General features: G+C 61.1%; 106 protein-coding genes, 4 tRNA genes and 2 pseudogenes (1 of these 112 cut by a window edge). 52 read left to right on the forward strand and 60 right to left on the reverse strand.

Going from position 1 to position 113,683, the window contains the following annotated elements; genetic code table 11:
* From VC352_RS05220 to VC352_RS05260, 9 genes are all read left to right on the forward strand, one after another.
* A protein-coding gene (locus VC352_RS05220) for an urea amidolyase associated protein UAAP1 (protein ID WP_322978524.1) crosses the window boundary here: on the forward strand, positions 1–98 show its 3' end. It extends 631 nt beyond the left edge of the window; only the last 98 of its 729 coding nucleotides appear in the window; its start codon lies off the left edge, out of view; it ends in the stop codon at positions 96–98.
* Positions 99–109: 11 nt separating this feature from the next.
* Positions 110–745 carry an urea amidolyase associated protein UAAP2 gene (locus VC352_RS05225; RefSeq protein ID WP_322978525.1) on the forward strand — a complete coding sequence of 212 codons (636 nt, stop codon included), beginning with the start codon at positions 110–112 and terminating at the stop codon, positions 743–745.
* 193 nt (positions 746–938) lie between these two features.
* Positions 939–4,649, forward strand: coding sequence for an urea carboxylase (gene uca / locus VC352_RS05230; protein WP_322978526.1), 3,711 nt, complete (start codon positions 939–941; stop codon positions 4,647–4,649).
* A gap of 355 nt (positions 4,650–5,004) precedes the next feature.
* Positions 5,005–6,471, forward strand: a complete 1,467-nt coding sequence (locus VC352_RS05235) for a sensor domain-containing diguanylate cyclase (protein ID WP_322978527.1) — start codon at positions 5,005–5,007, stop codon at positions 6,469–6,471.
* Positions 6,471–6,677, forward strand: a complete 207-nt coding sequence (locus tag VC352_RS05240; RefSeq protein ID WP_322978528.1) for a cysteine-rich CWC family protein — start codon at positions 6,471–6,473, stop codon at positions 6,675–6,677. Before VC352_RS05235 ends, VC352_RS05240 begins: the two co-directional genes overlap by 1 nt.
* Positions 6,678–6,680: 3 nt before the next feature.
* The gene (locus VC352_RS05245; RefSeq protein WP_322978529.1) at positions 6,681–7,373 is read left to right on the forward strand and encodes a pseudouridine synthase; all 693 of its coding nucleotides are present in this window, start codon (positions 6,681–6,683) and stop codon (positions 7,371–7,373) included.
* Between the two features lie 382 nt (positions 7,374–7,755).
* Positions 7,756–8,643, forward strand: a complete 888-nt coding sequence (locus VC352_RS05250; RefSeq protein ID WP_322978530.1) for an alpha/beta hydrolase — start codon at positions 7,756–7,758, stop codon at positions 8,641–8,643.
* An 85-nt stretch (positions 8,644–8,728) separates the two neighbouring features.
* Positions 8,729–8,802 (forward strand) — tRNA-Gly (locus VC352_RS05255).
* Between the two features lie 103 nt (positions 8,803–8,905).
* Complete coding sequence (locus tag VC352_RS05260; protein WP_322978531.1) at positions 8,906–10,594, forward strand: site-specific integrase; 1,689 nt, start codon at positions 8,906–8,908, stop codon at positions 10,592–10,594.
* 23 nt (positions 10,595–10,617) lie between these two features.
* Here VC352_RS05260 and rnhA read toward each other — a convergent pair whose 3' ends face one another.
* From rnhA to VC352_RS05280, 4 genes are all read right to left on the reverse strand, one after another.
* Positions 10,618–11,097 (reverse strand): ribonuclease HI, encoded by a 480-nt coding sequence (gene rnhA / locus VC352_RS05265; RefSeq protein WP_322978532.1) that lies wholly within the window; start codon positions 11,095–11,097, stop codon positions 10,618–10,620.
* A gap of 146 nt (positions 11,098–11,243) precedes the next feature.
* Positions 11,244–12,056 (reverse strand): Bro-N domain-containing protein, encoded by an 813-nt coding sequence (locus VC352_RS05270; RefSeq protein ID WP_322978533.1) that lies wholly within the window; start codon positions 12,054–12,056, stop codon positions 11,244–11,246.
* Positions 12,057–12,131: 75 nt separating this feature from the next.
* Positions 12,132–12,368, reverse strand: coding sequence for a hypothetical protein (locus VC352_RS05275; protein ID WP_322978534.1), 237 nt, complete (start codon positions 12,366–12,368; stop codon positions 12,132–12,134).
* A gap of 504 nt (positions 12,369–12,872) precedes the next feature.
* Complete coding sequence (locus VC352_RS05280; RefSeq protein WP_322978535.1) at positions 12,873–13,499, reverse strand: Bro-N domain-containing protein; 627 nt, start codon at positions 13,497–13,499, stop codon at positions 12,873–12,875.
* Positions 13,500–14,885: 1,386 nt separating this feature from the next.
* On the opposite strand from VC352_RS05280, the gene VC352_RS05285 reads away from it, so the two are divergent.
* The 4 genes from VC352_RS05285 to VC352_RS05300 are packed head-to-tail and all read left to right on the forward strand — an operon-like array spanning position 14,886 to position 20,915.
* A complete protein-coding gene (locus VC352_RS05285; protein ID WP_322978536.1) occupies positions 14,886–15,947 on the forward strand; it encodes a ComEC/Rec2 family competence protein in 1,062 nt (353 codons plus the stop codon).
* Positions 15,937–17,217 (forward strand): ABC-three component system protein, encoded by a 1,281-nt coding sequence (locus VC352_RS05290; protein ID WP_322978537.1) that lies wholly within the window; start codon positions 15,937–15,939, stop codon positions 17,215–17,217. The genes VC352_RS05285 and VC352_RS05290 overlap by 11 nt, the downstream gene beginning before the upstream one ends.
* Positions 17,192–17,737, forward strand: a complete 546-nt coding sequence (locus VC352_RS05295; RefSeq protein WP_322978538.1) for an ABC-three component system middle component 1 — start codon at positions 17,192–17,194, stop codon at positions 17,735–17,737. Before VC352_RS05290 ends, VC352_RS05295 begins: the two co-directional genes overlap by 26 nt.
* The gene (locus VC352_RS05300; protein ID WP_322978539.1) at positions 17,718–20,915 is read left to right on the forward strand and encodes an AAA family ATPase; all 3,198 of its coding nucleotides are present in this window, start codon (positions 17,718–17,720) and stop codon (positions 20,913–20,915) included. The genes VC352_RS05295 and VC352_RS05300 overlap by 20 nt, the downstream gene beginning before the upstream one ends.
* Before the next feature lie 257 nt (positions 20,916–21,172).
* Here the strand turns inward: VC352_RS05300 and VC352_RS05305 are convergent, their stop codons facing one another.
* On the reverse strand, positions 21,173–21,754 hold the full coding sequence (locus tag VC352_RS05305; RefSeq protein WP_322978540.1) for a recombinase family protein: 582 nt from the start codon (positions 21,752–21,754) through the stop codon (positions 21,173–21,175).
* A 208-nt stretch (positions 21,755–21,962) separates the two neighbouring features.
* Here VC352_RS05305 and VC352_RS05310 point away from each other — a divergent pair, with 208 nt between their 5' ends.
* The 8 genes and pseudogenes from VC352_RS05310 (at position 21,963) to VC352_RS05340 (ending at position 30,712) form a co-directional block, all read left to right on the forward strand.
* Complete coding sequence (locus tag VC352_RS05310; RefSeq protein ID WP_322978541.1) at positions 21,963–22,250, forward strand: abortive infection family protein; 288 nt, start codon at positions 21,963–21,965, stop codon at positions 22,248–22,250.
* Positions 22,251–22,679: 429 nt separating this feature from the next.
* A complete protein-coding gene (locus VC352_RS05315) occupies positions 22,680–23,537 on the forward strand; it encodes a hypothetical protein (RefSeq protein WP_322978542.1) in 858 nt (285 codons plus the stop codon).
* Between the two features lie 770 nt (positions 23,538–24,307).
* Positions 24,308–24,805 (forward strand): annotated as a pseudogene (locus VC352_RS25320) (MCP four helix bundle domain-containing protein); the annotation flags it as partial.
* A gap of 420 nt (positions 24,806–25,225) precedes the next feature.
* On the forward strand, positions 25,226–25,939 hold the full coding sequence (locus VC352_RS25325; RefSeq protein WP_416340099.1) for a methyl-accepting chemotaxis protein: 714 nt from the start codon (positions 25,226–25,228) through the stop codon (positions 25,937–25,939).
* A gap of 159 nt (positions 25,940–26,098) precedes the next feature.
* Positions 26,099–27,232, forward strand: a complete 1,134-nt coding sequence (locus tag VC352_RS05325; RefSeq protein WP_322978544.1) for a mechanosensitive ion channel family protein — start codon at positions 26,099–26,101, stop codon at positions 27,230–27,232.
* 98 nt (positions 27,233–27,330) lie between these two features.
* Positions 27,331–27,996: a DsbA family protein gene (locus VC352_RS05330; RefSeq protein ID WP_322978545.1), complete on the forward strand. Its 666-nt coding sequence runs from the start codon at positions 27,331–27,333 to the stop codon at positions 27,994–27,996.
* A 454-nt stretch (positions 27,997–28,450) separates the two neighbouring features.
* Positions 28,451–29,902 carry a sodium:solute symporter family protein gene (locus VC352_RS05335; protein ID WP_322978546.1) on the forward strand — a complete coding sequence of 484 codons (1,452 nt, stop codon included), beginning with the start codon at positions 28,451–28,453 and terminating at the stop codon, positions 29,900–29,902.
* A gap of 111 nt (positions 29,903–30,013) precedes the next feature.
* Positions 30,014–30,712 carry an endonuclease I family protein gene (locus VC352_RS05340; protein WP_322978547.1) on the forward strand — a complete coding sequence of 233 codons (699 nt, stop codon included), beginning with the start codon at positions 30,014–30,016 and terminating at the stop codon, positions 30,710–30,712.
* A gap of 298 nt (positions 30,713–31,010) precedes the next feature.
* On the opposite strand, the gene VC352_RS05345 is transcribed toward VC352_RS05340, so the two are convergent.
* A complete protein-coding gene (locus tag VC352_RS05345) occupies positions 31,011–31,208 on the reverse strand; it encodes a hypothetical protein (RefSeq protein WP_125875171.1) in 198 nt (65 codons plus the stop codon).
* A 73-nt stretch (positions 31,209–31,281) separates the two neighbouring features.
* On the opposite strand from VC352_RS05345, the gene VC352_RS05350 reads away from it, so the two are divergent.
* The 6 genes from VC352_RS05350 (at position 31,282) to ggpS (ending at position 41,748) form a co-directional block, all read left to right on the forward strand.
* Positions 31,282–32,799, forward strand: a complete 1,518-nt coding sequence (locus tag VC352_RS05350; RefSeq protein WP_322978548.1) for a sigma-54-dependent transcriptional regulator — start codon at positions 31,282–31,284, stop codon at positions 32,797–32,799.
* Between the two features lie 542 nt (positions 32,800–33,341).
* Positions 33,342–33,725: a glycine cleavage system protein GcvH gene (gcvH, locus tag VC352_RS05355; protein WP_230927049.1), complete on the forward strand. Its 384-nt coding sequence runs from the start codon at positions 33,342–33,344 to the stop codon at positions 33,723–33,725.
* 9 nt (positions 33,726–33,734) lie between these two features.
* On the forward strand, positions 33,735–36,587 hold the full coding sequence (gene gcvP / locus VC352_RS05360) for an aminomethyl-transferring glycine dehydrogenase (RefSeq protein WP_322978549.1): 2,853 nt from the start codon (positions 33,735–33,737) through the stop codon (positions 36,585–36,587).
* Between the two features lie 147 nt (positions 36,588–36,734).
* Complete coding sequence (gene gcvT, locus VC352_RS05365) at positions 36,735–37,859, forward strand: glycine cleavage system aminomethyltransferase GcvT (RefSeq protein ID WP_322978550.1); 1,125 nt, start codon at positions 36,735–36,737, stop codon at positions 37,857–37,859.
* Between the two features lie 263 nt (positions 37,860–38,122).
* On the forward strand, positions 38,123–39,373 hold the full coding sequence (locus tag VC352_RS05370; protein ID WP_322978551.1) for an MFS transporter: 1,251 nt from the start codon (positions 38,123–38,125) through the stop codon (positions 39,371–39,373).
* Between the two features lie 116 nt (positions 39,374–39,489).
* Positions 39,490–41,748, forward strand: coding sequence for a glucosylglycerol-phosphate synthase (gene ggpS / locus VC352_RS05375; RefSeq protein ID WP_322978552.1), 2,259 nt, complete (start codon positions 39,490–39,492; stop codon positions 41,746–41,748).
* Between the two features lie 10 nt (positions 41,749–41,758).
* Here the strand turns inward: ggpS and VC352_RS05380 are convergent, their stop codons facing one another.
* A complete protein-coding gene (locus VC352_RS05380; protein ID WP_322978553.1) occupies positions 41,759–42,616 on the reverse strand; it encodes a LysR substrate-binding domain-containing protein in 858 nt (285 codons plus the stop codon).
* Positions 42,617–42,758: 142 nt separating this feature from the next.
* On the opposite strand from VC352_RS05380, the gene VC352_RS05385 reads away from it, so the two are divergent.
* Positions 42,759–43,601: a bifunctional allantoicase/(S)-ureidoglycine aminohydrolase gene (locus tag VC352_RS05385; RefSeq protein ID WP_322978554.1), complete on the forward strand. Its 843-nt coding sequence runs from the start codon at positions 42,759–42,761 to the stop codon at positions 43,599–43,601.
* Positions 43,602–43,722: 121 nt separating this feature from the next.
* Here VC352_RS05385 and ahpF read toward each other — a convergent pair whose 3' ends face one another.
* The 3 genes from ahpF to VC352_RS05400 all read right to left on the reverse strand — a co-directional run bounded on the left by ahpF (position 43,723) and on the right by VC352_RS05400 (position 47,095).
* Entirely contained in the window at positions 43,723–45,279 is a 1,557-nt protein-coding gene (gene ahpF, locus VC352_RS05390) for an alkyl hydroperoxide reductase subunit F (RefSeq protein WP_322978555.1), read from the reverse strand.
* 144 nt (positions 45,280–45,423) lie between these two features.
* A complete protein-coding gene (ahpC, locus tag VC352_RS05395; RefSeq protein ID WP_322978556.1) occupies positions 45,424–45,987 on the reverse strand; it encodes an alkyl hydroperoxide reductase subunit C in 564 nt (187 codons plus the stop codon).
* A gap of 142 nt (positions 45,988–46,129) precedes the next feature.
* Entirely contained in the window at positions 46,130–47,095 is a 966-nt protein-coding gene (locus VC352_RS05400) for a zinc-binding dehydrogenase (RefSeq protein WP_322978557.1), read from the reverse strand.
* 130 nt (positions 47,096–47,225) lie between these two features.
* Between VC352_RS05400 and VC352_RS05405 the strand changes: the two genes are divergently transcribed.
* Positions 47,226–49,304 (forward strand): carboxy terminal-processing peptidase, encoded by a 2,079-nt coding sequence (locus VC352_RS05405; RefSeq protein WP_322978558.1) that lies wholly within the window; start codon positions 47,226–47,228, stop codon positions 49,302–49,304.
* Between the two features lie 104 nt (positions 49,305–49,408).
* Entirely contained in the window at positions 49,409–51,169 is a 1,761-nt protein-coding gene (locus VC352_RS05410; protein ID WP_322978559.1) for a bifunctional diguanylate cyclase/phosphodiesterase, read from the forward strand.
* Here VC352_RS05410 and VC352_RS05415 read toward each other — a convergent pair.
* The 7 genes from VC352_RS05415 to VC352_RS05445 all read right to left on the reverse strand — a co-directional run bounded on the left by VC352_RS05415 (position 51,157) and on the right by VC352_RS05445 (position 54,265).
* Positions 51,157–51,630 carry a sel1 repeat family protein gene (locus VC352_RS05415; RefSeq protein WP_322978560.1) on the reverse strand — a complete coding sequence of 158 codons (474 nt, stop codon included), beginning with the start codon at positions 51,628–51,630 and terminating at the stop codon, positions 51,157–51,159. The two genes, VC352_RS05410 and VC352_RS05415, sit on opposite strands and share 13 nt — an antisense overlap.
* Positions 51,623–51,988 (reverse strand): hypothetical protein, encoded by a 366-nt coding sequence (locus VC352_RS05420; RefSeq protein ID WP_322978561.1) that lies wholly within the window; start codon positions 51,986–51,988, stop codon positions 51,623–51,625. The genes VC352_RS05415 and VC352_RS05420 overlap by 8 nt, the downstream gene beginning before the upstream one ends.
* Complete coding sequence (locus VC352_RS05425) at positions 51,985–52,308, reverse strand: helix-turn-helix transcriptional regulator (RefSeq protein WP_322978562.1); 324 nt, start codon at positions 52,306–52,308, stop codon at positions 51,985–51,987. Before VC352_RS05425 ends, VC352_RS05420 begins: the two co-directional genes overlap by 4 nt.
* A gap of 78 nt (positions 52,309–52,386) precedes the next feature.
* A complete protein-coding gene (locus VC352_RS05430; protein WP_322978563.1) occupies positions 52,387–52,842 on the reverse strand; it encodes a YkvA family protein in 456 nt (151 codons plus the stop codon).
* Positions 52,843–53,179: 337 nt separating this feature from the next.
* A complete protein-coding gene (locus tag VC352_RS05435) occupies positions 53,180–53,911 on the reverse strand; it encodes an FKBP-type peptidyl-prolyl cis-trans isomerase (RefSeq protein ID WP_322978564.1) in 732 nt (243 codons plus the stop codon).
* 186 nt (positions 53,912–54,097) lie between these two features.
* Positions 54,098–54,174, reverse strand: a tRNA-Asp gene (locus VC352_RS05440).
* Between the two features lie 15 nt (positions 54,175–54,189).
* Positions 54,190–54,265: transfer RNA gene (locus VC352_RS05445), tRNA-Val, on the reverse strand.
* A gap of 255 nt (positions 54,266–54,520) precedes the next feature.
* Here VC352_RS05445 and rdgC point away from each other — a divergent pair.
* Complete coding sequence (gene rdgC / locus VC352_RS05450; protein ID WP_322978565.1) at positions 54,521–55,441, forward strand: recombination-associated protein RdgC; 921 nt, start codon at positions 54,521–54,523, stop codon at positions 55,439–55,441.
* A 69-nt stretch (positions 55,442–55,510) separates the two neighbouring features.
* On the opposite strand, the gene arfB is transcribed toward rdgC, so the two are convergent.
* Positions 55,511–55,924: an alternative ribosome rescue aminoacyl-tRNA hydrolase ArfB gene (arfB, locus tag VC352_RS05455; RefSeq protein ID WP_322978566.1), complete on the reverse strand. Its 414-nt coding sequence runs from the start codon at positions 55,922–55,924 to the stop codon at positions 55,511–55,513.
* A 114-nt stretch (positions 55,925–56,038) separates the two neighbouring features.
* Here arfB and VC352_RS05460 point away from each other — a divergent pair, with 114 nt between their 5' ends.
* A complete protein-coding gene (locus VC352_RS05460; protein WP_322978567.1) occupies positions 56,039–57,103 on the forward strand; it encodes a metal-dependent hydrolase in 1,065 nt (354 codons plus the stop codon).
* A gap of 36 nt (positions 57,104–57,139) precedes the next feature.
* Positions 57,140–58,975, forward strand: a complete 1,836-nt coding sequence (locus tag VC352_RS05465; protein WP_322978568.1) for an ABC transporter ATP-binding protein — start codon at positions 57,140–57,142, stop codon at positions 58,973–58,975.
* Positions 58,976–59,042: 67 nt separating this feature from the next.
* On the opposite strand, the gene VC352_RS05470 is transcribed toward VC352_RS05465, so the two are convergent.
* Positions 59,043–60,368: a DEAD/DEAH box helicase gene (locus tag VC352_RS05470; protein WP_322978569.1), complete on the reverse strand. Its 1,326-nt coding sequence runs from the start codon at positions 60,366–60,368 to the stop codon at positions 59,043–59,045.
* A 187-nt stretch (positions 60,369–60,555) separates the two neighbouring features.
* Between VC352_RS05470 and VC352_RS05475 the strand changes: the two genes are divergently transcribed.
* Positions 60,556–60,966, forward strand: a complete 411-nt coding sequence (locus tag VC352_RS05475) for an anti-virulence regulator CigR family protein (RefSeq protein WP_322978570.1) — start codon at positions 60,556–60,558, stop codon at positions 60,964–60,966.
* A gap of 84 nt (positions 60,967–61,050) precedes the next feature.
* Entirely contained in the window at positions 61,051–61,629 is a 579-nt protein-coding gene (locus VC352_RS05480) for a dihydrofolate reductase family protein (RefSeq protein ID WP_322978571.1), read from the forward strand.
* Here the strand turns inward: VC352_RS05480 and rarD are convergent, their stop codons facing one another.
* The 4 genes from rarD to VC352_RS05500 all read right to left on the reverse strand — a co-directional run bounded on the left by rarD (position 61,630) and on the right by VC352_RS05500 (position 64,635).
* Positions 61,630–62,520 carry an EamA family transporter RarD gene (gene rarD, locus VC352_RS05485; RefSeq protein ID WP_322978572.1) on the reverse strand — a complete coding sequence of 297 codons (891 nt, stop codon included), beginning with the start codon at positions 62,518–62,520 and terminating at the stop codon, positions 61,630–61,632. It abuts the gene before it with no gap.
* Positions 62,520–63,380: a carboxylate/amino acid/amine transporter gene (locus tag VC352_RS05490; RefSeq protein ID WP_322978573.1), complete on the reverse strand. Its 861-nt coding sequence runs from the start codon at positions 63,378–63,380 to the stop codon at positions 62,520–62,522. Before VC352_RS05490 ends, rarD begins: the two co-directional genes overlap by 1 nt.
* 202 nt (positions 63,381–63,582) lie before the next feature.
* Positions 63,583–64,182 carry an FMN-dependent NADH-azoreductase gene (locus VC352_RS05495; protein ID WP_322978574.1) on the reverse strand — a complete coding sequence of 200 codons (600 nt, stop codon included), beginning with the start codon at positions 64,180–64,182 and terminating at the stop codon, positions 63,583–63,585.
* A 135-nt stretch (positions 64,183–64,317) separates the two neighbouring features.
* Positions 64,318–64,635 carry a 3-phosphoglycerate kinase gene (locus VC352_RS05500; protein ID WP_322978575.1) on the reverse strand — a complete coding sequence of 106 codons (318 nt, stop codon included), beginning with the start codon at positions 64,633–64,635 and terminating at the stop codon, positions 64,318–64,320.
* 74 nt (positions 64,636–64,709) lie between these two features.
* On the opposite strand from VC352_RS05500, the gene VC352_RS05505 reads away from it, so the two are divergent.
* Genes VC352_RS05505 through VC352_RS05515 form a run of 3 tightly spaced genes read left to right on the forward strand, consistent with a single transcriptional unit; the run spans position 64,710 to position 67,013 of the window.
* Positions 64,710–65,636, forward strand: a complete 927-nt coding sequence (locus VC352_RS05505) for a LysR family transcriptional regulator (RefSeq protein ID WP_322978576.1) — start codon at positions 64,710–64,712, stop codon at positions 65,634–65,636.
* A gap of 10 nt (positions 65,637–65,646) precedes the next feature.
* The gene (locus VC352_RS05510; protein WP_322978577.1) at positions 65,647–66,453 is read left to right on the forward strand and encodes an alpha/beta hydrolase; all 807 of its coding nucleotides are present in this window, start codon (positions 65,647–65,649) and stop codon (positions 66,451–66,453) included.
* Between the two features lie 5 nt (positions 66,454–66,458).
* Positions 66,459–67,013, forward strand: a complete 555-nt coding sequence (locus VC352_RS05515; protein ID WP_322978578.1) for a peptidylprolyl isomerase — start codon at positions 66,459–66,461, stop codon at positions 67,011–67,013.
* Between the two features lie 132 nt (positions 67,014–67,145).
* On the opposite strand, the gene fpr is transcribed toward VC352_RS05515, so the two are convergent.
* Positions 67,146–67,925, reverse strand: a complete 780-nt coding sequence (fpr, locus tag VC352_RS05520; protein WP_322978579.1) for a ferredoxin-NADP reductase — start codon at positions 67,923–67,925, stop codon at positions 67,146–67,148.
* 116 nt (positions 67,926–68,041) lie between these two features.
* Here fpr and VC352_RS05525 point away from each other — a divergent pair, with 116 nt between their 5' ends.
* A complete protein-coding gene (locus VC352_RS05525) occupies positions 68,042–68,968 on the forward strand; it encodes a LysR family transcriptional regulator (RefSeq protein WP_322978580.1) in 927 nt (308 codons plus the stop codon).
* 3 nt (positions 68,969–68,971) lie between these two features.
* Here the strand turns inward: VC352_RS05525 and VC352_RS05530 are convergent, their stop codons facing one another.
* Entirely contained in the window at positions 68,972–69,337 is a 366-nt protein-coding gene (locus tag VC352_RS05530) for a diacylglycerol kinase (RefSeq protein WP_322978581.1), read from the reverse strand.
* 173 nt (positions 69,338–69,510) lie between these two features.
* Positions 69,511–70,161 carry a response regulator transcription factor ErdR gene (gene erdR / locus VC352_RS05535; protein ID WP_322978582.1) on the reverse strand — a complete coding sequence of 217 codons (651 nt, stop codon included), beginning with the start codon at positions 70,159–70,161 and terminating at the stop codon, positions 69,511–69,513.
* Between the two features lie 191 nt (positions 70,162–70,352).
* Between erdR and VC352_RS05540 the strand changes: the two genes are divergently transcribed.
* A complete protein-coding gene (locus VC352_RS05540; RefSeq protein ID WP_322978583.1) occupies positions 70,353–71,273 on the forward strand; it encodes a DMT family transporter in 921 nt (306 codons plus the stop codon).
* On the opposite strand, the gene VC352_RS05545 is transcribed toward VC352_RS05540, so the two are convergent.
* Both VC352_RS05545 and VC352_RS05550 read right to left on the reverse strand, forming a co-directional pair.
* A complete protein-coding gene (locus VC352_RS05545; protein ID WP_322978584.1) occupies positions 71,233–71,967 on the reverse strand; it encodes a tRNA-uridine aminocarboxypropyltransferase in 735 nt (244 codons plus the stop codon). The two genes, VC352_RS05540 and VC352_RS05545, sit on opposite strands and share 41 nt — an antisense overlap.
* Positions 71,968–72,021: 54 nt before the next feature.
* Complete coding sequence (locus VC352_RS05550) at positions 72,022–73,710, reverse strand: OmpP1/FadL family transporter (RefSeq protein WP_322978585.1); 1,689 nt, start codon at positions 73,708–73,710, stop codon at positions 72,022–72,024.
* A gap of 334 nt (positions 73,711–74,044) precedes the next feature.
* Between VC352_RS05550 and VC352_RS05555 the strand changes: the two genes are divergently transcribed.
* Positions 74,045–74,446 (forward strand): quorum-sensing-regulated virulence factor family protein, encoded by a 402-nt coding sequence (locus VC352_RS05555; RefSeq protein ID WP_322978586.1) that lies wholly within the window; start codon positions 74,045–74,047, stop codon positions 74,444–74,446.
* Positions 74,447–74,476: 30 nt separating this feature from the next.
* On the opposite strand, the gene VC352_RS05560 is transcribed toward VC352_RS05555, so the two are convergent.
* Positions 74,477–74,668, reverse strand: a complete 192-nt coding sequence (locus tag VC352_RS05560; RefSeq protein WP_322978587.1) for a hypothetical protein — start codon at positions 74,666–74,668, stop codon at positions 74,477–74,479.
* A gap of 333 nt (positions 74,669–75,001) precedes the next feature.
* Between VC352_RS05560 and VC352_RS05565 the strand changes: the two genes are divergently transcribed.
* A complete protein-coding gene (locus tag VC352_RS05565; protein WP_322978588.1) occupies positions 75,002–76,405 on the forward strand; it encodes an MBL fold metallo-hydrolase in 1,404 nt (467 codons plus the stop codon).
* 265 nt (positions 76,406–76,670) lie between these two features.
* Positions 76,671–77,744: an LOG family protein gene (locus tag VC352_RS05570; RefSeq protein WP_322978589.1), complete on the forward strand. Its 1,074-nt coding sequence runs from the start codon at positions 76,671–76,673 to the stop codon at positions 77,742–77,744.
* Positions 77,745–77,842: 98 nt separating this feature from the next.
* Here VC352_RS05570 and nadA read toward each other — a convergent pair whose 3' ends face one another.
* The 17 genes from nadA to VC352_RS05655 all read right to left on the reverse strand — a co-directional run bounded on the left by nadA (position 77,843) and on the right by VC352_RS05655 (position 91,410).
* Positions 77,843–78,901 carry a quinolinate synthase NadA gene (nadA, locus tag VC352_RS05575; protein ID WP_322978590.1) on the reverse strand — a complete coding sequence of 353 codons (1,059 nt, stop codon included), beginning with the start codon at positions 78,899–78,901 and terminating at the stop codon, positions 77,843–77,845.
* 130 nt (positions 78,902–79,031) lie between these two features.
* Positions 79,032–79,107: transfer RNA gene (locus VC352_RS05580), tRNA-Lys, on the reverse strand.
* Positions 79,108–79,165: 58 nt separating this feature from the next.
* Complete coding sequence (gene queC, locus VC352_RS05585) at positions 79,166–79,840, reverse strand: 7-cyano-7-deazaguanine synthase QueC (RefSeq protein WP_322978591.1); 675 nt, start codon at positions 79,838–79,840, stop codon at positions 79,166–79,168.
* Between the two features lies 1 nt (position 79,841).
* Positions 79,842–80,489: a 7-carboxy-7-deazaguanine synthase QueE gene (gene queE / locus VC352_RS05590; RefSeq protein ID WP_322978592.1), complete on the reverse strand. Its 648-nt coding sequence runs from the start codon at positions 80,487–80,489 to the stop codon at positions 79,842–79,844.
* Between the two features lie 227 nt (positions 80,490–80,716).
* On the reverse strand, positions 80,717–81,526 hold the full coding sequence (gene ybgF, locus VC352_RS05595; protein ID WP_322978593.1) for a tol-pal system protein YbgF: 810 nt from the start codon (positions 81,524–81,526) through the stop codon (positions 80,717–80,719).
* A gap of 6 nt (positions 81,527–81,532) precedes the next feature.
* On the reverse strand, positions 81,533–82,030 hold the full coding sequence (gene pal / locus VC352_RS05600) for a peptidoglycan-associated lipoprotein Pal (RefSeq protein ID WP_322978594.1): 498 nt from the start codon (positions 82,028–82,030) through the stop codon (positions 81,533–81,535).
* Between the two features lie 53 nt (positions 82,031–82,083).
* A complete protein-coding gene (tolB, locus tag VC352_RS05605) occupies positions 82,084–83,382 on the reverse strand; it encodes a Tol-Pal system beta propeller repeat protein TolB (RefSeq protein WP_322978595.1) in 1,299 nt (432 codons plus the stop codon).
* A 5-nt stretch (positions 83,383–83,387) separates the two neighbouring features.
* The gene (gene tolA / locus VC352_RS05610) at positions 83,388–84,380 is read right to left on the reverse strand and encodes a cell envelope integrity protein TolA (RefSeq protein ID WP_322978694.1); all 993 of its coding nucleotides are present in this window, start codon (positions 84,378–84,380) and stop codon (positions 83,388–83,390) included.
* On the reverse strand, positions 84,377–84,829 hold the full coding sequence (tolR, locus tag VC352_RS05615) for a protein TolR (protein WP_013714447.1): 453 nt from the start codon (positions 84,827–84,829) through the stop codon (positions 84,377–84,379). The genes tolA and tolR overlap by 4 nt, the downstream gene beginning before the upstream one ends.
* Positions 84,830–84,844: 15 nt before the next feature.
* Positions 84,845–85,540 (reverse strand): protein TolQ, encoded by a 696-nt coding sequence (gene tolQ / locus VC352_RS05620; RefSeq protein WP_322978596.1) that lies wholly within the window; start codon positions 85,538–85,540, stop codon positions 84,845–84,847.
* A gap of 2 nt (positions 85,541–85,542) precedes the next feature.
* Positions 85,543–85,995, reverse strand: coding sequence for a tol-pal system-associated acyl-CoA thioesterase (gene ybgC / locus VC352_RS05625; protein WP_322978597.1), 453 nt, complete (start codon positions 85,993–85,995; stop codon positions 85,543–85,545).
* A gap of 53 nt (positions 85,996–86,048) precedes the next feature.
* Positions 86,049–87,101 carry a Holliday junction branch migration DNA helicase RuvB gene (gene ruvB, locus VC352_RS05630; RefSeq protein ID WP_322978598.1) on the reverse strand — a complete coding sequence of 351 codons (1,053 nt, stop codon included), beginning with the start codon at positions 87,099–87,101 and terminating at the stop codon, positions 86,049–86,051.
* Positions 87,102–87,114: 13 nt separating this feature from the next.
* Positions 87,115–87,720, reverse strand: a complete 606-nt coding sequence (ruvA, locus tag VC352_RS05635; RefSeq protein WP_322978599.1) for a Holliday junction branch migration protein RuvA — start codon at positions 87,718–87,720, stop codon at positions 87,115–87,117.
* A 21-nt stretch (positions 87,721–87,741) separates the two neighbouring features.
* Positions 87,742–88,266, reverse strand: a complete 525-nt coding sequence (ruvC, locus tag VC352_RS05640; protein ID WP_322978600.1) for a crossover junction endodeoxyribonuclease RuvC — start codon at positions 88,264–88,266, stop codon at positions 87,742–87,744.
* 210 nt (positions 88,267–88,476) lie between these two features.
* Positions 88,477–89,226 carry a YebC/PmpR family DNA-binding transcriptional regulator gene (locus VC352_RS05645; RefSeq protein WP_322978601.1) on the reverse strand — a complete coding sequence of 250 codons (750 nt, stop codon included), beginning with the start codon at positions 89,224–89,226 and terminating at the stop codon, positions 88,477–88,479.
* Positions 89,227–89,330: 104 nt separating this feature from the next.
* The gene (gene aspS, locus VC352_RS05650; protein WP_322978602.1) at positions 89,331–91,106 is read right to left on the reverse strand and encodes an aspartate--tRNA ligase; all 1,776 of its coding nucleotides are present in this window, start codon (positions 91,104–91,106) and stop codon (positions 89,331–89,333) included.
* Between the two features lie 37 nt (positions 91,107–91,143).
* Complete coding sequence (locus VC352_RS05655; protein ID WP_322978603.1) at positions 91,144–91,410, reverse strand: hypothetical protein; 267 nt, start codon at positions 91,408–91,410, stop codon at positions 91,144–91,146.
* A gap of 60 nt (positions 91,411–91,470) precedes the next feature.
* Between VC352_RS05655 and VC352_RS05660 the strand changes: the two genes are divergently transcribed.
* The 4 genes and pseudogenes from VC352_RS05660 to VC352_RS05675 all read left to right on the forward strand — a co-directional run bounded on the left by VC352_RS05660 (position 91,471) and on the right by VC352_RS05675 (position 93,892).
* Entirely contained in the window at positions 91,471–91,941 is a 471-nt protein-coding gene (locus tag VC352_RS05660) for a Dps family protein (protein ID WP_322978604.1), read from the forward strand.
* A 95-nt stretch (positions 91,942–92,036) separates the two neighbouring features.
* Positions 92,037–93,104, forward strand: coding sequence for a GGDEF domain-containing protein (locus VC352_RS05665; protein WP_322978605.1), 1,068 nt, complete (start codon positions 92,037–92,039; stop codon positions 93,102–93,104).
* A 140-nt stretch (positions 93,105–93,244) separates the two neighbouring features.
* A pseudogene (locus VC352_RS05670) lies at positions 93,245–93,514 on the forward strand (cold shock domain-containing protein membrane protein); the annotation flags it as partial.
* A gap of 177 nt (positions 93,515–93,691) precedes the next feature.
* Positions 93,692–93,892, forward strand: coding sequence for a cold-shock protein (locus VC352_RS05675; protein ID WP_322978695.1), 201 nt, complete (start codon positions 93,692–93,694; stop codon positions 93,890–93,892).
* Positions 93,893–93,943: 51 nt separating this feature from the next.
* On the opposite strand, the gene VC352_RS05680 is transcribed toward VC352_RS05675, so the two are convergent.
* Both VC352_RS05680 and VC352_RS05685 read right to left on the reverse strand, forming a co-directional pair.
* The gene (locus VC352_RS05680) at positions 93,944–94,150 is read right to left on the reverse strand and encodes a SlyX family protein (RefSeq protein ID WP_322978606.1); all 207 of its coding nucleotides are present in this window, start codon (positions 94,148–94,150) and stop codon (positions 93,944–93,946) included.
* On the reverse strand, positions 94,147–94,578 hold the full coding sequence (locus tag VC352_RS05685) for an HIT domain-containing protein (protein ID WP_322978607.1): 432 nt from the start codon (positions 94,576–94,578) through the stop codon (positions 94,147–94,149). The genes VC352_RS05680 and VC352_RS05685 overlap by 4 nt, the downstream gene beginning before the upstream one ends.
* 689 nt (positions 94,579–95,267) lie before the next feature.
* On the opposite strand from VC352_RS05685, the gene VC352_RS05690 reads away from it, so the two are divergent.
* Entirely contained in the window at positions 95,268–96,608 is a 1,341-nt protein-coding gene (locus tag VC352_RS05690; RefSeq protein ID WP_322978608.1) for an OprD family porin, read from the forward strand.
* Between the two features lie 49 nt (positions 96,609–96,657).
* Here VC352_RS05690 and VC352_RS05695 read toward each other — a convergent pair whose 3' ends face one another.
* Complete coding sequence (locus VC352_RS05695) at positions 96,658–97,080, reverse strand: PaaI family thioesterase (RefSeq protein WP_322978696.1); 423 nt, start codon at positions 97,078–97,080, stop codon at positions 96,658–96,660.
* A gap of 158 nt (positions 97,081–97,238) precedes the next feature.
* Here VC352_RS05695 and VC352_RS05700 point away from each other — a divergent pair, with 158 nt between their 5' ends.
* Complete coding sequence (locus tag VC352_RS05700; protein ID WP_322978609.1) at positions 97,239–98,954, forward strand: proline--tRNA ligase; 1,716 nt, start codon at positions 97,239–97,241, stop codon at positions 98,952–98,954.
* Between the two features lie 23 nt (positions 98,955–98,977).
* The gene (locus tag VC352_RS05705) at positions 98,978–99,931 is read left to right on the forward strand and encodes a hypothetical protein (RefSeq protein WP_322978610.1); all 954 of its coding nucleotides are present in this window, start codon (positions 98,978–98,980) and stop codon (positions 99,929–99,931) included.
* Between the two features lie 42 nt (positions 99,932–99,973).
* Here VC352_RS05705 and VC352_RS05710 read toward each other — a convergent pair whose 3' ends face one another.
* Positions 99,974–100,654: a class I SAM-dependent methyltransferase gene (locus VC352_RS05710; protein WP_322978611.1), complete on the reverse strand. Its 681-nt coding sequence runs from the start codon at positions 100,652–100,654 to the stop codon at positions 99,974–99,976.
* 202 nt (positions 100,655–100,856) lie between these two features.
* On the opposite strand from VC352_RS05710, the gene VC352_RS05715 reads away from it, so the two are divergent.
* Together VC352_RS05715 and VC352_RS05720 are read left to right on the forward strand one after the other, a co-directional pair.
* Positions 100,857–103,913 carry a transglycosylase domain-containing protein gene (locus VC352_RS05715; RefSeq protein WP_322978612.1) on the forward strand — a complete coding sequence of 1,019 codons (3,057 nt, stop codon included), beginning with the start codon at positions 100,857–100,859 and terminating at the stop codon, positions 103,911–103,913.
* Positions 103,914–104,009: 96 nt separating this feature from the next.
* Entirely contained in the window at positions 104,010–104,894 is an 885-nt protein-coding gene (locus VC352_RS05720; protein WP_322978613.1) for an alpha/beta hydrolase, read from the forward strand.
* On the opposite strand, the gene VC352_RS05725 is transcribed toward VC352_RS05720, so the two are convergent.
* The 10 genes from VC352_RS05725 to VC352_RS05770 form a co-directional block, all read right to left on the reverse strand.
* The gene (locus tag VC352_RS05725) at positions 104,891–105,106 is read right to left on the reverse strand and encodes a VF530 family protein (protein ID WP_322978614.1); all 216 of its coding nucleotides are present in this window, start codon (positions 105,104–105,106) and stop codon (positions 104,891–104,893) included. The genes VC352_RS05720 and VC352_RS05725 overlap by 4 nt on opposite strands.
* 78 nt (positions 105,107–105,184) lie before the next feature.
* Entirely contained in the window at positions 105,185–106,669 is a 1,485-nt protein-coding gene (putP, locus tag VC352_RS05730) for a sodium/proline symporter PutP (RefSeq protein WP_322978615.1), read from the reverse strand.
* Positions 106,670–107,194: 525 nt separating this feature from the next.
* Positions 107,195–108,319 (reverse strand): GNAT family N-acetyltransferase, encoded by a 1,125-nt coding sequence (locus VC352_RS05735; RefSeq protein WP_322978616.1) that lies wholly within the window; start codon positions 108,317–108,319, stop codon positions 107,195–107,197.
* Positions 108,320–108,483: 164 nt separating this feature from the next.
* Positions 108,484–109,758, reverse strand: a complete 1,275-nt coding sequence (locus tag VC352_RS05740; protein WP_322978617.1) for an OprO/OprP family phosphate-selective porin — start codon at positions 109,756–109,758, stop codon at positions 108,484–108,486.
* A 165-nt stretch (positions 109,759–109,923) separates the two neighbouring features.
* Positions 109,924–110,256, reverse strand: a complete 333-nt coding sequence (locus VC352_RS05745; protein WP_322978618.1) for a YnfA family protein — start codon at positions 110,254–110,256, stop codon at positions 109,924–109,926.
* Positions 110,257–110,258: 2 nt separating this feature from the next.
* Positions 110,259–110,687 carry a hypothetical protein gene (locus tag VC352_RS05750; RefSeq protein WP_322978619.1) on the reverse strand — a complete coding sequence of 143 codons (429 nt, stop codon included), beginning with the start codon at positions 110,685–110,687 and terminating at the stop codon, positions 110,259–110,261.
* A gap of 73 nt (positions 110,688–110,760) precedes the next feature.
* Entirely contained in the window at positions 110,761–111,900 is a 1,140-nt protein-coding gene (locus VC352_RS05755; RefSeq protein ID WP_322978697.1) for a CynX/NimT family MFS transporter, read from the reverse strand.
* Positions 111,901–112,023: 123 nt separating this feature from the next.
* On the reverse strand, positions 112,024–112,836 hold the full coding sequence (locus tag VC352_RS05760) for an SDR family oxidoreductase (protein WP_322978620.1): 813 nt from the start codon (positions 112,834–112,836) through the stop codon (positions 112,024–112,026).
* Positions 112,837–112,936: 100 nt separating this feature from the next.
* Entirely contained in the window at positions 112,937–113,311 is a 375-nt protein-coding gene (locus VC352_RS05765; RefSeq protein WP_322978621.1) for a DUF2784 domain-containing protein, read from the reverse strand.
* Positions 113,311–113,640, reverse strand: a complete 330-nt coding sequence (locus tag VC352_RS05770) for a DHCW motif cupin fold protein (protein WP_322978622.1) — start codon at positions 113,638–113,640, stop codon at positions 113,311–113,313. Before VC352_RS05770 ends, VC352_RS05765 begins: the two co-directional genes overlap by 1 nt.
* Positions 113,641–113,683: the final 43 nt, after the last annotated feature.

Consider the following 113,683-nt stretch of genomic DNA (forward strand, 5'->3'; position numbering starts at 1 on the left):
GGAGCAAGGTCGACAGCGACGGCATCACCGTGCTCTGCCGCACTTCGCGCCCGGAGAACAGCCGCGCCTTCCACAACACCGAACGCCAGTACATCTGAGGGCTGCCGAAATGACCCTGACCGCCAGCACCCTGCATGCCGAAACCGCCGTGTTCCGCCACACCATCCCGGCGGGCGAACCCTACCTGTTCGAGGTCAAGGCCGGGCAGACCCTGCGCCTGCATGACCTCGAAGGTAACCAGGCCATCGACACCCTGTTCTTCGCCGCCAACAACCCGCGCGAGCGCTTCGATCCGCAGCGCACCCTGCGCAAGCAGAACAAGGTCTACCTGACCACCGGCACGGTGCTCTATTCCAATCTTGGCAAGCCGCTGCTGACCATCGTCGCCGACACCTGCGGCCGCCACGACACCCTCGGCGGCGCCTGCGCGCAGGAGAGCAACACCGTGCGCTACGCCCTGGACAAGCGCTATATGCACAGCTGCCGCGACAACTTCCTGCGCGCCAGCCTGCACGACGGCCGCCTGAGCAAGCGCGACATCGGCGCCAACATCAACTTCTTCATGAACGTGCCGGTCACCCCCGAAGGCGGCCTGACCTTCGAGGACGGCATTTCCGCGCCCGGCAAGTACGTGGAGCTCAAGGCCGAGACCGACGTCATCGTACTGATCTCCAACTGCCCGCAACTGAACAACCCCTGCAACGGCTGGAACCCGACGCCTGCCGAAGTGCTGGTGTGGAACTGACGTAGGGCGGGTGAAACCCGCCAAAACCCAGCCAAAGCGCTGGCACAGCCAAAACCCGGCGGGTTTCACCCGCCCTACAAATCGTCCCGCCAACACGCGCGGCACGCATCACCGGATTTTTCGCCACGGACGACCGTGGTGCACGACAAATGACGGCGGGACGGCCCGCCACGCCCTTCGAGGGTCAATGAAGATGTTCGACAAACTGCTGATCGCCAACCGTGGCGCTATCGCCTGCCGTATCCTGCGCACCCTGCGCTCGCTGAACGTCGGCGGCGTGGCCGTGTACTCCGAAGCCGACGCCGCCAGCCTGCATATCCAGCAGGCCGACGAAGCCTTCTCCCTCGGCGACGGCCCGGCCGCGCAGACTTATCTGGTGGTCGAGAAGATCCTCGCTGCCGCCAAGAGCAGCGGTGCCAAAGCCATCCACCCCGGCTACGGCTTCCTCTCCGAAAACGCAGCGTTCGCCGAAGCCTGCGAAGCCGCCGGCATCGCCTTCGTCGGCCCGACGCCCGAGCAACTGCGCGTATTCGGCCTCAAGCACACCGCCCGCGCCCTGGCCAAACAGCATGGCGTGCCCATGCTCGAAGGCACAGAGCTGTTGGAAAACCTTGACGCTGCGCTCAAGGCAGGTGAACAGGTCGGCTACCCGGTGATGCTGAAAAGCACCGCCGGCGGTGGCGGCATCGGCATGCGCGTGTGCCGTTCGGCAGAGGAACTGAGCGACGCCTTCGAGGCGGTCAAACGCCTGGGCCAGAACAACTTCAGCGACAGCGGCGTATTTATCGAGAAGTACATCCAGCGCGCCCGCCATCTGGAAGTGCAGGTGTTCGGCGACGGTCAGGGTGAAGTGCTCGCCCTCGGCGTGCGCGACTGCTCGGTGCAGCGGCGCAACCAGAAGGTGCTGGAAGAAACCCCGGCGCCGAACCTACCGGCCGGCATGGCCGACGAACTGTGCGCCGCCGCGATCAAGCTGGCCAAGGCGGTGAATTACCGCAGCGCCGGCACCGTCGAATTCGTCTACGACAGTGAGGCCGAGCGCTTCTATTTTCTGGAAGTGAACACCCGCCTGCAGGTCGAACACGGCGTCACCGAACAAGTGTGGGGCGTCGATCTGGTGCGCTGGATGATCGAACTGGCCGCAGGCGATCTAGCGCCGCTCAGCGAGCTTGCCAAAGGCCTGAAGCCATCCGGTCACGCCATCCAGGCGCGCCTGTACGCCGAAGACCCGGGTCGCGACTTCCAGCCCAGCCCCGGCCTGCTCACCGCCGTCGCCTTCCCACAGGCTGACGGCAAGGCCCTGCGCATCGACACCTGGGTCGAAGCCGGCTGCGAAATCCCGCCCTACTTCGACCCGATGATCGCCAAGCTGATCACCTGGGCGCCGACCCGTGAACAAGCCAGCACCGCGCTGGACAAAGCCCTGGCCGACTCGGTGCTGTACGGCGTGGAATGCAACCGCGACTACCTGCGCCAGATCCTCAGCGACGCACCTTTCGCCAGTGGCTCGCCGTGGACGCGCTGCCTGGAGAACCTCGCTTACCAGGCGACCACCTTCGAAGTGCTCAGCGCCGGCACCCAGACCAGCGTGCAGGACTTCCCCGGCCGCCTCGGCTACTGGGCCGTTGGCGTACCACCGTCTGGCCCGATGGACAGCCGCGCCCTGCGCCTGGGCAACCGCCTGCTCGGCAACGACGAAGGCGCTGCCGCGCTGGAAATCACCATGAGCGGCCCGATGCTGCGCTTCAACACCGATGCCGTGATCGCGGTGACCGGCGCCGAGATTCCCGTCAGCGTCGATGGCGTGGAACAGCCGATGAACACCGCGCTGCTGATCAAGGCCGGCAGCACCCTGACGCTCGGCACCATTGCTGGCAGCGGTGCGCGCAGCTACCTGAGCATTCGCGGCGGTATCCAGGTGCCGGATTATCTGGGCAGCAAGAGCACCTTCACCCTCGGCCAGTTCGGCGGCCATGCTGGCCGCGCCCTGCGCGCTGGCGATGTACTGCACCTGCTGCCGCTGAGCGACACCAGCAACGGCGCGCAACTGCCCGCCGAACTCTGCCCCGCCCTACCGGCCGTGCGCGAACTGCGGGTGATCTACGGCCCGCACGGCGCACCTGAATACTTCACGCCGGGCTATGTCGACCGCTTCCTCGCCACCGACTGGGAAGTGCACTTCAACTCCAGCCGCACCGGCGTGCGCCTGATCGGCCCAAAACCGGAATGGGTGCGCGACAGCGGCGGCGAGGCCGGCCTGCACCCGTCCAACATCCACGACAACCCCTATGCCATCGGCGCGGTGGATTTTACCGGCGACATGCCGGTGATCCTCGGCCCGGACGGCCCCAGCCTCGGCGGCTTCGTCTGCCTGGTGACCATCATCGAGGCCGACCTGTGGCAGCTCGGCCAACTCAAGGCCGGCGACAAGGTGCGCTTCGTGCCGGTGGATATCGCCACGGCGCGGGCGTTGGCGCAAAGCAATGCACGCGAATACACCGAACTTTGTAGGAGCGGCCGGGCGGCGCTCCGCTTTAGCCGCGATGCAGGCTACACCGAAATCGCGGATAAATCCGCTCCTACAGACGCGACCGTAGCCCGGATGCAATCCGGGGAAATCGCAGCACCTGAGTCCCGGATTGCATCCGGGCTACAAAGCCCCATCGTCCTCGACATCGGCGAAGCCGACACCCGTCTGGTCGCGCGCCTGTCCGGCGACACCCACCTGCTGCTGGAAATCGGCCAGCCGGAACTCGACCTGGTGCTGCGCTTCCGTGGTCATGCGTTGATGCAGGCGCTGGAGGCCAAACAACTCGACGGCGTAATCGACCTGACGCCCGGCATTCGCTCGCTGCAAGTGCACTACCAGCCGGAAACCCTGCCCCTGCAGAAGCTGCTGGATATCGTCGCCGGCGAGTGGGATGCCGTCTGCGCCGCACGCGATCTGAAAGTACCGTCGCGCATCGTCCACCTGCCGCTGTCCTGGGACGACCCGGCCTGCCAGTTGGCCATCGACAAGTACATGACCACCGTGCGCAAGGACGCGCCCTGGTGCCCGAGCAACCTGGAGTTCATCCGCCGTATCAACGACCTGCCGAACCTCGACGAGGTGTACCGCACGGTGTTCGACGCCAGCTACCTGGTGATGGGCCTGGGCGATGTATACCTCGGCGCGCCAGTGGCCACGCCGCTCGACCCGCGCCACCGTCTGGTCACCACCAAGTACAACCCGGCGCGCACCTGGACAGCGGAAAACTCCGTTGGCATCGGCGGCGCCTACATGTGCGTGTACGGCATGGAAGGCCCCGGCGGCTACCAGTTTGTCGGCCGCACCCTGCAGATGTGGAACCGCTACCGCGCGGTCGAGGCCTTCGACGGCAAGCCCTGGCTGCTACGCTTCTTCGACCAGATCCGCTTCTACCCGGTATCGGCTGACGAACTGCTGCGCATCCGCCGCGACTTCCCGCTGGGCCGCTACCCGCTGCGCATCGAACAGAGCGAACTGGCCCTGGCCGACTACCAGCAGTTTCTCGATGACGAAGCCGACGGCATCGCCGCCTTCCGCCAGCAGCAGCGTGCCGCCTTCGACGCCGAACGCCAACGCTGGATCGACAGCGGCCAGGCGCACTTCGAGGTCGAGGAAGCCGCGCCCGAGCAGGTTGAGGATGCACCACTGGCAGCCGGCCAACATGCCATCGAAAGCCATGTCGCCGGCAACCTCTGGCAGGTGCAGGTGGAGGCCGGCGCGCAGGTGCAGGCGGGTGATGTGCTGGTGATCCTCGAGTCGATGAAGATGGAGATTCCGCTCACCGCCCCCATGGCCGGCACCGTGCGCGAAGTGCGCGTGCAGCCAGGCTCGCCCGTACGTGCAGGGCAGCGCGTGGTGGTATTGGAGGAAGCCTAAAAGCTGTCGCCGCTGAAGCGCCTCCCACAATGCTCGGAGTCTCCGGGAGGGAAGCGCTTCACGAGCGACTGGGCGGCATTCCGCTTCAGCCACAACCCGACAGCGCCACCGTAGGAGCAGCTTCAGCCGCGATCTCACCAAAGCCCCAATCCCCCCTGTGGGAGGGGCTTTAGCCGCGACCGCTTCACGCCCCACCGCAACCCAATCGCGGATAAATCCGCTCCTACAGTTCCCTAGCCCGGATACAACCGGGCAACGCTCACCGAGATAAAACCGCGCCAATTGTGATCACAACTGGCGCTTTCCCCGCCCAACGGGCTAGCATCACGCCATCAACCCGCTCCCGGATTCACCCATGTCCCTGCGCCCCAAACGGCACACGCAAATCTCGCTGGTATTAGTGCTCCTGTTGCTGCTCGGCAGTGGTTTCCTCACCACGTCACTGCTCAGCTACTACGCCTCGCGCGACTCGATCCGCGACCACATCATCAACACCGAGCTGCCGCTGACCTCCGACACCGTCTACTCGGAAATCCAGAAAGACCTGGTGCGCCCCACCCTCATCTCCTCGATGATGGCCCGTGACACCTTTCTGCGTGACTGGGTGCTGGCCGGCGAGCAGGACGCCGAGCAGATGACCCGCTACCTGCGCGAAGTGCAGGAGCACTACGGCGCCTTCACCAGCTTCTTCGTCTCCGACAAGAGCAGCACCTACTACCAGTCCAAGGGTGTACTGAAGAAGGTCAAACCGAGCGAGCCGCGCGACGTCTGGTATTACCGCGTGCGCATGCTGCCGGAGCCCTACGAGGTCAACGTCGACGTCGACATGGCCAACGCCGACCGCCTGACCATCTTCATCAACTACAAGGTGCTCGACTACGACGGCAACTTCATCGGCGCCACCGGCGTCGGCCTGGCGGTCGATGCCGTGGTCAAGCTGATCGACGAATACCAGCAGCGCTATGACCGCAGCGTCTATTTCGTCGACACCACCGGGCGCATCACCCTCACCGGCGCCCAGGGCGGGCCGCTGGGCGCCAAGGTCGGCGACCAGTTGGTCGACATCCCCGGCCTGGACAACCTGATGGAGAAACTGCCGACGCCACAGAGCGGCCAGTTCGAATACCAGGAACAGGGCCACGAGCATTTCCTCAACGTGCGCTACATCCCCGAGCTGGAGTGGTACCTGTTCGTCGACAAGCATGACAAGGCCCTGGCCGGCGTCCGCCAGGGGCTCTATATCAACCTGCTGCTGTGCCTGCTGGTCACCGTTATCGTCCTCACCCTGGTCAGCCTGGTGATTCGGCGTTATCAGCGCCGTATCGCCGCCCTGGCCACCACCGATGCCCTTACCGAGCTGCCCAACCGTCGTGGCTTCGACATCCTCGCCGAGCAGGCCCTCCAGGAAGCGCAGCGCGACAGCAGCCCGCTGTGCGCCGTGCTGCTGGATCTGGACAACTTCAAGCTGATCAACGACCAGCACGGCCACCTGGCCGGCGACGAGGTGCTGCGCCGCTTCGCCCGGCAGTTGCGCGGCGCACTGCGCCAGTCCGACATCCTCTGCCGCTGGGGCGGCGAGGAATTCATCCTGCTGCTGAAGAACACCGACCGCCAGGCCGCCCACGAACTGGCTGAAAAACTGCGCCAGCACTGCGCCGACCAGCGCTACGCCGTAGACGATGCGGCGCTGCAGGTCACCGTCAGCCTCGGCCTCAGCCAGTGGCAAAGCGGCGAGAGCCTGCATGCCCTGCTCGGCCGCACCGACCGCGCGCTGTACCGCGCCAAGCAGGCCGGGCGCGACCGCGTCTGTGAAGAGCAGTGATGGATAGCCAACGTTGCCCGCTGTGCGGCAGGCCTAACCAGTGCAGCGTCGCCGCCGGCCGCCGCGACGAACCCTGCTGGTGCTTCGAAGCCAAGATCGACCCCGCCGCGCTGGAGCGCCTGACGCCCGAACAACGCGACCAGGCCTGCCTGTGCCCGGCCTGCGCGGGTGCCGTTGCAGCCACCAAACGCGATGAGCGCGACTGAGCCATGCGCCTGGATCGCTTCCTCAGCAACTTCCCGCGCTTCAGCCGCCAGGACAGCCGCCTGCTGATCAGCGCCGGCCGCCTGCGCGTGGACGGCGCAGTGGTTCACGACCCGCGTCATGAGATCCGCGACTTCCAGCGCGTGGAGCTGGACGACGAATTGCTGCAAGCCGGGCGCAACGCGCGCTACTGGATGCTGCACAAACCGGTCGGCGTGGTCAGCGCCACCGAGCATGACGAGCACCGCACCGTGCTCGATCTGCTCGACGAGCCGGACAAGCATGACCTGCACCTGGCCGGGCGCCTCGATCTGAACACCAGCGGCCTGCTGCTGATCACCAACGACGGGCGCTGGTCGCGGCGCATCACCCAGCCGCAGCAGCGCAAGCCCAAGGTCTACCACGTCACCACCGAGCAGCCGATCACCGCCGAATACGCCGAGGTCTTCGCCCGTGGTCTGTACTTCGCCTTCGAGGATCTGACCACCCTGCCCGCCCAGCTCGACGTACTAGACAGCCACCACGCCCGCCTGACCCTGTTCGAGGGCCGCTACCATCAGGTCAAGCGCATGTTCGGCCACTTCCGCAACCGCGTCGTCGCCCTGCACCGCGAAAGCATGGGCGAGATCGTCCTCGACCCACAACTGGCTCCCGGCCAGTACCGCGCCCTGACAGCGGCGGAAATCGACAGCGTCTGACGACCTTTCCGGCTACCCGACCAACGGTCAGCACAATCGTCCATAAAGATGTGACTTGGCCTTGCGTGGCTGCAAGCTAGCTGCTTGAATCGAATCACAAGTCTTTGCGTGACCGATTGGTCACAGCGAGACGAACGAAAAAGTTCTTCGGTTGCTGGTGCTCTGCACCGACTGGATTCCTGCCTGGTAACACCGCCCTCTCCCGGCCCTGAAAACGCCTGGAGCGCTCGCCTGTTTCGATCCTAACTGATTGAAATCCCTAGACTTATAAAAATCTCCAGCCTGACATCACGCTGTCACGCTCAGGCGCTTTTCTAACTGCTCAAACCAACGCGAACGGTCGCCCGCTCGCCTTGACCTACTTGCGCCAGGAGGAAACGACATGAGGCCAGAAACCGCAGTCGTCGAGATCAACAGGAAGCACAAAGTCCACACGGAGTTCTACGGCAACCCGGCAGCAAGCAAGACCATCATTCTGGTCAACGGCTCCCTGGCGACCACGGCCTCGTTCACGCAAACGGTCAAATACCTGCAACCGCAGTTCAACGTGGTGGCCTTCGACCTGCCCTACGCCGGCCAGTCGAAACCGCACAACACGGACTTCACGCCGATCACCAAGGAAGACGAAGCGGCGATCCTGCTGCACCTGATCGACCACTACGGCGCCAACTACCTGATGTCCTTCTCCTGGGGCGGCGTCGCCGCCATGCTCGCCCTGGCCCAGCGCCCGGCGACGCTGGAAAAGGCCGCCATCTGCTCCTTCTCGCCGATCCTCAACGTGCCGATGCTCGACTACCTGCACAAGGGCCTGCGCTTTTTGAACGCCGTGGATCGCGACAACATCGCCCTGCTGGTCAACAGCACCATCGGCAAGCACCTGCCGTCGCTGTTCAAGCGCTTCAACCACAAGCACGTCAGCACCCTGGACGAACACGAATACCGGCAGATGTACGCCCACATCAAACAAGTGCTGAGCATGGAAGCGCACTGCAGCATGGAGTGCCTCAAGGCCATCGACATCCCGCTGCTGTTCGTCAACGGCGACCGCGACGAATACACCTCGGTGGAAGACGCCTGCCTGTTCGCCCAGCACATCGACCACGCCCAGTTCGCAGTGATCGACGACGCCGGCCACTTCCTCGACATGGAACACAAAGCCGCCTGGCTGCAGAGCCAACGCGTACTGCTGGACTTCTTCAACGCCCCCAGCAAACGCCTGCAACTGCCAACCAAAGGCGACCTGCGCGAGCTGCAGGCGATGGCGGTATGACGGGCACCGAGCGTGGAGCGGATGCGTCTATCGCCAAGCTCCGCGCTTTATTCCTGGATCGAGTTCCGGTATAAAGGCACCCGCTGCGGGTGTCGTATAATGGTAATACCCTAGCTTCCCAAGCTAGAGCCGTGGGTTCGATTCCCATCACCCGCTCCAGACTTCATAAGCCCTTGATTCTTAACGGATTCAGGGGCTTTTAGTTTCTGACTGCTTGCTGCCCTTCTGCTGATTGGTACAGAGGGCTGGTACAGTGGCGATCATGGCGCAACCCTGGAAACATCCACAGAACGGTATCTTCTACTTCCGCCGAGAAGTCCCCGAAGACATCCGCCGAGTCATCGGCAAGCGTGAATGGAAGGTCTCCCTCAAGACACGGCATCTCCCCGAAGCACGTCTTCGCTTCATTGGGGAAGCACAACGCTGTGAAGAAGCCTTCACTGCAGCGCGAGACCAACTCGCAGGTATCTCCCGAGTCTTACCCTCAGATGCAATCAAGCTGGCCGACAGATGGGCTAAGGCTGTTCTGCAGGAATGGGAGACCAACCCCGAAAAGGTGAAAGACTTCTTGGCTGTGTCCGATACAGGCTCGGATATCGACTACCTCCCCGCCTCTGACTTTGTGGGCCTGGATACACCCGTGGCCCTCTCCGAGGCGCTTTCCGGCTTCATCCGTCACACACTTCATCAACTCAACCTGCCGCTTCCTGTACCAGCCGATCCTGCAAGGCGAGCACTTGAAGACGCCTTCTACATCCGCTGGTGTGAGCTGTGCCGTCTCGCCTTTGCCCGTCATCACGGGGACTGGCTATCCAATCTCAGCCTTCCAGCCGCAGAGCAGCCCCTCACTATCGAGCGCTCAGCCCAACAGAAAGATCAGCACTCACCGAAACTCTCGGAGGTCTTCACGCTTTGGGCTGATGACAAGCGCCAGCTTGATGGGGACAACCCCAGCACAGCGAAGACAATCAGCACCTTCGGGGCAACCATTGCCATCTTCACCGAACTGTTCGGCGATATGCCTGTCAGCAGGATCACCCGTCCGATGTGCCAGGAGTTCAGCTCCAAACTGGCGAAGATGCCTACCAAGGGCGAAGGAACCCGAGGCCTGTCAGCGCCCCAACTCATCGCAAAGGCCGAGGCTGAGGGTCTTCCCACTGCCAGCTTGGTGACAGTCAAAAACAGGCTCAAGAGCTTCTCTGCTGTCCTGGCCGTGGCCTGTCGCCTTGGGTACATCCAAGAGAACCCGGTCACCGCTGCAGGGCTGATCCAGCGTGTAGCCAGGGCGGCACAAAAGACCCAGGGCATCGAAGACAAGGGCTACAGCCAAGCAGAGCTGGTCACCATTTTCACCAGCCCTCTGTTCACTTCAGGGTGGAAACCCGCACGGGCTGATGTTGGCGAAGCGCTTTACTGGCTGCCCCTTCTGATGGCCTACACCGGAGCACGCCGCGAAGAACTGGCACAACTGGAAGTGGCCGACGTGCGCAAGGATGATGATCTCGGCGTTTGGTATCTGAGCATCGCACCGGGCGAAGACAAGTCCGTGAAGACCCAGAGCAGCCGCCGGAAGATCCCACTTCACAAAGACCTGTTGGCGCTTGGTTTTCTTGAGTACAAGGACAGTCTCCCCCAACAGGGACGGCTATTCCCGAAACTGGAGAAACATCGCCAGGATGGCTATGGGCACTCGTTCGGCAAACTATGGAGCAAGTACCTGAAGGATGTGGCGAAGTTGGATAGCCAAGCCAGCCCTTCTCACGGCTTCCGTCATAGTTTCAAGACGCTGTGCCGGGAGGTCGGTATCGAGAGCGCTGTCAGCGATTGGATCACAGGACATGCGGCACCGAACGTGGGCGCGACCTATGGGAGCAACCCGCTTCGCCGGATGGCCAGCGAGCTGGAGAAGTTCCCGAGCATAGCTCAGGCTGCAGGGCTGCTACCGCAGTAGGCAGCGGAAGGCTGTCGCTAGGCTTAACCATACTGCTCGACGCGCTGACTCAGAGCAGCTAGTTGAGCCAGGGCATCAGCCCTCTCATTCTCGGGATGACCGCTATGGCCACGCACCCACTTGAAGTGAATCGTGTGCTCGGCCAGCAGCTGATCGAGGAGCTGCCAGAGGTCAGCATTGGCCACCGGCTTTCTGTCAGCGGTGCGCCAGCCATTCTGCTTCCACTTGGCCAGCCAAGAGGTGCAGCCGTTCCTGACGTAGGTGCTGTCAGTCACTACCTCCACCATCGAACCAGGGGTCTTCAGGGCTTGTAGCCCCGTGATGACCGCGGTCAGCTCGGCCCGGTTGTTGGTCTGCTTATCGCCCTCAAGCGGCCCAGCGATCTCCATCGTGCGCCCCTCAGGGTTCCGCAGAATGGCCGCCCAGCCTCCACGAGCTTGGGGTTTGCCGTTGTTGAGGCAAGCACCATCGGTGAATATCTGAATGATGCGTTGATGTTGCATGGATGTGGTGTTCCTCTTAGTTCTGCCGCCTGTGGTCGCCACCGCCTACGCCCACCAGCGCCCACCACAGAGGGCAGCGCAGACGGACACAAGCGGCAGGACTAAACGGGCTGGTAGTAATCGAAGTGCAGTGGCGAAACTGCAGCTCAGGCAGCGAATGACTTCCTCATGGTCAGCTTCCCTTCTTGATAGAGCTGGACGATCAGCTTTTTACCTTCTGCCGTGGGAATGATTTGGTAGTAAGGGCGGGCTGGATGTACTTTCAGCTTCTCGATAAACAGCGTGTCTCGGTACTTGGCGTGCACCCGGTATTGGTTAGTTTCCACGGAGCGGTATAGGTAGCCCTGGTCAGCCAAATCACGCTTGATGGCCATAGTATTGATGCCATTCAGGGTACGCACGAAGGTGGTCAGAGACTCCTTACGCAGCGCCACGCAGTTGTCGAAAACGACAGCCTTCGTTGCCATCTTCTTGTTCTCTAGAGCAAGCCGCTCTTTCTCCTGAGCGAGGCGCTCGACCTTCCGCTTGAGCATTTCGTATGCCTTCTGGATGAAGGCGTCCTCGTCCATTTCACCGGTCGCTACCTTCTCCTCGCCCATGATGTAGGCGCCGTCCTTGCGGATGGCTGGGAGTACGTCGCGGGTTACCCAGTCTTGGAAGCGGCGGGCCTCGGGCTTATCTGAACGCATGATCAGCTTGTACAGGCCGGACTCGGAGATGACAGCGATGCTGGGGGCGCTCCCTAAAACAGATTTAGGGAGGTCACCGGCTTTCAATACACGGCGCTCGTCGTGAGCCATCTTCTTCATGTGGGGTGCAGCACCGGCACTCAGGTTAAAACCCAAGGCGTGGCACACATCCACAGCGACGAACCAGGGCTTGCCGTCTAGTTCAACTATTCGGATCGGGAAGGTCTCTGCCAGGGTGGCGAAGGTGCGGGTGATGACGTTGGCGCTCATATTCTTGTCCTCCAGAAATGACAAAGCCCGCTCAGGGGCGGGCTATGGGTGTTCGTTGGTAGTGAGGGGGTTTGTTTACTGACCGATCAGGGCTTTGAGGCTCTCGACGGTCTCCCTGGCTTCGTCGATTTCTGCAATCAGCAGCAGGTTGCGCTTTTCCAGTCGGTTGGTCTGCTCGGCGTTGCAGAAAATCTGTTCGTTGTTGCAGCTGATCTCCACATCGTTGTCGGCGATCTGTTGTTCGAGCACGTCGATAGCCTTCTGGATCAGGTCATGTTTGATGGACAAAGAGCGGATTTTCGAATTGATCATGAGTTTCTCCTCACAGTTGTCGTGGGTCTTGAAACAGAAACCCCCGGCAGCGCGGGGCATACCGGGGGCGGTCTTCCATACCTGTGTGGTAATCCGTCGGTAGGGTCTTCCATACCTGTGTGGTAATTGGGTCAGATGTACTGGTTAGCCTGGATTTCCTGATGTTCTGTTCAGTTGGCTGCGGCTCTTCGTAAAAGCCGGAGCACCGGAAGGTTCATCTGCTGGGCTGCTTTCCATCTGCGTTTGTCTGCGGCCAGGATCTCGCTCAGCAGCGGATGTTGGGCGGTGCCTCCGTCGGTAGTAGCCAAGCCCGAAGCTCTCCGACTCCTGGCCTTCCTCACTTCAATGGCGATGCTCTTCATGAGCGAGCCCCTTCTGAGGTTTTCTGCTTGGATCTAGCTACCAGCTTGAAGTCGGTCTGCCAGGCGATGCAGAGCAGGTACACCAGCGGAACCAAAGGCCAGAGCAAGAGAGCGCCCAGGAACATCAGTTCAGGTAGACGCATCAGGCTACCTCCAAGTGCTGCTCGGTGATCGCTCTCAGTCCCGTTAGGGCAATAGCCTCCATAACAGATCGAGGGAGGTCGTAGTCGAGAGCAACCCTGTCGATTGCGAGCTGGCAGAGGCGCTTGTACTTCTCAGGATTCTTACATGCCAGCCAGTGGTCATGCTCGGTCAGGCGGTCGAACTCTCGTAGTGCCGGGAGAGCCTTCTCACGGATGTTCTCGGCCAGCGCATCCAGAAGCTCGGTTCGGATTTTCTGCTGGCCCATGATGTACATGCCGCGCTTGCGGATTGAGGGCAGAACCTCCGTCACAACCCAGTCCTCGAATCGTTCGGCAGAAGGCAGCCGTGAACTGAAGATCAGGCGGTAGACATCGCGTTCGGGGATTATCTTCATATGGCGAACCTGACCCGTCGATTCGTCGGGGCAGGTCATTGCGTTTCTGCAGTGCTTGCGGATCGCTGCATCGGTATCCGAATAGCCCAGTGCTTCGGCTACGTCCTTGGCTATGAACCAGGGATCATCATTGATCAGGACAGTGCGGATCTCATTGCCATCAAATGCGTAGACGATGGTTGGCAGGGTGTTGGTCGCGTTGTGAGTGGTGCCTTTGAGCGCGATTTTCATAACGTAGATCATCCTTTTTGTTCAGCCGTCAGAGTCCCTTCCATCCATGCCACCAGCTCCCATCTACAAGGGAAACATGGACGGCTCGGACGGCTGGACAAAACGGGCTGGGTTTGAGGGGAATCTGCAAGGGATGCAGGGTTGATGCTTGGTGACTTGCCCAGGAGTTCCCCGGTGCCTGGATGCCGCCCATGGGCCAAAGCCTGGGCAGCAGTGGTTGCCTAGGTCGCTACTGTGCTGAGGCCAGGGCTGATGGATGACAGAGGCGAATGGGGAAACTCCTGGGCGGAGTCATCTGGAGGTGCATGAAGATGAGCAGGAGGTGGACTGACAGAGAGGCTTGGGCTTCCTGACAACCACTGACGGGGATGGTCACTGACAACATCGTCATCGGTGATCATCGATCCTGTGTCAGCAGAGTTGGGGAGGCATCAAGAGCACCTTGCGGTGCAGCTTGAAGAGCACCTGTCAGTGTCTCCGCAAGACAGGCTTGATGCTGTCTCATTGCTACGTTCTTCATTGATGGTTTGATGGTAATGACCATGGATACAGGACAGCTCAAAGACACTCTTAGAGTGGCTTCGCCATCCACCGCTACACCCCGCGAGTCATCGCAGGTAGCCAGCCTCGACTGGACGCCATCACCTTCCAGCCAGCTATGTCAGGTTCGTCATCACCCGTGACTGCTGGCCGATTGGTCGGGGCAGTGAGAGGGGCTGTACGCCTGAAGCTCAAAGTAGCAGTAGGTACTCGGCGGTCGCCTCGCTGGGCTGTTGCCTTTCCCTGGCTCGATCAGTCTCCTAGCGGTTTGCCACCAATGATTATCGAGCGTCATGATTGAGGATCGAATGTACGAGATTGCGCGTACTTTCCTCCATGACGGTGTGGTAATCGATCTCCGCCGAACGTGCTGTGTTCTTGCAAAAAAGTAATATAGGCGGTAAGTGATTGGCCTCTGTCTCGTGGCGACTCCTATAGGCCAAGAGCGGCCGATGATGGGCGACACCTTATGACTCCAATATGCCGGTTAGAAGCGTCAAAACGACCATAGGTGGCCGACCTTATACATGAGTAGCCCGTCTCCTTTAACTTTCAATCCGCACGAGAGCAAGGACCCGACCGAGACGAATTCCCGTGGTTGAGGTGCCGAACGATGCCGGCTGCTTGGGATTGACCATCTAACAAATATCACGGTACCTACAAGCTAGACAGCATCGCCGGCAGCACCCTAAAAGTGAGACATCTGTGAGCGGTAGTTTGGCAGAAGCGATCGCCTGAACCAGAGTGCTTGGAAGATGTTCTGCGAAGCGCTATTTTACTGGCACCATGGCACCATGGCACCATGCCCGTCGTCCAGGGCTATAGAGCGCTATACAGGGAGTTTGTATGAGCATCAGTGTCCGCGTTCTGCAAGCCAACCATGGCGATTGCATCCTAGTCACTCATGAGGCCCCGGATTACGTATTTAACTTGCTGATTGATGGTGGGAATGCGGCCACCTTCAAATATGGCTCACCGCCTAGGAACAAGGGTTCGCTTTGCATCGTTCTGGATGAACTGAAAGCGAAAGGACAGCATATCGACTTGGTTATTCTGACCCATGTAGATGACGATCACATCGGTGGCCTCCTTAAAGCGTTCAAGGCGCCTGGTTATCTGAGCCAGATGGCCAAGTCCATATGGTTCAACTCCTCACGGCTAATTACTGATCATTTCAATGAGCCGGAGATACCTCAGAATAACGTTCATCTGAGCAGCGATTCGCCAGAGACAAGCGTACGGCAAGGTAAATTATTCGAGGCACTGTTGGATGAGATCGGCTGCAACCGTGCGCCCCTTGTGATGGCTGGTCAGACTATCCAAAAAGGCCCGTTCACATTTACTATTTTATCACCGAACGAAGAGAGCCCTAGAAAACTTCTGTGTATTTGGCCTGATGAGCGGAGCCCAGTTGAGACTACGCTAGCTACAGATTATGGATTGAGTTTCGAAGATATTTTGGCAACAGATAAATTTGAAAAAGATACGTCCATTGCTAATGGCAGCTCTATCGCATTTATTTTGAAGGCGGGAGAGAAGACCATGCTGTTTCTAGGAGACGCGCATGATGGTGTAGTGGTGTCGGCGCTGCGCGCACTGGGTTATAGCTCCAAATCTAGGTTGTCCGCCGATCTTGTAAAGATTTCGCACCATGGAAGTGAGTTCAACACTAGTTGGGAGTTTCTTGAACTGGTTGAAAGTGACCGCTTTATAATTTCTTCCAGCGGTTCAATCCATGGCCTTCCAAATAAAAGAACGATAGCTAGAATTTTGGAAGCAAGCAGCGCGACCATATACTTCAATTATAAAAAAATAATTGAACAAATTTTACTGAGCCATGAGCGGAATATCTATTCTAGCCGCCTAGTAGAACTTCCTCCAGAAATTGGTCTAGAAGATGGCAGTTGATGAATTAATTATTTCACACGCAGTAAAGGTGAACTCTGGTAGCGGCGTCTTAATAAGCGCGCTCTCGAAAGAATTTTCGTATGTTTTGACTGCGCGTCATGTAACTGGAGATAAACTTGAGGTGAGTCGCGATGGGCGGGCAATAAATATTATTGCCGCCCCTTATCACCATCCAGATAATCAAATCGACTGCTCCATCATCAAGGTTGAGTATCAAGAAGACATCAATCAGCGCATATGGGCGGGGACTCTTCCACCAGGATCAAGGATTTCCTATGTAGGTTATCCGAGGGAAAATGCGGGGACGGAAAGGCCTTACAAAATTTATGCTGGAAATCCGAACGACTTAGCGCATCAGATTATCGTATGTAATTTAGATACTAACCCGTCTCAGGATTCAATTGAGGGCATGTCTGGTGGCGGCGTCTATTACATCGCTGGAAATATACCATATTTATGGGGCGTCGAGTTCCGGATGGACGATGAAGACCCAGAGGCTAGATATGGACGGATACGCTGCCTCCCCATTAGCCGTTTTGAGGAAATAATTGAAGCTCATCAACTTGTACAAATTGCACCTCATTACCTAGGGTGTTTTTCTAACTTTAAAGACGATATCTTCTATTTCAACGCTGCAAACCCAGCAAATGTTCAAAAACTTCGGCAGAAGCTTGATGAGAAAGCAAATTGGCTTATTGAGCAAGGCATTCCTAGCCCCCATGATTTAATGTTGCGGTACCGAGAAAAGCTTTTAATAGGAGACGACGAGCCAATTGTTACCGTGTTAGACCGGAATCTTTGGGTGGCTTACTTTGAGTTTGTTATTGTCTGCTCCATCCTCGACGATGAAGATGTTATTGATGAGGCTTACCTAGACAAACTGGATCGCAAGCGTCGATTTGTATACTCAGGCAGCGACGACAACTGGATATGGAGATTGTCAGATATATTTAAGGCAGCAAGAGGCATGCTTGATGTCAATGGGGCAATGCTCGTTAACTCCCCTCAAGAAAATGCTATCGGGGTGCCAGACCCAGAAGATATTGCCGATGTCATAGATGATATTGCAAGCTCGCCCAGATTTAGAGAGTTGAGCCGAATAGATAGCGCTCATAGCGAAATTTACCAAACGTACTCAGTGGCGCATTTAAAAGGTCTGCGGAACGACCATATCCTGGCTAAGCATCGTGAGTATGGAAGATCCTCGATCGGAAGTCAGCTGAGTATACTCAAAGGTTACTATGATGACGCTATCAAAAAGAAATTATGATCTAAGCTTCCTAAGCTCGGAATTTGAAAATGTAAATTTTGAAATTTACTCTTCCGATCAATTGCAATTTATTAACTGTATAACATGTTGGTTTGACTCGCCTGAAGAGTTGATTAAGAGCTGGAAAGCACTCCAAAGTATTATTTCAGTCAAGTTTAAGCCTGAAGTGCGATTCGCAAGATGGAACATTTATCTAGCAATGCTCTGTGCAGCACCACTAGATGTTCGTGAAAAATATGCGATTGAGAATGATCGCTATGCGGCTAGAAAGATCGTACTCGATGGTCTGGGAGAACTGCCACCAGCTGAAAAGATTGAAGAGATGATCAATGTCGAGTTGCTGGGCACAGATTTAAAGCTGCAAACGATGCCTCAGCCGACCTCGGCAGTAAAACTTTCCATTGCTCCTCTTATAAAAAATGCACCTTTAGACTCGACAAGCAAGTCAAAAGAAAGGCGAGGGGAGATTGTAAGCAGACTAATAGAGCACTATAGGCAAAATGAAAATAAAGAGAGTTGAGATCGAAGGGTTTCGCGCCTATAAGCTAAAAGAGAATGGGACTTTTGACTTTACTATTGATGGCCATAGGCCATCATGCTTTGTTGCCATATATGCCCCAAATGGATTTGGGAAAAGCTCTTTTTATGATGCTGTTGAGTGGGCATTCACCGATAGTCTAGAAAGATATACGGGCGAACATAACAAAAAAAGTAGCCAAATAGCTGCGCGAGGAATAAAGCAAGATCGCATTCCTTTGAAAATCTTGCGCAATAAGGATGTGCCAGATGAAATTATAACCAGAGTGGAAGTAATTACCACGCACGGTCTATTTCCGCGAGAGCTACCAAAACCAAGATCAAACTCGACTGATCTTTCGTTCAGCGTGACTAAAAAAGCGAGAAAGAAAGAGTCAAGAATATTCAGTAATATTATTCTTTCTCAGGATGCCATAGATCGTTTTCTGCGCGAGGCCAAGCCGCAAGAAAGGTACGAGTTGTTCATGCAGTATTTCGGGGGCGAGACCGAGGCACTTCGTCAAGAAATTACAGCCATCCTGAACGAAAATAGATTCACGCTGGATGGCCTAAGAAAGCAACGGGCGGAGATCAAGCAACAACTTAAATTGCCGGTCGATACAACCATATTTGAAAAATTTAACTCCTTAGTTGCTGAACTAAATAAAGATGGCGAGTCGCTCCCACTTGCCTCTTCAAGTTTTAATGCCCAAGCTGAGCATAAACTACTTACATCTATAATTGATCGAAAACATGCACTAACATCTCTTCTCCTTGCAGAGCGGCAACGTGAATCCGCGCTACTAGAGCAATCCTCTCGCGTGGATCAATTACAGCTTAATCTTGATGTGATTGCCGAGCAAGGCCCTAACCTAGCAAAGCTCACGAAAGGTGTAGCGGACTCGCAACACTACCAATCTATCTCCGCTGCACACAGTAAAAATCTTGCAGAATGGAAAATATGGAGAGCCGAGCTTGCGGAGCTAGAGACCATCGAAGAGCTTGTTTCAGCATTTCTCTCTGATGTGTCGGAATTAGAGAAAGCAGCAAGTGAGCGCGCTACGCTTGAGAATAGTAGAACAAATCTTACAGCAACTCTTAAGTCAGCTCAAAGTACTTCAAAGTTTCATAGTGATGCTCTAGGTGCGACTGACCAACGAGCATTAGCCTTGCAGTCAATGTTATCAGGCAGCTCTGCTGTGTATGCGGAGATTGCAGTTCATCAGGCAGGCCTAGCGGCACAACGATCTGAACTACAGAACAAGATAACGAAAATCCAAGTCGACAGGGGTGAGCACGAACGCATCAGTGGCGAACTCGCGAAGCTCTCCGCGATGACCTTAAATATCGAAAGCTTAATAGCACAGGATATGGGATATCCTGTACTGCCGGCTCACCGCCTCTCTGAAGTTTATTCTGCACACCAAGAGTTAGGCCTACTACAGCAGAATGATCTTGCGATTAGGGGCACGCAAATAGCGCTCACTCGGCAAAAGGAAGCTATTGAGCAGATAGTCTCTCACGGCCTAACCTATCTCGCCGAATGGAGCAGCGATCAATGTCCTCTATGCCGAACGGTGCACTCCTCACCTGAAGCGCTGACCGCTAGGATTAGAGACAACGATCTCCTAAGCGATATGGCGAGACAGAATGCGGTTCAGCTTGAGCTGATTACCTCCCGGGCGGCTATTCTCAAAAACGTGATTGAGTCAGCGGTTGTCGAAGCCCAGGATCGACACGCAAAGAAAGTGGTCGAGATTAGAACTCAGCTCGATCAAATTTCCTCACGAATCAATGCAGCAGAGCAAGATAGCTCTTCGCTGAGAACCACAATTAACGCGACTGAAGAGACTATCAAGGCACTTCAGCTCAGAGTTTGGAACCTAAGCTCCGAAGAGTTACATAATCGGGCGGGTGCTGAGCTCGAAAAACTTTTCAGCAGTCGTAAATCTCAAGTCGAGCAGATTGAGGTCGCCAACGAGACTATTTTAAAATTACAAGCACAGGTACAAGCAATCGACGCAAGACTGCAAGCCCTACATCTTCGCGGGGAAAGCATAACGTCTAAAGATCAATACAAGAAATTAGTAGCATTTTCGGCGGAAAGGACGATTTCTGAATTTAGTGATCTCCCTTTGTACTGTGCTATGAGACGAGATCAGCTTGTTCGCTCTATCGACGAAAGTACTGCGCAGCTTGAGAAACTATCTAAAGAATGTAGTGATCTTCAACAGATAATGCTCGCAGAAGGAAACTGGATCGACTTTCAGACCTTGGCTTCTCAGAGAGATATCGCTTCAAAATTGGTTGCTGATACAACCTTTCTTATAGACTCGTTCTTGGCAGTCGTCGGCAGATTGCTTGGTAGGAAGTTCGAGGCGAATCCGGATGTTTTGCGCTCAGAGATAGCGTCCGCCATAAAATCTTCTTCTGAGAATTCCGCATACCTAGTATCGAAGATCAATAAATTTGAACTGCTTAATGAGCATTTGAGGGCATTCAAGCCCTATCTAGAGAGTCTAACCTTGCGCGATACTCTTTCTGAAATCGAACGAAAGATATCCGAGCATCAGATGGTCGATAGAAAACTTTCGGAAGAGCGGGAGCTCATTTTTTCTGAGCTTCGTGGGCAAATTGGTGCTTTCTTCTTCACGGATCTTATCAATGCAATTTACAGCAAAATTGATCCGCACCCGTCATTTAAGAAGGTAGAGTTCATTCCTGACTTTGACGGCTCAAATCAACCTGGCCTTAACATTGTGCTAAGAGATGATGCGGGCGATTTGATTTCGCCTATGCTCTACTTTAGCGCAGCTCAACTTAATATACTTAGTCTCAGCGTATTTCTGGCCAGCGCGTTACACGCTAGAGACGCAAAGGGTGCCCCCCTCGACGTCATATTAATTGACGACCCTATCCAGTCGATGGACTCAATTAATGTTCTTGCAACAATTGACCTTCTTCGAAATGTCTCGCTGCAATTTGACAAGCAAATAATTATATCCACGCACGACGAAAACTTTTTTGACTTGCTTAAGTTAAAGATACCTACTGAAGTATTTGGTTCTAAGTTCTTGCAATTAGAAAGCTTTGGCGTGGTCAGTCAAGTTCAAGACGCCCATGATTTTGTCGCGGGACTTCCAAAAGTTTATTCCCATTCTGAACGCAATCACAATGACTAAAACTATCTGGAACAATGGATAAAAGTACTGCAGGATACGGGGCGAAGGGGGCTGGTGTAACTTTTGCAAAGTTCTAACTATTATCGACTTATCACTATTGGCTTTCCAGAAAGCTTTGGGGCGAAAGTAGCCTGCTCGCAACGGCTACTTCTGGCCGGTTTCTGCCTGTTCTCACCGGCCGCTTCGGGTCGATAGAGGCCAACTTGCTATGTCCAAGACGAAAAAATAATTCACCCCCACTCACTCCAAGCCTTTTGTTAGGCATCTAACGCTTTGGCCCGCAGCACTCTGCAAGCCCGCTTAACCGCCGCCGTCGAGATCCCCCAGTGCTTGGCGGTATCTGCAATGCTGGCCTCGTTCTCTTTCCTCCAGGCTGCCACAGCCTGATCATCGATCACCTTCGGTGCCCCCAGCTTCTTGCCCTGTGCCCTGGCTCGCTCAATCCCGGCCATCTGTCGCGCCTTGATATTGGCCCGCTCCAGTTCCGCAACGGCAGCCAGCATGGTGAGCATGGCTTTGCCGACTGGACTGGATAGGTCGAAACCTTCGCGCAGCGAGACCACGGTCACGCCCTTGGCCTTCAGGGCTTCGACTGTTTCCAGCACGTCGATGGTATCCCTGCCCAGGCGGTCGATTGCTGCCACGACAACCGTGTCCCCCTTCCTGGCGTAGGCGTGGAGCGCCTTGAAGCCCTCGCGCTGGAGTGCCTTGGTGGCCCCGCTGGTGGCCTCATCGGAGAACCACTCGTTCACATTGAAGCGTTGGCTGATGGCGTGGCGCTGGGCCTCGGTAGTTTGGTCGTCGGTGCTGACTCGGACGTAGGCGATGGTGGCGGTCATGGCTAATAGCTCCTTGAGCGCAAGGTGGATCACAAAGCTGGCTCAATATATTATTGGGTGGATCAATAAAAATCAACAGTTCTGATCCATTTGAGGGCCGCAGCGCGTCGTCTGGCTCAAGCTGGCTCGGAAGGTACACCTTCTGATCCACGCTGCTTGCCGGAGCTTTCGGCTCCGATGGTCGTTCACGAAGATAGACAGAGGCACCATGCGTGGAGATGCGCCCGATATCAACAAGCTCTATGGCATGGCTGCAGAGCAATTGAACCTCTCCCCGAGTCAACACGCAGACAAAGACTTCAAGCGCATCCTTGGTGGATGCACATCAGTGGTCGAGGGCTTGGGTGGACTGAGGAACAGGCTCGGTGACTCTCATGGGAAAGGGGCAACCTGGGTCAAGCCAGCGCCTCGTCACGCCGAGCTGGCAGTCAATCTCGCTGGCACAATGGCAACCTTCCTGATTGCAACCTGGGAGTTCAGGCAATCAAAGGATTGATACCCCCTGCCCCCTTATCACGCAGCAGCGACTGCGGGGGTACCGGGGGGAAAACGGAGACGGGAGCGCGTTATTACCGGCTCGAAAATCTCTACTAAAAAATCGGGTTTCCCTCTCGCAAGCAAAGCCTTGCATTGGTACAGAATCCAAGTACAGAATGGCACTCTAACTCGGAAGCAAGCCAATAGAATCAAGGCTTTCTGGAGCAAAAAATAGCTCCGTGGGTTCGATTCCCATCACCCGCTCCAGATAGCCAAGCAAAAGCCCCGTCATCACTGACGGGGCTTTTTCGTTTCTGGCGTTTGAAAGGCTTGACCGCAAGGGTTTGGGCCGGGAAAGATGGCACTTTGCCTCAAAAAATAGGCGCTAAACAGAGAAATAAATCCGCATCTGTAACCTCAAGTTCACTCACCCACAAGCCGAACCAGCATGACAATTGAAACTATTAAAAATATCACCCTTGCCTTAATGGTTTACGCCTGCATAATAACAGTAATTCTTATTACCTACTGGGGTCAAACCACAAACCTACTAACAACTGTCTTATCTGACCTTTCCAAAAAACAGAGAGTCATATTATTCTTCTCCATTGCAAATGTACTTTTCGTATGGATACTTTTCATATCCTTATACATTTACAAACCTGAAATAGACACCAACATAGGTCAAATAGGCGACTTCATAGGCGGATTATTAAACCCAATTCTAAGCTTCATGGCGCTCATCGCCATTCTAATGTCAATCGGAGTACAGGAAAAAGAATTATCATCATCGGTAAGCGCTTTAAAATCCCAAGAAGACGTCTTTAAAATACAAACCTTCGAAAACTCCTTCTTTAATTTATTAAATTTACACCGCCAACGCAGAACAGAACTAATTGAAATAGGGACAGACGGCAAAGTCATAAAACAATTAGAGCGCACAGCAAAAAACATAAGGAAATATAGGAAAAGCCTTGACTCTCAAAAAAACCTAAGCCCTCTACAACGCCATCGATTCGCTAGAAAATTCATAAAGAAAAGGCTAAGCACCATTAGCTGCGGAGTGATATATAGACAATTCCTAACCATTAGAGAAGTAATAAGCAACGCAAAATTAAGCAAACAACAAGAAAAATTTTACTACTCACTAGCATACAACGACTTCAACTCCTACGAGAGAGCCGTACTATGCAACTACGTTCTAGTCAAAAGAATAACAAGAAAAATACTTAGAAAGTACAAACTCACCGCAGTAAAAGACGAATGGCTGATAAGTCCTTTCTTGCACAAGTATTATCATCCTTAACCCACAGAAGAGAATAAAGCCCCCATGTCTAGGTGAACTGAAAGGCTAAAAAAGCTTTGCAAATCACTGCAAAGGGCTGGAAAGGGTTCGACTCCCCTATGCACGCAACTAGCCAAAACACTCTCCCATTCACCGGAATTTCCGCCACCCAACGCAACCAGAACACTGTCTGCCCTTTTCTGGAGGCACCTGGCGATGGAACAGTGAACTATCTGCGATATCTGGCTCAACGTGGCGATTGTGCTGGTCGCCACGGCGCTGATCTACAGTGTGCTGCGAACCGTGACCGTGGTCGGTGCGCTGCACGAGAAGAAGGGGACAGATTTATTTAATGGCCAAACCGTATCTAACCGCTCAGAAAATAAATCTATCCCCTGCCCCACGCGCCCCGGCTCAGCATCAACAGCCCAAGTCCGCTGGTGCGACACCCTTGCGTTGTAGTCGTGCGAAACAGCGAGAGGCTGGGCAGCGACTATCAGCTTGTACAAGACTCCAACGCCCCTCTCCAAAACTCAGCACACCTTCAAGCACACGGCTCATCGCCCTGCTGCCCCTGCTCTTGGCCTCTAGCTTGAGCCACATCCAGCCAAGAAGCCCAGCCCATAACAGCAAAAAGCCATCAATTAGCTTCACCAAGCCTGCCCATTGAAAAGCCCTAATAGCTATACAAACAGCAAATCACGTACAAGGTCGCGGCAGGCCGGGTTTGCGAATCGCGCAAGCCGCGCGGCGTTGTCTGCATCTTCAGGAGTAACCGCATGAATTCCCCCATGAGTATTGCTCAGCGTCTGAGCCTGGGCTTTGGCCTGGTTCTGTCGCTGATGATTCTGATCACGCTCATCGGTGTGCAGCGCGTCGGTTTCATCGACGAGACGCTGACCGCCGTCAGCGATGGCGCCGCGCTGAAGCAGCGTTACGCCATCAACTTTCGTGGCAGCGTGCATGACCGCGCCATTGCCATTCGCGATGCAGTACTGGATGGAGATGGTGCGGCGTTGACCGGGCACCTGGGCGAGATTCAGCGTCTGGATCGCTTCTATCAGGAATCGGCGCAGGCCATGGAAACGCTGCTGGCGAAACAGGCGCCCACGCCAGCGGAGCAACGCCTACTGGAGAACATCAAGACCATCGAACGCAGCACGCTGGCGCTGACCGAGCAGTTGATCAGCCTGCGTCGCGACGGCAATCAGGCGGCGCTGCCCTTGTTGATGGAGCGGGTTTCTCCGGCTTACAGCGAGTGGCTCAAGCACATCAATGCCTTTATCGATTACCAGGAACAAGCCATCAGCAAGGATTTGGGCGAAGTACGTGAAGTGGCCGGTGGCTTCCGTTTGCTGATTCTGCTGGTGACGGGCGCCGCCTTGCTGCTGAGCGTGGGCATCAGCCTGGTGATCATCAACAAGCTGAAATCGACCCTGGGCGCCGAGCCGCACCGGGTGGCGCAGGTGATCCAGCAGTTGGCCAAGGGTGAGCTCGATCAGCAGATCGAAACGCAGTACCCCAATAGTGTGATGGCGGATCTGCAGAACATGGTGCGCCGCCTGAGCGACACCATCGCGCAGGTACGCAGCGCGGCAACCGAGCTGACGCATTCCTCGGATCAGTTGATGGCCACGTCCGACAGCAACAACCAGCAGATTCGCCTGCAATCGAGCGAGGCCGAGCAGATGGCCACGGCGATCAACCAGATGGCCGCCACGGTCAGCGAAGTGGCCAACTATGCCGCCAGCGCAGCGGCCGCCACCCGCAATGCCGGCGGCGAAGTGACCATTGGCAATCGCGTGGTGAACGAGACGGCTGCCGCCATCCAGACCCTGGCGCGCACCCTGGAGAGCGCGACGCAAAGCGTGCAGCAGGTGTCCACCGACAGCGAGAGCATCGAAAAGATCATCGAGGTGATCACCTCCATTGCCGAGCAGACCAACCTGCTGGCGCTCAATGCCGCCATCGAGGCTGCCCGCGCCGGTGAACATGGCCGTGGCTTTGCCGTGGTGGCGGACGAGGTGCGCTCCCTGGCGACCCGCACGCAGGATTCGACCCGGGAAATTCGCGGCATGATCGCCAAGCTGCAGGAGGGTGCCGGCAAGGCGGCAGAAGTGATGCTCGAGAGCCGCGAGTTGGCGCAGAAGACTGTCGAGCAGACCCTGCTGGCCGAGCAGGCGCTGAGCAAGATCAGTGATGAAGTGACCGCGATCAATGACATGAACACGCAGATCGCCAGCGCCTCGGAACAACAAAGCGCGGTAGCCGAGGAGGTCAACCAGAACATCAGCCGCATCCACAACGCGACCCTAGAAACCTCCGCCGGCTCGGAGCAGGTGGCAGCCTCCAGTCAGGAGCTGGCCACTTTGGCGAACCGTCTGACCGACAAGGTGAGCTTCTTCAAGGTACGCGCTGCCTGAAGAAGCGAGCCGTTCAGGCGACTGCATCGACACCCGTGCAGTCTGCCTGACAACCATTGAGATGCCGCCGCTGCGCATTGGCGCTCCTGCCAATCGGTGGGAACTTCTACCGTTCAACGTCACCAGAACCCTATATGTGCGTTTTGGAGACGGCAGACGATGGAACAGTGGAATATCTGGCTTGACCGCGATATCTGGCTCAACGTGGCAATCGTGCTGGTCGCAACGGCGCTGATCTACAGCGTGCTGCGGGCCGTGGTCGGTGCGTTGCACAAGCGCTTGACGGCCTGGTCGAAGAATCAGGATGGCAACTGGCAACACTTCGTCGCGGTGGTGATCGGCCGTACCAGCCGGTTGTTGCTGCTGGCCTTTTCCCTGCTGCTGGCGTTGCGCTTGCCGGATCTGCCCGACAGTTGGCAGAGCGCGCTGAGCCATACCTGGTTCGTCGCGCTGGCCTTGCAGGTGGCGCTGTGGGTCGATAGCGGCGTACGCCTTTGGTCGCGCAGCCTGGTGATGGGCAAGAGCGGCGTCAACTACAACCCGGTGATGACCACCATCATCAGCATCATGGTGTTGATGGTGGTGTGGTCGGTGATGCTGCTGTCGATCCTGGCCAACCTCGGCGTGGATATCACCGCACTGGTGGCCAGCCTGGGGGTGGGCGGGATCGCCGTGGCGCTGGCGGTGCAGACGGTGCTCAGCGATGTATTCGCCTCGCTGTCCATCGGTGTCGACAAGCCCTTCGAGATCGGTGACTTCGTGGTGTTCGGCGAGGTGGCCGGCACCATCGAGCATATCGGCCTGAAGACCACGCGCATTCGCAGCCTCAGCGGCGAACAGGTGGTGTGTGCCAATGCCGACTTGCTGCGGCAGATCGTGCACAACTACAAGCGCATGGACACCCGGCGCATCGTCTTCAAGTTCGGCATCAGCTATGACACCCCCAGCGCCAAGGTACGCCAGGTGTCGGAGAAGGTCGGCGAGATCATCCGCGCCACACCGAAGACGCGCTTCGACCGCGCGCATTTTCTCGGTTTCGACGAGAGTCAGCTCACCTTCGAGGTGGTGTATATCGTACTGACCTCAGACTACAACCAGTACATGGACATCCAGCAGGAGATCAACCTGCAGTTGCTCGATGCCCTGCGCGAGCTGGACGTGCGCTTCGCCCTGCCTCGCCGCGATCTGCGCCTGGTGGGCGAGCGAACGCCAGTGCTCAAGGTTGCCGGCCTGCCGCAGCAGGTGGAGGCCGAGCGGGGTGAGGAAGATCAGCGCTTGCCGAGGTTCAGTTAACCGCTGACTCGCGCGCTTTGCGCAACAAAGCTGCGACTGTCACGCGGTATATCTGCGCATGACGCAACGATAGAGTGGGCGAACAGGAGACTTCGCCCATGACCATTCAAAACCTCGAACTGCAGTATTTCTTCGATCCGCTCTGCGGCTGGTGCTATGCCAGTGCCCCGGCTCTTTCCGGCCTGGCCGAGCACCATGGCACGGCGTTGCGGATGATGCCCGTGGGGCTCTTCACGCAGCCGCGCCCGATCGCGGGTATTGCCGATTTCGCCTGGCAGAACGACCAGCGCATCGCCACGCTCACGGGCCAACGGTTCAGCGAGGCTTATCGGGAGCAGGTGCTGCTGGCCGCCGATGGGGTGTTCGACTCGACGCCACTGACGCGGGCGCTGACGGCGCTGGCCGAACAGGACGCAAGCCTTGAGTCCCATCTGCTGCACGCCGCCCAGCTCGCCCGCTATGTCGACGGGGTGGACACCTGCCGCGCCGAAGCCGTCGCGCAGATTGCCGTGAATGTGGCGCAAGGCGCAGGCCTCGGCCTGGATGCCGCCGAATTTGCCGCGCGCCTGGGCGATGATCGCGCGCTCGCAGAAGCCACCGCACGTCGTGTCGCCCTGGCCCAACAGGCCATGCAGGCGCTGCCTTCAGGCGGCGTGCCGCAGTTGCTGGTCACCGTCGATGGCGTATCTCAGGTCATTGCCGGGCAACACCTGTACGCGGGCCCGCAGCGGCTGCTGGAACAGCTGCAAGCCCTTCTCGGTTGACGGACTCGTCCACCCCATCTGACGTGCCGCTCATTCCAGACCTATCGGCATGAGCGGCCAGCGCGCAGAACCTGCAAGGAGCGGCCTCAGGGTGGCCGTGCGGCTCGGGCGAACCGGCAAAGCCGGTACGCTTGCCGAGCAGCCATAAAATATCCAAAACGCCCTACCCCGACACATCCAGCCAACGCTTTGTTTATCAGGTGCTTATCGATTCCGCCTGAAGGTCGCCTGTCGCTTTTTTACGTCATGAACGCTGTATATGTTTGACATATTTTACGGCTTTGGCAGACTGCTGGCCCGTTGCGGCAGGTGGCCGCGAACCCGGTATGGCCAGCGCCTACGTGGGATCGCTCGCCAGTTGTGACGCGCCATGAAAACAACAATTCTGTCTGTCCAGGCGGCCTAGCGGGCACTGCCCACGCCGGACGACGGGCGAGCCACTGGTATTCATCCAATGCTGATCTGGTTTGTTGCGATCTACCTGCTGTTCACCGTCGGTGTCGGCGTCTATGCATCCACTCGCGTCAAGAACTCCAAGGATTTCGCCGCCGGCGGCAGGAGCATGTCCTTCCCACTGGTCGCGGCCATGGTGTTTGCCACCTGGTTCGGCTCGGAAGCGGTGCTGGGCATCCCGGCCACCTTCATCGAGGAAGGTTTCGCCGGCATCATCGAGGATCCGTTCGGCTCCTTCGGTTGCCTGATGCTGGTGGGTCTGATATTCGCCCGCCCGCTGTACCGCATGAACCTGCTGACCATCGGCGACTTCTTCCGCAAGCGTTACGGCCCGCACGTGGAGATCTTCACCAGCCTGGTGATCATCGGCTCCTACCTGGGCTGGGTGGCGGCACAGCTGACCGCGCTGGGCGTGGTGTTCAACGTGCTCTCCGACGGCTCGATCACCACCACCCAGGGCATGCTGATCGGCACCGCCATCGTGCTGCTCTACACCCTGTTCGGCGGCATGTGGTCGGTGGCGCTGACCGACTTCATGCAGATGATCATCATCGTCGCCGGCCTGTGCTACCTGACCTGGCTGATCGGCGACATGGCCGGCGGCGCCGATGTGGTGATCAGCCACGCGGCGGCCGAGGGCAAGTTCACCTTCATGCATGCCTTCGAGCCACGGGATATCGTCGCCTTCATCGCCGCGGCGGTGACGCTGATGCTCGGCTCCATCCCGCAGCAAGACGTGTACGCCCGCGTGATGTCGGCCAAGACCGAGAACATCGCCGCGCGCGCCTCGATGGCCGGCGCGGTGTTCTACCTGTCGTTCTGCATGCTGCCGATCTTCCTCACCTACGCCGCCTCGCTGATCGATCCGGCGATGGTGCAGAAGTGGCTAGCCGAGGATGCGCAGATGATCCTGCCGCACCTGATCATGGAGCGCACGCCGCTGTTCGCCCAGGTGATGTTCTTCGGTGCGTTGCTGTCGGCGATCATGTCCACCGCCTCGGGCACGCTGCTGGCGCCGTCGGTGACCTTCACCGAGAACATCCTGAAGAACTTCGTACCGGTGATGAGCGACCGCCAGTTCCTGCTGGCCATGCGCCTGAGCGTGGTGGCGATGACCATCGCCACGTCGATCTTCGCCCTGAACTCCACGGCGAGCATCTACGAGATGGTCGGCAATGCTTACAAGGTGACCCTGGTAGCTGCCGTGGTGCCGCTGTTCGCCGGCCTGTTCTGGAAACGTGCGACCACCCAGGGCGCGCTGCTGGCCATCATCCTCGGCCTGTCGAGCTGGATCGCCCTGGAGCTGACCTATCAGGAGACCGACTTCTGGCCACCGCAGCTGGCCGGTCTGCTGATCAGCCTGGCGGGCATGCTGATCGGCTCGCTGCTGCCGCAGTTCAGCCGTCACCGCGGCGACAGCGTACAAGCCATCACCGCCTCGGCCAACGCCTGAAAACAGGCGCCCTTCTCCTTCGAGAAGGGCGCTTTGCCACCATATAAGCCTTTGAAAAACCTAAATTTTCCTGCTTCACAAGCGTGGCAGTGACGGCTACTCTGCCGCCCCATGATTCGATCTCTACTGCTTCTGTTCTGCTGTTTCACAGCCCTGTCCCTGCATGCCGCACCCGCTACCTTCGCCGAGGCCAAGCGCCTGGCCTGGCCGCTGTATGCCAAGCAATCCACCGAGTTCTATTGCGGCTGCAAGTACAGCGGCAATCGGGTCGACCTGCGCTCATGCGGCTACACGCCGCGCAAGAATGCCAATCGCGCCCAGCGTATCGAGTGGGAACACATCGTCCCGGCCTGGGTGATCGGCCATCAGCGCCAGTGCTGGCAAAAAGGCGGTCGCAAGAACTGCGCCGCCAACGATACCCAGTTCCGCAAGGCCGAGGCCGACCTGCACAACCTGGTGCCGAGCATTGGCGAGGTGAATGGCGACCGCAGCAACTACAGCTTCGCCTGGCTGCCGCAGAAGCCCACCCAGTACGGCCAGTGCCAGACGGTGGTGGATTTCAAGGCACGCAAGGTGATGCCACGTGCCGCGATACGCGGGATGATCGCGCGCACCTACTTCTACATGGCCGACCGTTACAAACTGCGCCTGTCGAAGCAGGATCGCCAGCTCTATACGGCCTGGAGCAAGACCTACCCGGTCGAGCCCTGGGAGCGCCAGCGCAACCAGCAGGTGGCTTGCGTGATGGGCTGGGGTAACCCCTATGTGGGCAAAGTGGATATGAGCCGCTGCGGACGTAAGCGGGCGTAGGTCGCTAGATACGAAGGGTCGCGGCTGAAGCCCCTCCCACAGATGCGGGAGACTTGTGGGAGGGGCTTTAGCCGCGTAGGGCGGACTCAGGAGCCTAAGCGAACAGTCCGCCGGGCCATGCAGAGTCCGGCACTACAACCCACGCGCAATACGCCCCCCAACGGCGTACTGCTTCGCGAGTACGCCCTACTTGGCTGTAGGAGCCCCGCCCCGGGGCGAAGCTCTTGAGTTTTCTATCGCCTGAATGATCGCATTCGCTGCGGGGCGCAGCTCCTACAGTTGGTATGCGGCTCGCCATTCATGCCAGGCGCTGCAACTCGCGCCGCACCATATTGGCGAACTCCGGCGGGCTGAGCTGGTACAGCTCCTGCGCCACCCAGGGTAGCCAGTGCCCTTGTAGTTCAGCCTTGCGCGCCAACAGGCGCTGGGCCTCGGCTTCGGCGCGGGCCTGGTGCTCGCGGTGATAGTCGGCGCGGCTCGGTTTTTCTGTACTCACGCTGTTGCCCTTTTCCTCATATCGGGCGGAGCAGGCATAATCGCCGCCTGTTCGCCCATATCGACCGTCATCAATGCGCATCCACGTCAGCTTCATCGACCGCGTCGGCATCACCCAGGAAGTCCTGGCGCTGCTCGGCGGGCGCAATCTGAACCTCGATGCGGTGGAGATGGTACCGCCAAACGTCTACATCGACGCACCAACGCTAAGCGCCGAGGTGCTCGAAGAACTGCGCGGCGCGCTGCTGCAGGTGCACGGCGTGCAGAGCGTGGAGGTGGTGGACATTCTCCCCGGCCAGCGCCGTCGCCTGCAGCTCGATGCCCTGCTCGCCGCCATGCCCGACCCGGTGCTGGCGGTGGATGACCGCGCCACCGTGCTGCTGGCCAACCCAGCACTGAACGACCTCTACGGCCGCGCCCCCGAGGGCCTCAGCATCGCCGCGCTGTTCGCCGACGAGCCGCTGCAGCAATCGCTGCTGGCCGCTGGTTTCCACCAGCCGCTGCGCGAGGTGCATTTCGCCGGTCAGCCGCTGCTGCTCGATGCCCAGCCCATCACCGAAGACAGTCGCCTGACCGGCGGTCTGCTCACCCTGTATGCGCCGAGTCGCATGGGGCAGCGCCTGGCAGCGTTGCACCACGACCATGCCGAGGGCTTCGACTCGCTGCTCGGTGAGTCCGCTGCGATCAGCGCGCTCAAGACGCGTGCTCTGCGTGTGGCATCGCTGGATGCGCCGCTTTTGATCCATGGCGAAACCGGCACCGGCAAGGAACTGGTGGCGCGCGCCTGCCATGCCGTCAGCGTGCGCCGCACCGCGCCCTTCCTGGCGCTGAACTGCGCCGCCCTGCCGGAGAACCTGGCCGAGAGCGAGCTGTTCGGCTACGCCCCCGGCGCCTTCACCGGCGCCCAGCGTGGCGGCAAGCCAGGGCTGCTGGAGCTGGCCAACCAGGGTACGGTGTTTCTCGACGAGATCGGCGAAATGTCGCCCTATCTGCAGGCCAAGCTGCTGCGTTTCCTGAGCGATGGCAGCTTCCGCCGCGTCGGGGGCGACCGTGAGGTGAAGGTGGACGTGCGCATCCTCAGCGCCACCCACCGCGATCTGGAAAAGATGGTGGCCGAAGGCAGCTTCCGCGAGGATCTGTTCTATCGCCTCAACGTGCTCAACCTGGAAGTGCCGCCACTGCGCGAGCGCGGCCAGGACATCCTGCTGCTGGCCCAGCACTTCATGGCCCAGGCCTGCGCGCAGATCCAGCGCCTACCCTGCCGCCTGGCACCGGCCACCTTCCCGGCGCTGCTGGCCGGGCGCTGGCCGGGCAACGTGCGCCAGTTGCAGAACGTGATCTTCCGCGCTGCTGCCATCTGCGACAGCAACTGGGTGGAAATGGACGACCTGGACATCGCCGTGACTGAGGTGGCGCCACGGGTACAGGGCGAGGTTGGCAGCCTGGAGCAGGCCATGGACGAATACGAGAAGGCGCTGCTGGAAAAGCTCTACGCCAGCCACCCCTCCAGCCGCCTGCTCGCCACCCGCCTCGGCACCTCGCACACCGCCATCGCCAAGCGCCTGCGTAAGTACGGCATCGGCAAGCTGTAAAGACGCTCCTTTGCATAGGGTGGCCGGGCGGCGATCCGTTTCAGCCCACCAGCACAGCCATGAGGCGATGGTGCAACATGCCGGATCGGCCGGTGGGTTACGCGGCGCGCCATCACCGAGTTGTCAGCACGCCCGCTGCTTAGCGCCGCTAACCCACCCTACACGCTAGCCACCCTGGCGAATCCCGGGGGCTGCCTGCACGATCTTCCCGGATGCATACGGCCTACAAGCCACGCAGGACGTGGCTTGTAGGCAGCCTGTAGCCAAATCATTCCACCGTAACGATTTCGTAACGACACGGGTAAAGCCCCATTCCCGCTGGTGCGACCTCAACTTTGCTAAAAACGACGCAGCGTTTTGGAACGATATCGTTCCAGCATACTTTGATCACTCACCCATAAAACACTTAAGCAATTGATTTTATTGAATTTTATAGCAATGGCACCAAGCTTGCTCTAGGGCCAGGAGTTCGACCCGCCCTGCTGCGGGTTACCCGTTGCCTGCCGCAGAAGCAGGCCACCTTTGCCCTTTGAGGAGTTCACATGAGCGAGTTGCGTTTCACCGCCGATCACGAATGGCTGCGTCTGGACAACGATGGTCTGGTAACCGTCGGCATCACCCATTACGCCCAGGACGCGCTCGGCGACGTGGTGTACGTGCAACTGCCGGAAGTGAAGGCCTACGCCCAGGGCGAGGAAGTGGCCGTGCTGGAGTCGGTGAAGGCCGCCAGCAACATCGTCATGCCGCTGGACGGCGAGATCGTCGAAATCAACGGCGACCTGGAAGGCAGCCCGGAGCTGGTCAACGAGTCGCCGCTGGACAAGGCCTGGTTCTTCCGCATGCGCCTGGCCGACAACGCCGTGCTGGCGGACCTGCTGGACAAGGCCGGTTATGACCGCCTGCTGAACGCCAACGCCGACGCCTGAGTGACCGCCATGACCAAGCTCGATACCCAGAACGAATTTATCGCCCGCCATATCGGCCCGCGCGATGCCGACACAGCCGCCATGCTCGAACTGCTCGGCTATGACTCGGTCGACGCGCTGACCGGTGCGGTGATCCCCGAGAGCATCAAGGGCACCAGCATCCTCGGCGAGCAACCGGGCCTGTCGGAAGCCGACGCCCTGGCCAAGATCAAGGCCATCGCCGCGAAGAATCAGCAGTTCAAGAACTACATCGGCCAGGGTTACTACGGCACTCATACGCCGAGCCCGATCCTGCGCAACCTGCTGGAAAACCCGGCCTGGTACACCGCCTACACCCCTTACCAACCGGAGATTTCCCAGGGCCGCCTGGAAGCGCTGCTGAACTTCCAGACGCTGATCAGCGACCTCACCGGCATGCAGATCGCCAACGCTTCGCTGCTTGACGAAGCCACCGCCGCTGCCGAAGCGATGACCTTCTGCAAGCGCCTGTCGAAGAACAAGGCCAGCAACACCTTCTTCGCCTCCCAGCACTGCCACCCGCAGACCCTCGACGTGCTGCGCACCCGTGCCGAACCGCTGGGCATCGAAGTGGAAGTGGGCGACGAAGCCGCCATCACCGACGCCAGCGCCTACTTCGGCGCGCTGCTGCAGTACCCGGCGAGCAATGGTGATATCTTCGACTACAGCGCCCTGGTCGAGCGCTTCCACGCCGCCAACGCCCTGGTTGCCGTGGCTGCCGACCTGCTGGCTCTGACCCTGCTCACCCCGCCGGGCGAGTTCGGCGCCGACGTCGCCCTGGGCAGCGCCCAGCGCTTCGGTGTGCCGCTGGGCTTCGGTGGCCCGCACGCTGCCTACTTCGCCACCCGCGACGCGTTCAAGCGCGACATGCCGGGCCGCCTGGTCGGCATGTCGGTCGACCGCTTCGGCAAGCCGGCCCTGCGCCTGGCCATGCAGACCCGCGAGCAGCACATCCGCCGCGAGAAGGCCACCAGTAACATCTGTACCGCCCAGGTGCTGCTGGCCAACATCGCCAGCATGTACGCCGTGTACCACGGCCCGAAAGGCCTGACCGAGATCGCTCAGCGCGTGCACAGCTTCACCGCCATTCTCGCCCTGGGCCTGACCAAGCTGGGCCACAGCGTCGAGCAGCAGCACTTCTTCGACACCCTGAGCATCAAGACCGGCGCCAAGACCGCCGAACTGCATGCCAAGGCCCGTGCGGCCGGCATCAACCTGCGCGAGATCGACGCCGAGCGTCTGGGTCTGTCGCTAGACGAAACCACCGACCAGGCAGCCGTCGAGGCCTTGCTGGCACTGTTCGCCGCTGACCAGGCCGCGCCTGTCGTCAGCGACCTGGCCGCACAGATCGCCAGCCGCCTGCCGCAAGGCCTGCTGCGTCAATCGGCGATCCTGCAGCACGCAGTGTTCAACCGCTACCACAGCGAAACCGAGCTGATGCGCTACCTGCGCAAGCTGGCTGACAAGGATCTGGCCCTGGATCGCAGCATGATCCCGCTGGGCTCCTGCACCATGAAGCTCAACGCCGCCAGCGAGATGATCCCGGTGACCTGGCCGGAATTCGGCAACCTGCACCCCTTCGCTCCGGTCGAGCAGGCTGCCGGTTACACCCAGCTGACCACTGAACTGGAAGCCATGCTCTGCGCCGCCACCGGCTACGACGCCGTGTCGCTGCAGCCCAACGCCGGCTCCCAGGGTGAGTACGCGGGCCTCTTGGCCATTCGCGCCTATCACCTCAGCCGTGGCGACGATCAGCGCGACATCTGCCTGATCCCGCAATCGGCCCACGGCACCAACCCGGCGACCGCCTCGATGGCCGGTATGCGCGTGGTGGTCACCGCCTGCGATGCGCGCGGCAACGTCGACATCGCCGATCTGAAGGCCAAAGCCGAAGAGCACAAGGATCGCCTGGCTGCGATCATGATCACCTACCCGTCCACCCACGGTGTGTTCGAGGAAGGCATCCGCGAGATCTGCCAGATCATCCACGACAACGGCGGCCAGGTTTACATCGACGGCGCCAACATGAACGCCATGGTCGGCCTCTGCGCCCCGGGTCAGTTCGGCGGCGACGTCTCGCACCTGAATCTGCACAAGACCTTCTGCATCCCGCACGGCGGTGGCGGCCCGGGCGTCGGCCCGATTGGCGTCAAATCGCACCTGGCGCCGTTCCTGCCGGGCCACGCCAACATGGCACGCAAGGAAGGTGCAGTCAGCGCCGCGCCGTTCGGCAGCGCCAGCATCCTGCCGATCACCTGGATGTACATCACCATGATGGGCGGCAACGGCCTCAAGCGCGCGTCGCAGATGGCGATTCTCAACGCCAACTACATCGCCCGTCGTCTGGAAGAGCACTACCCGGTGCTGTACTCCGGTGAGGGCGGCCTGGTGGCGCACGAGTGCATCCTCGACATCCGTCCGCTCAAGGACAGCAGCGGCATCAGCGTCGACGACGTGGCCAAGCGCCTGATCGACTTCGGTTTCCACGCCCCGACCATGTCCTTCCCGGTGGCCGGCACCCTGATGATCGAGCCGACCGAGAGCGAGTCCAAGGAAGAGCTGGATCGCTTCTGCGACGCCATGATCGCCATCCGCGAGGAAATCCGCGCGGTCGAGCAGGGCCGCCTGGACAAGGACGACAACCCGCTGAAGAACGCCCCGCACACCGCCCTGGAACTGGTTGGCGAGTGGCACCACGCCTACAGCCGCGAGCAGGCCGTATACCCGCTGGCGAGCCTGATCGAGGCCAAGTACTGGCCGCCGGTGGGCCGCGTGGACAACGTCTACGGCGACCGCAACCTGGTCTGCGCCTGCCCGTCCATCGAGGCGTATCAGGACGCGTGATGAATCGCCCCTCTGGGGACTGTTCAGCGTCCAGCCCGTAGCCGGATGCAATCCGGGGAGGCCCGCAAAGCCCCACGGATTGCATCCGGGCTACGACTCGCGAAACGCCCCGCGCCATGGCGCCGGGCCTTTTCAAGGATTTTTCCGATGACTACCGAAACCCTCGCCAAGACGCCATTGCACGCCCTGCACCTCGAACTCGGCGCGCGCATGGTGCCTTTCGCCGGTTATGACATGCCCGTGCAATACCCGCTAGGCGTGATGAAGGAACACCTGCACACCCGCGACGCCGCCGGTCTGTTCGACGTGTCGCACATGGGCCAGATCCTCCTGCGTGGCGAGCACGCCGCGCGCGCTCTGGAAAGCCTGGTACCGGTGGACATCATCGATCTGCCGGTGGGCACACAGCGCTACGCCATGTTCACCGACGCCCAGGGCGGCATCCTCGACGACCTGATGGTCGCCAACCTGGGTGACGACACCCTGTACCTGGTGGTCAACGCCGCCTGCAAACATCAGGACCTGGCGCATCTGAACAAGCACATCGGCGAACAGTGCCAGATCGAGGGCCTGTTCGAGGAACGCGCCCTGCTCGCCCTGCAAGGGCCAAAAGCGGTCGACGTGCTGGCCCGCCTGGCGCCTGAGGTAAGCAAGATGACCTTCATGCAGGTTGCCCGTGTGCGCCTGCTGGGCAGCGAATGCATCGTCAGCCGCAGCGGCTACACCGGCGAAGACGGTTTCGAGATTTCCGTTGCCGTCGACCAGGCCGAAGCCCTGGCACGCAGCCTGCTGGCCGAAGCGGAAGTCGAGGCCATCGGCCTCGGTGCGCGTGACTCGCTGCGCCTGGAAGCCGGCCTGTGCCTGTACGGCCACGACATGAGCAGCGCCACTTCGCCAATCGAGGCTAGCCTGCTGTGGGCCATTTCCAAGGTGCGTCGCGAGGGTGGTGAACGTGCCGGCAACTTCCCCGGTGCCGAGCGTGTGTTCGAGCAGCAGCAAAAAGGCGTGGCGCGCAAGCGCGTCGGCCTGCTGCCGCAAGAGCGCGTGCCGGTACGTGAAGGCGCGGAAATCGTCGACGCCAACGGCAGCGTAATTGGCCAGGTGTGCAGCGGCGGCTTCGGCCCGAGCCTCGGCGCGCCGGTGGCCATGGGTTACGTCAATGCCAGCCACAGCGCCATCGACAGCGATGTCTGGGCCGTGGTGCGCGGCAAGCGCGTGCCGATGAAAGTCGCCAAGACCCCGTTCGTGCCGCAGCGCTACTACCGCGGTTGAGCCCTCGTAGCCCGGATGCAATCCGGGGGGCTTTTCACGGTCTCCCCGGATTGCATCCGGGCTACCTTTGTCTTCGCTCCGTCCAAAAGCAACAACGGCGTTTTGCGCGCCCCCATGGGGCAGTGGCGCTGCGCAAAAAAATTCACAAAGCCGTTCGTCAGTAAAAATTTTACTTAAATAACAACAACTTAAACAAAGCAACCGCTGCACACTGGCCTGTTTCGTGCTTGCCATCACCGGCATAGTTCCCTAGGGTAGTTTGCATGTTGTCTCTCATTGCCCCCATCAGCTCACTGCTGAGCGGCGTGGCTCTGCTCCTGCTCGGCAATGGTCTACTCAACACCCTCCTGACCCTGCGTGGCGTCGCCGAAGGCTACTCCACCACGATGCTCGGCCTGATCATGTCCGGGTACTTCGTCGGGTTTCTCCTCGGCACCTGGCTGGCGACTCCGCTGGTTCGACGTATCGGGCATATCCGCGCGTTCGCCTGCTGCGCCGCCCTGGCCGCCATCGCCGCCCTGCTCCATCTGCTGCTGATCGATCCGTGGATCTGGCTGGGCCTGCGCGTGCTCTACGGCCTGGCCCTGGTAACGCTGTACATGGTCATCGAAAGCTGGCTCAACGCTCAGGCGCCCAACGAAAAGCGTGGTCAGGTGTTCGCCGTGTACATGGCGGTCAACCTCGGCGCCCTGGCCCTGGCTCAGCAACTGCTGCACCTGGCCGACCCGGTGCAATTCACCCTGTTCGCCATCGCCGCCATCCTCATCAGCGCCGCGCTGATGCCCATTACCCTCACGCGCCAGTCGCAGCCGAGCCTACCGGAAACGCCGCCGAGCAACCTGCGCCAGCTGTGGAGCATCGCCCCCCTGGCCATCGTCGCGGCGGGGCTTTCCGGTCTGGCCATGGGCGGCTTCTGGGGGATGGCGCCGGTGTATGCCAGCCTGGCCGGCTTCGACACCGCCGGTGTCGGCCTGCTGATGACTGCCACCATTCTGGGCGGCGCGCTGCTGCAATGGCCCATCGGCATCTATTCCGACCGCCACGACCGGCGCCAGGTGCTGTTCTGGGTCGTGGTACTGGCCGTGGCCCTGGCACTGATCATGAGCCTGCTGCCGGCTGGCCCTTGGCTGCTCGGCGCCATCTTCATCTGGGGTGGCCTGGCCTTCGCCATCTACCCCATCGCCGTGGCCCAGCTGATCGACCAGTTGCACAGCGACGAGATTCTTTCCGGCTCCGCCAGCCTGCTGATGATCAACGGCATCGGCTCGGTGTGCGGGCCGCTGCTCGCCGGCGTGTTGATGGAGCAACTGGGCGCACACGCGCTACCGCTGTACTTCGCCGCCACCCTGGGCCTGCTGGCCGCCTACACCCTTTACCGGCTGCGCCATGTCAGCGACCTGATCAGCGGCGACGCCGCGCACTTCGTCCCCATGCTGCGCACCAGCCCGACGGTGCTGGAGCTGATGCCCGATGCACCGCCCCATGATTCGACGGAGGAGACAACTCAGTCCTGAAGTCACGCAACCGGCTGTTTCGGCAAGGCTCCGAGCCTACCCCAAGCAGCCAGAACCCCGGCCAGTCGGCCGCTCGCCTTCGAGCCGAGCCGCAGGCCACTTCTGGAGAAACAACGATGCTATTAGCCACCGACCTGGATGGAACCTTTCTCGCTGGCGATCCCGAAGATCGCCTGAGCCTCTATCAGACCATCGCCGCGCACCCGGAGATCAAGCTCGCCTACGTCACCGGACGCAGCCTGGAGGCCGTGCTGCCGCTGCTGGCCGACCCGACCCTGCCGCAGCCGGACTACATCATCGCTGACGTCGGCGCGACCCTGGTGCATGGCGACAGCCTGCAACCGATCCAGCCGCTGCAAAGCGTGGTCGATGCCCGCTGGCCTGGCGAAACCCAGGTGGCCAGTGCCATCGAGGCGTTCGGTCTGGAGCGCCAGGACGTACCGCAGGCGCGCCGCTGCTCCTACTTCTGCAACCCGGAACAGGCGGCCAACCCGCAACTGCGCACCATCGCCGACGAGCTGGGCTGCGACCTGCTCTACTCCGCCGAGCTGTATCTGGATTTTTTGCCCAAGGGGGTGAACAAGGGCAGCAGCCTGCAGGCCCTGGCCGACTGGCTGGAACTGAATCATGATCAAGTTCTGGCCGCTGGCGATACGCTCAATGACCTGTCCATGCTCAGCTCCAGCTTCCACGGCGTGTGCGTCGGCCAGTCGGAAAGTGCCCTGCTGGAGGCCACCCGCAGCCACTCGCGCACCCTGCATGCCAATCGCCCTGGCTGCGGCGGCATTCTCGAAGCCTTCGCCCATTTCGGTTTTCTCGGCGAGCATGGCATCGCCGCCGAACGCCGCCAGGCCGCGCAACCCGGCAAGGCCGAGCTGGTGATGGTCTATCACCGCCTGCCCTATGAGGAATACCGCAATGCCAGCGGCAAGCTGCAGCGTCGCCGGCCGACCTCGCCCAACGGCATCATCCCCACCCTGCTGAGTTTCTTCGGCGATGGCCGCCCCGGTTCCTGGGTCGCCTGGGCCGTGCACGAAGATGACGACGAGCCGTTCGACAGCCACACCACGGTGGATGCCGAGCGCTATCCCAAGCTCACCGCCGCACGGGTCAAACTGAGCAAGGAAGAGGTCGACGTGTTCTACAAGCGCTTCTCCAAGGAAGCCTTCTGGCCGACCCTGCACACCTTCTGGGAGCGCGCCACCTTCAACGAGGACGACTGGCAGGTGTTCTGCAAGGTCAACCGCGCCTTCGCCGAACGCACCGCGCTGGAAGCCGCCGAAGGCGCCATCGTCTGGCTGCACGACTACAACCTGTGGATGGTGCCGGCCTACCTGCGCGAGCTGCGTCCGGACTTGCGCATCGCCTTCTTCCACCACACCTACTTTCCCTCGGCCGACGTGTTCAACGTGCTGCCGTGGCGCCGGCAGATCGTCGGCAGCCTGCTGCAGTGCAATTACATTGGTTTTCACATTCCGCGTCAGGTGGAGAACTTCGTCGACGTCGCCCGTGGTGTGTTCCCACTCAAGACCCTGGATCGACAGAACTGCGCACCGCGCTTCATCACCTACGGCTGCGCCGTGGGCCTGGAGCGCATGACCACCGCGCTGGATACCGGCACCCGCCACGTCAAGCTGGGTGCGCACCCGGTGGGGCTGGACATCGACCGCGTGCGCAACGCCCTGGAAGCCCCGAAAATTCAGGAGCTGATGGGTCAACTGCGTGAAGAGATGAAAGGCGTGAAGCTGATTCTCGCGGTAGAGCGCCTCGACTACACCAAGGGCATCCTGGAAAAGCTCAACGCCTACGAACGCCTGCTGGCCGACAATCCGGAGCTAATCGGCAAGGTCACGCTGGTGACCGTCTGCGTGCCAGCCGCGCGTGAGATGACGGTGTACGACGAGCTGCAGACGCAGATCGAACAGGCGGTCGGCCGCATCAACGGCCGCTTCGCCCGCATCGGCTGGACGCCTTTGCAGTTCTTCTTCCGCAGTCTGCCGTTCGAGGAAGTCAGCGCCTGGTACGCCATGGCCGACGTGATGTGGATCACCCCGCTGCGTGACGGGCTGAACCTGGTGGCCAAGGAGTTCGTCGCCGCCCAGGGTCTGCTTGGTGGGCGCGGCGTATTGGTGCTATCGGAGTTCGCCGGCGCCGCCGCCGAGCTCAAGGGCGCGCTGCTGACCAACCCGCACGACCCGGCGGATCTGGCTCATACCTGCTACCTGGCGCTGAACCTGCCCAAGAGCGAGGCCCAGGCGCGTTTGCGCGAGCTGTTCGATATCGTCAGCTACAACGATATCCGCCGTTGGGGCGAGGACTTCCTCGCCGGCGTGGCGCCCGCCCAGGAGCGCCAGCCGCTGACACTGGCCAGTTGAGCCCATTGAGCTAACCGCGCTGCATGATGCCCTCGCAGGCCTGGATCAGAGCGGCCGCCAGCTCCCTTGCATGCCCCGGCAATTGCGCCCGGGCATGCAGGGCGACTTCTACCGGGGCCACCGCCGGAAAGCCCTCGGTCTCGGTCAGCTCGCGGTGCTCAGGGGTAATCAGCCGGCGCGGCAACAGAGTCAGGCCGAGGCCGCCCTCAGCCGCCGCACTGACGCCCGGCAGGCTGCTGCTGACGTAGGCGATGCGCCAGGCCTTGCCCATGGCATCCAGCGCATGGGTCATTTCCAGACGGTACAAGCCATTGGGCGGGAACACCGCCAGCGGGATCGGATCGCGCGCCAGCACCGGGCGTGCACGGCTGTCCAGCCAGGCCAACGGCTCGGCCCAACTGGCCAGGCCCTTGACGCTGCCAGCGCGCTGCTTGATCAGCGCCAGATCCAGTTCCCCGGCATTGAAAGCGCGCCAGACGTCATGACTGAGCCCGCTGGTGATCTCCAGACGGATACCGCGATGAGTGTCGGCAAAGTCCGCCAGATAGGGGGTCAGGCTGTTGGCCGCGAAGTCATCCGGCACGCCGAGGCGAATCTCTCCCTCCTCGGCACTGCGCCCCAGCGCCAGCTGCGCCTCATCCATCAGCGCGACGATGCGCTGGGCATAACCGAGCAGGCGCTCGCCTTCGGTAGTGGTGACCACGTAACGTCCGCTGCGGTCGAGTAACTCGGCGCCGAGCTGTTCCTCCAGGCGGCGGATCTGCTGGCTGACGGTGGACTGGGTCAGGTGCAGGCTGGCAGCGGCACGGGTAAAGCCGCCGGTCTGCACCACGGCGAGAAAACTGCGCAGAAGAACCGGATCGAGCACGGCGCCACTCCATCATGAAAGCCACTGGCACGCATTCTACTATTTAATTTCAGAATCCAGCGGCGGCTTGCTTATAGTGCCTGCACGTCTTTTCCACGCCGGGCGACCGCCCGACGCTTCACCATCGCCGAGGCCCTTCTCGATGAGTAAAACGCCCTTCTACTATGCCCCGCATGGCGGCCACCCCGGTCAGGAGCAATTACTGACCGACCGCGCCATGTTCACCGAAGCCTACGCCGTGATTCCCAAAGGCGTGATGCGTGACATCGTCACCAGCCATCTGCCGTTCTGGGACAACATGCGCATGTGGGTCATCGCGCGCCCGCTGACCGGCTTCGCCGAAACCTTCTCGCAGTACATCGTCGAAGTCGCCCCCAACGGCGGCAGTGACAAGCCGGAGCTGGATCCTACGGCCGAAGGCGTGATCTTCGTGGTCGAAGGCACCTGCGACCTGACCCTGAACGGCACGCAGCACGCCCTGCGCCCGGGCAGCTACGCCTTCATCCCGCCACAGAGCGATTGGTCGCTGCGCAACAAGAGCAGCGAAGCGGTACGCTTCCACTGGCTGCGCAAGGCCTATCAAGCCGTTGACGGCGTACCCTACCCGGAAGCCTTCGTCACCCACGAGCAGGACATCGAGCCGATCGTCATGCCGGGCACCGAAGGCCGCTGGAGCACCACGCGCTTCGTCGACATCAGCGACATGTGCCATGACATGCACGTCAACATCGTCAACTTCGAGCCGGGTGGCGTGATCCCCTTCGCCGAAACCCACGTCATGGAGCACGGCCTCTATGTGCTGGAAGGCAAGGCGGTGTATCGCCTGAACCAGGACTGGGTCGAGGTCGAGGCTGGCGACTTCATGTGGCTGCGCGCCTTCTGCCCGCAGGCCTGCTACGCCGGCGGCCCAGGCCGCTTCCGCTACCTGCTGTACAAGGACGTGAACCGCCAGATGCCGCTGACCCTGGGCGGCCTCAAACGCTGAATGATGGCGTGCCCGTAAGAGCGGCTTCAGCCGCGATCAGATCGCCACTCAAGCGCTCCCACAGAGCACGAACAAAAAAGGCCACCCCTCGGGGTGGCCTTTCAGTTTCTGCAGCAACCGATCAGCTATGGCGGATCAGGTGATCGAAGGCGCTCAGCGAAGCCTTGGCACCCTCGCCCACGGCGATGACGATCTGCTTGTAAGGCACGGTGGTCACGTCACCGGCAGCGAACACACCGGGGATGTTGGTCGCGCCCTTGGCATCGACGATGATCTCGCCAAACCGGTTGAGCTCGATGGTACCTTTGAGCCAGTCGCTGTTGGGCAGCAGGCCGATCTGCACGAAGATGCCTTCCAGCTCGACGGTGTGCAGCGCCTCGGTGGTGCGATCCTTGTACACCAGGCCGGTAACCTTCTGGCCGTCGCCCTTGACCTCGGTGGTCTGCGCGCTCTTGATCACGGTCACGTTCGGCAGGCTGAACAGCTTCTTCTGCAGCACGGCGTCGGCACGCAGGGTATCAGCGAACTCCAGCAGGGTGACATGGCTGACGATGCCGGCCAGGTCGATGGCCGCTTCGACGCCGGAGTTACCGCCGCCGATCACCGCCACGCGCTTGCCCTTGAACAGCGGGCCGTCGCAGTGCGGGCAGAAGCACACGCCCTTGGCCTTGTACTCCTGCTCGCCGGGAACCCCCATCTCGCGCCAGCGCGCGCCGGTGGAGAGGATCACGGTCTTGGCCTTGAGCGAAGCGCCGTTCTCGAACTTCACTTCATGCAGGCCGCCTTCACCGCTGGCCGGTACCAGAGCCGACGCACGTTGCAGGTTCATCACGTCGACTTCGTATTCCTTGACGTGTTCCTCCAGGGCGCGTACCAGTTTCGGGCCTTCGGTTTCCTTCACCGAGATGAAGTTCTCGATAGCCATGGTGTCGAGCACCTGACCACCGAAGCGCTCGGCGGCAATCGCAGTGCGGATGCCTTTACGGGCGGCATAGATGGCCGCCGAGGCGCCAGCCGGGCCACCGCCGACCACGAGCACGTCGAAGGCTTCCTTGGCGGTCATTTTCTCGGCGTCACGGCTGGAAGCACCGGTATCGATCTTGGCGAGGATCTGCTTCACGTCCATACGACCGGAGGCGAACACTTCACCATTCAGGTAGATGCTCGGCACGGCCATGATCTGGCGACGCTCGACTTCTTCCTGGAACAGCGCGCCGTCGATGGAGACGTTGCGGATGTTGGGGTTGAGCACCGCCATCAGGTTCAGCGCCTGCACCACATCCGGGCAGTTCTGGCAGCTCAGCGAGAAGTAGGTCTCGAACTCGAACTTGCCTTCGATGCTCTTGATCTGCTCGATGGTCTCGGCGTCCAGCTTGGACGGATGACCGCCCACCTGCAGCAGCGCCAGCACCAGCGAGGTGAACTCATGGCCCATGGGGATGCCGGCGAATGCCAGGCCGATATCCGCACCAGGGCGATTGAGCGAGAACGACGGACGACGGGCGTCGTTGCCATCGGTCTTGAGGGTGATCTTGTCGGTCAGGCCGACGATGTCTTGCAGCAGCCCGAGCAGTTCCTTGGACTTCTCGCCGTCATCCAGGGACGCGACGATCTCGAACGGCTGGGTGACCTTTTCCAGGTAGGCCTTCAACTGGGTTTGCAGATTGGCGTCCAACATGACGGGAATCCTCTAGAAATAGCGAATTACGGGCGAAAAAACGCCCGGACGGATCGCGCCCGGGCGTTCGGGCACTTGCGGCTGGGTTACAGCCGGCAAAGCGCAAGGCATTTGGAGCGGGGCCGCTGTGGCCCCGGGCAGATCTTAGATCTTGCCGACCAGGTCCAGGGAAGGAGCCAGGGTCTTCTCGCCTTCTTTCCACTTGGCCGGGCAGACTTCGCCCGGGTGAGCGGCGGTGTACTGGGCAGCTTTCAGCTTGCGCAGGGTCTCGGAGACGTCACGAGCGATCTCGTTGGAGTGGATCTCGACGGTCTTGATCACGCCTTCCGGGTTGATCACGAAGGTGCCGCGCAGAGCCAGACCTTCTTCAGCGATGTGTACGCCGAAAGCGTTGGTCAGCTGGTGAGTCGGGTCACCGATCAGCGGGAACTGAGCCTTGCCCACGGCCGGCGAAGTTTCGTGCCAGACCTTGTGCGAGAAGTGGGTGTCGGTGGTCACGATGTAGACCTCGGCACCGGCCTTCTGGAACTCGGCGTAGTTGTTGGCGGCGTCTTCGATTTCGGTCGGGCAGTTGAAGGTGAAGGCAGCCGGCATGAAGATCAGCACGGACCACTTGCCCTGCAGGCTCTGCTCGGTGACTTCGATGAATTCGCCGTTGTGGAAAGCGTTGGCCTTGAACGGTTGCACTTGAGTATTGATGAGGGACATCTCTGACTCCTTGATTGAGGTTTCACTGAGGGTTAGAACTTCGATGGGGCGTATATTAGCCGCCTATCGAGAAAAAGCTTATTGATTACACCCATGGTATCGATTGAATGTGGCAATCAGTGCTGCACATCATCGAAAAGCTCTATTGTGCCAGCTCGGGATCGATCAGCAGCACCACCTTGCCGGACACCTGGTTGCTGGCAAGGGCCTCGAAGGCCGCCTCACTGTCTTGGAGTGAGAAAGTGCGCTCCAGTTGCGGTTTGATTCGCCCTTCGTCGAACAGTGGCCAGACGTGCTGCCGTAGCTCAAGCAGCAGCTCGCCCTTGAAGCGGTCATCGCGATTGCGCAGGGTCGAACCGATCAGTTGGATGCGCTTGCCCAATACCTGAGCCAGATCGAGACTGGCCTCGCGTCCGCCCATCAGACCGATGTTGACCCAGCGCCCATCCTGCGCCAGCAGATCGAGGTTGAGCCCGGCATATTTGCCGCCTACCGGGTCGAGAATCACGTCGAACGGGCCAAAATCTCGCAACCCTTCGAGCCCATCACCGCGTAACACCCCACCCTGCGCGCCAAGTGCCTCGCAATAGGCCAGCCGCTCAGCCGAGCCGACACTGACCCAGCAGGGGCTGCCGAACGCCTTGCACAACTGGATGGCGGCCGAGCCGACACCACTGGCTCCCGCGTGCAGCAGCACCTTCTCACCCGGCTTGAGACCGGCGAGCTGGAACAGGTTGAGCCAGGCCGTGGCGTACACCTCTGGCAAGCCGGCCGCCTGCGCCAGGCTGAGACCCTCGGGTACCGGCAACGCATGACGGGCATCGACCACCACTTCCTCGGCCATGCCGCCGCCCGCGAGCAGACAACACACGCGATCCCCGACCACCCAGGCGCTACCAGCCCCGACCTCCGTGACTACACCGGCGCACTCCAGGCCAAGCGCCTGGCTGGCTCCAGGCGGCGGCGGATAGAGCCCTGCGCGCTGCAAAAGATCGGCACGGTTGAGGCCGGCAGCCGCAACTTTCACCCGAATCTGGCCCACATCGCAGGTCTGGGTCGGTTGTTCCAGCCACTCTGCGCGCCCTTCGACGCCTTGCAATGCCTTCATGCTGCCTCCATAGTGCAAGTGAAACCGAGCCCAGCGGCTGACCGCCGGGCTTCTGCCCAGCGCCAACGGAACCTGGCGCCCACATATACGGCCTAATATGCGTTATCACCTGCCACTACGTCGAATCAGCATGAAGCGCTCTCTCGCAAGCACCGCCCTCGCACTCGCCCTCGGCTTCAGCGCCTTGCCGCTGGCGGCCAAGACCACCAGCGCCGACTGGGAATACCTGCAGCCGGATCGCGAGCAGGTGATCGCCAGCCTCAACGTAGTGGAACTGTTGCGCCGTCACCACTACAACAAGCCGCCGCTGAACGACGAGCGTTCGATCCAGATCTATGACAACTATCTGAAGATGCTCGATCCATCGCGCAGCTATTTCACCGCTGGCGACATCGCCGAGTTCAATCAGTGGCGAACCAAGTTCGACGATCTGCTGAAATCTGGAGATCTCGAGCCAGGCTTCTTCATCTACCGCCGTCATCTGACCCGTCTTCAGGAGCGCCTGGACTATGCCCTGGCCTTGCTCGACAAGGGCGTGGACAAGATCGACTTCAGCGTCGACGAGAGCCTGCAGGTGGATCGCGAGAAAGCCCCCTGGGCCAAGGATAGTGCCGAGCTCGACGAACTCTGGCGCAAGCGCGTGAAAGACGAGGTGCTGCGCCTGAAGATCGCCGGCAAGGACACCAAGGCCATCCAGGAACTGCTCACCAAGCGTTACAAGAACCAGCTCTCGCGTCTGCAGCAGACGCGTGGCGAAGACGTGTTCCAGGCTTATATCAACGCCTTTGCCACCACCTACGATCCGCACACCACCTACCTGTCTCCGGACAACGCGGAAAACTTCGACATCAACATGAGCCTGTCGCTCGAAGGCATCGGTGCGGTGCTGCAGAACGACAGCGAATACGTCAAGGTCGTGCGCCTGGTGCCGGCCGGCCCGGCGGAGAAAAGCAAGCAGATCGCCCCGGCCGACAAGATCATCGGTGTCGCGCAAGGCAACGATGAAATGGTCGACGTGATCGGTTGGCGCCTGGACGAAGTGGTCAAGCTGATCCGTGGCCCGAAAGGCTCCACCGTGCGCCTGGAAGTGATCCCGGCGAGCAACCCGCCGAGCGACCAGACCAGCAAGGTGGTCACCATCACCCGCGAGTCGGTCAAGCTCGAGGAACAGGCCGCGAAGAAGAAGGTGCTGCACCTGACCCAGGATGGCCGTGACTACAAGCTTGGCGTGATCGAGCTGCCGGCCTTCTATCTGGACTTCAAGGCCTTCCGTGCTGGCGATCCGGACTACAAGAGCACCACTCGCGACGTTAAGCGCCTGATCGACGAGTTGCAGAAAGAGAAAGTCGACGGCCTGGTCATCGACCTGCGCAACAACGGCGGCGGCTCCCTGCAGGAAGCCACCGAACTGACCAGCCTGTTCATCGACCAGGGCCCGACCGTACTGGTGCGCAACGCCGACGGCCGTGTCGACGTGCTCGCCGATGAGAACAAGGGTGCCTATTACAAGGGCCCGCTGGCTGTGCTGGTCAACCGCCTGTCCGCCTCGGCGTCGGAGATCTTCGCCGGCGCCATGCAGGACTATCACCGCGCGCTGATCCTCGGCGGCCAGACCTTCGGCAAGGGCACGGTGCAAACCATCCAGCCGCTCAACCATGGCGAGCTGAAGCTGACCCTGGCCAAGTTCTATCGCGTCTCCGGGCAGAGCACCCAACACCAGGGCGTACTGCCGGATATCGCCTACCCCGACGTGATGAACACCAAGGACATCGGCGAGAGCGCCCTGCCGGCGGCCATGCCCTGGGACAGCATCCGTCCGGCGATCAAGCCGGAGCTGGATCCGATCAAACCGTTCCTCAAGCAACTGCAGAGCAAGCACGATCAGCGTACCGCGCATGATCCGGACTTCCTCTTCACGCGCGCCAGCATCGACCTGTCGAAGCAACTGATGGCCGAAACCACAGTCAGCCTCAACGAAACCAAGCGTCGCGCGCAACAGGCCGATATCGAGGCCAAGCAGCTCAAGCTGGAGAACGATCGACGCCAGGCCAAGGGCGAGGAACCGCTCAAGGAACTGGCCAAGGAAGACGAGGACGCCCTGCCCGCCGAAGAGGACAAGAGCAAGCCCGAGGACGATGCCTATCTGTCCGAGTCCGGGCACATCCTGATCGACTACCTGGGGCTCAACCCGTCGCTGGCGCTGCATTGATGACAGCAGCTGGAATCTGTCATCAAGCAGTCATCAAACTGTCGTGAAATACGAGGGCCGATCATTGATCGGCCCTTTTCGTTTCCAGGCATAACGAGACCACCATGACCGTCACCGAGCAGTTGAGCGCACTGGGTAACATCCTCGCTCACGGAGACCTCAACAGCCTGTTCCAACCGATCGTCTCCCTTTCCGAGCAGCGCATCCTTGGCTACGAAGCCCTGACGCGCGGCCCCTCCAACAGCGCCTTGCACTCCCCACTCACGCTGTTTGCCGTCGCACGCCACGCGGGGCGTCTCAGCGAACTGGAAATGCTCTGCCGCAAGAGTGCCTGCAAGCGTTTCAGCAATCTGGGGCTGGAGGGCAAGCTGTTTCTCAACGTCTCCCCCGAGTCCCTGCTCGAAGCCAGCCATCAGCCAGGACGCACCCTACAGTTGCTGCAGGCCTTCGGCATACCGCCCAGTCAGGTGGTGATCGAACTCACAGAACAGTCGCCGACCGAGGATTTCGGCCTGCTCGACAACGCCCTGCATCACTACCGCGCCATGGGATTTTCCATCGCCCTGGATGACCTGGGCGCCGGTTACTCCAGCCTGCGCCTGTGGTCGGAGCTGCGCCCGGATTACGTGAAGATCGACCGTCACTTCATCGATGGCATCCACCAGGATGCGGTCAAACGCGAGTTCGTCGGTTCCATCCTGAAGATGGCTCAGGCCTCGCGCGCCCAGGTTATCGCCGAAGGCATCGAATTGGTCGAGGAGCTCACCGTATTGGCCGAGATGGGGGTGGATCTGGTGCAGGGCTACCTGATCGGCCGGCCGCAGGAGAAACCGCCGCGCGATGCCCGGAAGCTGCTGCCAGAGCTGCTCGACAGTCAGGAAACGCTGGGCGAGGACAGCCACGATCTGAGCGCCCTGCTCAATGAACTGCCGGCCGTGGATCAGCAGACCGCGACTGCCGACGTGCTGGACGTATTTCGTGCCCAGCCCAACCTCAACTCCCTGGCGGTGCTCAACAACGAGCAGCAACCGGTGGGCATCGTGCATCGCCACTCGCTGTCCGAGGCCCTGCTCAAGCCCTTCGCTACCGAGCTGTTCGCGCGCAAGCCGATCAGCCGGCTGATGAGCGAGGATTTCCTTGCCGTCGAGTTGACGCAATCGCTGCAGAAAGTCAGCCGGCTGCTGACCAGCCGCGCCCGGCAGCGCATTGAGGAAGACTTCATCATCATCCAGCAAGGGCGCTATCGCGGCCTGGGCCGGGTGATCGACGTGCTCAAGCTGATCACCGAGCAGAAGCTGCAACAGGCTCGTCATGCCAACCCACTGACCCTGCTACCGGGCAACGTGCCAATCCAGCAATGCCTGACCCGCTTGCTGCAGCAGAAGCGCAAGGCGGCGGTGTGCTACGTCGATATCGACAGCTTCAAGCCCTTCAATGATCTCTACGGCTACGCCAAGGGTGACGAAGTGCTGCTCTGCCTGGCGCAGTGCCTGAATGAGCGGGTCGATCCGGCGCGGGACTTCGTCGGCCATATCGGCGGCGACGACTTCATGCTGGTGCTGGGCACCGACGATTGGCGGCAGAAGCTCAGTCGCCTGCTGGAGGAGTTCCAGAACCAGTGTCGGCGCTTCTACCGCGAGGAGCATCTGCAGGCCGGCTGTTTCAGTGCCCACAACCGTCAGGGGCAGCGTCAGGAATACCCGCTGCTGTCACTTTCGATCGGCGTGGTGCATCTGCTGGAGCAGGACTGCGGCGAGCTCGACGCAGCCCAGTTGGCCGAACTGGCCTCCGATGCCAAACGCGGGGCCAAGGCCGTGCCAGGCTATAGCGTGCACGTCATCGAAGCGACGGCTCAGCGCGCCTGACTCTCCAGCTCGGCATAACGGGCTGCCTGTTGCATATTGACTTGCAGACCGGGAGCCCCCTCCCGGTAAAGTTGCGCGAGATGTCGGGCCGCCAGAGGATGCCCAGCTTGTAGCGCCAGCTCCAGCCAGCGTACGGCCTCCTGGCCATCCGGTGCGTGCCGCGCATCGCCTTTGAGCGCCAGCAACCCGACCTGATAGGCCGCCTTGCCATCACCGCCTTGGGCGGCCAGGCGCAACAGGCGCATGCCCTCTTCACGCGCCCCGAGCCCCTGCCCACGAAACGCCAGAATATGGCCGTAGAAACTCTGCGCCGAAACATCCCCCAGATTCGCCATGCGCCCGTACTGCCCCTGCATCCATTGCCAGGCGCGAGGCTGGCGCATGATCCAGGGCAAATGAAACAGACGCCTGGCCAGCCAGTAGCACAGGCGTGCGCGTAACGTCCAGAGCAGCCTAGACATCGTCGGGGTAATCGAATTCGAACACGCGCGCCACCTCGGAAGCGTGCCAGGACGCCGCGGCCACCCCGTCGGAGGCACCGGAAAAACGCCCCAGACGCGTGGCGCACTCGAAGAAGCCGGTTCGCGGCAGGCGACTGGCACCCTGGCTGATCACCAGCGCACTGCGCAGTGGCCGTTCGGCACGCGCGTCCAGCGCCGCCAGATGCTCGAGCGCCGCCGCCAGGGTCTGCATGGCCGGGCTTGGCAACACCAGGCGCTCGATCAAGGCACGGTAGGTCAACAGATGGCGCTGACGGCGGGCATCATCCAGCTCAGTGAGCAACGCCTGCCAGTGCTGACGGCTGATCCGTACGCTCAAGACCAGCCCTCCAACCCGAGCTGCCAGGCCAGCGAGCGCTGGATGGCCGCGTCCGGTATACGCTCGCCACGCTCGATCATTGCCAGATAGTGAGGGCTGATGCCCACGCTGCGGGCCAGTTCCTCGGCCGCCAGGCCCTTGGCCTCACGCAGCCGTGCCAGCTCGATGAGCGCCGGCCGCACTGCGCTGGGGACAACCGCTGCAGTCGGCGCTGCCTCGGCAACGGCCTGGCCAGCAGCCTGCAGCAAAGCCTGGTAATCCGCCCAGGGCAGCACGGCGTATTCCGGTTCGCCATCGCGGGCAATGATTTGCACTGTCATCGATATCTCCATGGGAACGGCAGAGCCGATGCCTCGGCCCTTTCCTTGACGAGCGGTCATCTTAACAGGCGCCCAAGGTCAGGTGTTCGCCCGCGGCGGAAGGAGCCCGCCCTGCTCCCCCTCAGGCAGATATTCGATGGCGGCCAGGCGTTGCGGCGATTGTCGCTCACGCCAGGCACGAAACGCCTGCAATTCCCCCTTCCAGGTGTTGAGTACCCACGCCAGCACCGCCAGATCGTCGACGAAGCCCAGCCCGACCAGCCAGTCCGGAATGGCATCGAGCGGCGTGAGAAAGTACAGCAGCGCGGCGACGACCATCAGCATGGCCTGCTTGCTGACCTGCCGATACTCGCCTTTGAGCCAGGCCATACACAGGGCCCGCAGCAGGTCGAGATCCTCTCTGAGCGCGGCGAAACGAGCGCCCGACGGCGTCTTCTTGTCCGCCACCGCACGCAGCAGCTCTGGCAGCCGACCTTCACGCAGAAAGCGAGCGGCCAGTGGGAGGTAACGCGCCAGTTTCCAGGGAGTTTTCATCGCATCTCCTTGGCAGCCCAGTCACTGCCTGGGATTGATCGGCTTATCCACCGAAGCTGTGGATAAACCTGTGCAAAGAACTTCGACAAGCTTACCAAAGCCCCGTGGCATGGGGCCTTCGCTTAGATCGGACATTTTTTGCCCAACCCATAAAACTCAATGAAATCAACAAGTTGAACGTTGACAAAGACAGCAGCCAACTGTAACGAAATCCACTTGGGAGCGATTCCCAAAATGTGCATAAGCGTAACATCGAGATCAGAGGCGAGCGCCTCGGTCAAGGGTAAAAACGCAAACGCCCCGTCAAGACGGGGCGTTTTTCGGGCGCTCGCAGGTGTTACTGAGCGGCGTCTTGATCCTGGCCTTGCTGCTGGCTCGGATCCTTGATGCCGATCAGTTCGAGATCGAACACCAGCACCGAGTTGGCCGGAATGGCAGGCGACGGGCTCTGCTCGCCGTAAGCCAGCTCGCTGGGGATGTACAGCTTGTACTTCTCACCCACGTGCATCAGTTGCAGGCCTTCGACCCAACCCGGAATCACACCGCTGACCGGCAGATCGATGGGGCTGCCACGAGCGACCGAGCTGTCGAATACGCTGCCGTCGGTCAGCTTGCCTTCGTAGTGAACGGTCACCACGTCGCTGGCCTTGGGCTGAGCGCCGTCGGTCTTTTTGATCACTTCATACTGCAGGCCGGAGGCAGTGGTCACCACGCCTTCACGCTTGCCGTTTTCTTCAAGGAACTTCTTGCCGGCTTCGGCAGTTTCCTTGCTCAGGGTAACCATGCGCTCTTGGGCACGGTTCTGCAGGAAGGTGAAGGCCTCGACCATCTCCTCATCCTTGATGCGCGGATCCTTCTTCGCCAGCGCATCTTCGATGCCCTGGGCGACGGCCTTGGAATCCAGATCGTCCATGCCTTCCTCAGAAAGGCTACGGCCCATGTTCAGACCGATACCGTAGGAGGCTTTCTGCGCCGGGGACTTGAGTTCGACTTCGCTGGTCTGCGAATCACAACCGGTGAGCACCAGACCCACCAGGGCAACCGCCGCCGCCAAACGATGCTGTTTCATGCTTGTTCCTTGTAGATGCGCCCGAAGGCCGTCGTGTGAAAGCGCGAGCTTAGCAGCACGCCACGATCACTGGCTACGGCATAGGAGCCGAGCAAAGCGCATAAGTTCAGGCAAACAAAGGATTTTTTGAAAATTCAGGCGAACGCTGAAGGATTGTCACAGGAGGGGATGAAGCGAGGAAAAGAATGGCGCAGCGGACGGGACTCGAACCCGCGACCCCCGGCGTGACAGGCCGGTATTCTAACCGACTGAACTACCGCTGCGCGTAACTGCGAGATTGGTGGGTGGTGACGGGATCGAACCGCCGACCCTCTGCTTGTAAGGCAGATGCTCTCCCGGCTGAGCTAACCACCCCATTCACTCTCGAAGTGGGGCGCATTCTAGAGAGCGTTCACGACCTTGGCAAGCCCCGATGTGAAAAAAATTTATCGAAGTAGCAAGAACTTAGCGCAGCCTGGGGAATTTTCCGGGCGGCTGCTTGCCAATGGTTGGCCTGAACGCCGAGGCCGACAATAATGCACGCTTCGCATCGGCAGCCTGGCTGCCGCGTTCGCCGTCGCGCCGCCTCGCCGGTCTGCGCCCCTTACGCCAATGGAGAGTCATCCGCACATGTGGTTCCGTAACCTGCTGGTCTATCGCCTTACCCAGGACATCCCTTTCGACGCCGACGCACTGGAGGCTGCTTTGTCGAGCAAGCCGGCACGTCCCTGCGCCAGCCAGGAGTTGACCACCTACGGTTTCACCGCGCCCTTCGGCAAAGGTGCCGATGCACCGCTGGTGCACGTCAGCGGCGACTTCCTGCTGATCGGTGCGCGTAAGGAGGAACGTATCCTGCCCGGTTCGGTGGTGCGTGATGCGCTGAAGGAGAAGGTCGACGAGATCGAGAACACGCAGATGCGCAAGGTCTACAAGAAGGAGCGCGACCAGATCAAGGACGAGATCGTCCAGGCCTTCCTGCCGCGCGCCTTCATTCGCAAATCCGGCACCTTCGCCGCCATCGCGCCAAAACAGGGCCTGATCCTGGTCGACAGCGCCAGCGCCAAGAAGGCCGAAGACCTGCTTTCCACCCTGCGCGAGGCCATTGGTTCGCTGCCGGTACGCCCGCTGTCGGTGAAGATCGCCCCGACCGCCACCCTCACCGACTGGCTGAAGAACCAGAGCGCGGCCGAGGGTTTCTTCGTTCTGGATGAATGCGAGCTGCGCGACACCCATGAAGATGGCGGCGTGGTGCGTTGCAAGCGCCAGGATCTGACCAGCGAGGAAATCCAGCTGCACCTCTCCACTGGCAAGCAGGTCACCCAGCTGTCGCTGGCCTGGCAGGACAAGCTGTCCTTCGTACTCGACGACAAACTGACCATCAAGCGCCTGCGTTTCGAAGACGTGCTGCAGGAGCAGGCCGAGCAGGATGGCGGTGATGACGCCCTGGCCCAGCAGGACGCCAGCTTCATCCTGATGATGATGACCCTGGTGGAGTTCCTGCCCGAGCTGTTCACCGCCCTGGGCGGCGAAGAGATTCCGCAAGGCATCTGACCCCTCCCCCGGTGGATCGCTGCAAGGCGATCCACCGGGCTGCATCCCCCTAGCGATTGAGCTGACGATTCAGTAATCGACCCGGCCACGCCCGGCCTTGATCGTCCCGCGCTTGCTCTTGCCGTCCAGACGGCGTGTCTGCGAGCCCCGCGTGGGCTTGGTCGGACGGCGTTTCTTCTCGGTCTTGGCCACGTTGCGGATCAGTTCCGCGAGGCGCTCCAGGGCATCGGCACGATTCTGCTCCTGAGTGCGGAACTGCTGCGCCTTGATGATTACCACCCCCTCTGCGGTGATGCGCGAATCGCTCGCAGCCAGCAAACGCTCCTTGTAGAACGGCGGCAACGACGAGGCCTGGCTGTCGAAGCGCAGGTGCACGGCGCTGGAGACCTTGTTGACGTTCTGTCCGCCGGCGCCCTGGGCGCGGATGGCAGTCAGTTCGATCTCATCGAGCGGAAGATGGACAGCGTTGGAGATGATCAGCATGGGAGATGGCCTGGCTCGTGCGATGCCTACTGTAACCTTTGCTTGAAATTTCGCTACGGCAGCGGCGGCTCGGCTCCGCTAACGTAGCCACCTCGTCATTCACGGATCGACTCAATGGACTCGATTACCCAGGCCGTTCTTGGCGCCACCATCCAGGGCGCACTGCTCGGCCGCTGGCAGGGGCGCAAGGCCCTACTGTACGGTGCCATGCTCGCCACCCTGCCCGACCTTGATGTCGTCATCGACTATGGCGATGCGGTCGCCGACATGACCTATCACCGTGGTTTCAGCCACTCGTTGTTCGTCCTCAGCGGCCTGGCCCTGCTGCTGACATGGCTGGCGCGGCGTTATCGACCGCACCCCGGCTATTCGAGCCAGCGTCTGTTATTGACCCTGTGGCTGGTGCTGATCACCCACCCGCTGCTGGATGCCTTCACCAGCTACGGCACCCAACTGTTCTGGCCGCTGATGCCCACCCCCACGGCCTGGTCGAGCATCTTCATCATCGACCCGCTGTATACGCTGCCGCTGATCGTCGCCGTGCTGGTCGGACTGAGCGGTGGCCTGCGCGAGCGTTACACCCGCGTACCCGCCATCGCCCTGGCGCTGTCCACGCTTTATCTGGGCAGCACGCTGGCAGGCAAGTATATGGCCGAGCAACGTGTCGAGCGTGAGCTGGCACGCCAGGGCATCCAAGCCGAGCGCTTGTTCGTCACGCCCACGCCCTTCAACAGCCTGCTATGGCGCGTCATCGTGCTCGACGGCGAGCATTACTACGAGGCGCTGACTGGCTGGTTCGACAGCGCGCCACCGCAACTGCAGCGTCTGCCGCTAGGCACCGAACTGCGCCCGGCGCTGGCGGATGCACCGATGCACCAACGCCTGGCCTGGTTCACCGGCGGCATGCTGCGCTACGACCAGATCGACGGTCGCCTGATCGTCACCGACCTGCGCCTGGGCATGACCGGTTATCACCCTTTCCGCTTCGACTTCGCTCATTGGCAAGAGGGGCGCTGGCAGGTCAATCAACACATCGATCGTCTGCCCTTCGCCCGTGGCGAGCCCGAACAACTGCTGCTGTTGTTGCGGCGCATCTGGCAACCACAGACCGAAGTGCCACTACTGGCCTGGGCCAGCGAACTGAAGAGAACCCTGCCAGCTGAGACCGGTTCGCGTTAGGATCGGCCTTCGCTTTCCGGGCAGGATGCCGCTCTCATGTTGTTTCGCCGCTTCGAGTCGTTGATCGACGTATTCACACCCAGCCCCGATGTTGCACCACCGTCGGGGCTGCTGCGTTTCTACGCTCACTATCTGAAACAGGTGTGGCCGCTGATGCTGGCCATGCTGGTCGTCGGCTTCCTGGCCGCCTTGATCGAAGTCGCCCTGTTCGCCTTCCTCGGCCAGTTGATCGACATGGCCCAGGCCAGCCAGGACGCCAACAGTTTCTTCACCGAACACCAGGGCGAACTGCTGTGGATGCTGCTGGTGGCGCTAATCCTCCGCCCGGTGGTGTTCGGCCTGCACAACCTTCTGGCGCATCAGGCGATCAATCCGGGCCTGAGCAACCTGATCCGTTGGCAGAACCATCGCTACGTGCTCAAGCAGAGCCTGAGCTTCTTCCAGAACGACTTCGCCGGCCGTGTCGCCCAGCGCGTGATGCAGACCGGCCCATCGCTGCGCGAGTCGGCCATGCAGGTGATCGACGCGCTGTGGCATGTAGTGGTGTATGCCGGCAGCGCGCTGTACCTGTTCGCCGCCGCCGACCTGCGCCTGGTGCTGCCGCTGGCGCTGTGGATCATCGGTTACAGCGCAGCGCTGTGGTACTTCGTACCGCGCATCAAGGCGCGCTCGGCAGCGGCGTCCGCGGCACGCTCTAAGGTCATGGGGCGAGTGGTCGATGGCTACAGCAACATCGCCACGCTCAAGCTGTTCGCCCACTCACAGGAAGAAGAAAGCTACGCCCGCGAAGCCATGCAGGAGCTGCTGCACAAGTTCCGTCTGCAGTCGCGCACCATCACGGCGCTGGACTTTCTCATCACCTGCATGAACGGCGTGCTGATCGTCGGCACCGGCGCCCTGGCGCTGTGGCTGTGGAGCCAGGCATTGATCAGCACGGGCGCCATCGCCCTGGCGCTGGGCCTGGTGATCCGCATCAACAACATGTCCGAATGGATCATGTGGGTGGTCAACGGCATCTTCGAGAACGTCGGCACCGTGCAGGATGGCATGCAGACCATCGTCCAGCCGCGCCAGGTGCTCGACCGCGACGACGCCAGACCGATTCAGGTCGGGCGCGGCGGCGTGCGCTTCGAGGACATCCACTTCCACTACGGCAAGCGCGGCGGCGTTATCGCCGGCCTCGACCTGGCCATCCGCCCAGGCGAGAAAATCGGCCTGGTCGGGCCTTCCGGCGCCGGCAAGTCGACCCTGGTCAACCTGCTGCTGCGCCTGTACGACCTGGAAAGTGGACGCATCCTGATCGACGATCAGGACATTGCCTCGGTGACCCAGGAAAGCCTGCGTGCACAGATCGGCGTGGTGACCCAGGATACCGCCCTGCTGCACCGCTCGATCCGCGACAACCTACGCTACGGCAAGCCCGACGCCAGCGACGAGCAGCTCTGGGACGCCGTGCGCAAGGCACGCGCCGATACCTTCATCCCCACGCTGGACGACAGCCAGGGCGGCCTCGGCATGGATGCCCAGGTCGGTGAGCGTGGGGTCAAGCTGTCTGGCGGCCAGCGCCAACGTATCGCCATCGCCCGCGTGCTGCTCAAGGACGCGCCGATCCTGGTGCTCGACGAAGCCACCTCGGCGCTGGATTCGGAAGTGGAAGCCGCCATCCAGGAAAGTCTGGACAGCCTGATGGAAGGCAAGACGGTGATCGCTATCGCCCACCGCCTGTCGACCATCGCCCGGATGGATCGCCTGGTGGTGATCGACCAGGGCCAGATCATCGAAACCGGCAGCCACGCCGAACTGCTCGCCCACGGCGGCCTGTATGCACGCCTGTGGCAGCACCAGACCGGTGGTTTCGTCGGGGTCGACTAAGTGTAGGGCGGGTGCAACCCGCCAACTCCTGCCGGCGGGTTACACCCGCCCTACACTGACAGCCGTGTTACTCCGCAGCCGGCTTCTTGCGCTTGAGCGGCGCGCTGCCGTCGGCGCTGACCAGGCCTGATGGTTTGCCAGCCGGGCGCGGGCCAGTCTTGCGCTTGGGTGCGGCGGCCTTCTTCGGGTCTTTCTTGTCGGTCTTTTTCTTCTTGCTGCCGGCGGCCTTGCCCGAAGCCTTGAGGTTCTTCGGCCCCTGGTAGGCGCCCTTGAGTTCCTTGATGCTGCGACGCTCGAAACGCTGCTTGAGGTAGCGCTCGATGCTCGACATCAGGTTCCAGTCGGTGTGGCAGATCAGCGACACCGCCAGGCCTTCGCCACCGGCGCGGCCGGTACGGCCGATGCGGTGCACGTATTCATCACCGGAACGCGGCATGTCGAAGTTGATCACCAGATCCAGACCGTCGACATCCAGACCACGAGCGGCCACGTCGGTGGCCACCAGCACCCGCACCGCCCCCTGGCGCAGGCGCTCGATGGCCAGCTTGCGATCCTTCTGATCCTTCTCGCCATGCAGCACGAAAGCCTTGCCCCCGGCCGCCACCAGCTTGCCGTACAGGCGGTCGGCCTGTACCCGGGTGTTGGTGAAGACGATGGCCTTGTCATAGGTTTCATTGGCCAGCAACCAGTCAACGAGCTGTTCCTTGTGATGGTTGTGGTCGGCCGTGATGATCTGCTGACGCGTGCCCTCGTTGAGCTGGCTGACGCTGTTGAGCATCAGGTGCTGCGGCTCCTTGAGCACCTTGGCGATCATCTCGCGCAGGCCATTGCCACCGGTGGTGGCGGAGAACAGCAGGGTCTGGTGCGGCCCACAGGCCTCGGCCAGGCGCTGGGCGTCCTCGGCGAAGCCCATGTCGAGCATGCGGTCGGCCTCGTCGAACACCAGCACTTCGACCTCATCGAGCGGCAGGTTGCCGGCATTGGCATGCTCGATCAGACGGCCCGGTGTGCCGATCAGAATATCGATCTTGCGCATCATCGCCGCTTGCACCTTGAAGTCTTCGCCACCGGTGACCAGCCCGGCCTTGAGGAAGGTGAACTGGGCAAAACGCTCGACTTCCTTGAACGTCTGCTGCGCCAGTTCGCGGGTCGGCAGCAGGATCAGTGCACGAATGCTCAGGCGCTGGCGAGAGTTGCCATCACCGAGCAGGCGGTTGAGCAATGGTAGGACGAAGGCAGCGGTCTTGCCGCTGCCGGTCTGGGCGATCACGCGCAGATCCTTGCCCGCCATAGCCAAAGGAATGGCGGCCGCCTGCACGGGCGTCGGCTCGACGAAGTTAAGCTCGGCCACGGCTTTGAGCAGGCGTTCATGCAGGGCGAATTGGGCAAACACAGGGGCACTACCTCGAAGGATCGACAAAACGGTGCATAGCCTAACGGTTTCCGGCGCCCGGGCCGAATTTCTTTGCAGGAAGAACCCATCGGCGCCCCATGAATCCATTCGGAAAATGTGCAGTCACCACTGGAACCGGCGCTCGCGCTAGCCTATCTATCAAGCATCCTCACAAAGGAACACTGCCATGCCCAACAACCGTGCCTCTCTTTGCCTCGGCCTCAGCCTGCTCCTCGCCGCTTCACCTCTGCTGGCCAGTCCGCCACCAGGCAAGGGCAACAACAAACACGGCGGCGGCCAGGATCAGGTTCAGATCGACATGCGCGGCCCCAGTATCGATATCGGCCAGGTTCGCATCGTCCTGGGGGAGAATCGCCAACTGATCGCCCCTAGCGCTCCCCTGCCCCCAGGCATCGCCAAGAATCTGGCTCGAGGCAAACCGCTACCGCCCGGCATCGCCAAGCGCTTCGACAGCCGTCTGGCGAGCCGTCTACCTTATTACGAGGGCTATGAGTGGAAGCAGGTCGGCACCGACGTGGTGCTGGTGGCCGTGGCTACGGGCATCGTCTACGAGATTCTGCGCAACGTGCTGGACTGACTCAACCGACCAGTGGCATCGGGCGCAACGAACTTGCCTTGCGCGCAACACTCCAATATTCGTATTGCCTGCCGTGGAGGCATCATGAGCCCGTCCCTGATCTACCATGTGACGTCCAGTCTCGATGGCTATATCGCCCGCCCAGACGGCCGCCTCGACTGGTTCGATGCCGAGCGCCAGGCAGACGAGGAATACAGCTTTCAATACTTCTATACCGGTATCGACTCATTGCTGATGGGTCGCATGACCTATGAGGCATTATTGGCCAAAGGTGGCACCTGGCCCTACCCCGGAAAGCCCTGCGTGGTGCTGACCCGCTCCGAGCTACCACGCGCCTCGAGCGACATCCAACTGACCCACTGCACGCCCGCACAGGCGATCGCCGCCCTGCGCGAAGCCGGTTTTCAGCGTACCTGGCTGGTCGGCGGCGGCTCCCTGGCCGGCACCTGTTATGCCGCAGGCCTGATCGACGAGATAGTGATCAACCTGGCGCCCCACCTGCTCGGCGCCGGCATCAGGCTGTTCGCCACCGGACTCGAGCGCAGTCTGCAACTCAGTGACCAGCGCCGCTTCAACAACGGCACGCTGCAACTGCATTACCGGGTGCTGAACCAGCAGGCGGCAGCCCTGCCCCTCCCGGCATCCCACCACAACGCGGCCTGATCAGCGCCCGCGCTGCTTGTGCAGCAGCCTCGCACTGTCCCAACCGACCAGCAGCACGGCCAGCCAGATCGGCAGATAGGTCAGCCATTGTGCAGCATCGAAGCTCTCACCCAGCACCAGCAACGCTACAGCGAACAGCAGCACCGGCTCGACATAGCTGAGAATGCCGAACAGCCCCATCGGTAACAGCCGGCTCGACGCCATCATCGAAGCGAAGGCCAATGTGCCGATCAGCGCCATGCCTGGCACCAGCCACCAGAGCTGCGGCTTGTTGGCGAAAGCGCCGACCGGCCCGTAGGCGATGATCAGCCAGATGGCCAGCGGCGCCAGAATCAGCATCTCCAGCACGAAGCCGGACAGCGCATCCAGGCGCATCCAGCGGCGCAGCATCATGTATGGCGGGTAGCCCAGCGCGGTGATCAGCGTCAGCCAGGAGAACGCCTGGGTGCGCCAGAGTTCGTGTAGCACGCCAAGAATCGCGCAGGTCACGGCCAGGCTCTGCAACGGGCGCAGACGTTCGCCGTAGAACAGCCGACCGGTCAGTACCAGCGCCAGCGGCAGCAGGAAGTAGCCCATGGACACTTCCAGCATGCGCCCGGCCAATGGCGCCCAGAGAAACAGCCCCCACTGCACGCCAATCAGTGCTGCTGCCAGCGGGCAGGCCGCAAGCAGCAGCGGTTCGCGGCGCAGACGGCCGAAAGTCTCGCGCAGCAACGCGGTCTGCCGGGTCAGCAGCACCAGCAACAAGACCAACGGAATCGACCAGAGCACACGCTGGGCGAATACCTGTACGCCATCGAGTGGCGCCAGCCATTGCACATAGCCGGGCATCACCGCAAACAGCACGGAGGCGCCGACCGACAGCGCCACACCGCGTCCGGACAGGAGCATCAGGCTGCCCCCTGCCTGCGACCGATGCGCACCAGCGGCAGGGACGCCGCGATCACAGCGCCGCCCAGAGCCAGACGCAGCAAATCGGCATCGTGATTCCAGATCAGCAGATTGACCAGCAGGCCGGCAGGCACCAGCGCATTGTTCATCACCGCCAGGGTGCCGCCATCGACCAGGCTGGCGCCCTTGTTCCACCAGTACAACCCGAGCCCCGAGGCCATCACCCCCAGCCAGCCGAGCACGCCCCACTGCAGGGGCGTAGCCGGCATGCGCTCGGCATTACCCAGGAGCAGGAAGGCCGGCAAGGCGATCAGCACGGCGCCCAGATAGAAGAAGCCAAAACGCCGGTACTGCGGCTCGTCACTGGGATGGCGCAGCAGCAGGTGCTTGTACAGCACCTGGCCGGCGGCGAAGGTGAAATTGGCCAGTTGCAACAGCAGGAAACCGAACAGGAAGCCACTGCTGATGCCGTCGTAACGGATGATGGCCGCGCCCGCAACGGCCACGGCAGCCGCGACCAGCGCCCAGGGATTGAAGCGCCGATTGAGGGCGTCCTCGATCAACGTCACATGCAGCGGCGTGAGGATGGTGAACAGCAACACCTCCGGCACACTGAGCACCGAGAAGCTCAGGTACAGGCAGACGTAGGTGATGCCGAACTGCAGCGCCCCAATCAGCAGCATGCCGCGCACGAAGGCTGGAGCCTGTCCGCGCCAGCGCGTCAGCGGCACGAACAACAGACCGGCGATGACGATGCGCGTGAGCACGGCGAAATAGCTGTCGACCCGACCGGCCAGATATTCGCCGATCAAGCTGAAGGAGAACGCCCACAGCAGGGTCACTATCAACAGGTATCGCACGGCCACCTCCGGAAGAAGGCGGCGACCTTAGCGCGTTCCCCAGAGCCGGACAATCCACAGTTGAGAGCAGAATCGAGCGAACAGCGTATCGGCTGTCACGCCCTTGCTCAGCGGTAGCTGAGCGCCACATAAAAAACCGGCCATCCCATGGGGATGGCCGGTGCAATCGCCCACAGGGGCGCACAGGAGAGTGAAGACGGAATCAGGCCAATTCGGCCAGCTTGGCCTTGGCCTGGGCCAGGCCCTTTTCCACGAACTCGCCGCCCATGTTCATGCCTTCGGCATGGATGAACTGCACGTCGTGAATGCCGATGAAGGCCAGCGCCTGACGCAGGTAGGGTTCCTGGTGATCCAGCGCGCTACCGGCATAGATGCCGCCACGCGCGGTCAGCACGATGGCGCGCTTGCCGGTCAGCAGACCTTGCGGGCCGGTTTCGGTGTACTTGAAGGTGACACCGGCACGCAGCACATGGTCGAGCCAGGCTTTCAGCGTGCTGGGGATGGCGAAGTTGTACATCGGCGCGGCCAGTACCAGCACGTCGGCCGCCAGCAGTTCCTCGGTCAGCTCGTTGGAGCGCGCCAGGGCGGTCTTCTCCGCGTCGCTCTGTTGCTCGGCCGGAGTCATCCAGCCACCCAGCAGAGTCAGATCCAGGTGCGGCAGCGGATTGGCAGCGACATCGCGTACCTGAATCTGATCAGCCGGGTTGGCGGCTTTCCAGTTGGCGATGAATTGCTGGGTCAGCTCGCGGGACACCGAGCCTTGTTGACGGGCACTGCTTTCGATAACCAGAACGCGGGACATGAGGAAGACTCCATCGAAGTGTATGTGTGTCGATGGAGCACAGGTTATTCCCACCCTTATCGATGAAAAAGCGCAAATATCCGCTTACATATATCGATGAAGTTGATTTGTCGAAAAGGCAGCGCTAGCCTCTGATCACTTGGGATTGCAGGTGAGGTCGATGCGTAGACGAATCACGCTGCGGGTGAACTTGGCCGTCATGTTGTTGCTGGCCCCAGCCTGCAAAGACGTACGGCGGGTACGCGGTGCCTCTGGCCCATTACGAAATACCGCCGTGCATTCAGCGTCTTTCTGCCCATAGTTGTAGAGCATCAGCCCCGCCATGTTGTGGTCGATATCCTGGGTGGTGGCAGATACTTCGGCGCCATTGAGCTGTTTCTCCAGCTCGATCGGGTAGGCATGGGCGCCAAGCGGCAGGCAGGCCAGCAACAGCAGACAGCTTGTTCTTTTCATAGGGTGCTCTCCGTTGGGAAGCGCCAGTTTAGGTCGATAGCGCCGGCGATGACAGCCGGCAGCAGGATGATGTGATGAAAGCTCCTCGCGTAACCCTGGATCAATGGCGCACGCTGCAGGCCGTGGTGGATCAGGGCGGCTTCGCCCAGGCTGCCGAAGTGCTGCACCGCTCGCAATCCTCGGTCAGCTATACCGTGGCACGCATGCAGGAACAGCTGGGCGTGCCGTTGCTGCGCATCGACGGACGCAAGGCCGTGCTCACCGAGGCTGGCGACGTGCTGCTGCGCCGCTCGCGGCAACTGGTCAAACAGGCCAGCCAGCTGGAAGATCTGGCCCATCACATGGAGCAGGGCTGGGAAGCCGAAGTCCGCCTGGTGGTCGATGCCGCCTACCCCACCGCCAATCTCGTGCGCGCCCTGTCGGCTTTCATGCCGCAGAGCCGCGGTTGCCGAGTACGCCTGCGCGAGGAGGTGCTGTCCGGGGTCGAGGAAGTGCTGCTCGAAGGCACCGCCGATCTGGCCATCAGTGCGCTGAACATCACCGGCCATCTGGGCCTGGAATTGAGCGAGGTGGAATTCGTCGCCGTGGCGCACCCGGAGCACCCCTTGCACCGTATGCAGCGCGAGCTGAGCTTCCAGGATCTGGAAGGCCAGATGCAGGTGGTGACCCGCGACAGCGGCCGCCTGCAACCGCGCGATGCCGGCTGGCTCGGCGCGGAGCAGCGCTGGACGGTCGGAAGCCTGCCGACCGCACGCACCTTCGTCAGCAGCGGCCTGGGCTTCGCCTGGCTACCGCGCCACCTGATCGCCCGCGAATTGCAGGAAGGCCTGCTCAAACCCTTGCCGCTGGCTCAGGGTGGCATCCGCAAGCCACGCTTCTTCCTCTACAGCAACAAGGATCGTGTACTCGGCCCGGCTACGCAGATCCTCATCGAACTGATCAAGAACTTCGACTGCGCGCCCCTCGACATGCCCTTCGCCGCACCGCAGTCGCCCAACTGAGACACAGGCCATGCCCTACTTCGACAACGACGGCTGTCAGTTGCACTACGAGGACTACGGGCACGGCACGCCGGTGCTGCTGATCCACGGCCTGGGTTCCAGCACGCTGGACTGGGAGTTCCAGATTCCCGTGCTGAGCGCGCAGTACCGCGTGCTGGCGCTGGATGTACGTGGCCATGGTCGCTCCGACAAGCCGCGCGGGCGCTACCGCATGGTCGATTTTGCCGATGATGTCGCCGCGCTGATCGAACACCTGCAACTGCCGCCGGTGCACCTGGTAGGCATCTCCATGGGCGGCATGATCGGCTTCCAGCTCGGGGTCGACCAACCCCATCTGCTGCGCAGCCTGACCATCGTCAACAGCGCTCCGGAAGTGAAGGCACGCAACCTGCGCGAACGCCTGGAGATTGCCAAGCGCTGGCTGCTGGCGCGCCTGCTGCCGCTGGAAACCCTGGCCAAGGCCCTGGGCAAACTGCTGTTCCCCCGGCCCGAACAGGCCGAGCTGCGGCACAAGGTGGAACAGCGTTGGCCGCGCAACGACAAGCGCGCCTACCTGGCCAGCCTCGACGCCATCATCGGCTGGGGCGTGCGGGAACGCCTGCGGCGCATCCTCTGTCCTACGCTGGTCATCAGCGCCGACCGTGACTACACGTCGGTCGAGGCCAAACAGGCCTATGTGACGGAGCTCCCCGACGCGCGCCTGCAAGTGATCGACAATTCACGACACGCCACACCACTGGATCAACCCCAACGCTTCAACACCGCCCTGCTCGACTTCTTCGCCGAAGTCGACGGCACTGCCAACAAGGAAAGATAACCATCATGCTCAAGCAACTCGCATTCGCTGCCTGCACCCTGCTGCTGTCCTCCAGCCTGCTGGCGGCGGAAAATCCCAGGGTGCTGCTGACCACCAGCCTCGGGCAAATCGAAGTGGAACTGGCTGCCGACAAGGCGCCGATCAGCACGCAGAATTTCCTCAAGTATGTCGACAGCGGCTTCTACAACGGCACCCAATTCCACCGCGTGATTCCCGGCTTCATGATCCAGGGCGGCGGCTTCGATGCCGATATGCGCCAGAAGGACACCGACGCACCGATCAAGAACGAGGCCGACAACGGCCTGCACAACGTGCGCGGTACCCTGGCCATGGCCCGGACTCAGGCACGCGACTCGGCCACCAGCCAGTTCTTCATCAACCACAAGGACAACGCCTTCCTCGACCACGGCTCGCGCGACTTCGGCTACGCCGTGTTCGGCAAGGTCACGCGCGGCATGGACGTGGTCGACAAGATCGCCCAGGTGCCCACCGGCAACCGTGGCATGCACCAGAACGTGCCGCGCGAGCCGGTGCTGATCATCGATGCCAAGCGTCTGTAAAGCCATACCGTGTAGGAGCGAATTCATTCGCGATGGATAGAGCGCCAGCCAGCCCCTTTCGCAAATAAATTCGCTCCTACAAGAACGACCAAGCCGCCCATCGGGCGGCTTGGTCGTTCAACAGAGCAGCGTTTACTTCTCGACGAAGGCGCGCTCGATCAGGTAGTCGCCCGGCTCACGCATGCGCGGGGAAATCTTCAGACCGAAGCTGTCGAGCACTTCACTGGTCTCGTCGAGCATGCTCGGGCTGCCGCAGATCATGGCGCGGTCGTCCTGCGGGTTGATCGGTGGCAGGCCGATGTCGGCGAACAGCTTGCCGCTGCGCATCAGGTCGGTCAGACGGCCCTGATTCTCGAACGGCTCACGGGTCACGGTCGGGTAGTAGATCAGTTTCTCTTTCAGCGCCTCGCCGAAGAACTCGTTCTGCGGCAGGTGCTCGGTGATGAACTCACGGTAGGCCACTTCGTTCACGTAACGCACGCCGTGTACCAGGATCACTTTCTCGAAGCGCTCGTAGGTTTCCGGATCCTGGATCACGCTCATGAACGGCGCCAGGCCAGTGCCGGTGCTGAGCAGGTAGAGGTGCTTGCCGGGATTGAGGTCGTCGAGTACCAGCGTGCCGGTGGGCTTCTTGCTGATGATGATCTCGTCGCCTTCCTTGAGGTGCTGCAGCTGCGAGGTCAGCGGGCCGTCCGGCACCTTGATGCTGAAGAACTCCAGATGCTCTTCCCAGTTCGGGCTGGCAATGGAGTAGGCGCGCATCAGCGGGCGGCCGTTTTCCTGCTGCAGGCCGATCATCACGAACTGACCATTCTCGAAGCGCAGACCCGGATCACGGGTGCACTTGAAGCTGAACAGGGTGTCGTTCCAGTGGTGGACGCTGAGCACACGCTCGACGTTCATATTGCTCATGATGATGTTTTCCTCGAGAAACACGGCGCCAAGAAGCGCGATTGCGCGGCATTCTATTCGCGGCAACAATATCTGTTAAGTGGATTATCAAGATATAGGTTATCGGTTATATCGATATGCGATTTACCCTCAGACAACTTCAGGTATTCGTCGCCGTGGCGCAGCATGAGAGCGTTTCCCGCGCCGCGCAATCGCTCGCATTGTCGCAGTCGGCCACCAGTACCTCGCTGACCGAACTGGAGCGCCAGTCCGATTGCCAGCTGTTCGACCGAGCCGGCAAGCGTCTGGCCCTCAACGCCTTGGGCAGTCAACTATTGCCCCAGGCGGTAGCGCTGCTCGACCAGGCCAGGGAGATCGAGCGCCTACTGGGCGGCAAGAGTGGTTTCGGCTCACTCAACGTCGGCGCCACGCTAACGGTGGGCAACTACCTGGCCACCCTGCTGATTGGCAGCTTCATGCAGAACCATCCAGAGTGCCGAGTAAAACTGCAGGTGCACAACACCGCCCACGTGGTGCAGCAGGTCGCCCACTACGAACTGGATCTGGGCCTGATCGAAGGCGATTGCCAGCACCCGGACATCGAGGTCGAACCCTGGGTGGAGGACGAGTTGGTAGTGTTCTGCGCGCCGCAGCACCCGCTGGCCCAACGCGGCAGTGCCAGCCTGGAAGAACTCACCCACGAGGCCTGGATTCTCCGCGAGCAGGGCTCCGGTACACGCCTGACCTTCGACCAGGCCATGCGTCACCACCCGCGCTCACTGAATATCCGCCTGGAACTGGAACACACCGAGGCGATCAAGCGCGCCGTGGAATCCGGCCTGGGCATCGGCTGCATCTCGCGCCTGGCCCTGCGCGACGCCATCCGTCGCGGCAGCCTGGTGGCGGTGGAAACCCCGGAGCTGGATCTACGCAGGCAGTTCTACTTCATCCGCCACCGGCAGAAGTACCAGACCGCCGCCATGCGCGAGTTCCTCGAACAATGTCGCGCCCTCACTTCCGGCGTCAGCCGTAGCGACCAGATCGTCTTGCCGCCGATCGTCTAAACCTCAGCTCAGAAGAATCATCGCCCAGACCGTCGCGATCATGCCCAGCGCCACGAACTGTGCAGCGCTGCCCATATCCTTGGCGTTCTTCGACAGCGGATGGCGTTCAAGGGAAATACGGTCGATGGCCGCCTCAATGGCAGAGTTGAGCAACTCGACGATCAGTGCCAGCAGGCATACGGCAACCATCAGTGCTCGCTCACCACGACTGACATCGAGCACGAAGGCCGAGGGAATCAGCACCAGGTTGAGCAGTACCAGTTGACGAAACGCGGCTTCACCGACGAAAGCCGCACGCAGGCCATCGAGCGAATAGCTGGCAGCGTTGAGAATGCGCTTGAGGCCGGTCTGGCCCTTGAATGGCGACATGCGCCTCACCTTTACAGGAAACGGCGCGCAGCTTACTGCATCCGCTGCGCAAGAGCCTATATGCAAGATCGCGAGCTAGAGGGATGCAAGGCGAAAGCAAGTGAGGCTGCGGAGCTTACTGGCTGCGCAAGCCGAACTGGCTTTCAACGCAGCAGCAGATCGTCGATAGGCTCTCACTGCGCAGGGATTGACTCCATCTGCTGCAACAACAACGCCGCCTGGGTGCGAGTGCGTACGCCCAGCTTGCGGAAGATCGCCGTGACATGCGCCTTGACGGTAGCTTCGGACACGTTCAACTCATAGGCGATCTGCTTGTTCAGCAAACCTTCGCAGACCATGGTCAGCACGCGGAACTGCTGAGGCGTGAGACTCGCCAAGCCGGCACTGGCCGCTTTGGCCTCCGCGGAAACAGGAGCGCTCTCCTCGGCCAGTGGCGGCCACCAGGTATCACCGTCGAGCACCTGACGCACAGCTTCCTGCAGGGTTTCCAGCGGGCTGGACTTGGGGATGAAGCCACTGGCACCGAACTCGCGAGAACGGGCGATCACCGACGCCTCTTCCTGCGCGGAGATCATCACCACCGGGATCTGCGGATACTGCCCGCGAAGCAGCACCAGACCCGAGAAACCGTAGGCTCCCGGCATGTTGAGGTCGAGTAGTACCAGATCCCAGTCGCCTTTCTCGGCCAGACGGCCTTCAAGCTCGGCGATGCTGGCCGCTTCGACCAGGCGAACATCGGGCCCCAGCCCTAGAGTCAGCGCCTGGTGCAAGGCGCTGCGAAACAGCGGGTGATCATCGGCAATCAGGATTTCGTAAGCGGCCATTGGCAGATCCTGTTCTTTTTATGAGCGGCGCCCTAGACAGCGCCCTTGTCGCCCCTTGCTCAGCGTAGCGCATCCGGCACTACGATTCCCCTCGCGGAGCGAAAACGGCGCCCAGCATGCCGAGACGTGGAAGGGTGGTCAAGCACCACGCTTTGCGGCAGGATGCGCGCCTTTGTGCCAGGAACCCGTCCATGCGAAGCCAAGCCGTGCGTGCCGATCTATTGATGCTGCTCACCGCGCTGATCTGGGGCAGTGCCTTCGTCGCACAGCGCCTGGGCATGGACAATGTCGGCCCCTTCCTCTACACCGGGCTGCGCTTCGCCTTGGCCAGCCTCGCCCTGCTGCCGGTACTGGCGCTGTTGCAGCGAGGCAACCGACAGGTAGCAGAGCCGTGCAATCGCAGCCTGCTACTCGGCGGCGTGGCCATGGGCGTGGTGCTCGCACTCGGCATCAACCTGCAGCAGGTCGGCCTGCTGTTCACCAGCGTGACCAACTCCGGCTTCATCACCGGGCTGTACGTGATCGTGGTGCCGATTCTCGGCTTGTTCATCGGCCAGCGCAGTGGCCTGGGCATCTGGTTGGGCGCCAGCCTGGCGGTGATCGGCATGTTCCTGCTCAGCGTCGGCGATGGCTTCAGCGTAGCGCCCGGCGACTGGCTGCAGCTGACCGGTGCCTTCGTCTGGGGCGTGCATGTGCTGCTGGTCGGCTTCTTCGCCAGCCGTCACGATCCGCTGCGCCTGGCGCTGATCCAGTTCGTCACCTGCGCCGTGATCAGCCTGCTACTGGCCTCGATCTTCGAAACCGCGACGCTGAGCGGCGTGATCGAAGCCGCACCGGCGATTCTCTACGGCGGCCTGCTGGGCGTGGCGGTCGGCTTTACCCTGCAGGTGGTGGCGCAGCAGCATGCCATCGCCTCGCACGCGGCGATCATCCTGTCGCTGGAGGCGGTATTCGCTGCCATCGCTGGCGCCTTGCTGCTGGACGAGGTGCTGGCATTGCGCGGCTATCTGGGTTGCGCGCTGATGTTCGCCGGCATGCTGATCGCGCAACTATGGCCGAAGCCCGTCGTGATCAGCGATACGCCAGCAGACGCTGGTGCAGCGCGTCGTTGAGATCCAGCGGCAGGCGCCGCTTGGCGGCAAGGTAGTGGTGACTGAACGCATCCAGATAATCGTCCAGCGCAGCACTGGCCTGGGTATCGCCCGCCAGCTCCAGGCATAACGCCGCGACCTCGGCGGTGCATAGATGATCGCCTCGCGTGGAACGACGCAGGCGATAGCGCGACAGTTGTTCCGGCTTGAAGCTGAGTACTGGCAAGGCGTCCAGGTAAGGGCTCTTGCGAAACATCTTGCGTGCCTCGGTCCAGGTTGCATCGAGCAACACGAACAGCGGCCGCTTGCCCGGCGCCACGCTGACCTCCTCGACCACCCGCTCCTCACCGGCATATTCCCCCGGGAAGACCAGATAAGGCTGCCACTGCGGCTCGGCCAGCAACGCCGGTAGCGCCGGATCCACCTCGGTACGCGCCCAACCGAAGGCATGCGTATCGGGCACCACATCGGCGATCAACCAGCCAGTGTTGCTTGGCTTGAGCGCCTCGATGTCATGCATGACCAGGCACATGCCAGCATCTGCCGCGACCTGCGGGCGCCATGCGCACAGGCAGTACGCTGGCTGAATGCGGCAGGCCGGGCAGCGCTCGGCACGTGAGCCACGCGCGATGAAGGGTTTCAGGCTGCGCGCCAGGCGCTCGGCACGCAAGCGGGCAACGGCATGCAGGGAATCGGGGATGGCTTGGGGAGTCATGAAGCGGCTTGCCGGCAAAGGGGGCGCAAGTCTAGCACCCCCAGCCATACGACTTCAGAAGGTGTGATTCAGGGCCAGGCCGATGAAGTGGATGCGGGTGCGATATTCACCCGTGTAGTTGCCACCATTGCCAGTGCAGCGCTCACCGCTGTCCTGATACAGCCCACCGCTACCCGGCACCCAGCCGGCAGGTGAACACGCGTCACGATAGTCCATCTTGCCGGTGGCGAACTGCACGAAGCTGTAGGCCAGATCCACCGAGGTATCGGGCGTGACCTTGTAGTTGGCCCCGAACGATAGCCAGTAGCGGTCGGCATCAGGAAACGCCGGGTGACGCAGCTCGGCGGAATTGACCGGTGACTTGTCATAGGCCACCCCGGTGCGCAGCAACAGGTCGTCGCTGTACTGGTAGTTCATGCCCAAGGAGATCTTGTAGGTGTCCTTCCAGTCCTGCTTGACCGCCAGATCGCCCTCGGTCACCCCGTTGAAATACGGATAACCGGCCACTTGATCGATGCCGATACGCACTTCATCGAGCCGGGAATGGCGGGTGAAGGTCAGGTCGGCCATCAGCGCCACCTTGTCATTGAGCTGGTGGAAGGCACTGAACGATAGGGTTTCCGGAGTATCGATGGCCGTCTTGGCCGTGGAGTTGGGGTGCAGGCGGGTAGCAGCGAAATTCCCAGGATTGATCCAGTTGCTTGGATCCAGCACCTGACCAAGTGCATCGGCCGGTGGCAGGGTGATGATCCCTAGATCGATACCACCACTCAGATCGGTCTCCGGAGAAGGCACGCTTCCCGTGACATCAGCGAAACTCCACTTGGTCTCGCCCTCCATGGTGTGGCGGATATGTGAGCGATAGGCGACCCCGAACCGCGTCGACTCGGTCGGCTCCCACATGTAGCCGATGTTCCAGCCGAATCCCCAGTCGTCCCCCTTGACCCGGAAATAGCCATCGCCCTGAACGTTGTCGGCAAAGTTCTTCGCCACGCAGTCGACGAACGCATCGCCGGACTGGCCGTCACAGCTGCTGATTTCCGTGGGAACCGAGAGACCGTAGAGCAACGGAATCGCCGTTTGCCCGAGCGGTGAAGCGGCCAGCTCGGTGAGATCCTGATTGGCGCTGACGAATTGCCCAGCCAGTTGCCGTGAAGCGCCCTTCACATCCGCCGCGCCGCGCTGCACCGACTTGATGTATTGCGCCGAAACACCGAAACCGATGCTGTGATGCTCGTTGAAGCGATAGGCGATGCTGGGGTTGAAGGTCACGGTCTCCAGGCTGGCGGACTGGATGCCATAGCGTCCGGACCAGTTTTCCTTGTAGTCGAGCTTGGCCCCGAAGGGGGTAAAGATGCCCAGGCCGATGGTCACCTGGTCGTTGATCTGGCGGGACACGTAGAAGTTCGGCGCGCCGGCCACATCCGGCAGAAAGTCACCGGCATCCCCCGATACCGGATTGCCGAACACGTCACGGCTGCCTTTATCCTCGTATTCGCCATCGGGCAGCAGAATGCTCAGCCCGGAAGTCATCTGAGTGCCCTTGAGCCGGGTCATACCGGCTGGGTTGTAGAAGATGGTCGAAGGATCGGCGGCTTCGGCGCCGTTGGCATGGGCAGTGCCCTGCGCAGAGACGGACTGGGAGCCGAAGTGGTAACCGGATGCCTGTATCTGTGCCACAGGCAAAACCAGTAAACTGCCGACCATCACACGCGATGGCCAGCGCCGAGAGAGCATTGTCATTGTTATTCTCCTGCACACTGCCTTGAACACCGCACGCAGCAGCGCCCGGCGTCAGCAGATGTCAGGCAGGTCTGACTGGCGACGGGCGAATCACGTGTGGCATGCGAGTCATCCGCCCAGTGCATCCAGACCGGCGCCCATCGGGCGCACGCAAGATCGAAACCAGGCGGCTCATGATTCGGACGCCTGTATGACCACGATGATCCCCGGCCTTTGGTCGTGCTGACGAATGGCAGCAAGAGGCCAGCATGTCTCCATCGGTAACACCACTGGGCTCCGAACATTCGCTGCGAAGCCCTGTCCAATCCACGTTCGTCTTTTCAGGAGTTGTCCCATGCTGCGTTACGTTCTCCCCGCACTCGCGCTCGGCCTGGCTCTGCCGATGGCACAGGCAGCCTCATTGAAGGAAATGGAATTGACGCGAACGCTGGAGAAGGTGGCCCAGGAAAGCAGCGTGGGCACGCCGCGGGCTATCAATGAAGATATTCTCGATCAGGGCTACACCGTCGACGGTCACACGCTGATCAACCACCTCAGCGTGCGCCCCGACCATGCGGCGAAGATGCGCGGAAACCCGGATACGGTCAGAAGCCAGTTGGCGGCAAGCGTTTGTCGCAACCCCGGCTACCGCCAGTTACTGAGCCAGGGTGCACAGTTGCGTTACCAGTTCAGCGAATACCGCAGCAACCGCCCGATCACCACCGAGGTCTTCGATCGCAGCGATTGCGGCCTGTAAAGCAGATACGCGGTTGCCAGACGACCGCGATCAGCCCTTGGCGCGGCGCTGCGCATCGCCGGCGCGCAGCTCGGCCAGCAAGGCATCCATGTAGCGCGACCGGCGCACACCGCCCTCGAGACGACGCAGGCACTCGTCCTCCAGGCTCAGTTGGTTAACGCGCGCCGCTTCCCGCAGCATCTGGTACAGCTCTTCGTCCACGTCCACTATCAGCTTGGGCATACCTGCCCTCCTCTACCCGTCGATACTCTATGCAGGCCGTCGGGCTTCCGGCTTCGCTACACAACAGCCCACAAAGCAACCATACCGGCCGAGCCCCGCCTCATGCTGGCTACGACCCTCTGGCTCGCCACGCATCTGGATGGCGAGCTTCGCGGAAACACCCACTTCCTGCAAGTAAATCAGACGCCAGGCATCCCCCAAGTTCCGCAGACGAACGGCATCACGTCACAGTTGCGCCAACCTTCCTGCAATAACCGCCTGCCTGACCTGCATCAAATTCACCGCAGGCGGAACCCGGCATGCTGCAAGCACCTCAGGCATAAGGAGCAAACCATGGCCCTGCTTACCTTCCTCGGCGCGATTCAACAGGTCACCGGCTCCTGCTATCTGCTGGAGAGCCGCGAAGGCGCCAAGGTGCTGCTCGAATGCGGCATGCACCAGGGACGCAGCGAGGAAGAGAACCAGAACCGCAGCGCCTTCCCCTTCGATCCCAGCAGCCTCGATGCCGTGGTGCTGTCGCACGCCCATCTCGACCACAGCGGCCTGCTGCCGCGCCTGGTCGCCGAGGGTTATCGCGGGCCGATCCATGCCACCGAGGCCAGTTGCGAACTGCTCGAACTGATGTTGTTGGATTCGGCCTTCCTCCAGGAAAAGGACGCCGAATGGGAGAATCGCTGGCGCGCCCGCCAGGGCAAACCTGCCATCAAGCCGCTGTACACCATCGCCAACACCGAGCAGGCCCTGAGTCAGACACGCCGCCATGCTTATGGCGAGACGGTGGAGATCGCCAAGGGCGTGCAGGTGACCTTCCATAATGCCGGGCACATTCTCGGCTCGGCCATCGTCGAACTGTGCGTGGAGGATCATCACCTGCATCGGCGCCTGGTTTTCTCCGGCGATCTCGGTAATACCTGTTCCCCTCTGATGCAAGCCCCTGCGCAACTGCACGAAGCCGATGTGCTGATGCTGGAATCCACTTATGGCGACCGCGATCATCGCCCCAGCGAAGAAACCATCGAAGAGTTGGCCGACATCCTGCAACAGGCCCATCGTGACGGCGGCAACGTGCTGATCCCCTCCTTCGCCGTCGGCCGTACTCAGGATCTGATCTACTACCTGGGCCGCTTCTATCAGGAAGGTCGCCTGCCGCAACAGGCGGTCTTCCTCGACAGCCCCATGGCGATCCGGGCGAATGCCATCTACAGCCGCTACCACGAGCAGTTCGCTGCCAAGGATCAGGCCGCGCTGGTAGCCAAAGGCGTCAAACGGGTCGAAGACTGGTTGCCCGTGCTGCGCTGCACGCCGACAGCCGAAGAGTCCATGGCGATCAACCGGGTCAAGAGCGGCGCGATCATCATCGCCGGGGCGGGCATGTGCAATGGCGGGCGCATCGTCCACCACTTCAAGCACAACCTCTGGCGCGAGGACTGCCACCTGGTATTTCCCGGCTTCCAGGCCAAAGGCACACTCGGTCGCCTGATCATCGACGGCGCCGATACGGTGAAAGTGCTGCACCAACGCATCGCAGTGAAAGCCAAGGTGCATACCCTCGGCGGCTTCTCCGCGCATGCCGGGCAGTCGCAGTTGCTCGACTGGGCCGCCCAGTTCGAGCATCACCCCGAGCTGTACCTGGTGCATGGCGAACTGGAGAAGATGCAGACCTTGCAGCAGGTGTTGCGCGAGCGCCTGAACTGGCTGGCCAACATCCCCGAGCCGGGCGAACAGATCGCCCTGTAGGGCACTTCTAAAAACGTAAGCGAGGCAGCCAGCGCAAGGCAAAACAGGCGAGAAAGCGCAGTTTACGAGCTGTAAATGAGCATTTTGAGCCTGTTTTAACGCCGCGATGGCAACGCAGTTAGTTTTTAGAGGTGCTCTGTAAGCCGCGCTTACGAAAACAGGCTAAAACCTGGCTGTGGCATCGTTGGCGACACTCCATAATCAAGGAACCGCCCTGGCACGAACATGATGCGCACATGCCAGCGCGCAGAACAGGAGAGTTTCCATGCCCTACGAACCGGACGATTATCTCTCGCGCCACGTGCAGACCAGCGAAGTCGACCTGAGCAGCAAGCTCGACGAACTGATCAACCTCAGCGTGCCCAGCAACAGCCCCAACCTGCCGCTGTACCGGGAAATGCTCACCACCGTGATCCGCATGGCGCAGGCCGACCGCAACCGCTGGGACGCCAAGATCATGCTGCAGACCCTGCGCGAAATGGAGCAGGCCTTCGGCGTGCTCGAGCAGCTCAAGCGTCGCCGCAAGGTAACGGTGTTCGGCTCGGCCCGTACCCCGTCGGCCCATCCGCTCTACCAGCAGGCTCGCGAACTGGGTGCACTGCTGGCGCGTCGTGACTTGATGGTGATTACCGGCGCCGGCGGCGGCATCATGGCCGCTGCCCATGAAGGCTCAGGCCCGGAAAACAGCCTGGGCTTCAACATCACCCTGCCCTTCGAGCAGAAGGCCAACGCTACCATGCGTGAAAGCCATCATCTGCTGTCCTTCCACTTCTTCTTTTTGCGCAAACTGTTCTTCGTCAAGGAAGCCGACGGCCTGGTGCTCTGCCCCGGCGGTTTCGGCACGCTCGACGAAGCGCTGGAAGTGCTGACGCTGATCCAGACGGGCAAGAGCCCTCTGGTGCCTGTGGTGCTGCTCGACCAACCCGGCGGCAGTTACTGGGAAAGCGCTCTGGGCTTCATTCGCAGCCAGCTCGAAGACAACAGTTACATCCTGCCCACCGACCTCAACCTTATGCGTCTGGTCTACAGTGCCGAAGAGGCCGTGGAAGAAATCGTCCACTTCTACCGCAACTTCCACTCCAGCCGCTGGCTCAAGGATCGCTTCGTCATTCGCCTCAACCATCCTCTGAACGAGCAGACACTGGCACGACTCGACGAGGAATTCAGCGGGCTGTGCAAGACCGGTGGTTTCACTCAGCAGCCCCATTGCGAGCAGGAAAGCGACGAGCCCGAACTGTGCCAACTGACACGCCTGGCCTTCACCTTCAACGGCCGTGACTATGGCCGCCTGCGGGCCTTGTTCGATATCGTCAACGAGCCTGGAAACTGGGTCAGTTGATCGTGGCCCGGATGCAATCCGGGAACTGCCACGCCGACCTCAGACGTACAAAGCAAGAAGCCCAGCATGAGCTGGGCTTCGTTCGAATCGCTGCCTGATCAGGCGTTGCCGGCGACTTTCAACCTGGCGGCCTGGGTGAAATCGAGCATGCGCTTGAGCGGCTTGATCGCCTTGGGGATCAACGCTGGATCGACATGGATCTCACCGGAACCTTCGCGCAGCCCGGTCAGCACACGCTCCAGGGTGTTCATCGCCATCCAGGGGCAATGCGCGCAGCTACGGCAGGCCGCGCCATTGCCCGCCGTCGGGGCTTCGATGAAGGTCTTGTCCGGGCACAGCTGCTGCATCTTGTAGAAGATACCCCGGTCGGTGGCAACGATGAAGGTGGAGTTCGGCAGCGTCTGCGCGGCCTTGATCAGTTGGCTGGTCGAGCCGACGGCATCCGCCAGCTCGACGACATTCTGCGGCGACTCGGGGTGAACGAGGATGGCGGCATCCGGGTAGAGCGCCTTCATGTCCAGCAACTGCTTGGACTTGAACTCCTCATGCACGATGCAGGCGCCATCCCACAGCAGCATGTCGGCGCCAGTCTCGCGCTGGATGTAATTGCCCAGGTGCTTGTCCGGCGCCCAGATCAACGTCTCGCCGTTGTCCATAAGGCTCTCGACGATTTCCAGTGCGCAGCTGGACGTCACCACCCAATCGGCGCGCGCCTTCACCGCTGCCGAAGTGTTGGCATAAACCACCACGGTGCGCTCGGGATGCTGGTCGCAGAAAGCCGAGAATTCGTCGACCGGGCAGCCCAGATCCAGCGAACAGGTCGCCTCCAGCGTCGGCATCAGGATGCGTTTTTCCGGGTTGAGGATCTTCGCCGTCTCACCCATGAAGCGCACGCCCGCCACCACCACGGTCTGCGCCGGATGCTGGTTGCCGAAGCGCGCCATTTCCAGAGAATCGGCGACACAACCGCCGGTTTCCTCGGCCAGCGCCTGAATCACCGGGTCACAGTAGTAGTGCGCCACCAGCACGGCGTTCTGCTTCTTCAGCTCGGCAGCGATCTCGCGGCGATACGTAGCTTCTTCCTCAGCCGTCAGCGGCTTGGGCTGCTTGGCATCGAGGTGGGCCTGAACCAGAAGGCGTTCGGAAATCTGCGACATGTCATCCAACCTGTGGCGCTCGTAGGCGAGCCGCGAGTATACACCTGCCCTGCACAGCCGATGACACGGCTGCTCCGGGGCTTTTTTCGGGCAAAAAAAAGCCAGTCTTCCGACTGGCTTTTTGCGATGTTGGTGGGTCGTGTAGGATTCGAACCTACGACCAATTGGTTAAAAGCCAACTGCTCTACCAACTGAGCTAACGACCCAACGCGAAGCGCATGATACTGATTTAATTCAGGAAATCAACACTCCTCGAAAACTTTTTCACACATAGCGCGTGGCATCGGCCACGCCAGCAGCCAAAAAGCCGGCCGCGCGCAGGCGGCAGCTGTCGCACTTGCCACAGGCACGGCCATCGCTGTCGGCCTGATAGCAGGAAACGGTCAGCGCGTAATCCACGCCCAGACGCGTGCCGGCCTGGATGATCTCGCCCTTGCTCATGTACTGCAGCGGCGCACGGATGGTGAACCCCTGCCCCTCGACACCGGCCTTGGTCGCCAGGTTGGCCATGCGCTCGAAGGCTTCGACGAACTCCGGCCGACAATCGGGATAGCCCGAGTAATCCACCGCATTGACGCCGATGAAGATATCTTGCGCGCCGAGCACTTCCGCCCACCCCAGCGCCAGGGCAAGAAACACCGTGTTGCGCGCCGGCACGTAGGTAACCGGGATTCCCTCGACCGGTGCTTCCGGCACCGCGATGCTGGCATCGGTCAGGGCCGAGCCGCCCATGCCGTTCAGATCGAGGCCAATGACCTTGTGCTCGATCACGCCCAACTGCTGCGCCACGCGTTCGGCAGCCTGCAATTCGGCGCGGTGGCGCTGGCCATAATCGAAACTCATGCTGTAGCAGGTGTAGCCATCTGCCTTGGCCATGGCGACCACCGTGGCCGAATCCAGCCCTCCGGAGAGGAGGATGACCGCTTTCTTATCGCTCATATCAATGTCCCGGCTCGTCGTTCCAGAGAATCTTGTGCAGTTGCAATTGCAGGCGTACCGGCAGGTTGTCCGTCACGATCCAGTCAGCCAGCGCACGCGCGTCGACCTGCTTATGGCTGGGCGAGAACAACACCTCGTCGACGCGCGCCGCCAGGTCATATTCGATGAGCTTGGAGACCGCCCAGTCGTAATCCTCACGCGAGCAGATGACGAACTTGACCTGATCGTTACGGGTTAGCCAGGGAATGTTCTCGTAGCGATTGCGCTGCACCTCGGCCGAGCCAGGTGTCTTCAGATCGAGTACCTTGCTCACCCGCGAATCGACGGCAGAAACGTCGAGCGCGCCGCTGGTTTCCAGCGATACCTCGTAACCGGCGTCACACAGGCGGGCAAGCAGGGGGATGCAATTGGGCTGCGCTAGCGGCTCGCCGCCCGTCACGCAGACATAACGAGGCCGATAGGCGGCCACCTGTTCGAGGATGCTGTCCAGCGTGACGATCTCACCGCCGCTGAAGGCATAGGCAGTGTCACAGTACTGACAGCGCAGGGGGCAGCCGGTCAGGCGCACGAATACCGTCGGCAAGCCGGCAGTACGCGTCTCCCCCTGCAACGAGTAGAAAATCTCGGTGATACGCAGGGTTTCTTGCATGGTAGCCACGGGCGTGATGACGAAACAGGCCATCCGCCTCCGTTGCGTGGAAAACAATGCCGTGGTTCGGCATGACGGAGCCGCGCCCTCCGGAGACATCAGCGAAGCTGAAACCCCTTGAACGACGCGGGCGGCCATTCTAAAGGAAGATGCCCTGGCCGTCTCGGCACGCCGGGCATAAACGAAAAACCCGCGCCAGGGCGCGGGTTCGGGTAACACGTGATCGCTTACAGACGCTGCAGGTCGCGTTGGGCCAGTTGAGCGGCCGAGCTGCCTGGGAACTGAGCAATGACCTGCTGGAGGATGCCACGCGCCTTGTCGTTATGACCCAGACGACGCTCGACATCGGCTAGCTTGAACAGCGAATCCGGCACCTTGGCGTGACTCGGATACGCCTGACTGACCTTGGCAAAAGCCTGGCCGGCAGCCTGCAGATCACCCTTGGCCAGATTGACCTCACCCAGCCAGTACTGGGCGTTACCCGCGTACTGACTGCTGGGATAACGATTGAGGAAAGCGGCGAACGCCTGCGATGCCTTGTCGAAGTCCTTGGCCTTGATCAGGTCGAAGGCGGCATCGTAGTAGAGCTTTTCCTTGGCCGGATCACCCGGCTCGGCGCTGGCCTGCTGCTGCGCAGCGGGTGGCGTCGGCGTGCCAGCGGCGTTGATCACGCCATTGGCAGAAGAATTCTGAGCGGGAGCACCGGCAGCTGCACCGGCGGAAATACGTTGATCAAGATCCTGATAACGCTCCAGGCCTTCCTGCTTGAGGCGCTGGATTTCATTCTGCTGCTCTTCGACCATGCCACGCAGTTGCGCAAGTTCCTGCTGCATCTGCTGGAGCTGGTTGAACAGCATGCCCTGCGCCGAAGCAGGGGCTTGCGCCCCTGTTTCGGCGGAGGCGCCAGCCATACCATAACCCGCCGGTGGATAGCTGCTACCTTGCATGGTGCTGCTATCCATTACGGGAACTTCCGCCATTGCCGCATGCGGCAGGGCAAGTGTCAGAAGGGTCAGAGTACGGAGGCACTTAAGCATGGCAAATTACTTGCGCAGCTCTACGCGACGGTTCTGAGCCCAGGACTGCTCGTCGTGGCCAGTAGCAACCGGACGCTCTTCGCCGTAGGAAACCAGTTCCAGTTGAGCCGGGGAAACGCCCTGCAGAACCAGGTAGCGTTGAACGGCCTTGGCACGACGCTCGCCCAGAGCCATGTTGTACTCACGGGTACCGCGCTCGTCAGCGTGGCCTTCCAGAACAACGCGGTTGCCGTTGGCTTTCAGATCCTTGGCGTGTACGTCCAGAGCGCGCATGGCTTCGGCCTTCAGGTCGGAGCTGTCGTACTCGAAGTAGAAGGTGGTGATAGCGCGCAGAGCAGCTTCTTCGCTCAGGCTACCGTCAACAGCGCCGCTGTTGGCGCCGTAGCCGGCGTTCGGGTCGACCGCGCCTTCACCAGCAGCGTCACCGCCTTTGGAGGAGCAACCTACAGCAACGGCGAGAGCCAGGGACAGTGCAGCGAACTTACCGAATTTCAGCATTTCCATCATGTAACTCCTAATGAACCCCAGTGTGTTAAGCAAAAAGGTGAAGCACCGCATCAGTTCAGGTAAGGGGACCAAGAAGGCTCTCGAACTTCGCCTTGAGCGGTAGGAAGAGGGAGCCTCACGCGTCCATTGGAGGACGCCAACATCAAGACTCCCCGGCCCTGCTGGCGGGTGGCGTAGATTAGCATGGCGCCATTGGGCGCAACAGTGGGCGACTCATCCAAACTTGTATCGGAAAGAATGCGCAGGCGGTTGGTTTCCAGGTCTTGCGCCGCCACCTTGAACACGGTGAAACCATCCTGGCGATGGATCATCACCAGCATCTTCTCGTCAGCCGAGAGTTTCGGGTTGGCGTTGTAGTTGCCCACGAACGTCACGCGCTCGACTGCACCAGAATTGATGTTGGTCTTGTAGATCTGCGGTTTGCCTGCCCGATCCGAGGTGAAGTACAGGGTCTGACCGTCCTTGCCCCAGAAAGGTTCGGTATCGATGGCGTAGTGGTTGGTCACGCGACGCATCTGCCGGCTGGCCATATCCATCACGTAGATTTCCGGGTTGCCGTCTTTCGACAGCACGAAGGCCAGGCGCGAACCATCCGGCGACCAGGCCGGTGCACCGTTGAGGCCCTCGAAATTGGTGATCTGCTCACGGCGACCGGTGTCGATGTGCTGGACGAAGATGCGCGGACGACGCTGTTCGAACGACACATAGGCGATACGACGACCATCAGGTGCGAACGACGGCGACAGGATCGGCTCACGCGACTGCAGCAGGGTCACGGCACGCGCACCGTCGTAGTCGGAACGCTGTAAGGTATAGCGGGTGTTGTTGGTGCCAAAGCGCTCGGCCGTCACGTAGAGCAGCTTGGTGGAGTAAGCACCCTTGACGCCGGTGAGCTTCTCGAACGCCTGGTTGGAAATATGGTGCGCCATGTCACGCAGTTGGTCAGTGCCACCACCGACGTTACCGGTCATCACCTGTTGCTCGGTGGCGACGTTGAACAGGGCGTACTGCACCTGCAGGCGGCCGCCATTGGGCACGACGCTGCCGACCAGCACGTACTGGGCGCCCAGAGCCTTCCAGTCACGGTAGATGACTTCGCTAGCCTGGGTCGGCAGGCTGATCATGTTCTGCCGCGGGATCGGCTCGAAGTAGCCGGAGTTACGCAGGTCATTACCGACGATTTCGGCCATGTCCTGCGGCAGTACGCTGCCACCCTGCCAGCCGAAAGGCACGACGGCGATAGGCGTGGCGCGGTCGGCACCTTGGGAAATGACCAGCGGATCGGCCGCCTGGACGCTGCCGACCAGCATGACCAGCCCCAAAAGGGCGATACGAATCAGGTTGTTCACAGAGCTCAATCCTCCGGTTTGAAAATGACGCGACGCTGCCGGTAAAGGCTGTCGAAGGTGGCACGATCCAGTTGCTGCATCTCGGGAATACGTCCCACGTTGCGTACCGCAGCCACGGCCGAGTTGTCGAACGGCGCATCGCCACTGGAGCGCGAAACGCTGGCGTTGGTGATGGTACCGTCAGGCAACATCTGAATCAGCAGCTCAACGCTCATGCCACGGCGTGCCGACATGGGACGCTGCCAGTTCTGGGTGATCAGGTTGATGATCAGATCATCGAGACTACCGGCTACCTGATCGCCATGAGTATCGGCCAGTGCCTGCTGGTTCTGCACGTTATCCGACAGCAAGTCGGCCAGGGCCGCTGCTTTCTGATCCTCGGCAGCCTTGCGCTTGGCCGCTTCGGCTTTCTTCTTGGCGTCCTCAGCCGCTTTTTTCTTCGCCGCTTCGGCAGCAGCCTTCTTCTTGGCCTCTTCCGCCGCTTTCTTCTTCGCGTCCTCGGCTGCCTTCTTCTTGGCATCTTCGGCGGCTTTCTTCTTCGCCTCTTCCTCGGCACGCTTCTTGGCGATATCGGCCTGGCGTTTCTGCTCGGCAGCTTTCTCTGCCTCGGCTTTCTTCGCGGCTTCGGCCTTGGCGGCTTCAGCTTTGGCCTGCTCGGCCTTTCGAGCCTCGTCGGCTTTCTTTTGTTCCTCGGCCTTTTTCGCCGCGGCGACTTTCTGTTCTTCGGCTTTCTTCTGCTCCAGACGCTCGGTCTCGAACTGCGGCGCGGACGTTTTCTGCGCTTCGCCGGCGATCTTCTGCGTGGTCTGGGTGGTGGCCTGACTCTGCGACTTGAGCTGGTACAGCGTAGCCTGCACCACCGGACGCGCCGGCGGCAGTTCCGGCGAGAAGGCGAAGCTGACGAACAGCATGGCGAACATCAGGACGTGCAACCCCACGGCCCAGACGATGGGCCAGAAGTAGCTTTCCGATTGCGGACGCTCGGTTTGCTGCATCAGGGAGCCTCGGTAATCAATCCGACGTTACCCACGTCGGCCTGTTGCAGACCGCCCATGGCCGCCATCACGGTGCCGTAGTCCACCGATTTGTCGCCACGCACGAACACCTGCACCTTCTTACCCTGACGACGGTTCTCGGCAATGATCGCCGAGACGGCCTGGGTCATCTGCGCCAGCGTGGAGGCACGCTCCTGCTCGGTGTCGACGTCCACTTCGCTGCCCATGTTCCAGTAGTAGGTCTTGTCGGCCTTGATGGAGATGGTCAGTACCTGGGCGTCGTTATCCTGCGGCAGCGCTTCGCTGCTGACCTTGGGCAGATCGACCTTGACCCCCTGGTTGAGCATCGGCGCGGTGACCATGAAGATGACCAGCAGCACCAACATCACATCGATGTAGGGCACCACGTTCATCTCGGCGACCGGCTTGCGTCTGTTGCGAATTCTCGCCATGGCTTGAGCCCTGCCTTATTCGTCCGAGGTATGCACTTTGCGGTGCAGGATGGCCTGGAACTCGTCGGCGAAGGTGTAATAACGACCGATCAGCATCTCGCCCCGCGCGGAGAAGCGGTTGTAGGCAATGACCGCCGGGATCGCGGCGAACAGACCAATGGCCGTGGCGATCAGCGCTTCGGCGATACCCGGAGCAACGGTGGCCAGAGTGGCCTGCTGCACCTGAGCCAGGCCACGGAAGGAGTTCATGATGCCCCAGACGGTACCGAACAGACCAATGTAGGGGCTGGTGGAGCCGACGGTCGCCAGGAATGGCAGTGCGGCTTCCAGCTTCTCTTCCTCGCGGGAGATGGCTACGCGCATGGCACGGGCGACACCGTCCATGACCGCATCCGGGTCAACACCCGGCTGCTGACGCAGGCGCGAGAACTCCTTGAAGCCGGCACGGAAGATCTGCTCCAGGCCCGAGTCCGGGTCCGGGTTGCTGCCAGCCTGGCGATAGAGCTTGGACAGGTCTATACCGGACCAGAAGCGATCCTCGAAGTTGTCCAGTGCGCGCTTGGCAGCGCGTATGGCATTGCTGCGCTGAAAGATCATCACCCAGGAAATGATCGATGCACTCACCAGTGTGAGCATCACCAACTGCACCACAAAGCTGGCGTTGCTGATCAGACTCCACATCGACATGTGGTCAACGGCGTTGGCTTCCACGCTTACTCTCCTGCTGCAATTTGATCCGGCATCTGCGATCCGGCGAAGGCATGACGCATCGGCTCGGGAATGGCCCGGGGCTTCAAGTTTTCGGTGCGCACACAGGCCACCAGGAACTGCCCTTCACAGAGCAGTACATCATCCGCAGCCCGCCTGACCTGTTGACGAAAGCGCAGGCTGGCACGGTTCAATTCGATTACATCGGCGCTGATCACCAGCTCATCGTCCAGGCGTGCCGGCGCGTGATAGCGCGCTTCAGCCGAACGCACGACGAATAACAGGCCCTCACCGGCAAGCGTCGACTGGGCATAACCCAGCTCACGCAGGCGCTCGGTGCGAGCCCGCTCCATGAATTTGAGGTAGTTGACGTAGTAGACGATGCCACCGGCATCGGTGTCTTCGTAATAGACCCGACAGCAATGACTGAACGGCTGGACTCCGTTTTGCGCGCGCATACTCTAGTCCTGCCTCCGAGACTTGCCAATCCGGGCTGGTAACAATTTTTTCGTCATTCATCACCTGCCGAGAAAAGATCGGGCGCTACCTGCTCACCCAGGCGCTTGGGTATGTTCAGACCAAAGTGCAGATAGGCATGCCGGGTAACGACCCGCCCGCGCGGCGTGCGCATCATGTAGCCCTGCTGAATCAGGTAAGGCTCGAGCACGTCCTCGATGGTATGACGCTCTTCACCGATGGCGGCTGCCAGGCTATCGAGCCCTACCGGACCGCCATCGAACTTCTCGATCATCGCCAGCAGCAGACGGCGGTCGGAATGATCGAAACCATGCTCGTCGACATCCAGCAGGTTCAGCGCCTGATCGGCAGTGGCCTGGGAAATCTGGCCATTGCCACGCACTTCGGCAAAATCGCGCACGCGGCGCAGCAGACGGTTGGCGATACGCGGCGTGCCACGCGCGCGGCGTGCGATCTCATAGGCGCCCTTGGCTTCGATGGGCAAACCGAGAATCCCGGCAGAGCGCGAAACGATGGTTGCAAGATCTTCGATACCGTAGAACTCCAGGCGCTGGACGATACCGAAGCGATCACGCAACGGGTTGGTCAGCATGCCGGCTCGGGTCGTCGCGCCAACCAGGGTGAACGGCGGCAGATCCAGCTTGATCGAGCGAGCAGCAGGCCCCTCGCCGATCATGATATCGAGCTGGAAATCCTCCATCGCCGGATAGAGCACTTCCTCGACCACCGGCGACAGGCGATGAATTTCGTCGATAAACAGTACGTCGCCGCTTTCCAGGTTGGTCAGCAGCGCGGCCAGATCCCCCGGACGCTCCAGCACAGGGCCAGAGGTGCTCTTGATCGAACTGCCCATTTCCTGCGCGATGATATTGGCCAGCGTGGTCTTGCCCAGACCGGGCGGGCCGAAGATCAGCGTATGGTCGAGCGCTTCCGCCCTGCCCCGCGCGGCCTGGATGAACAGCGACATCTGCTCGCGCACCACCGGCTGACCGATATAGTCGGCCAGGCGCAGAGGGCGGATGGCCCTGTCCTGCTGTTCTTCACGCTCACGGGGACTGGCGGTGATCAGGCGATCAGCTTCGATCATCGGTTAACTTCCATTAGGCCATTCCGCGCAAGGCGCGACGAATCATATCTTCACTACTCAAACCATCCTCCTTGACGGCAGCGACTGCTCGGCTGGCCTCCTGCGGCTTGTAGCCAAGAGAGATGAGCGCGCTGACGGCGTCATTCTCCGCGCTTGAGACTGCCTGCGCCTGCTGAGGTTCAACCACCAACGGCGCAATGGACGGTATCGACTCCCAGGCCTTGAAACGATCCTTGAGCTCGACCAGCAACCGCTCGGCGGTTTTCTTGCCCACGCCCGGCACCTTGACCAGGGCGGCGGTATCCTGCGCTTGCACGCAGCGCACCAACTCATCCACCTCGAGGCCGGACATCAACGCCAGCGCCAGCTTGGGGCCGACGCCGTTGAGGCGGATCAACTCGCGAAACAGCTCCCGCTCGCGCTTCTCGAAGAAGCCATAGAGCAGGTGCGCATCCTCACGAATCACCAAATGAGTGTGCAGAGTGACTGCCTCACCCACCGAAGGCAGACGATAAAGGGTGGTCATCGGCACTTCCAGCTCATAACCGACGCCATTCACATCCAGAAGCAAATGCGGCGGCTGCTTCTCCGCCAGGGTGCCACGCAAACGTCCGATCACCGGCCGGCTCCTTCAACTGCGCTATAAACGAAGACGACCACCACGCCGCTTGGCGTTGGCCAATCCATGAGGAATCAGACTCTGCCGATGGTGGGCATGGCACAGGGCGATGCCCAGTGCATCGGAGGCATCGATTTGCGGCTTCTGCACCAGCCCCAGAAGGTGCATGACCATCATCTGCACCTGCTGCTTGTCGGCAGCCCCTGTGCCGACGACCGCCTGCTTGACCTGAGTCGCCGTGTACTCGCTGATCTCCAGCCCGGCTTCCACACCCGCGACGATGGCCGCCCCACGTGCCTGGCCGAGCTTGAGCGCCGAATCGGCATTACGCGCCATGAATACCTGCTCGATACCCATGGTCACCGGGCCGTAGGTAGCGATCACCTCACTGACACCGCGAAAGACGATCTGCAAACGCTCGGCCAGCGGCCCATTGCCAGTACGAATGCAGCCGGAGGCGACGTACTCGCAGCCGCGCCCGGTATCGCGCACCACACCATAGCCGGTGATGCGTGAACCAGGGTCGATTCCTAGGATGAGGGTCATGTCGGCAACTGTCTATTTATCCAGTTGGCGAGTATACGGAGGTCCTCATGCGCCGTCACTCGTGACGCGCCCGAGGAACCAGAGAAAACCATAAGACGAGCACAGGGTGGGAGGCGTAGGGTGGGCTTCAGCCCACCAGGGTAGCCTGGCATGACGAACCAAAGCGGAACGCCATCCAGCCCACGCCACCCCTCCGGGCGACGAGCGGGCTCAGCCGAGCTGCTCCATGATCTCGTCGGATACTTCGGCGTTGTGGTAGACGTTCTGCACGTCGTCCAGGTCTTCGAGCATGTCGATCAGCTTGAACACCTTCTGCGCGGTTTCCAGATCAGCGATCGGCGCGCTAATCGACGGGATCATGGCGATCTCTGCCTCTTCCCCCTTGAACCCGGCCGCACTCAGCGCCTCGTTCACCGCGTGGAACTCGGTGAAACTGGTCGACACCAGCGCCGAGCCGTCCTCACCCATTTCCACGTCATCGGCGCCCGCTTCCAGCGCCGCCTCCATCAGGGCATCTTCATCGACACCCGGAGCGAAGCTGATCTGGCCCTTGCGGTCGAACATGTAAGCCACCGAACCATCAGTACCCAGATTACCGCCGCACTTGCTGAAGGCATGGCGCACTTCCGCGGCAGTGCGATTGCGGTTGTCGGTCATCACCTCGACGATGATCGCCACACCGCTCGGCGCGTAACCTTCGTAGCTGAACTCGACGACGTTGTCGGCCTCGTTGTTGCCGGCACCGCGAGCGATGGCGCGGTCGATCACATCGCGCGACATGTTGTTGGTCAGCGCCTTGTCCACGGCCAGGCGTAGGCGCGGGTTATCCGCCGGGATCGGGCCACCGTGCTTGGCGGCGACCGTCAGCTCACGAATCAGCTTGGTGAAGATCTTGCCCCGCTTGGCGTCCTGGCGACCCTTGCGGTGCTTGATGTTGGCCCATTTGGAATGACCAGCCATAACTCACTCCATCTATAAGGTTTTCACAATTGCCGGGCGCAAGCGCTCGAGTCTCGCCGCCCCATAACGAAGAAGCCTGGGATCTCCAGGCTTCTTTTGCAGGCTTATTCGGCCTTGACTTGCTCGCGCAGGCGGATGTGCAGCTCACGCAGCGACTTGGCGTCCACCACACCCGGCGCCTGGGTCATGACGCAGGCCGCGCTCTGGGTTTTCGGGAAGGCGATCACTTCGCGGATCGATTGCGCACCGGTCATCAGCATCACCAGGCGATCCAGGCCGAAGGCCAGGCCACCATGGGGCGGCGCGCCGAACTTCAGGGCATCGAGGAGGAAGCCGAACTTCTCTTCCTGCTCGGCTTCGCTGATGCCCAGCACCTCGAAGACCGCTTGTTGCATCTTCTTGTCATGGATACGGATCGAACCACCACCCAGCTCGGTGCCGTTGAGCACCATGTCGTAGGCACGCGACAACGCAGCGCCCGGGTTGGCCTTGAGCTCGTCCGGGGTGCACTTGGGCGAGGTGAAGGGGTGGTGCATGGCCGTCAGGCTGCCATCGTCGTTTTCCTCGAACATCGGGAAGTCGACGACCCACAGCGGCGCCCATTCGCAGGTCAACAGGTTCAGGTCGTGACCCAGCTTGATGCGCAGCGCGCCCAGGGCTTCGGAGACGATCTTGGCCTTGTCGGCACCGAAAAACACGATGTCGCCATCGACTGCACCGACGCGATCGAGGATCACGTTGATGTTGTCCAGCGGGATGTTCTTGACGATCGGCGACTGCAGGCCTTCGACGCCGGCAGCACGCTCATTGACCTTGATATAGGCCAGACCCTTGGCGCCGTAGATGCCGACGAACTTGGTGTAGTCATCGATCTGCTTGCGCGGCATGCTCGCCCCGCCCGGAACGCGCAGCGCGGTGACGCGGCATTTCGGGTCGTTGGCCGGGCCGGCGAAGACCTTGAACTCGACATCCTTGAGCTGGTCTTCAACGTCGACCAGTTCCATCGGGATGCGCAGATCCGGCTTGTCCGAGCCGAAGCGGCGCATGGCTTCGGCCAGGGTCATGTGCGGCAGCTCATCGAATTCGACGTCCAGCACTTCCTTGAACAGGTTGCGCACCATGGTTTCGGTGAGATTCATGATGTCTTTTTCATCGAGGAAGCTGGTCTCGATGTCGATCTGAGTGAATTCCGGCTGACGGTCGGCACGCAGGTCTTCGTCGCGGAAGCACTTGGCGATCTGGTAGTAACGATCAAAGCCGGCCACCATCAGCAGCTGTTTGAACAGCTGCGGCGACTGCGGCAGGGCGAAGAAGCTGCCGGCATGGGTGCGGCTCGGCACCAGGTAATCGCGCGCGCCTTCCGGGGTGGCACGGGTCAGGATCGGCGTTTCCACGTCGAGGAAGCCGTTCTCGTCGAGGTAACGACGGATGCTCGAGGTGATACGCGAACGCAGTTTGAGCTTCTCGGCCATCTCCGGGCGGCGCAGGTCGATGAAGCGGTAGCGCAGGCGGGTTTCTTCGCCAACGTCGGTGTATTCATTGAGCGGGAACGGCGGGGTTTCCGCTTCATTGAGCACTTCAAGCTCGTAGCCCAGCACTTCGATGGCACCGGACGCCATGTTCGGGTTGCGTGCGCCTTCCGGACGCAGACGTACCTTGCCGGTGATCTTGACCACGTACTCGCTGCGCACGCGATCAGCCTTGGCGAAGGTCTCGGCACGATCCGGGTCGAACACCACCTGGGCCAGGCCTTCACGATCACGGATGTCGAGGAAGATCACCCCACCATGGTCACGGCGACGATGTACCCAGCCGCAAAGGGTGATTTCCTGGCCATCCAGGCTCTCGTTCAACTGGCCGCAATAGTGGCTGCGCATCATGATCGTGGTTCGCTTCTCTGATTAGGTCTTGGACAGGTCAGGTATCGCCCTGCGCACTCAGGCCAGGGCCGCGCCGGTATGCGCTTGGCGTATAACCGGCTTTGACAAAGGGCGGGATTATATAGCCTAAATCGCCTTGACGCAGCCGCCAGGCCACACACAAGAACGCATTGAACAGCAAGACGGCCAGCAGGCTCATGCAGCCTGACTCGGCAACTGGACAGGAAAATGAACTCGGCGCTATCAATAGGCTCTGAGTATTCACCTGATTGATATAAGCCAAAACCGGCTCGGCCATGCTCATGCTAGGCTCTCGTCTACATTTTGGGCGCCACATCCCGAGCCATATAGAGAGGAGAAGACCATGGATATCAACATCGGAATCGCCGAGCAGGATCGCGCCGCCATCGCAGAAGGCCTCTCGCGACTGCTCGCCGACACCTACACCCTCTACCTGAAGACTCATAATTTCCACTGGAACGTCACCGGCCCGATGTTCAACACCCTACACCTGATGTTCGAAGGGCAATACACCGAGCTGGCGCTGGCCGTGGACGCCATCGCCGAGCGCATCCGCGCCCTCGGCTTCCCCGCTCCAGGTACTTATGCCGCTTATGCCCGCCTGTCTTCGATCAAGGAAGAAGAAGGCGTGCCAAGCGCTGATGGCATGATCAAGCAACTGGTCGAGGGCCAGGAGGCCGTGGTACGCACAGCGCGCGGCATCTTCCCGCTGCTGGACAAGGTCAGTGATGAACCGACCGCCGACCTGCTCACCCAACGCATGCAGGTGCACGAGAAAACCGCCTGGATGCTGCGCAGCCTGCTCGCTGCCTGATCGCTCAAAGGCCCGGCTTGCCGGGCCTTTTCATTAGCTCTGCCACGCGCACTGATCTATGCTAATCGCATATGTGATCAAGCCACCGTGCGTGTATGCCCCTGCCTCCGAAGAATCCAACCGTCCTCGAACTCTTTCCCGAGGAAACCCGCGAAGCGGCCGAGCTATTGAAGCAGGCCGTGCCACTGATGGTGCGCCACGATATTCCACCCAACCCGGTGCACTACGCGCTGTGGTACTGCTACAGCAAGGGCAGCGATCCGGAACTCAACCGACGCCTGGACAAAGTCGTCGAAGACTTCGATGCCTTCCCGCCCGAGGTGGCCACCCGACTGTTTCGCGAATACGTGATCCACGGCGAACTCGAGGAGGCGCGCGCCGGACAGCAGCAGGTCATCGAACTGGTCGACGACATCGAAGATGACGTGTCACGCAGCGTCAGTGGCAGCCAGCACTATCAACTCAGCCTGGCACAGGGCCTCAACGCACTGCAGGAGCCGATCATCGACGACCTGCCGAGCGTGCTCAACGAGCTGCAGGAAAGCACACAGCTCATGCAGGATCAGCAGGAAAAATTCCTCTATCGCCTGCGCGCCGCTCAAAACGAAATCCAGCACCTGCGCAGCCAACTCGAGCGCGCTCATCTTGCCGCCACCCTGGACAGCCTGACCCGAGTCTTCAACCGTCACGCCTTCACCCGCCTGCTCGATCAAGCACTGAATGATTCCAGCACCGGCCTGGCATTGGTGATTCTGGACATCGATCACTTCAAGCAATTCAACGACCAGTACGGCCACCCACTGGGAGACCGCGTACTGCAACACGTCGGTCAATTGCTTCGCGATCAGTTGCCGGCACGCGCCTTCGCCGCGCGCTATGGTGGCGAGGAGTTTTGCGTGGTATTGCGCAACAGCGCCAGCCTCGAAGATGTGCACCGTTTCGCTGACCACCTGCGCAGCAAGATTCAGAGCCTGCGGGTCAAGGTGCGCAGCACCGATCAGGTACTCGACAGCATTACCGCCTCTTTCGGCTTCGCCCTGGCTGAACCGGGCGACACGCTGGAAACGCTGCTTACCCGGGCGGACGACGCCCTCTATCAAGCCAAACGCAACGGCCGCAACCAGGTTCATCCAGCCATCGGCGAAACCGTGCTAAGCGCTTGATTTGAGTAGCCTCTACCTTTGCTGTTAAATACAGCCCGCGTTGCGCTTTCTACCTGCGACGACACGGCCGCACACCGCTGTGCGCCACCCACCTGCACCTTTACAACCAAGTCATTCCTGAATCTGTGAGTTCGTCAAACATGTTGAAAATCGCCCATCTACTGGTGGGGCTCGCCGCCCTGCTGCTGTCATTCTTTTCCGGCTTCGCCACACCCGAAGGACTGCTGGCAACACCAAACGCGCTGTACCTGGCGCTGATCGCCCTGCTTAACCTCACACTCGCTCCGAGCGCGGCCATTACTGCAGCGAGCACCCGCCAACAACTGCAAAGCATCGCATGCGTGTTGCTGATCCTGGCCGCCGTACTGCAAGCGCTGGTGCTGCTTGCACCGCTGCCCAGCATCGGCAATCAGCCCGCTATCTGGCTAAGCCTGCTGATCACCGGAGTCGCTGTAGCCCTGCACCTCGCCTGCCAACTGCCACGGGAAACCGACGCTATCCAGGCACCACAAGCCAAGGTCGCAACCAAAGCCGAGACAGCTCCTGCCGCAGCGGTCACGCCAGAGGAAGACCGTGAAACCGGCACCGTGAAATGGTTCAACACCTCGAAAGGGTTCGGTTTCATTTCGCGGGATTCGGGCGAGGATATTTTCGTGCACTTTCGCGCCATTCGCGGCGAAGGCCACCGCGTCTTGGTCGAAGGGCAACGCGTGGAGTTTTCCGTTATGCAGCGCGACAAGGGCCTGCAGGCCGAAGACGTGATCGCTGCTGCACCACCACGCCGCTGATATAACGCCTCGACAAAATAAAAGCCCGCGATCAACGCGGGCTTTTCCATCTCAGTAATGAGGGGGCGGAGCATCGCTCTCGACGATCCCCACCTGCCCCTGCAACTCTTCCTGCCGCCGCGCCAGTGCCGCAAACTGAGATTGCAAGCGCTCGATACGCCGGTGCTGCTCGACCAACTCATCATTGAGCGCCTGAATGGTGTCATCCTGGAAAGCCAGGCGGCTTTCCAGCTCGGTGACACGAGCCTCCAGATTCATACGCCCTCCTCTGCAAAACGGAAGTTTTCGGTCAACACCAGACGCAACTTCTGCTTCAGCGCTTCGACCTGTTCGGCCGTGTAAGCCACCGCCGGATGGCGCCCCCAGACCGGCGCAGGCCAGGCCGCATCCGCACGCTTGCGCACGATGACATGCATGTGCAGCTGGCTCACCACGTTCCCGAGCGTCGCCACATTCATCTTGTCCGCTGCGAAAGTATCTTTCAGCGTCTCAGCCAGCAGCGTCGTTTCCAGCCACAACTGACGCTGATCCTGCGCATCCAGCTGAAACAGCTCGCTAACCTCCTCGCGCCTGGGCACGAGGATAAACCAGGGATACTGCGCGTCGTTCATCAGCAACAAACGACTCAATGGAAAGTCTCCAACCAGCAGACAGTCCTGCTGCAAACGCGAATCCAGGGTGAACATCACACTTCTCCTAATCACCGCTCACCAAAAGCTTAGCGCGGATGAAGCCACACGCCGATGCCGCGCAGCATACGCAGACAAAGCAGCCACTTCACCCAAAAACACACGCACCAGCTCAGGGCGCACACCACACATCCGCACCACAGGGGCGCACCATTTTGTTTCCTAACGTAATGCTCACCGCACAGCGTTACCGAGAACACCCCTCACACCCGGCCATAAACCTCGGCATCAGCATCTGATCAGAATCCTCGACGAGGCAAATGCCACCTTACCCCCACCGGCAGAGCCACAGCCGCCGGGCACGACACCGACAACACGACAGCCCAAACGTGCGAAGACCACAAAAAAACGATAAATCCACACACCACAGAAGAGTTGTGCACGACTTTTGCTACACCTCCCAGCAATGCCCGGTACGCCGCGCAGCAACCCAATAACAGCGGTACCCGGCACTCCCTGAACCGCGAAAGCGTCGGCCTGCCGTAGCACGAAAAGCAGAGCTATATATTTGCGACATTCTCCCCAACTCGATGCGACATAGGGCCAAAGAAGTCGTCAGGAATAGACTGCAACTATCGCCAACATTGGCTGCGTGCTATAAGTTAGCGCCGACACAAAAAGAAAGAGCCGCCCATACAACAAAACAGTGGGCAGCGCAACTCTTCTAAACCCAAGGAGCAATCACGATGCAAGTGATGAAGTGGAGCGTAATCGCCCTGGCAGTCGCCGCGGGCACCAGCCAACTGGCCTTCGCCAGCGCACAGTCCGAGTCGAACGGCTTCGTTGAAGACAGCAAACTGTCTCTTCTGAACAAGAACTATGCTTTCTACCGCGACTTCCGCAACAACACCTCGGATCGCCAGAACTACCGTAAAGAATGGGCCCATGGTATCAGCACCATGTACGAGTCCGGCTTTACCCAAGGCACCGTTGGTTTCGGCGTTGATGCTCACGGCATGCTGGGGCTGAAACTCGATAGCGGCAAAGGCACCTCTGGCACTGGTCTTCTCCCGACCGGCTCCGACGGTCGCTCCCAAGATGATTATTCCTATGCAGGCGGCGCAGTAAAACTGCGCGTTTCGAACACCGTGCTGAAATATGGCAACCTGATGCCGACAGCGCCTGTATTTGCTACAGGTACTGCACGCCTGTTCCCTGGTAGCGCAGAAGGTTTTCAGGTTCTCAGCAACGAAATCGAAGGGCTTAGCGTAGACGCTGGTCACTTCACTTCGATTCGTGACGGCAGCGCCTCCACTAACCGCGACGGTGATATTACTCTTTCCTACGGCGGTGCGATTGACGCCCAGAGCGTTGATTACGTAGGCGGCACCTACAGCTTCAACGATCAACTGTCGGCTAGCCTCTATGGTTCCGAACTCGAAGACGTATGGCGTCAATACTACGGGAACGTCAACTACACCATCCCGCTGGCAGATGACCAATCTCTGGGCTTCGATTTCAACATTTATCGCACAACCGATAAAGGCGACTCGAAAGCCGGCGACATCAGCAACACCACATTCTCCCTCTCTGCCTCCTATGCAATCGGCGCCCACAAGTTCACAGTTGCGCATCAGCGCGTGAATGGCGATGAGCCTTTCGATTACATCTCGATGGACGGCAACAACTCGGGGGACTCCATCTTCCTGGCCAACTCGGTGCAATACTCCGACTTCAACGCCCCGGGCGAGCGCTCCTGGCAGGCTCGCTACGACCTGAACATGGCTTCCTTCGGCATCCCCGGCCTGAGCTTCATGGCTCGCTACATCACCGGTGATAACGCAGATGGCACTCATGCAGATGCTACCGGCCCCTACGCTGGCAGCTTCGGCAAGAATGGCAAAGAGTGGGAGCGTGACCTGGAGGTCAAGTACGTTGTGCAAGAAGGCGCAGCCAAAGACTTGTCTTTCCGTGTCCGTCATGCTTCCTGGCGCTCCAACAATGATATGTCGGGCTTCTACTCCGCTGGCAGCAGCGCGATTGACGAAGTTCGCGTAATCACTGAGTACCCGCTGGACATCCTCTAACTCGAGGGTGCATTCAGAGCGAAAGCCCGGCTAAATTAGCCGGGCTTTTTTATGTGCTATTTAATTTTTCCGGCAGCACATACGTGCCCGTAACGTGCGCCACCAACTCATCCTCATTTCCCGCCGAATAAATCGAGACCTCGCATACAGCCTGCCGCCGACTCAGGCGTAGAATGCTTGCATGCGCCAGTAGGTCAACAGGCTTGGGCTTGACCAGAAAGTTGATGTTCAGATTGGACGTCACCGCCATCTCGACACGCCCCAGGCGCCCCAGCACGACGGCGTACATGGCGGCATCGCCGAGCGCCATGATGGTTGGCCCGGACAAGGTGCCACCCGGGCGCACCAATTTGGCGTGAAAAGGCACCCGCGCCAGCACACCACCTGCATCCAGTCGGTCGATACGCAGGTCGATATCCTCAGCCATCGGCAACCCCGAGCGGATCAGCGCCTGCACGTCTTGCGCGGTCAATGTCGACATTCTCTCTCCACATCGTGACCTTGATCGATGACAACGACAGAATCGTCGGCGCGAGCGAATTCACGCCTGCCGTGTCCTGTACGCCACTGTATAGGCACCGTACAATGCCGGCCTATTCCAAGCCCTAGCAACCGACAGAACGGCCAAACATGCGTACCAGTCAGTTCCTGCTCTCGACCCTGAAAGAAACCCCTTCCGATGCCGTGGTGATCAGCCACCAGCTGATGCTGCGTGCCGGCATGATCCGCAAGCTGGCCTCCGGCCTGTACACCTGGCTGCCGATGGGCCTGCGCGTGCTGCGCAAGGTGGAGAACGTGGTGCGCGAGGAAATGAACGCCGCCGGCGCCCTGGAAGTGCTGATGCCCGCCATCCAGCCGGCCGAGCTGTGGCAGGAATCCGGTCGCTGGGTGCAATACGGCCCGGAACTGCTGCGCATCAAGGATCGCCACGACCGCGAGTTCTGCGTGGGCCCGACCCACGAGGAAGTGATCACCGACCTGGCCCGCAATGAGCTGAACAGCTACAAGCAGTTGCCAATCAACTTCTACCAGATCCAGACCAAATTCCGTGACGAGATCCGCCCGCGCTTCGGCCTGATGCGCGGCCGCGAATTCCTCATGAAGGACGCCTACTCCTTCCATGCCGACCAGGCTTCCCTGCAGGAAACCTACGACCGCATGCACCAGGCGTACTGCAACGTGTTCACCCGCCTGGGCCTGAATTTCCGCCCGGTGCAGGCCGATACCGGCTCCATCGGCGGCACCGGCTCGCATGAATTCCATGTGTTGGCCGACTCTGGCGAAGACGATATCGCCTTCAGCGACAGCTCCGACTACGCCGCCAACATCGAGAAGGCCGAAGCCCTGCCGCGCGAGAAAGTGCGCCCGGCGCCGACCGAAGAACTGCGCCTGGTCGACACGCCCGATGCGAAAACCATTGCGGCCCTGGTCGAAGGCTTCAACCTGCCGATCGAGAAAACCATCAAGACCCTGATCGTGCATGCCGCCGAAGAAGGCAAGCTGATCGCTCTGGTGGTACGTGGCGATCACGAGCTCAACGAGATCAAGGCCGCCAATCTGGAACAGGTCGCCAATCCGCTGACCATGGCCAGCGACGCCGAGCTGCGTGCCGCCATCGGTGCCGGTGCCGGCTCCCTCGGCCCGCTGAACCTGCCGCTGCCGATCATCATCGACCGCTCCGTGGAGCTGATGAGCGACTTCGTCATCGGTGCCAACATCGACGACAAGCACTACTTCGGCGTCAACTGGGAGCGCGATCTGCCGGTGCCGACCGTGGCCGACCTGCGCAACGTCGTCGAGGGCGATCCGAGCCCGGATGGCCAGGGTACCCTGGTGATCAAACGTGGTATCGAAGTCGGGCACATCTTCCAGCTCGGCACCAAGTACAGCGAGGCCATGAACTGCCAGGTGCTGGGCGAGAACGGCAAACCGGTGGTGCTGACCATGGGCTGCTACGGCATCGGCGTTTCCCGCGTGGTGGCGGCTGCCATCGAGCAGAACTTCGACGAGCGCGGCATTCGCTGGAACGACGCCCTGGCGCCCTTCCAGATCGCCCTGGTACCGCTGCGCTACGAAACCGAGCAAGTACGCGAAGCCACCGACAAACTCTACGCCGAGCTGACTGCCGCCGGTTACGAGGTGCTGCTGGACGATCGCGACAAGAAGACCAGCCCCGGCATCAAGTTCGCCGACATGGAGCTGATCGGCATTCCGCATCGCATCGTGGTCAGCGACCGTGGCCTGGCCGAGGGTAACCTCGAATACAAGAGCCGCGCAGAGACCGAGCCGCAAGCCATTGCCCTGGCCGATATCCTGCCCTTCCTGCAAGCCCGTATCAGCCGCTGATTACAGCGCACCACCGAGCCATCATGCACACGAGCTACAACCTTCGCCTCATCGGTGCCGCCCTGTGCGGCGCCGTCTTCCTCAGCGGTTGCGCCAATCATCTGCCGCAACGCAGCGAGCACGAGGAGCGCGTCGAGCGCAAACTGCTGGATCACACCCTGCAGATCGACGTGGGTGAACCCAAAGTACTGGAACTGCCGCAACGGCGCGTGCGCGTGCATGAACAGAAGAGCTTCGAGGTGACGGATTTCGAGGTCACTCGCCGCTACGACCGCTACACGCCCTACCAGCCCTGGCGCGAGATCTATGAAGTGCCCATGGGCGCCGTGGCGGTGGTCGCCGGTGTTGGTGCCAACGTGCTCAACGTTGTGCTGCTCGGCAGCCTGCCGGAAAGCGCAACGCGCGACTGGATCAGCTACGGCATTGCGGGCCTCAACCCGTTCATGAACGTGGAGTCCAACGGCCGCGCCGAGCAGAACCTGGCCAGCATTGACGAGGTGCAGCAGGATCGGCACATGGAGTACAGCAACCTGCCCTGGGCCGAACGTCCGGTGCTGGTCAAGGCGGGCAAGCAGGAGTTCGAGCTGCTGACCGACCGTAACGGCGTGCTGCGCCTGAACCTGCTGGACAGCCCATTCAGCGAGCAGGACATCGGCCGCATCGGCACGCTGCTGTTGAGCGTCGAGGACGAGCAAGGCCAGGTGAAAGCCGAGGCCAATCTACTGGTCAGCCATACCCTGCGCGGCAAATTGCACGAAGCTCACGACCTGATCTTCGACGATCTGGAGGGTGGCGATATCGCGCAGTGGGTGCATCGGGTCAAGCGCCTGTCGGATCTTGGCCTCGAAGAAGAAGCCAGCGAGTTGGAGCAAAGCCTGATCGAACTGACGCGCAACGACCCGGAGCTGCAGGAGGCATTCCTCAAGGCGCTCCTGCATGATGCCGGTCGCTTGGCCGCAGACCCCGAAGCCCAGTGAGCACCTCAGCCTGGCGCCGTCCATGCGATCGGCGCCAGCCCCCTACTGAGGCTTGAGCAGCAGCAGCAGGGAAACCGGTTGCACGCTTTCCGGATGCAGCGGCTCCTGCAGCCATTCCAGGCGCCAGCCGGTGGCGGCGATCAGGCTCAGCCAGGACTGCAAGGTTCGGAAGAACCACGGCATGGGCGCCTGGAACCCCTCGCCAAAACCGACGAAATCCTCGACTCGCCAGCCATCCTGATAAGGTTCACCGTGGCTCGCGCGCCAGGGATGCAGAGTCTGGATCAGCAAACAGCCATCACGGGTCAGTAGCTGATGCAGGCTGCGCATCAAGGGTTCGAGCGGCTCCTCGAGCAGGGCGAAATTACACACCAGTACTTCGAATCGGCCCAACTGCTCGGCCTGGGTTTCCAGCTCCGCATAGCCGCAGACGCGGTACTGGCTGCCACCCTTGCAGGCGGCGCGCGCCTTCTCGATCAAAGGGGCGGATGCATCGACGCCAACCGAGGCGATCCCGTGCTCGGCCAGACCTCGACACAGCCAGCCCTCACCACAGCCAATATCGAGCACGCGCTTAGGCTGCAAGGCCAGCACGGCCTGCAGGATCGCCGCATCGGTGACCAGACGCCGGCTTTCGATGCGCTGCTCGCGCACGGCAGCGGCCCAGGCATCGGCGTTCGCCTGCCAGCTCATCTTCAGTTGCTCACGGTGATCGCGTTGCATGCACCCGCCTCCCGCAGTGGCCTTGGCGGACATTCTAGGAGTTCCTGACTCATCAGTCGCCTAGCACCATGCCGGGCATTGCCCGGCAGCGATGAACGTAGCGGTCTAGACTGTTTCTACAGACCAGGCGAGCGGTTGCTCACACGCCTCGACTCGTGCAGCAGCCATCCTCGACCAGGGTATGAAGTCAGGGGGGCGAACCATGAGCACAACGCAGCATTTCGACCCTGAACAGCATGACGGCGCCAGACCGGCCTCGAAACGGCGCTGGAAATACCTGATCTACCTGCTGCTGGTGAGCGTTCTGCTGGCTGCTGCCGTGATGCTGTTATTCGAGCTGCGCAGTGCCCACTTTCAGGCTCGCGAACTCAGTCGCTACGCCGCGACACTGACCTATGACCTGCAGCCTGGCGCGAGTAACGCCATTCACTACCCCAGTGACGGCCCGTTCGACCAGCGCCAGGGTTACGCCTACCTGCCTCTGATGCTCGAACGCCTGCAACAACGCGACTTCCATATCAGCCAACAGGTGCGTTTCTCGCCGGCGCTGATGCACTACAGCCAGCAGGGCTTCTACCCGCCTTATAGGGAAAAGAGCAGCGCCGGCCTGACCCTGACCGATTGCCGCGGCCTGCCCTTCTATGACTTTCATTACCCACGTCAGGGCTACGCCGATTTCGCCGAGATCCCGCCGCTGATAGTCAGCAGCTTGCTGTTTATCGAGAATCGCCATCTGCTGGCCAGGGATCAGCCTCAGGCCAACCCGGCAGTGGATTGGCCGCGCTTCGCCATGGCGGCGCTGTCACAGATGGGCAAGGTGCTCGACCTCGACGGACAGTCTGCCGGCGGTAGCACCCTGGCCACCCAACTGGAGAAATACCGGCACTCCCCCGATGGGCTGACGTTCTCTGCCGGGGAAAAACTGCGGCAGATGGTGTCAGCCAGCGTCCGCGCTTATCAGCAAGGGCCGCAGACGATGGCCGCACGTCAGCGCATCGTGCGCGACTACCTCAACAGCGTGCCGCTGTCAGCAGCTCCTGGTCACGGTGAAGTGCACGGTGTGGCCGATGGGCTGCGCATCTGGTACGGCGCCGACTTCGACCGAGTCAACGCACTGCTCGATCCATCACGTACACCTCAGGCCAGCCTGGCCGAACGTGGCCTGGCCTTGCGCCAGGTGTTGTCACTGATGATCGCCCAGCGTCGCCCCACCTATTACCTGGCCCAAGGACGCAAGGATCTGCAAGCACTGACCGACAGCCACCTGCGCCTGCTTGCAGGCGCAGGTGTGATCGATCCTGCCCTGCGTGACGCAGCCTTGAGCCAACCGATGCAGTATCGCGACTGGGAACTCGAACCCGCATTGCGCAGTGTGGAGAGCGACAAGGGCATCAGCGTGGTGCGCTCGCGCCTGTCCGCCCTGCTCGGCCTGCCGCTGTACGACCTCGACCGTATTGACCTGACCGCCCACAGCACGCTGCAACGGGATCTGCAGCAAGCGGTCAGCGCCTATTTGCAGCGTCTGGCCGACCCCGCCTTCGCTGGCGAGGTCGGTCTGTTTGGAGAGCGCCTGCTGTCACCAGAGAAGACCGCCGAGGTGCGCTACAGCTTCACCCTCTTCGAGCGCACCAGCAGCGGCAGCCGGGTTCGCGTGCAGACCGACAGCACCGACCAGCCATTCGACATCAACGAAGGCAGCAAGCTGGAACTGGGCTCCACCGCCAAGCTGCGTGTGCTGGCTACCTATCTGGAAATCATCGCCGAGCTGTATCAACGCCATGCCGGCAACACCAGCACCGAGCTGAAAGCGCTGGACATCGCCGAACAGGATCACCTGAGCCGCTGGACCGTCGACTACCTGCGCAGCCACCCGGACGCAACGCTCGCGACAGTCCTCGACGCCGCACTGGAGCGGCGCTACTCGGCCAATCCGCAGGAGCGCTTCTTTACCGGCGGCGGCGTACACACCTTCGGCAACTTCCGCCGCGAGGACAACGGGCGCAACCCGACTCTGCGTGAAGCACTGCGTGAGTCGATCAACCTGCCCTTCGTGCGCCTGATGCGTGACCTGGTGCGCTACAGCACCTACCAGAACAGCGCCGAGCTGCTAGGTGACGACAACGATCCGCGCCGCTTGCAGTACCTGCAACGCTTCGCCGACCGCGAGGGACGCACCTTCCTCCTGCGCTTCTGGCGCAAGTATCAGGGGCAGGCGCCGCAACAGCGTCTGGACACCTTCCTCAGTGGTCTGCGGCAGACACCGGTACGCCTGGCGGCCGTGCATCGCTACCTGCAACCACAGGCCGACCAGGCCACCTTCGCGGCCTTCCTGCACGCACAGCTGCCACAGGAACAGCTCACGCCGGCACGCCTCGCCCAGCTTTACACGGCCTACGGGCCTGGCGCCTACAGCCTGCCGGATCAAGGCTATATCGCCCGCGTGCATCCGCTGGAGCTGTGGCTGCTGGGCTATCTGGCGGCCAATCCGCAGGCGGTGTTCGATGATGCGGTGGCCGCCAGCTTCGACGAGCGCCAGGAGGTATACGGCTGGCTGCTGCGCAGTCGCCACAAGAGCGCTCGTGACAGCCGCATCCGCATCATGCTGGAGGTAGAAGCCTTTTCCGACATCCATCGACGCTGGAAGAAACTCGGCTACCCCTTCGGCCACCTGGTGCCATCCCTGGCCACCGCGCTGGGCAGCTCGGGAGACCGTCCGGCCGCATTGGCCGAGTTGATGGGCATCATCCTCAACGACGGTATTCGCCAGCCCGTACTGCGCGTCGACGCACTGGACTTCGCCGTGGATACCCCTTACGAAACGCACCTGCAGAACGACGGCGCGCAAACGCGCCAGGTCATGGCACCGGAAGTCGCGGCCGCCCTGCGCGGCGCGCTCTCACAGGTCGTCGAAGGCGGCACGGCGCGGCGTCTACAGGGCAGCTTCCAGTTGCCGGATGGTCAACCCCTGACGCTGGGCGGCAAGACCGGTACCGGCGACAACCGTATCGAAAGCGTCGGCCCAGGTGGCCGCATACTCAGCTCACGCGCCATGAACCGCACCGCGACCTTCGTCTTCTATCTCGGGCCGAATCACTACGGCACCCTGACAGCCTTCGTGCCAGGGCGCGATGCCGAGCGCTTCACCTTCACCTCGGCCTTGCCGGTACAGGTGCTCAAGGGCATGGCGCCGTTGCTCGCCCCCTATCTGCAACCGGGCACTGCCACGCACTGCCAGACGCCGCAACTGAGCGCGCGGTAATACCCGGTAATCCTTCGAGCACTGGTCAGGCGAACCGGCCCCTGGCAGGGTCGGTCTACGCCTGCACCTGCCCTTGATCTCAATTGCGGAGTCACCATGCCCACATCCTGGCGTGCCTTGCTGCGTCGCCGAGGCCTCAGCCTGCTGGCCCTGCTGTGCCTGGCCATCGCCTTGCCTATCGGCTGCGCCAAGCTGGAGGAAACCGAGCGCAAGCTGGTGTTTCGCATCGAATCCGGCACGGCGCGCTGGTTCAGTGGCATCCCTTCCGGGCTGGAGGAAATCCAGTTGCAATCGGCCGCACTCGCCCCTGGCGAAAGCCTGCATGCCTGGTGGTGGCCCGCCTCGCGCAAGAATGCTCCGACACTGCTGTACCTGCACGGCTCGCGCTGGAACCTCACTGGCCAGCTGTTTCGCATCGAGCAACTGCATGCCATGGGTTTCGCCGTACTGGCCATCGACTACCGAGGCTTCGGCCAGAGCCTGGGACAACTGCCCTCGGAGCGCAGCGTCTACCAGGACGCGCAGATCGCCTGGGAACACCTCGTGCGTGTTCAGCCCGATGCAGGCAAACGCTATATCTACGGTCACTCACTGGGGGGCGCGGTGGCGGTCAACCTGGCTCACGAGTTGGCCGAAACGCACGACTCGCCACAGGCCGGCGGCCTGATCGTCGAATCCAGCTTCACCAACCTGGCCGAGGTCGCCCAGGCTGTGACGGATACCGCCTGGCCGCTGCACTGGCTGCTGTCGCAGGAGTTCGACTCACTGGCCAAGATCGGCACTGTCGGCATCCCCGTGCTGCTCGCCCATGGCCGTGACGACCATTACGTGCCGGCGCGCTTCAGCGAAGCCCTTTACGCCGCGGCCAACGAGCCGAAACGCTTGCTGCTGATCGACGGAGCCAATCACAACAACGGGCTGCGCATGGCCGGCAACCAATACCGCCAGGCCTTGCAGGCGCTGGGCATGATGCTCAACTAGGGGCGCGGGAAGGTCTGCAGATACAGCGCCTCGACCTTGGATCGCGCCCAGGGCGTCTTGCGCAGGAAGGTCAGGCTCGACTTGAGGCTGGGCTCGTGCTTGAAGCAGCGTACGTCCACGTGTCGGGCCAAGTCTTCCCAGCCGATACGCTCGACCAGGGCGGTGAGAATGGCCTGCAGGCTGAGGCCGTGCAGAGGGTCATTGCTGTGCATGGGTGCATCCTGTTGGCGACGTGCAATAAAAAAGGCGATGACTGCAAGCAATCATCGCCTTCTGTTCAGCCGGCAGGATTATACCGACTTGTACTCTTTCTCGGCCTGATCGAAGCGGCTGAGCATCGACTGGCTCGGAGCCTGGCCGATACGGCTGAAGATCACGATGGCCAGCGTGGCGAGGATGAAGCCCGGAATGATCTCGTACAGGCCCAGACCGATCCAGTTCTTCCACACGATCACGGTGGCCGCACCGACCAGCATACCGGCCAGTGCGCCGTTACGGGTCATGCCCTTCCACAGCAGCGAGAGAATCACCACCGGACCGAACGCCGCGCCGAAACCGGCCCAGGCATAGGACACCAGACCCAGCACGCGATTATCCGGGTTGGCCGCCAGGGCAATGGCGATCAGTGCGACCAGCAGCACCATGCCACGACCGACCCAAACCAGCTCGGTCTGCGAAGCACCCTTGCGCAGGAAGGCCTTGTAGAAGTCCTCGGTCAGGGCACTGGAGCACACCAGCAGTTGGCAGCTCAGGGTGCTCATCACCGCCGCCAGGATGGCGGACAGGAGGATACCGGCGATCCAGGGGTTGAACAGCAGCTTGGCCAGTTCGATGAACACGCGCTCCGGGTTCTCGCCGACCGGGCCGGCTACATCCGGATGCGCCGAGAAGTAGGCGATGCCGAAGAAGCCCACGGCAACAGCACCGGCCAGGGTCAGGATCATCCAGGTCATGGAGATGCGGCGGGCAGCCGGGATCGACTTCACCGAATCAGCGGCCATGAAGCGCGCCAGGATGTGCGGCTGACCGAAATAACCCAGACCCCAGGCCATCAGCGAGATCACGCCAACGAAGGTCGCGCCCTTGAGCATGTCGAAGTTGGTCGCGTCGACCGCCTCGATAGCGACCATGGCCGGATCGAAGCCGCCGGTGGCGATCATCACCACGATGGGGGTCAGGATCAGCGCGAAGATCATCAGCGTGGCCTGCACGGTGTCGGTCCAGCTCACCGCCAGGAAGCCACCGATGAAGGTGTAGGCGATGGTGGCAGCAGCGCCAGCCCACAGTGCGGTTTCATAGCTCATGCCGAAGGTGCTCTCGAACAGGCGAGCACCAGCCACCACACCCGAGGCGCAGTAGATGGTGAAGAACACCAGGATCACCAGGGCCGAGAAGATGCGCAGGATGCGACTGTTGTCCTCGAAGCGGTTGGTGAAGTAGTCCGGCAGGGTCAGGGCATTGCCGTTGTGCTCGGTCTGCACGCGCAGACGACCGGCGACGAACAGCCAGTTGAGATAAGCGCCGATGACCAGACCGATGGCGATCCAGCTTTCGGAAATACCGGCGACGAAGATGGCGCCCGGCAGGCCCATCAGCAGCCAGCCACTCATATCGGAAGCGCCCGCGGACAACGCGGTGACGAAACTGCCGAGACTGCGACCGCCGAGGATATAGTCGGAAAGGTTCTTGGTGCGCAGATAGGCAATCAGGCCGATCAGCACCATGGCTGCAATGTACACCACGAAGGTGACGAGCATTGGAGTACTAGCTGTCATTGGGGGGCTCCCCTCTCGTTTGTTGTTATCGGGCATCGGGACCGCCCCATGCCCTGATTGGCAAAGCTCACTCGCACCAGGCAAGCGTCGGGCACCAGTCACTTCCATCCAGGCTCGTGCATCGTGCCGATGCCTTGCTCCGGCAGACCCACGTACTGCGCGAACCGTACGCTCCCCGGTCTGCCAACCGGCCTGCACGATACGCCTGAGGCCAGGTCAAGCGCTCGGTTTCGGCTGCCAACGCCCTTATTCGGTCTAGCCCAGCATCGCCGTGCTGACCAATTCAGACGCCCGAAAAACGGCCCGCATGAAAGTGAAAGGCGGAATGTAGAGGCAGCAGCGCGCGCGCTTCTTGCAAAAAACTCTGGAGTTTTTGCAGGAAACTCCATGCCTGGGAACTTCCGGCAAACGGTCATCAGGGTGTGTCCCCAAGCGCGAGAACAGCAAACCCGTGGTGAAGCCGTCAGTGCAGAACCCCTCTCCAGGACGAAAGCGCCGCGTCAGACACTGCCCGAAGGCGCGGGATCATACCTGCCGATACGGCAGATAACCACGGGCCTGTTCCGCATAGGCCCTTACGCCAGGGCGCTCCTGCTCGAGAAAATCGGCGACGGCAGCGCGCAGTCCCGGGTGACAGAGGTAGTGCCAGGAGTGCGTGATCACCGGCTCGAAACCGCGGATCAGCTTGTGCTCACCCTGGGCACCGGCATCGAAACGTCGAAAGCCCATCTCGATGACCAGCGTCATGCCCTGATAGAAGCAGGTTTCGAAGTGCAGTCGGTCGAACTCGGCCAGGCAGCCCCAGTAGCGGCCATAGAGGGTATCACCCCCCACCAGACTGAATGCCATGGCGACCGGCCGACCGTGTTGACGTGCCAGCACCACACGAATCGCCTGCGGCATGCGCTCGGCCAGCAGGCTGAAGAACGCACGCGTCAAGTAAGGTGCCTGGCCGCGAACATGGTAGGTGTTGGCATAGCAGTGGTAGACGAAGTCCCAGTCTGCCTCGCTCAACTCGGCGCCATGACGCCAGTCGAAGTCGATACCCTGCCCCGCCACCTGCTCGCGCTCCTTGCGCATCTGCTTGCGCTTGCGCGAGGCGAGCGTGTCGAGAAAGTCCTGAAAGTCGCGATAGCCTCGGTTGTGCCAATGGAACTGGCAGCCCAGGCGTTGCAACCAGCCGTCACATTGCTGCAGCACCTGATCACAGGATTCCTGAGTGAAATTGACATGCAGGCTCGATAGCCCCTCTGTTTCCAGGCCGTCGGTCAGGGCGGCGAGCAACTGCGCCGCGCCCTGTTGCGAGCCGAGCAGGCGCGGCCCGCTGACCGGGGAGAATGGCACGGCACCCAGCAGCTTGGGGTAATAGTCGATCCCCGCACGGCGGCAGGCATCGGCCCAGGCGTGATCGAAGACGTACTCACCATAGGAATGCTGCTTGAGATAGGCCGGTAGCGCCGCCTGGAGCTCACCACGCTCGTCCAGCCACAGCCGATGCGAGGGCTGCCAGCCACTGCGACCGCCTACGCTGCCACTGTCCTCCAACGCCGACAGAAAAGCGTGGCGCAGGAAAGGTTGCGTCTCCGGCACCAGGGCGTCCCAGGTGTCGGCAGAAAGATCGCGGAGTGAATTCAGAGTTTTCAGGGGCATGGCGAGCGTTCACCCGGGCGGCGCAGGTTTGGTCATCGGCGGACAGCTACGATGACAGGCGCAGGTATCAGCAATCAACCATTGCCAACGCAGAGGCTCCGCGTGCGCATAAAAAAGCCCCGCCAGAGGCAGGGCTCAAACACTGGAGCACTTACAGCGATGAATCAGAATACGTACTGCAGGCGCAGGGCCAGGGAGTCACCGTCGTCATCACCCACGTCGTTGGTCACGTTGTCGGTCTTGCCCTTGATGTAGTTGGCGGAAACCTTGACCGCTTCGTTGGCGTACCAGTTCACACCAACGGTGTGTGCCTTGCCCTTGGTGTCGTCGAAACCGCTTTCTTCGACCTTGATGTTGTCGTAGCGGTAGAAGACTTCCCAGGCGCCCATTTGCTTGTCGTTCGGCTTGATGCTGTCGAACTTGCCGCCGTCGAGTTTGTAGCCACGCGCCTCACCGGTCAGGGTGTAGGCCAGTTGCACGTTGTAGCCAGTCGCTTCGCGATCATTACGCGTAGAGTTCGACTTGGCATCGATATCGCGCTTGAGGTATTCGCTCTGAACCGAGAACGGGCCGACAGCGTAGGCCGCTTCCAGACCCCAGGCGCTGTCACCGTCGAACTGCCCGGTCACACCCGGGGCGAAGGTCGGACGGTTGCCGTTGGTGGTGTCTTCGGTGGTGCCACGTACGCCCATGCGGGAGGTCACGGAACCGTTGAAATCTTCCACGTCACGGTTGGCATAGTTGATACCGAAGTGCAGGACATTGCCGGCCTCGGCCATCGGTGCGATCACCGCACGCAGGTTGTAGGTCGGTTGATCCTTGCCGTGCTCGTTTTCGTACTCGGCGCCATCCTTGTTGAAGTAGCCGGCCGAGCCATAGAACATGTTGCCTGCAACGCCGCTGACCTGCACGCCCATGCCGTCCTGCTTGTCGTTGACCCAGGAGGCGATCTCATAGATGCCGGAGCGCTCCATGGCCGTGATCCACTTGGAGCTGGTGGCTTTTTCCAGGCCGAAGTCGGGGTCGAAGCGACCGACCTTGATGGTCACCGGGGCGAACCCAGTGTAGGAGATGGAGGCTTCATCCCAGTCGGAGCTGTTGCCCGACGAGGTGTTGCCATTGCTGAAGTCGTAGTTGAATACGTACTTCCAGTCCTTGTAGGCGGTACCGGAGATTTCCAGGATGGCGCGACGGAAGAATGCCTCGTTGGCAGTCTTGCCATCATCGGTGAAAACGCCGTCGAACTGGTTGTAATCGGCCTGCAGACGGCCGCCGATCTTGAAGCCGAATTCCTTGTCAGTGGTAGCGACTTCAAGACCACCTTTGGTCTTGACTACGATGTCAGCGCCGTCGGTGGTGACGGTGCCGGCGAAAGCCTGGGCGGAGACGGCCAGAGCCAGAGCGCTGGCTGCGAAACCGGCGAAGTGCTTACGGATCATCGAGGATTCCCCTGTTGGACTTTAAGTGTTGAAAACACCCGAGCAATGGGCTCGTTCGTGTTGGGGGGAATCTTGGCGAGGGGTTATTTCAGCGCAGTTGCTGATATATAAAGATTTGGTTACAGCGGAACTTTTTTACTTCCGATGCTTATAAGCAGCAAAGCCTCACGGCGCCTGCAGGCGCGAGCCGAACAGAATGACCGCGGAGCCGGCCAGGCATAACGCGGCGCCCAGCCAGTCACTGAGCAGCGGACGCGTCCTTTCGATCAGCGCCAGCCAAACCAGCGAAGCGACGATATAGACGCCACCGTAGGCGGCATAGGCGCGTCCGGCGAAAGAGGCCTCGACGCGCGTCAGGATCAGCGCGAACAGCGTCAGGCTGAGCAGGCCCGGGAGGATCCACAGCGCGCTACGGTCGAGGCGCAGCCACATCCAGAAGGCATAGCAACCGCCGATCTCGAACAAGGCGGCGAGCAGGAACAGCAGGTAATTGAGCATCGTCAGCCACGCAGACTGCCTTCACGCTCCCAGGCGCAGCGCACCCGCAAGGCGCCCTCCTGCGGGCTGTGAAAGCCGTTGTCGGATTCCCAGCGGAAGGTGTGCAGGCCGTTGAGCTCGGTTTCCAGGTGCACCACCGCGCTGGCCCAGTACAGGCGCTTGAGCAGCGCTTCGAAGGCTTCGATCCACAGGTTCCACTCGTATTCCACGGCGCCGTAGCTGGCACCGAAATGGATCACCTGGGTCTGGTACAGGCCGGCGCCGGGCAGCTCGCAGAAGGAGAACATCTCGCGGCCGAGAAAGGGCCAGAGATCGCCCGAAGGCAATTCGGCCAGCACGGCGTGATTGGTTTCGCGGCGCAGGCGGCGCTGCTCGGGATCATCCGACGGCCAGTCGCGGATGCAGCCATAGACGATGGATTCGGACTCCACACCGGCACTCCAGAAAAAACAGCCTGCCTTCTAACACAGCCTGCCAGGGCACGAAAGGAACTGGCGCGAATAATCAGCCACGCGCCTGTCGACCACGCCCGAGGCGCCAGGCCAGCGCCACCATCACCAGCGCCAGGCCGGTCAGTACGGCGAATGGCAGGCGATAGCTGCCGGACAGATCGCGCGCCAACCCGGTGAGAATCGGCGTCAGGCAGCCCAGGCCATAACCGGTGAAGAGCATCATCGCCGTCCAGCGGCTGACCGCCAGCGGCGAGCCGGCCTCATACAACGGCAGCACCAGCGACAGGGCGAAGGAGCCACCCAGCGAGAAGCCCATGGCGAAGGCGAACACCTCGGGCAGCAAACCGGGCAGGAAGGTGATCATCGCCAGGCACAGGCAGGTGGTCAGCCCGCACAGCATCAGCAGGGTGTAGCGAGCATCGAAACGCTGCGCCAGCCAGGGCAGCAGGAAGGAACTGGGCAGGCCCATGAGCATGATGATACTCAGCAGCGAGTTGCTATGCAGCATGCTCAGGCCGGCCTCGTGATAACGCGCCACGATCCAGGTGGCGATGGCGTAGAACAGCCCCGCCTGAATGGCGAAGAAGCTGCTCAACAGCCAGGCGCGCGGCACGCGCCAGGGCAACCCTGCCGCCTCACCTTCCTGGGCGCTGCCGGTCTGGTTGGGCAGCCCTATCCACAGCAGCGTCGCAGCCAGCGCCGGCACGGCCCAGATGGCCAGGCCAAGATCCCAGGCATCGCCGAACAGGCTGGTCAGTGGCGCGGTGAACACCGCACCTGCCGCGCCGCCCAAGGCCATGCCCAGGGAGTACCAGCCCACCACGCGCCCGACCTGGCCGGCGAAATGGCGCTTGATGAACCCCGACAGCAGCGGGCCGGCCACGGCAATGGCCGCGCCGAGCAGAACGGCGCTGCCGATCAGGAGAACGCTTTGCTGGGCCGCCAGGCGCGTCAGCAAGGCCAGGCCGATCATCGCCAGGCACAGCATGATGGTACGTTCCAGGCCCCAGCGCTGCGCCAGACGCGGTGCGAGCGGCGCCAGCAGGCCCATGCACAGCACCGGCAGCGCGGTGGTCAGGCTGATGAAGCCACGGCTGAGGGAGAGCTCGGTGGCAATCCGCTCGATGAGCGGCGCAAGAGAGGTGATACCGGGGCGCAGGTTGAACGCCGCCAGTACCAGGGCCAGCAGCATCAGGCCCCGAGAAAAAGCAGTCACAAGGTTTCCACAATCGAACGGCAGGCAGGCCGGGGGCGCCACCCTACCCCGCTCGTTCCGGTGGGGCAAGCCCACCGGCAGCAGAAACTGACCTAGTGGTCAGTTCATCGAGCGCGCCTTGTTGCGCATTTTCTCGGCCATATTGGCCATCTCATCGTAGAGCAACTGCGGGTTCTTCTGCTTCATCGCCCAGGCCATGCGCCCCATCTCATGCGGCAGGATAAGGAAGCTGCCCTTGGCCATCTCGGCATGAATGTACTCGGCGATATCGGCTGCGCTGATCGGCGAGCTCTCCAGCAGCTTGCCCACCTGCGCCTTCATCGCCGGCGTCGGGCCACGGAAGGAATCGAGCAGATTGGTCTGGAAGAACGAAGGGCACACTACATGCACGCCGACTTCCTGCTGGCGCAGCTCTATCAGCAGGCTTTCCGACAGAGCCACCACACCGGCCTTGGCCACGTTGTAGTTGCTCATCCCCGGGCCCTGCATCAGCGCCGCCATGGAAGCGATGTTGACGATCTTGCCCTTGCTCTTCTCCAGCAACGGCAGGAATGCCTTGCAGCCCTTGACCACGCCCATCAGGTTGATCGCGATCTGCCAATCCCAGTCCTCCAGCGACAGATCGGCGAAGAAGCCGCCAGAGGCCACGCCGGCATTGTTGACGATCACGTCGATACCGCCGAACTTTTCCTCGCAGGCCTGGGCCAAGGCGGTCAGTTGGCTGTAGTCGCGCACGTCGCAGCGCTGGGTGAAACCATCGCCGCCGGCCTCACGCACCATCGCCAGGGTTTCGGCCAGCCCGGCCTCATTGACGTCCGCCAGCGCCAGGTTCCAACCATCGCGTGCCCAGCGCAGGGCGATTTCGCGCCCCAGCCCGGAACCCGCGCCCGTGATCATCATGCGGTTTTGCATAAAAGGCCTGCCTTTGACTGTTCGGTTGCAATGCCAGGCAGTGTAGCGAAGGAAATACCGGCTCCATGCCTTCATCACCTGCATGAATAGGCAAGGCAAATCAACGGCGCGAGTGCGTGCACCGTCGCCACAGCAGGACGCCATACACCGAGGCATTGACCAGCATCACCAAGGTCGCGAGCACGAGTTGAATCTGCGGCGTCAAACCGGCGGGATAGATCACCGGCAACAGGTAGTGCTCGACGAAGCTGCCTGTATAGCCAGCGTCACCGGCGGCGCGACGCAGCTGGTTTTCCCAGGGCGTCAGCGGGCACGTCAGATGCAGCGCCTCGACCACGATGCCCCAGGCCACGGCGGGCAGATGCAACCAGCACAGACGCGGCCAACGCCAGACCAGCAAGCCGCCCAGCATGACGAACAGAATGAACGCCAGATGCACCAGCACCAGTGCATCGGCAGCCAGTCGCCAGAGCATCAGTCGACCACGAACAGGCGTGCGCCCACGGCCGTGGACGAGCGATGTGCCTCGGCACCGTCGGCCACCTGATAGCTCATGCCCGGCTTGAGCACGAATACCCGGCCATCCTCGAGCTCGGTATGCAGCTCCCCTTCCAGGCAGAGCAGGACATGCCCCTTGTGGCACCAATGGTCGGCCAGGTAGCCAGGGGAATACTCCACCATGCGCACCCGTAACGCGCCGAAGTTGCAGGTACGCCAATAAGCGATTCCGCTTTCGCCCGGATGTTCGGTCGGCTCGATCGCCGCCCAGTCGGTTACGCCGAAGGGAATATCACTGATCTGCATGGAAAAGCACTCTCAAGTAGATGAGCGCCCACCCTACGCCAGA

Origin of the sequence: Pseudomonas sp. C11, from assembly GCF_034683865.1 — a bacterium.
Classification (GTDB): Bacteria; Pseudomonadota; Gammaproteobacteria; order Pseudomonadales; family Pseudomonadaceae; genus Aquipseudomonas.

Bases quoted from the DNA above. Each gene is read 5' to 3' on its own strand.
- VC352_RS05415 (WP_322978560.1), bottom strand. From the start codon at position 51,630: ATGTCTAGGCTGCTCTGGACGTTACGCGCACGCCTGTGCTACTGGCTG.
- VC352_RS05290 (WP_322978537.1), top strand. From the start codon at position 15,937: ATGGCAGTTGATGAATTAATTATTTCACACGCAGTAAAGGTGAACTCT.
- queC (WP_322978591.1), bottom strand. From the start codon at position 79,840: ATGAGCGATAAGAAAGCGGTCATCCTCCTCTCCGGAGGGCTGGATTCG.
- VC352_RS05405 (WP_322978558.1), top strand. From the start codon at position 47,226: ATGAAGCGCTCTCTCGCAAGCACCGCCCTCGCACTCGCCCTCGGCTTC.
- VC352_RS05300 (WP_322978539.1), top strand. From the start codon at position 17,718: ATGAAAATAAAGAGAGTTGAGATCGAAGGGTTTCGCGCCTATAAGCTA.
- VC352_RS05560 (WP_322978587.1), bottom strand. From the start codon at position 74,668: ATGCCCAAGCTGATAGTGGACGTGGACGAAGAGCTGTACCAGATGCTG.
- VC352_RS05715 (WP_322978612.1), top strand. From the start codon at position 100,857: ATGAGCACAACGCAGCATTTCGACCCTGAACAGCATGACGGCGCCAGA.
- VC352_RS05350 (WP_322978548.1), top strand. From the start codon at position 31,282: ATGCGCATCCACGTCAGCTTCATCGACCGCGTCGGCATCACCCAGGAA.
- VC352_RS05295 (WP_322978538.1), top strand. From the start codon at position 17,192: ATGACGCTATCAAAAAGAAATTATGATCTAAGCTTCCTAAGCTCGGAA.
- ruvC (WP_322978600.1), bottom strand. From the start codon at position 88,266: ATGACCCTCATCCTAGGAATCGACCCTGGTTCACGCATCACCGGCTAT.
- VC352_RS05665 (WP_322978605.1), top strand. From the start codon at position 92,037: ATGCCCCTGCCTCCGAAGAATCCAACCGTCCTCGAACTCTTTCCCGAG.
- rdgC (WP_322978565.1), top strand. From the start codon at position 54,521: ATGTGGTTCCGTAACCTGCTGGTCTATCGCCTTACCCAGGACATCCCT.
- VC352_RS05330 (WP_322978545.1), top strand. From the start codon at position 27,331: ATGACCATTCAAAACCTCGAACTGCAGTATTTCTTCGATCCGCTCTGC.
- erdR (WP_322978582.1), bottom strand. From the start codon at position 70,161: ATGGCCGCTTACGAAATCCTGATTGCCGATGATCACCCGCTGTTTCGC.
- queE (WP_322978592.1), bottom strand. From the start codon at position 80,489: ATGCAAGAAACCCTGCGTATCACCGAGATTTTCTACTCGTTGCAGGGG.
- VC352_RS05315 (WP_322978542.1), top strand. From the start codon at position 22,680: ATGACAATTGAAACTATTAAAAATATCACCCTTGCCTTAATGGTTTAC.
- fpr (WP_322978579.1), bottom strand. From the start codon at position 67,925: ATGAGCAATATGAACGTCGAGCGTGTGCTCAGCGTCCACCACTGGAAC.
- VC352_RS05510 (WP_322978577.1), top strand. From the start codon at position 65,647: ATGCCCTACTTCGACAACGACGGCTGTCAGTTGCACTACGAGGACTAC.
- VC352_RS05540 (WP_322978583.1), top strand. From the start codon at position 70,353: ATGCGAAGCCAAGCCGTGCGTGCCGATCTATTGATGCTGCTCACCGCG.
- VC352_RS05525 (WP_322978580.1), top strand. From the start codon at position 68,042: ATGCGATTTACCCTCAGACAACTTCAGGTATTCGTCGCCGTGGCGCAG.
- VC352_RS05460 (WP_322978567.1), top strand. From the start codon at position 56,039: ATGGACTCGATTACCCAGGCCGTTCTTGGCGCCACCATCCAGGGCGCA.
- ahpC (WP_322978556.1), bottom strand. From the start codon at position 45,987: ATGTCCCTCATCAATACTCAAGTGCAACCGTTCAAGGCCAACGCTTTC.
- VC352_RS05280 (WP_322978535.1), bottom strand. From the start codon at position 13,499: ATGAAAATCGCGCTCAAAGGCACCACTCACAACGCGACCAACACCCTG.
- VC352_RS05770 (WP_322978622.1), bottom strand. From the start codon at position 113,640: ATGCAGATCAGTGATATTCCCTTCGGCGTAACCGACTGGGCGGCGATC.
- VC352_RS05260 (WP_322978531.1), top strand. From the start codon at position 8,906: ATGGCGCAACCCTGGAAACATCCACAGAACGGTATCTTCTACTTCCGC.
- VC352_RS25325 (WP_416340099.1), top strand. From the start codon at position 25,226: ATGGCCGCCACGGTCAGCGAAGTGGCCAACTATGCCGCCAGCGCAGCG.
- VC352_RS05705 (WP_322978610.1), top strand. From the start codon at position 98,978: ATGCACACGAGCTACAACCTTCGCCTCATCGGTGCCGCCCTGTGCGGC.
- VC352_RS05270 (WP_322978533.1), bottom strand. From the start codon at position 12,056: ATGAGCGCCAACGTCATCACCCGCACCTTCGCCACCCTGGCAGAGACC.
- VC352_RS05735 (WP_322978616.1), bottom strand. From the start codon at position 108,319: ATGCCCCTGAAAACTCTGAATTCACTCCGCGATCTTTCTGCCGACACC.
- VC352_RS05505 (WP_322978576.1), top strand. From the start codon at position 64,710: ATGAAAGCTCCTCGCGTAACCCTGGATCAATGGCGCACGCTGCAGGCC.
- ybgF (WP_322978593.1), bottom strand. From the start codon at position 81,526: ATGCTTAAGTGCCTCCGTACTCTGACCCTTCTGACACTTGCCCTGCCG.
- VC352_RS05740 (WP_322978617.1), bottom strand. From the start codon at position 109,758: ATGATCCGTAAGCACTTCGCCGGTTTCGCAGCCAGCGCTCTGGCTCTG.
- VC352_RS05305 (WP_322978540.1), bottom strand. From the start codon at position 21,754: ATGACCGCCACCATCGCCTACGTCCGAGTCAGCACCGACGACCAAACT.
- ggpS (WP_322978552.1), top strand. From the start codon at position 39,490: ATGCTATTAGCCACCGACCTGGATGGAACCTTTCTCGCTGGCGATCCC.
- VC352_RS05475 (WP_322978570.1), top strand. From the start codon at position 60,556: ATGCCCAACAACCGTGCCTCTCTTTGCCTCGGCCTCAGCCTGCTCCTC.
- VC352_RS05225 (WP_322978525.1), top strand. From the start codon at position 110: ATGACCCTGACCGCCAGCACCCTGCATGCCGAAACCGCCGTGTTCCGC.
- VC352_RS05685 (WP_322978607.1), bottom strand. From the start codon at position 94,578: ATGTTCACCCTGGATTCGCGTTTGCAGCAGGACTGTCTGCTGGTTGGA.
- VC352_RS05570 (WP_322978589.1), top strand. From the start codon at position 76,671: ATGCCCTACGAACCGGACGATTATCTCTCGCGCCACGTGCAGACCAGC.
- VC352_RS05680 (WP_322978606.1), bottom strand. From the start codon at position 94,150: ATGAATCTGGAGGCTCGTGTCACCGAGCTGGAAAGCCGCCTGGCTTTC.
- VC352_RS05240 (WP_322978528.1), top strand. From the start codon at position 6,471: ATGGATAGCCAACGTTGCCCGCTGTGCGGCAGGCCTAACCAGTGCAGC.
- VC352_RS05370 (WP_322978551.1), top strand. From the start codon at position 38,123: ATGTTGTCTCTCATTGCCCCCATCAGCTCACTGCTGAGCGGCGTGGCT.
- VC352_RS05250 (WP_322978530.1), top strand. From the start codon at position 7,756: ATGAGGCCAGAAACCGCAGTCGTCGAGATCAACAGGAAGCACAAAGTC.
- VC352_RS05760 (WP_322978620.1), bottom strand. From the start codon at position 112,836: ATGCAAAACCGCATGATGATCACGGGCGCGGGTTCCGGGCTGGGGCGC.
- VC352_RS05480 (WP_322978571.1), top strand. From the start codon at position 61,051: ATGAGCCCGTCCCTGATCTACCATGTGACGTCCAGTCTCGATGGCTAT.
- VC352_RS05285 (WP_322978536.1), top strand. From the start codon at position 14,886: ATGAGCATCAGTGTCCGCGTTCTGCAAGCCAACCATGGCGATTGCATC.
- VC352_RS05245 (WP_322978529.1), top strand. From the start codon at position 6,681: ATGCGCCTGGATCGCTTCCTCAGCAACTTCCCGCGCTTCAGCCGCCAG.
- VC352_RS05755 (WP_322978697.1), bottom strand. From the start codon at position 111,900: ATGCTGCTGGCCCTGGTACTGGCGGCGTTCAACCTGCGCCCCGGTATC.
- arfB (WP_322978566.1), bottom strand. From the start codon at position 55,924: ATGCTGATCATCTCCAACGCTGTCCATCTTCCGCTCGATGAGATCGAA.
- VC352_RS05745 (WP_322978618.1), bottom strand. From the start codon at position 110,256: ATGCTCAATTACCTGCTGTTCCTGCTCGCCGCCTTGTTCGAGATCGGC.
- VC352_RS05465 (WP_322978568.1), top strand. From the start codon at position 57,140: ATGTTGTTTCGCCGCTTCGAGTCGTTGATCGACGTATTCACACCCAGC.
- VC352_RS05310 (WP_322978541.1), top strand. From the start codon at position 21,963: ATGCGTGGAGATGCGCCCGATATCAACAAGCTCTATGGCATGGCTGCA.
- VC352_RS05435 (WP_322978564.1), bottom strand. From the start codon at position 53,911: ATGAAACAGCATCGTTTGGCGGCGGCGGTTGCCCTGGTGGGTCTGGTG.
- VC352_RS05400 (WP_322978557.1), bottom strand. From the start codon at position 47,095: ATGAAGGCATTGCAAGGCGTCGAAGGGCGCGCAGAGTGGCTGGAACAA.
- VC352_RS05720 (WP_322978613.1), top strand. From the start codon at position 104,010: ATGCCCACATCCTGGCGTGCCTTGCTGCGTCGCCGAGGCCTCAGCCTG.
- VC352_RS05410 (WP_322978559.1), top strand. From the start codon at position 49,409: ATGACCGTCACCGAGCAGTTGAGCGCACTGGGTAACATCCTCGCTCAC.
- VC352_RS05515 (WP_322978578.1), top strand. From the start codon at position 66,459: ATGCTCAAGCAACTCGCATTCGCTGCCTGCACCCTGCTGCTGTCCTCC.
- ahpF (WP_322978555.1), bottom strand. From the start codon at position 45,279: ATGTTGGACGCCAATCTGCAAACCCAGTTGAAGGCCTACCTGGAAAAG.
- VC352_RS05700 (WP_322978609.1), top strand. From the start codon at position 97,239: ATGCGTACCAGTCAGTTCCTGCTCTCGACCCTGAAAGAAACCCCTTCC.
- VC352_RS05565 (WP_322978588.1), top strand. From the start codon at position 75,002: ATGGCCCTGCTTACCTTCCTCGGCGCGATTCAACAGGTCACCGGCTCC.
- VC352_RS05655 (WP_322978603.1), bottom strand. From the start codon at position 91,410: ATGAGCATGGCCGAGCCGGTTTTGGCTTATATCAATCAGGTGAATACT.
- rarD (WP_322978572.1), bottom strand. From the start codon at position 62,520: ATGCTCCTGTCCGGACGCGGTGTGGCGCTGTCGGTCGGCGCCTCCGTG.
- nadA (WP_322978590.1), bottom strand. From the start codon at position 78,901: ATGTCGCAGATTTCCGAACGCCTTCTGGTTCAGGCCCACCTCGATGCC.
- VC352_RS05555 (WP_322978586.1), top strand. From the start codon at position 74,045: ATGCTGCGTTACGTTCTCCCCGCACTCGCGCTCGGCCTGGCTCTGCCG.
- VC352_RS05385 (WP_322978554.1), top strand. From the start codon at position 42,759: ATGAGTAAAACGCCCTTCTACTATGCCCCGCATGGCGGCCACCCCGGT.
- VC352_RS05430 (WP_322978563.1), bottom strand. From the start codon at position 52,842: ATGAAAACTCCCTGGAAACTGGCGCGTTACCTCCCACTGGCCGCTCGC.
- VC352_RS05690 (WP_322978608.1), top strand. From the start codon at position 95,268: ATGCAAGTGATGAAGTGGAGCGTAATCGCCCTGGCAGTCGCCGCGGGC.
- VC352_RS05335 (WP_322978546.1), top strand. From the start codon at position 28,451: ATGCTGATCTGGTTTGTTGCGATCTACCTGCTGTTCACCGTCGGTGTC.
- VC352_RS05545 (WP_322978584.1), bottom strand. From the start codon at position 71,967: ATGACTCCCCAAGCCATCCCCGATTCCCTGCATGCCGTTGCCCGCTTG.
- gcvH (WP_230927049.1), top strand. From the start codon at position 33,342: ATGAGCGAGTTGCGTTTCACCGCCGATCACGAATGGCTGCGTCTGGAC.
- VC352_RS05425 (WP_322978562.1), bottom strand. From the start codon at position 52,308: ATGACAGTGCAAATCATTGCCCGCGATGGCGAACCGGAATACGCCGTG.
- gcvP (WP_322978549.1), top strand. From the start codon at position 33,735: ATGACCAAGCTCGATACCCAGAACGAATTTATCGCCCGCCATATCGGC.
- VC352_RS05500 (WP_322978575.1), bottom strand. From the start codon at position 64,635: ATGAAAAGAACAAGCTGTCTGCTGTTGCTGGCCTGCCTGCCGCTTGGC.
- VC352_RS05710 (WP_322978611.1), bottom strand. From the start codon at position 100,654: ATGCAACGCGATCACCGTGAGCAACTGAAGATGAGCTGGCAGGCGAAC.
- VC352_RS05340 (WP_322978547.1), top strand. From the start codon at position 30,014: ATGATTCGATCTCTACTGCTTCTGTTCTGCTGTTTCACAGCCCTGTCC.
- VC352_RS05325 (WP_322978544.1), top strand. From the start codon at position 26,099: ATGGAACAGTGGAATATCTGGCTTGACCGCGATATCTGGCTCAACGTG.
- gcvT (WP_322978550.1), top strand. From the start codon at position 36,735: ATGACTACCGAAACCCTCGCCAAGACGCCATTGCACGCCCTGCACCTC.
- VC352_RS05765 (WP_322978621.1), bottom strand. From the start codon at position 113,311: ATGCTCTGGCGACTGGCTGCCGATGCACTGGTGCTGGTGCATCTGGCG.
- uca (WP_322978526.1), top strand. From the start codon at position 939: ATGTTCGACAAACTGCTGATCGCCAACCGTGGCGCTATCGCCTGCCGT.
- ybgC (WP_322978597.1), bottom strand. From the start codon at position 85,995: ATGCGCGCGCAAAACGGAGTCCAGCCGTTCAGTCATTGCTGTCGGGTC.
- ruvB (WP_322978598.1), bottom strand. From the start codon at position 87,101: ATGATCGAAGCTGATCGCCTGATCACCGCCAGTCCCCGTGAGCGTGAA.
- VC352_RS05530 (WP_322978581.1), bottom strand. From the start codon at position 69,337: ATGTCGCCATTCAAGGGCCAGACCGGCCTCAAGCGCATTCTCAACGCT.
- VC352_RS05495 (WP_322978574.1), bottom strand. From the start codon at position 64,182: ATGTCCCGCGTTCTGGTTATCGAAAGCAGTGCCCGTCAACAAGGCTCG.
- VC352_RS05235 (WP_322978527.1), top strand. From the start codon at position 5,005: ATGTCCCTGCGCCCCAAACGGCACACGCAAATCTCGCTGGTATTAGTG.
- VC352_RS05275 (WP_322978534.1), bottom strand. From the start codon at position 12,368: ATGATCAATTCGAAAATCCGCTCTTTGTCCATCAAACATGACCTGATC.
- aspS (WP_322978602.1), bottom strand. From the start codon at position 91,106: ATGATGCGCAGCCACTATTGCGGCCAGTTGAACGAGAGCCTGGATGGC.
- pal (WP_322978594.1), bottom strand. From the start codon at position 82,030: ATGGAAATGCTGAAATTCGGTAAGTTCGCTGCACTGTCCCTGGCTCTC.
- putP (WP_322978615.1), bottom strand. From the start codon at position 106,669: ATGACAGCTAGTACTCCAATGCTCGTCACCTTCGTGGTGTACATTGCA.
- VC352_RS05660 (WP_322978604.1), top strand. From the start codon at position 91,471: ATGGATATCAACATCGGAATCGCCGAGCAGGATCGCGCCGCCATCGCA.
- tolR (WP_013714447.1), bottom strand. From the start codon at position 84,829: ATGGCGAGAATTCGCAACAGACGCAAGCCGGTCGCCGAGATGAACGTG.
- VC352_RS05550 (WP_322978585.1), bottom strand. From the start codon at position 73,710: ATGACAATGCTCTCTCGGCGCTGGCCATCGCGTGTGATGGTCGGCAGT.
- rnhA (WP_322978532.1), bottom strand. From the start codon at position 11,097: ATGCAACATCAACGCATCATTCAGATATTCACCGATGGTGCTTGCCTC.
- VC352_RS05725 (WP_322978614.1), bottom strand. From the start codon at position 105,106: ATGCACAGCAATGACCCTCTGCACGGCCTCAGCCTGCAGGCCATTCTC.
- VC352_RS05645 (WP_322978601.1), bottom strand. From the start codon at position 89,226: ATGGCTGGTCATTCCAAATGGGCCAACATCAAGCACCGCAAGGGTCGC.